The 82,471-nt window shown below is 69.9% G+C and carries 75 protein-coding genes; 40 read left to right on the forward strand and 35 right to left on the reverse strand.

From position 1 onward, the window contains the following. The first annotated feature begins 245 nt into the window (after positions 1–245). The 3 genes from ABT352_RS09835 (at position 246) to ABT352_RS09845 (ending at position 2,549) form a co-directional block, all read left to right on the forward strand. Positions 246–1,262 carry a DUF6461 domain-containing protein gene (locus tag ABT352_RS09835; protein WP_350943975.1) on the forward strand — a complete coding sequence of 339 codons (1,017 nt, stop codon included), beginning with the start codon at positions 246–248 and terminating at the stop codon, positions 1,260–1,262. Between the two features lie 125 nt (positions 1,263–1,387). Then, a complete protein-coding gene (locus tag ABT352_RS09840; RefSeq protein WP_350943977.1) occupies positions 1,388–1,948 on the forward strand; it encodes a hypothetical protein in 561 nt (186 codons plus the stop codon). After that, a complete protein-coding gene (locus tag ABT352_RS09845; RefSeq protein WP_350943979.1) occupies positions 1,941–2,549 on the forward strand; it encodes a hypothetical protein in 609 nt (202 codons plus the stop codon). Before ABT352_RS09840 ends, ABT352_RS09845 begins: the two co-directional genes overlap by 8 nt. A gap of 77 nt (positions 2,550–2,626) precedes the next feature. Here ABT352_RS09845 and ABT352_RS09850 read toward each other — a convergent pair whose 3' ends face one another. Then, on the reverse strand, positions 2,627–3,328 hold the full coding sequence (locus ABT352_RS09850; protein ID WP_350943980.1) for a hypothetical protein: 702 nt from the start codon (positions 3,326–3,328) through the stop codon (positions 2,627–2,629). Here ABT352_RS09850 and ABT352_RS09855 point away from each other — a divergent pair. The 4 genes from ABT352_RS09855 to ABT352_RS09870 all read left to right on the forward strand — a co-directional run bounded on the left by ABT352_RS09855 (position 3,318) and on the right by ABT352_RS09870 (position 5,168). After that, the gene (locus ABT352_RS09855) at positions 3,318–3,518 is read left to right on the forward strand and encodes a hypothetical protein (protein ID WP_350943981.1); all 201 of its coding nucleotides are present in this window, start codon (positions 3,318–3,320) and stop codon (positions 3,516–3,518) included. The genes ABT352_RS09850 and ABT352_RS09855 overlap by 11 nt on opposite strands. 11 nt (positions 3,519–3,529) lie before the next feature. Next, positions 3,530–4,147 carry a hypothetical protein gene (locus tag ABT352_RS09860; RefSeq protein WP_350943983.1) on the forward strand — a complete coding sequence of 206 codons (618 nt, stop codon included), beginning with the start codon at positions 3,530–3,532 and terminating at the stop codon, positions 4,145–4,147. A gap of 211 nt (positions 4,148–4,358) precedes the next feature. Continuing rightward, complete coding sequence (locus tag ABT352_RS09865; RefSeq protein ID WP_350943985.1) at positions 4,359–4,670, forward strand: type II toxin-antitoxin system TacA family antitoxin; 312 nt, start codon at positions 4,359–4,361, stop codon at positions 4,668–4,670. Between the two features lie 3 nt (positions 4,671–4,673). Further along, positions 4,674–5,168 carry a GNAT family N-acetyltransferase gene (locus tag ABT352_RS09870; protein ID WP_350943986.1) on the forward strand — a complete coding sequence of 165 codons (495 nt, stop codon included), beginning with the start codon at positions 4,674–4,676 and terminating at the stop codon, positions 5,166–5,168. 87 nt (positions 5,169–5,255) lie between these two features. Here the strand turns inward: ABT352_RS09870 and ABT352_RS09875 are convergent, their stop codons facing one another. From ABT352_RS09875 to ABT352_RS09885, 3 genes are all read right to left on the reverse strand, one after another. Beyond that, positions 5,256–5,492: a hypothetical protein gene (locus ABT352_RS09875; protein WP_350943987.1), complete on the reverse strand. Its 237-nt coding sequence runs from the start codon at positions 5,490–5,492 to the stop codon at positions 5,256–5,258. Then, positions 5,489–5,902 (reverse strand): ATP-binding protein, encoded by a 414-nt coding sequence (locus ABT352_RS09880; protein WP_350943988.1) that lies wholly within the window; start codon positions 5,900–5,902, stop codon positions 5,489–5,491. Before ABT352_RS09880 ends, ABT352_RS09875 begins: the two co-directional genes overlap by 4 nt. A gap of 400 nt (positions 5,903–6,302) precedes the next feature. Continuing rightward, a complete protein-coding gene (locus ABT352_RS09885; RefSeq protein WP_350943989.1) occupies positions 6,303–7,553 on the reverse strand; it encodes a helix-turn-helix domain-containing protein in 1,251 nt (416 codons plus the stop codon). A gap of 112 nt (positions 7,554–7,665) precedes the next feature. On the opposite strand from ABT352_RS09885, the gene ABT352_RS09890 reads away from it, so the two are divergent. Next, entirely contained in the window at positions 7,666–8,217 is a 552-nt protein-coding gene (locus ABT352_RS09890; protein WP_350943991.1) for a flavoprotein, read from the forward strand. 140 nt (positions 8,218–8,357) lie between these two features. On the opposite strand, the gene ABT352_RS09895 is transcribed toward ABT352_RS09890, so the two are convergent. The 4 genes from ABT352_RS09895 to sigJ form a co-directional block, all read right to left on the reverse strand. Further along, positions 8,358–8,552 carry a glycine zipper domain-containing protein gene (locus tag ABT352_RS09895; protein ID WP_350943992.1) on the reverse strand — a complete coding sequence of 65 codons (195 nt, stop codon included), beginning with the start codon at positions 8,550–8,552 and terminating at the stop codon, positions 8,358–8,360. Between the two features lie 154 nt (positions 8,553–8,706). Continuing rightward, on the reverse strand, positions 8,707–11,466 hold the full coding sequence (locus ABT352_RS09900; RefSeq protein ID WP_350943993.1) for a M14 family zinc carboxypeptidase: 2,760 nt from the start codon (positions 11,464–11,466) through the stop codon (positions 8,707–8,709). Between the two features lie 231 nt (positions 11,467–11,697). Next, entirely contained in the window at positions 11,698–12,051 is a 354-nt protein-coding gene (locus ABT352_RS09905; protein ID WP_350943994.1) for a hypothetical protein, read from the reverse strand. A 54-nt stretch (positions 12,052–12,105) separates the two neighbouring features. Beyond that, on the reverse strand, positions 12,106–13,143 hold the full coding sequence (sigJ, locus tag ABT352_RS09910; protein ID WP_350943995.1) for an RNA polymerase sigma factor SigJ: 1,038 nt from the start codon (positions 13,141–13,143) through the stop codon (positions 12,106–12,108). Between the two features lie 198 nt (positions 13,144–13,341). On the opposite strand from sigJ, the gene ABT352_RS09915 reads away from it, so the two are divergent. From ABT352_RS09915 to ABT352_RS09955, 9 genes are all read left to right on the forward strand, one after another. Beyond that, positions 13,342–13,851: a carboxymuconolactone decarboxylase family protein gene (locus ABT352_RS09915; protein WP_350943996.1), complete on the forward strand. Its 510-nt coding sequence runs from the start codon at positions 13,342–13,344 to the stop codon at positions 13,849–13,851. A gap of 112 nt (positions 13,852–13,963) precedes the next feature. Beyond that, positions 13,964–15,601 (forward strand): acyl-CoA carboxylase subunit beta, encoded by a 1,638-nt coding sequence (locus ABT352_RS09920; RefSeq protein ID WP_350943998.1) that lies wholly within the window; start codon positions 13,964–13,966, stop codon positions 15,599–15,601. Between the two features lie 61 nt (positions 15,602–15,662). Next, positions 15,663–17,672: an acetyl/propionyl/methylcrotonyl-CoA carboxylase subunit alpha gene (locus tag ABT352_RS09925; protein WP_350944247.1), complete on the forward strand. Its 2,010-nt coding sequence runs from the start codon at positions 15,663–15,665 to the stop codon at positions 17,670–17,672. Positions 17,673–17,742: 70 nt separating this feature from the next. Further along, positions 17,743–18,555 carry an enoyl-CoA hydratase-related protein gene (locus ABT352_RS09930; RefSeq protein WP_350944000.1) on the forward strand — a complete coding sequence of 271 codons (813 nt, stop codon included), beginning with the start codon at positions 17,743–17,745 and terminating at the stop codon, positions 18,553–18,555. Further along, positions 18,555–20,354 carry an acyclic terpene utilization AtuA family protein gene (locus tag ABT352_RS09935; protein ID WP_350944249.1) on the forward strand — a complete coding sequence of 600 codons (1,800 nt, stop codon included), beginning with the start codon at positions 18,555–18,557 and terminating at the stop codon, positions 20,352–20,354. Before ABT352_RS09930 ends, ABT352_RS09935 begins: the two co-directional genes overlap by 1 nt. 318 nt (positions 20,355–20,672) lie before the next feature. Beyond that, positions 20,673–20,897 carry a hypothetical protein gene (locus tag ABT352_RS09940; protein WP_350944002.1) on the forward strand — a complete coding sequence of 75 codons (225 nt, stop codon included), beginning with the start codon at positions 20,673–20,675 and terminating at the stop codon, positions 20,895–20,897. A gap of 135 nt (positions 20,898–21,032) precedes the next feature. Then, positions 21,033–21,884, forward strand: a complete 852-nt coding sequence (locus tag ABT352_RS09945) for a helix-turn-helix domain-containing protein (RefSeq protein ID WP_350944003.1) — start codon at positions 21,033–21,035, stop codon at positions 21,882–21,884. Positions 21,885–21,951: 67 nt separating this feature from the next. Further along, positions 21,952–22,221, forward strand: a complete 270-nt coding sequence (locus tag ABT352_RS09950; RefSeq protein ID WP_350944005.1) for a hypothetical protein — start codon at positions 21,952–21,954, stop codon at positions 22,219–22,221. Between the two features lie 282 nt (positions 22,222–22,503). Further along, on the forward strand, positions 22,504–23,250 hold the full coding sequence (locus tag ABT352_RS09955) for a hypothetical protein (protein ID WP_350944006.1): 747 nt from the start codon (positions 22,504–22,506) through the stop codon (positions 23,248–23,250). Between the two features lie 162 nt (positions 23,251–23,412). On the opposite strand, the gene ABT352_RS09960 is transcribed toward ABT352_RS09955, so the two are convergent. The 6 genes from ABT352_RS09960 to ABT352_RS09985 all read right to left on the reverse strand — a co-directional run bounded on the left by ABT352_RS09960 (position 23,413) and on the right by ABT352_RS09985 (position 30,059). Next, positions 23,413–24,063 carry a TetR/AcrR family transcriptional regulator gene (locus ABT352_RS09960; RefSeq protein ID WP_350944007.1) on the reverse strand — a complete coding sequence of 217 codons (651 nt, stop codon included), beginning with the start codon at positions 24,061–24,063 and terminating at the stop codon, positions 23,413–23,415. 346 nt (positions 24,064–24,409) lie between these two features. Continuing rightward, the gene (locus tag ABT352_RS09965; RefSeq protein WP_350944009.1) at positions 24,410–25,273 is read right to left on the reverse strand and encodes an intradiol ring-cleavage dioxygenase; all 864 of its coding nucleotides are present in this window, start codon (positions 25,271–25,273) and stop codon (positions 24,410–24,412) included. Positions 25,274–25,372: 99 nt separating this feature from the next. Then, entirely contained in the window at positions 25,373–26,821 is a 1,449-nt protein-coding gene (locus tag ABT352_RS09970) for a sensor histidine kinase (protein WP_350944010.1), read from the reverse strand. Continuing rightward, positions 26,818–27,525: a response regulator transcription factor gene (locus tag ABT352_RS09975; RefSeq protein ID WP_350944012.1), complete on the reverse strand. Its 708-nt coding sequence runs from the start codon at positions 27,523–27,525 to the stop codon at positions 26,818–26,820. Before ABT352_RS09975 ends, ABT352_RS09970 begins: the two co-directional genes overlap by 4 nt. Positions 27,526–27,568: 43 nt before the next feature. After that, positions 27,569–29,095, reverse strand: coding sequence for a phytoene desaturase family protein (locus ABT352_RS09980; protein ID WP_350944014.1), 1,527 nt, complete (start codon positions 29,093–29,095; stop codon positions 27,569–27,571). Between the two features lie 61 nt (positions 29,096–29,156). After that, positions 29,157–30,059, reverse strand: coding sequence for a LysR family transcriptional regulator (locus ABT352_RS09985; protein WP_350944016.1), 903 nt, complete (start codon positions 30,057–30,059; stop codon positions 29,157–29,159). A gap of 70 nt (positions 30,060–30,129) precedes the next feature. Here ABT352_RS09985 and ABT352_RS09990 point away from each other — a divergent pair, with 70 nt between their 5' ends. The 5 genes from ABT352_RS09990 (at position 30,130) to ABT352_RS10010 (ending at position 36,621) form a co-directional block, all read left to right on the forward strand. Further along, on the forward strand, positions 30,130–31,326 hold the full coding sequence (locus ABT352_RS09990; protein ID WP_350944017.1) for a YeiH family protein: 1,197 nt from the start codon (positions 30,130–30,132) through the stop codon (positions 31,324–31,326). A 123-nt stretch (positions 31,327–31,449) separates the two neighbouring features. After that, positions 31,450–32,388 carry a pseudouridine-5'-phosphate glycosidase gene (locus ABT352_RS09995; protein WP_350944019.1) on the forward strand — a complete coding sequence of 313 codons (939 nt, stop codon included), beginning with the start codon at positions 31,450–31,452 and terminating at the stop codon, positions 32,386–32,388. 7 nt (positions 32,389–32,395) lie between these two features. Beyond that, positions 32,396–33,346 (forward strand): carbohydrate kinase family protein, encoded by a 951-nt coding sequence (locus ABT352_RS10000; RefSeq protein WP_350944021.1) that lies wholly within the window; start codon positions 32,396–32,398, stop codon positions 33,344–33,346. 64 nt (positions 33,347–33,410) lie between these two features. Continuing rightward, positions 33,411–35,102 carry a hypothetical protein gene (locus tag ABT352_RS10005; RefSeq protein WP_350944023.1) on the forward strand — a complete coding sequence of 564 codons (1,692 nt, stop codon included), beginning with the start codon at positions 33,411–33,413 and terminating at the stop codon, positions 35,100–35,102. 166 nt (positions 35,103–35,268) lie between these two features. Next, entirely contained in the window at positions 35,269–36,621 is a 1,353-nt protein-coding gene (locus ABT352_RS10010; protein WP_350944025.1) for an MFS transporter, read from the forward strand. Positions 36,622–36,630: 9 nt separating this feature from the next. Here the strand turns inward: ABT352_RS10010 and ABT352_RS10015 are convergent, their stop codons facing one another. From ABT352_RS10015 to ABT352_RS10025, 3 genes are all read right to left on the reverse strand, one after another. Then, entirely contained in the window at positions 36,631–38,652 is a 2,022-nt protein-coding gene (locus tag ABT352_RS10015) for a tetratricopeptide repeat protein (protein WP_350944027.1), read from the reverse strand. After that, complete coding sequence (locus ABT352_RS10020) at positions 38,649–39,539, reverse strand: SIR2 family NAD-dependent protein deacylase (RefSeq protein ID WP_350944250.1); 891 nt, start codon at positions 39,537–39,539, stop codon at positions 38,649–38,651. The genes ABT352_RS10015 and ABT352_RS10020 overlap by 4 nt, the downstream gene beginning before the upstream one ends. Positions 39,540–39,734: 195 nt before the next feature. Next, complete coding sequence (locus ABT352_RS10025) at positions 39,735–39,899, reverse strand: FxSxx-COOH-like cyclophane-containing RiPP peptide (RefSeq protein ID WP_350944028.1); 165 nt, start codon at positions 39,897–39,899, stop codon at positions 39,735–39,737. 192 nt (positions 39,900–40,091) lie between these two features. On the opposite strand from ABT352_RS10025, the gene fxsT (ABT352_RS10030) reads away from it, so the two are divergent. Beyond that, the gene (gene fxsT / locus ABT352_RS10030) at positions 40,092–42,623 is read left to right on the forward strand and encodes an FxSxx-COOH system tetratricopeptide repeat protein (protein ID WP_350944030.1); all 2,532 of its coding nucleotides are present in this window, start codon (positions 40,092–40,094) and stop codon (positions 42,621–42,623) included. Positions 42,624–42,634: 11 nt separating this feature from the next. Here fxsT (ABT352_RS10030) and ABT352_RS10035 read toward each other — a convergent pair whose 3' ends face one another. Both ABT352_RS10035 and ABT352_RS10040 read right to left on the reverse strand, forming a co-directional pair. Next, complete coding sequence (locus ABT352_RS10035) at positions 42,635–43,939, reverse strand: HEXXH motif domain-containing protein (RefSeq protein WP_350944031.1); 1,305 nt, start codon at positions 43,937–43,939, stop codon at positions 42,635–42,637. Beyond that, the gene (locus ABT352_RS10040) at positions 43,936–45,183 is read right to left on the reverse strand and encodes an FxsB family cyclophane-forming radical SAM/SPASM peptide maturase (protein WP_350944032.1); all 1,248 of its coding nucleotides are present in this window, start codon (positions 45,181–45,183) and stop codon (positions 43,936–43,938) included. The genes ABT352_RS10035 and ABT352_RS10040 overlap by 4 nt, the downstream gene beginning before the upstream one ends. A 712-nt stretch (positions 45,184–45,895) precedes the next feature. Here ABT352_RS10040 and ABT352_RS10045 point away from each other — a divergent pair. Further along, the gene (locus tag ABT352_RS10045; RefSeq protein WP_350944033.1) at positions 45,896–47,203 is read left to right on the forward strand and encodes an HEXXH motif domain-containing protein; all 1,308 of its coding nucleotides are present in this window, start codon (positions 45,896–45,898) and stop codon (positions 47,201–47,203) included. A 72-nt stretch (positions 47,204–47,275) separates the two neighbouring features. Here the strand turns inward: ABT352_RS10045 and fxsT (ABT352_RS10050) are convergent, their stop codons facing one another. Then, positions 47,276–49,813 (reverse strand): FxSxx-COOH system tetratricopeptide repeat protein, encoded by a 2,538-nt coding sequence (gene fxsT / locus ABT352_RS10050; protein WP_350944034.1) that lies wholly within the window; start codon positions 49,811–49,813, stop codon positions 47,276–47,278. A gap of 255 nt (positions 49,814–50,068) precedes the next feature. On the opposite strand from fxsT (ABT352_RS10050), the gene fxsA reads away from it, so the two are divergent. The 3 genes from fxsA (at position 50,069) to ABT352_RS10065 (ending at position 53,225) form a co-directional block, all read left to right on the forward strand. Beyond that, positions 50,069–50,248: an FxSxx-COOH cyclophane-containing RiPP peptide gene (gene fxsA / locus ABT352_RS10055; RefSeq protein ID WP_350944035.1), complete on the forward strand. Its 180-nt coding sequence runs from the start codon at positions 50,069–50,071 to the stop codon at positions 50,246–50,248. A gap of 77 nt (positions 50,249–50,325) precedes the next feature. Then, positions 50,326–51,231, forward strand: coding sequence for an SIR2 family NAD-dependent protein deacylase (locus ABT352_RS10060; protein ID WP_350944037.1), 906 nt, complete (start codon positions 50,326–50,328; stop codon positions 51,229–51,231). Beyond that, entirely contained in the window at positions 51,228–53,225 is a 1,998-nt protein-coding gene (locus ABT352_RS10065) for an nSTAND1 domain-containing NTPase (protein WP_350944039.1), read from the forward strand. The genes ABT352_RS10060 and ABT352_RS10065 overlap by 4 nt, the downstream gene beginning before the upstream one ends. On the opposite strand, the gene ABT352_RS10070 is transcribed toward ABT352_RS10065, so the two are convergent. Together ABT352_RS10070 and ABT352_RS10075 are read right to left on the reverse strand one after the other, a co-directional pair. Continuing rightward, positions 53,161–53,979: a hypothetical protein gene (locus ABT352_RS10070; protein ID WP_350944041.1), complete on the reverse strand. Its 819-nt coding sequence runs from the start codon at positions 53,977–53,979 to the stop codon at positions 53,161–53,163. The genes ABT352_RS10065 and ABT352_RS10070 overlap by 65 nt on opposite strands. A gap of 267 nt (positions 53,980–54,246) precedes the next feature. Next, positions 54,247–54,669: a DoxX family protein gene (locus ABT352_RS10075; protein WP_350944042.1), complete on the reverse strand. Its 423-nt coding sequence runs from the start codon at positions 54,667–54,669 to the stop codon at positions 54,247–54,249. A gap of 77 nt (positions 54,670–54,746) precedes the next feature. On the opposite strand from ABT352_RS10075, the gene ABT352_RS10080 reads away from it, so the two are divergent. After that, entirely contained in the window at positions 54,747–55,241 is a 495-nt protein-coding gene (locus ABT352_RS10080; RefSeq protein WP_350944044.1) for a MarR family winged helix-turn-helix transcriptional regulator, read from the forward strand. A gap of 131 nt (positions 55,242–55,372) precedes the next feature. On the opposite strand, the gene ABT352_RS10085 is transcribed toward ABT352_RS10080, so the two are convergent. Further along, positions 55,373–56,710 (reverse strand): glycoside hydrolase family 6 protein, encoded by a 1,338-nt coding sequence (locus ABT352_RS10085; protein ID WP_350944046.1) that lies wholly within the window; start codon positions 56,708–56,710, stop codon positions 55,373–55,375. Positions 56,711–57,170: 460 nt separating this feature from the next. On the opposite strand from ABT352_RS10085, the gene ABT352_RS10090 reads away from it, so the two are divergent. The 3 genes from ABT352_RS10090 (at position 57,171) to ABT352_RS10100 (ending at position 61,250) form a co-directional block, all read left to right on the forward strand. Further along, positions 57,171–58,508, forward strand: coding sequence for a sensor histidine kinase (locus tag ABT352_RS10090; RefSeq protein WP_350944048.1), 1,338 nt, complete (start codon positions 57,171–57,173; stop codon positions 58,506–58,508). Beyond that, positions 58,505–59,170, forward strand: a complete 666-nt coding sequence (locus tag ABT352_RS10095) for a response regulator (RefSeq protein WP_350944050.1) — start codon at positions 58,505–58,507, stop codon at positions 59,168–59,170. Before ABT352_RS10090 ends, ABT352_RS10095 begins: the two co-directional genes overlap by 4 nt. Before the next feature lie 130 nt (positions 59,171–59,300). Then, positions 59,301–61,250 carry an alpha/beta fold hydrolase gene (locus tag ABT352_RS10100; protein WP_350944052.1) on the forward strand — a complete coding sequence of 650 codons (1,950 nt, stop codon included), beginning with the start codon at positions 59,301–59,303 and terminating at the stop codon, positions 61,248–61,250. A gap of 199 nt (positions 61,251–61,449) precedes the next feature. On the opposite strand, the gene ABT352_RS10105 is transcribed toward ABT352_RS10100, so the two are convergent. The 8 genes from ABT352_RS10105 to ABT352_RS10140 all read right to left on the reverse strand — a co-directional run bounded on the left by ABT352_RS10105 (position 61,450) and on the right by ABT352_RS10140 (position 69,637). Beyond that, the gene (locus tag ABT352_RS10105; protein ID WP_350944053.1) at positions 61,450–61,587 is read right to left on the reverse strand and encodes a hypothetical protein; all 138 of its coding nucleotides are present in this window, start codon (positions 61,585–61,587) and stop codon (positions 61,450–61,452) included. Between the two features lie 301 nt (positions 61,588–61,888). Beyond that, a complete protein-coding gene (locus ABT352_RS10110) occupies positions 61,889–62,662 on the reverse strand; it encodes a hypothetical protein (protein WP_350944055.1) in 774 nt (257 codons plus the stop codon). Continuing rightward, on the reverse strand, positions 62,662–63,588 hold the full coding sequence (locus ABT352_RS10115) for an MbnB/TglH/ChrH family RiPP precursor modification enzyme (protein ID WP_350944057.1): 927 nt from the start codon (positions 63,586–63,588) through the stop codon (positions 62,662–62,664). Before ABT352_RS10115 ends, ABT352_RS10110 begins: the two co-directional genes overlap by 1 nt. A gap of 143 nt (positions 63,589–63,731) precedes the next feature. Next, positions 63,732–64,889: an acyl-CoA dehydrogenase family protein gene (locus tag ABT352_RS10120; RefSeq protein ID WP_389980538.1), complete on the reverse strand. Its 1,158-nt coding sequence runs from the start codon at positions 64,887–64,889 to the stop codon at positions 63,732–63,734. A 2-nt stretch (positions 64,890–64,891) separates the two neighbouring features. Beyond that, positions 64,892–65,845, reverse strand: coding sequence for a hydroxymethylglutaryl-CoA lyase (locus tag ABT352_RS10125; RefSeq protein WP_350944061.1), 954 nt, complete (start codon positions 65,843–65,845; stop codon positions 64,892–64,894). Then, positions 65,842–66,015 carry a hypothetical protein gene (locus ABT352_RS10130; protein ID WP_350944063.1) on the reverse strand — a complete coding sequence of 58 codons (174 nt, stop codon included), beginning with the start codon at positions 66,013–66,015 and terminating at the stop codon, positions 65,842–65,844. The genes ABT352_RS10125 and ABT352_RS10130 overlap by 4 nt, the downstream gene beginning before the upstream one ends. Further along, entirely contained in the window at positions 66,012–67,982 is a 1,971-nt protein-coding gene (locus tag ABT352_RS10135) for an acetyl/propionyl/methylcrotonyl-CoA carboxylase subunit alpha (protein ID WP_350944065.1), read from the reverse strand. Before ABT352_RS10135 ends, ABT352_RS10130 begins: the two co-directional genes overlap by 4 nt. An 86-nt stretch (positions 67,983–68,068) precedes the next feature. Then, positions 68,069–69,637: a carboxyl transferase domain-containing protein gene (locus tag ABT352_RS10140; protein WP_350944066.1), complete on the reverse strand. Its 1,569-nt coding sequence runs from the start codon at positions 69,635–69,637 to the stop codon at positions 68,069–68,071. A gap of 118 nt (positions 69,638–69,755) precedes the next feature. Between ABT352_RS10140 and ABT352_RS10145 the strand changes: the two genes are divergently transcribed. Then, the gene (locus ABT352_RS10145) at positions 69,756–70,355 is read left to right on the forward strand and encodes an SACE_7040 family transcriptional regulator (RefSeq protein ID WP_350944068.1); all 600 of its coding nucleotides are present in this window, start codon (positions 69,756–69,758) and stop codon (positions 70,353–70,355) included. Positions 70,356–70,361: 6 nt separating this feature from the next. Here the strand turns inward: ABT352_RS10145 and ABT352_RS10150 are convergent, their stop codons facing one another. Continuing rightward, positions 70,362–71,228 (reverse strand): universal stress protein, encoded by an 867-nt coding sequence (locus tag ABT352_RS10150; protein ID WP_350944069.1) that lies wholly within the window; start codon positions 71,226–71,228, stop codon positions 70,362–70,364. Positions 71,229–71,601: 373 nt separating this feature from the next. Then, positions 71,602–72,222: a hypothetical protein gene (locus ABT352_RS10155; protein ID WP_350944071.1), complete on the reverse strand. Its 621-nt coding sequence runs from the start codon at positions 72,220–72,222 to the stop codon at positions 71,602–71,604. A gap of 483 nt (positions 72,223–72,705) precedes the next feature. On the opposite strand from ABT352_RS10155, the gene ABT352_RS10160 reads away from it, so the two are divergent. Continuing rightward, positions 72,706–74,922, forward strand: coding sequence for a thiamine pyrophosphate-dependent enzyme (locus ABT352_RS10160; protein WP_350944073.1), 2,217 nt, complete (start codon positions 72,706–72,708; stop codon positions 74,920–74,922). 136 nt (positions 74,923–75,058) lie between these two features. Beyond that, positions 75,059–75,526: a hypothetical protein gene (locus ABT352_RS10165; protein WP_350944075.1), complete on the forward strand. Its 468-nt coding sequence runs from the start codon at positions 75,059–75,061 to the stop codon at positions 75,524–75,526. 47 nt (positions 75,527–75,573) lie between these two features. Here ABT352_RS10165 and ABT352_RS10170 read toward each other — a convergent pair whose 3' ends face one another. Together ABT352_RS10170 and ABT352_RS10175 are read right to left on the reverse strand one after the other, a co-directional pair. Then, a complete protein-coding gene (locus tag ABT352_RS10170; RefSeq protein ID WP_350944077.1) occupies positions 75,574–76,719 on the reverse strand; it encodes a magnesium and cobalt transport protein CorA in 1,146 nt (381 codons plus the stop codon). Between the two features lie 10 nt (positions 76,720–76,729). Beyond that, positions 76,730–77,206 carry a nuclear transport factor 2 family protein gene (locus ABT352_RS10175; RefSeq protein WP_350944079.1) on the reverse strand — a complete coding sequence of 159 codons (477 nt, stop codon included), beginning with the start codon at positions 77,204–77,206 and terminating at the stop codon, positions 76,730–76,732. A gap of 327 nt (positions 77,207–77,533) precedes the next feature. On the opposite strand from ABT352_RS10175, the gene ABT352_RS10180 reads away from it, so the two are divergent. The 6 genes from ABT352_RS10180 to ABT352_RS10205 all read left to right on the forward strand — a co-directional run. Then, positions 77,534–78,247, forward strand: coding sequence for a M50 family metallopeptidase (locus ABT352_RS10180; protein WP_350944080.1), 714 nt, complete (start codon positions 77,534–77,536; stop codon positions 78,245–78,247). Between the two features lie 222 nt (positions 78,248–78,469). Then, positions 78,470–79,225, forward strand: a complete 756-nt coding sequence (locus ABT352_RS10185) for a sensor histidine kinase (RefSeq protein ID WP_350944082.1) — start codon at positions 78,470–78,472, stop codon at positions 79,223–79,225. 118 nt (positions 79,226–79,343) lie between these two features. Beyond that, complete coding sequence (gene lanKC, locus ABT352_RS10190) at positions 79,344–81,992, forward strand: class III lanthionine synthetase LanKC (protein WP_350944084.1); 2,649 nt, start codon at positions 79,344–79,346, stop codon at positions 81,990–81,992. A gap of 4 nt (positions 81,993–81,996) precedes the next feature. Beyond that, entirely contained in the window at positions 81,997–82,128 is a 132-nt protein-coding gene (locus ABT352_RS10195; RefSeq protein WP_350944086.1) for a SapB/AmfS family lanthipeptide, read from the forward strand. 54 nt (positions 82,129–82,182) lie between these two features. Beyond that, a complete protein-coding gene (locus tag ABT352_RS10200; RefSeq protein ID WP_350944088.1) occupies positions 82,183–82,317 on the forward strand; it encodes a SapB/AmfS family lanthipeptide in 135 nt (44 codons plus the stop codon). Positions 82,318–82,369: 52 nt separating this feature from the next. Beyond that, a partial coding sequence (locus ABT352_RS10205) for a SapB/AmfS family lanthipeptide (RefSeq protein ID WP_350944251.1) occupies positions 82,370–82,471 on the forward strand: 102 nt, incomplete at its 3' end.

Consider the following 82,471-nt stretch of genomic DNA (forward strand, 5'->3'; position numbering starts at 1 on the left):
CCGGCGCCGAGCCGTGGGAGGTGTACGTGGTCAAGGCCGACGCCGACGTCCTGGGCAAGTCCGCGACCGCCGACCAGGACCCCGCGGCCCCGTGCGTCTGCGGCCCGACCGCGGAACAGGCCCCGGGGCAGCCGGTCGGCGCCGCGGCGAGCACCGGCTGCTGCTGAGATGAGGCCGGTCTCCATGTCCGGCCACAATGGAGACCGGCCTCATCTACGGTCAGACGGTCATGAGTGGATTGGCGAATGATCATCGAGGAGATCAAGCACTACCGAGAGCTGCTCGACATCCATTTCGATCTACGCAGCTATACCTGCGTCTCCTGGAGCAGGATTCCGGATGTCGCGAAGGTCGCCTCATGTTTTGGAAATCCAGCGGAGCCGGTGGGTAGGTGGACCCTCTCCGAGGCCTCCGAGTACAAGGATCGGCATGACCCGTCATCCCCCGAGGAACTGGATCCGATCGTTCTCCTTGGCACTCAGCCTGGATGGACGATCGCAGTCGAGCCCAGTGGCCGAGAGGCCACCGCCACGGAGGTCATGCGTCGACTTTCCGCCGGCGGGGAGGCATTCTGTGTCTTCGGGGGCGGCAGTCCTGAGTGGCAATATTCCCGAGACGGCGGCAATCCCCTTCGGGTCAAACACATCAGTGATGATGAGCCAGAAATTCTCACACTGGAAGCTTTGATGGGAGATCTACCGTGCCGGGCGGACTCCGCTGGCGAAAATTGGCTGGAGGCCGCCTACGCACTGGCTGAGCGGGTCACAGGAGTGCGGCTCGGTGATGAGTGGCTCACAGAACCTCATGAGGGCTACATCATCCGGAAGGCTCCTCGTGAAGTATTGCCGAAGAACCTGCGCGATCACCTCGTCGCGATGGATCCGGAAATCGCGGAGATCGTTGCCGATCCGCATGGGCACCGCAGGAAGACCGCGGAGTTGTGTGCGCGGATCGCAGTGGAAATCACAGGTCTCGGAAGCGACGTGATCCACAGCGTGTTGGCGGCGACTTTAGACTCCAGGCTCATTACTGCAGAGTTGAGGATGCAGGTGCAAGAACTCGCCTTCCAGAGTGGGCGGCACGATCTTCCAGGCACACCCTCGGATCAAACCGCAGTATTGCATGCTCTGCTGGGCGCGCTCAACCAGAATGAAAGGCAAGCTGCCGAACTCGCGTCTAACTGGGCCTCGCGAGTCGGAGACGGCAGTCCCGACCAGCGAGCACGCCTGGCGATACTGAAAGCATGCACGGAATATGTATGACCACGAAAGATCGCCAAGATTATAAACCGCATCAAAGTGTGCGGAACCAAGAAATGAACGAATTTTATTCCAGGCGGATAATCAGCAGTACAGCTACAGCTGGTGCAAGTACTAATGGGAGCCTCATGACAAGCCGCGAAAAACTCGACCAGTGGTCGTATTTCGAAGAGCGAGGTCTGGCGGACAGGTTCGAGTGCGCGTGGGTCGAGGCACCCGACTACCGCGCGGCGGTCACCGCGCTGCGAGCGGAGAAGGAGACACTCGCCTGCGACCTGAACCAGGCGCGTCGGTGGTATCTCCCCTACTCGGAAGAGAACGTCGTGTGGGTGTCCGAGCAGAGCCTCAACTGGATCAAGATGTTAACCGTGTCCGGATCACTCCCATGGCGTGCCCTCGAATCACTCCCGCAGCCGAACGGCCGGGCCTACCATCTGACCTACAACGACGGCGAATTCAGCGAGCCGGTCTATGTGAACGGGGGCGAGTGGGAGGACATCCCCGCGGATCAGTGGGACCGCCCTCGGCAGGAGGGAGCAGGTCTCGTCGGTTCCTCCGACATCGCCCAGGAGATGAACTTCTACCTCGCCGCGCTGGCATACACGACCGGCAGGTTCATCGACGACACCTGGTTCACCACACCGGGACTACTCTGCCGCATCCCGGACGGAGCGTGGCCCCGTGAATGACCAATGGGAGCTCCTGCGCGGCGCGGGACTGGCCCGCGGGTTCACCGGCACCTGGATCGAGTCGGGCGACACCGACGCGGTGGCCACCCTGCTCGGCGCGGATCTCACCTCCCGCCAGGACTGCGACCTGGCCACCGCCATGACCTGCTACCGGCCGATGGCCTTCACCGAACGCGCCTGGATCGGCCCCCACGCCGACGGCTGGACCCACGCCCTCACCATCAGCGGCCCACCCCCGGTGACCACCGGCCTGACGGACGCGGGCCTGCGCTTCCTCCAGATCCGCACCATGAACGCCTACGTCTACGACCTCCTCCACGGCGACGGCACCACGACCGACTGGGCGACCCAACGCTGGTACGGAGAGGTCATCACCGAACCCGGCTCCATGGTCGAGCCCTACCTCCGAGAAGTCGGCTGCCCCGAGTCCCCCGAAGTCGTGCGCTCCGGATCCTGGGTCGTCGAACCCGAACACCACGGACGGGTCTGCCTGGAGACCTACCTCTTCCTCACCGGACGCATGAGCGGCCGGTTCATCGACCACCAATGGCTGAGCGAGAAGAGAGCCCTCTACACCATCCCCCTGCCACCGGCGATGTAGCCGAACACGTCGCCCTCGGCGACGACCGCGGCCCGAGGTTTCCCCTGTGGTCCGGACTCCGGCGGTGGGTCATCAGGTCATTCGACGCCCAGCGCCTTCTTCACCCGGAGGGCGACTTCGTCGATGCTCCCCATCGCCTTCCACTCGCCTTTCAGGTCTTCTTGTCCGCCCACAAGCTTCGAGCCGTCGTCGAAGACCATCCCCTGGGCATCCGGGGTTGCCAGAACGGCACCGCTCGGCAGACCGTTCTCGGCCCCTTCGATCCGCAAGGCCGTTCGCCGATCCGAGAAGAGGAAGAGCATCACTCTCACACCGGCGGGTATGGCCTTTCGGAAATCGTCAAGAGACCTGCTGGGCGTTCCATCGTGATACAAGCCCCCCTGGTCCAGGTCGACATAGACGCGACCGCCACTGACAATCCCGTTGTCCTTTACGGTGGAGTCGACGCGAACGTGCATGACCACACGCTTGTCCGGATAGGGGTCACCTTCGATGTCATATATGTCTCGCCCCTGTTCGAACCCCTCGACACTTCCGATGACGATGGCTTCATGATCTCTGGACTTAACCAGCTCCTCGGGTGAACTCTTGTGGTCGTAGTCGACAATCATCGCCCGAAGCACCGATGTGTCTATGCGGTATGTCGTTCCGGTTGTCTGCCCATTTCCCCTAGCCGGAGATTGCCGAGCGCCGCAGCCAGAGGTCATGGAGATGGACAGAGCCAGCACTATCACGAGACGAAAGCTCGTCAAATTCACGTAACACTCCATGAGCATCATCGGTAAACGGTTCGTGGTCACCGACGCGCTCGGGCCGCTGACGGCGGTGACGGTGCGCCCGGCCGAAGTGCGAGATCGCGCCGGGGCCACCCTCACCAGGGGCGAGTTGCAGGAGTCTCCTCCTGTGACCAGCTTGTTACAGGGAGGCGAGGTAACCCGTCGAGAAGATTCCGCGTCTCAACAGTCGTGATCAACCAAGCGATGGCAACAGTACTGGTGATCGGATCGCTGATGGGCGGAACCAGCGCGGCCCACGCGGGCACCACCGAGATCCCCAAAGGCTTCCTGCTGACCGAGCGCGCGGCGGCTGCGGGACCGGTCATCGAAGACGAGGAGTGGTGGGAGATCAGTAACAGCCTGTCCCGGCAGCTCGCGCTCAATCCCTGTCGCACGAAGGGGAAACCCCGTGACGGCCGGGTCGCGATGCGCACCATCACGTACTCCAACAGCGCTCCCTCCGGGAGCGGCGAACAGCTCGTGCTGTACAGGAGCACCAGGTCCGCCCAGGCCGCGTTCCGTAAGCTCCGGGCGGACCTGGCCAGGTGCCCGAGGCGGGCGACGACGAAGAGCGGCAGCGGGTTCGGCTACGTCGGCACGCCATTGCGCGTCGGAGACGAGGCCCTGTCTGTCGCGGGCCACTTCCACAAGCGAGGAAAGCGTGACCGTGAGCCTGCCGAGCTGGGGGTCGTCGCCCGCCGGGGCGCCGCGCTGTTCGTCTACACCGACGTCGGCAACGGCCTGGGAGCGGGCAGGAAAATCGTCAACCAGGCAAAGAAGATGACGAAGAAGGTGTGCGGCCTGCCCAGGGTGTGCGGGTAGATCGCCCGCTTCGGAAAAAGCCCCGCATATCCCCACCGATGGCGGCCGAACCACCGTCGGCGGATTGACATCCAGCCGATTCGTACGGACACTGTCCGTACAGAATCTAAGCGGTGGGGAGTGATCTCCCTACGGTCGAAGAGCGCCGCGTACTGCGGCGCCGACCGGCGTCGGCGCAACGCCGACATCCGCTGTGGAGGAGCCAGCAGCCATGACCCGTCCCGCGCCCGGCAACACCGCCTCCCCCAGGCACGACACCAGAAGCCGACTCGAAGTTCGCATCAGCACGGAAGACAAGAACCTGATCGAACAGGCCGCCCACGCCAGACGGGAGACCGTCACCGGCTTCGTTCTCCACGCCGCCCTCGACGCGGCCGAAGAGGTCATGCGCCATGAACGGATCACCGTCGTGCCTCCCGACTTCTTCGAAGCGATCATCGACTCACTTGACGCCCCCCCGCAACGGAACGAAGCGCTGACCCGTGCCGCCCGGGAGAGCCGAGAGATTCCGAAAAGGAAGTAACGGGTGTACGCCCCTCAGTCGCTCAACCAGCAGCACCGCACGGATTCGTTCGACTGCGGGAAGGAGGCGCTGAACTTCTGGTTGAGCACATCAGCCCTGCAGGCTGAAAAGAACCGCACCGCCCGCACTTTCGTGTGGACCGCAGACGGAGAGCACGACGTCGTCGCCTACTACTCCCTTGCCGGTCATCTGCTGCAGAAAGACGAGATCCCCTCCAAGGCAGGTCGTGGCGGCCCGAACCAGATTCCCGCCGTCATCCTGGCGCGACTGGCACTCCACAAAACATTGCAGGGCGGCGGCCTGGGCAGTCGTCTGCTCGTCCACGCCCTCAGCAGGGCAATGGAGTCATCTCGGAGCGTGGCGGCTCGCCTGGTCGTCGTCGACGCCCTCGACGAGGAGGCGGCGCGCTTCTATGAGAAGTACGGATTCATCCGTGTCCCGGGGAACACGCGACTGGTTCGAAAGATGAGCGACATCGAAGCCGACCTCAGCGGCTGAACATCTGACCCCTTGGTCAGAGACGAGGTGGTGGTGCCCTGCTGCCGGTACCGGACGGGGAGGGCCGCCCGGCGTGGTGGCGTCGAGTCAGCCCGGGTGCCGCTCGCGGTCCCCCGGCGGGCAGGACGGGTTGCACAGGACGTCGACCCAGATGTCGGCGACCGGCGCGGTGATCTGCTCGACGGTCTCGGCCGGGATCACGTCGTCGGTGACGTCAGCCCAGATCAGGCGTACGGCGGCGGCCAGCGTGACGATGTGGGTGCCGCACCCCGCACACAGGCGCACCCCGTCGGACAGGTCCACGATGGGCAGCGGACCGCTCACCGGGACCTCCACTCCGCGCAGACGAACCAGACGGTCTTGCCGTCCGCCGGTCTGCCCTCCGACGCCGGTACGACGCCCCACCGGTCGGCGTAGGCCGTGACGATCGCCAGCCCACGACCGTGCTCCTCCTCCGGACCGGCCGGAACCGGGTTCGGCCACACAGCACTGTGGTCGGTGACCTCCCCACGGACGACCCGCCCGTACCGATACAGGGCGAGGGTGATCGGCGCCTTGCCGTGCAGGATCGCGTTGCTCACCAGCTCGGACACGACCATGGTCACGTTCTCCGCCACGGAGGACATGTCCCAGGCGGCGAGGGCCTCTCGTACGAGGCCGCGCGCCTTACCGACCGCTTCGGGATCGGCGGGCAGATCCCAGCATGCCTCAAGGGCGTTTCGAGGTGTCTTCATAAGTGCTCCAGCGAGGGCGAGGCCGACAGAGGGAGTGCCGCACTTGGCGTGCGCGAGCTCAGGAAAGGACCGGTCTCCGTTACCGGTGAGCCGAATCCTGCTGGGTCATTGCGAGGTAGAGAGGCCGGCGTCCCGGACGAGAGGAAATCAGGCCTGTGGACGCCGGCCTTTGTGCGGTCCACGTCCCGCAAGGGGACTGCGGGCGTGTACCGGCTCCGGGTTCAGCGGATCGGGCGGTGTTCGACGTCGCGGAGCCGTACACGGAGGCGCCGTACTCTCGGCTCTTCAGCCAGTTCCCGCAGTGCCCGTTGAAGGGCTTCCTGGCCGACACGTTCTCGGTTCATGCCGCTGACCGTACGACGGGCCTTGGACGGAGAACCCAACCAGCGGTTGGGGGTCGCTATCCGATGAGGCGGGCTCGGGCGGCGAGGTCGAGGAGGGGGCGTGCGGGGCGGCGTTGTTTCTCGATCATCTGTGTGATGGTCTGCCGGGCGACCGGGCTGAAGACGATCGTTTCCGTGGAGTGCCGTTCCGACATCAGCAGGCACGTCAATGCCTGGTCGGGGTCGCGGCGGTGGAGTTGGCCGCGTGCCAGGTCGATGAGGTGCTGGGCTCGGCGGTTCGACGAGGGGATGGTGGTGATCGAGATCACCTTCGCGCGGTCGACCGCTGCGGCTGAGCAGCCGACCTCCACCTCGATGGCGACGGCGTAGATGGCCACGTTCGTTTCCCCGAACATCGTCAGCGGGTTGTGGTGGGTGGGTCCCAACTTGGTCGCTGCGCGGCGTGCGAGGTCCCAGTGCCGCCAGGCGTTCGCGGTCTGTCGATTTTTCGCGTACGCCATCGCGGTGAACAGCTGAAGAGAGCCCCACGCCGACAGCGCGTTACCTGAGGTGTCAAGAGCGGGCCGCAGATGGTCGGTCGCCGCCGTGGCGATCTCGCATGCCTCGTCGATCTGGTCACGGCCCAGGGCGGCCATGGTCGAGGTCCAGGCCGAGGTCGCGATCAGGACCGGGTCGCCGGTTTCCTCGGCGGCGACCATCGCGCGATCAGCGGCACGGGCCGCGAGTTCGGGCTCACCGACGCAGTAGAGGAACCGCTGGGCCAACTGGAACACCTCGGCCAGGATCGCCCAGGTCTGGGGACGTTCGGATTGCTGCGCCGACCGGTGAAGACCGAGGGTGTCTCGCAGCAGTCCGGGAGCCACGATGCCCAGCGCCGTGTAAGGCCGGGCGGACCGATGCCAAGCCGACCAGGCCATCGCCAGCCGACGCCGTACCCTGCCGATCTCGATCGTGAGGTCACTGACCGGCTGGACGGGAAAGGTCGGAGTGGAAAGCACATTTCGGATGGCGGGCACCGCCTCATGCTGGAGTCTGCCTTCCTCGCTGCGAGTGCAGGTCAGCCCGTCCAGACGGTTCTCCACGATGAGGGCGAGGTCGCGGACTCCGAGCACGTGGGCCAGGCCGACCAGAGTGGAGAGCTTGTCCAGGCGTTGTTCACCGCGTTCGACCTGACGGAGCCATTCTTCGGTGCGTCCGCAGAGTTCCGCGCAGGCCCGCAGGCCGAGCCCTCGGCGTAGCCGGAGCGCGCGGACGCGTTGGCCGATGAGCCGGTCCGCCTCGCCGGGATCTTTGTGTTGCGTCGCCATGGCAGGACCTCGGCCCTCGGACGTAGTGTTCGCCTGGGCTCACAGTAGCCCTGTCGCTACGTCATCGGGTGGCAACGTTAAGTGATTTCTGCAATGAGGAGAGCGGCGGAACATGACGAGCGGCAAGCCGGTTCTGTATGTGATCGCGTGTGGAGGACGACCGGCCGCAGAGCTTCCCCGTCTCGTGAGGCACGTCCAGGCGCAGGACTGGACCGTCTGCGTGGTCACCACACCGTCGGCGACGAAGTTCGTCGACACGACGCGGCTCGCGCAGCTCACCGGATATCCGGTGCGAAGCGACTACAAGCGCCCCGAGGAGCCAGACGTCCTCCCCCCGGCTGACGCGATGGCCGTGGTTCCCGCCACCTTCAACACGATGAACAAATGGGCCCAGGGCATCAGCGACACCCTCGCCCTGGGACTGCTCAACGAGGCGCTCGGGCTTGGACTGCCGCTCGTGGCCGTGCCCTGGCCCAACGTCGCACTCGCCCGTCACCCGGCCTTCGCCAACAGCCTGGCCCTGCTGCGCGAGTGGGGCGTGCGGGTCATCTTCGACGTGGAACGGCTTCCCGCCCCCAACTCGGGCGAGCCAGGAGCAGCCACCTTCCCCTGGGACGAGCTTCGCGAAGAACTTCAGGAAGTACGATCCGCCTGCAAGCCTTGATAGCCGTTGCCCACGAGACCGAGGCGCCGTCTCCCTGCCGGAGCCAGGCCGCCGCGCGGCCTGTCGTCTCACAGGGCGCGAGCGGCGTCACCCGGTCCGAGGGGCCACGGTTTCCCTCACGTGGCGTACGCGCCGGCCGTTCACCCCTTGCCCTCGTTGTTCTTCTTGCCTGTCGTGAAGGCCACCCCCAAACCGGCGCCGACGGCGATACCGATGCCCATGCCCATGGCCAGGTTGCCGAGCGCGACTCCCAGGGCGGCGCCGATGGCGACGCCGACGGCGATGCCCATGGAGAGTCCGGTTGCGGCCTTCGACGCTTCGTCTTTCTCATCCATGCGTCTGCCGCTTCCCCCGCTCCGGCGGAACATGCGCCCCATCGGGCCGACATCTTGGCGCGGCGGCCTTCCTTACTCACACGGACGCACGACGGCGGGCCCGGCCGGACGAATCCGGCCGGGCCCGCCGTGTTCTATGAGACGGATACCGGGATCAGGCGACGACGGAGCGGAGCGGAATGCCCGCGCCGTCCAGATCACGGATCAGGTCGCGGACGTACGGGTGCTCGTCGGCCGTCAGGCCGTCGGGGTTGGGGATCGTGATGTACGTCGAACCGGAGGCGGACGCCGTCTGTGCCGTGTCGGTGTACTTCTCGATGACCGCCTGTGCCCGCGCGAGGTCGGCGTCGGCCACCTCGATGGTGATCGGCCGCCACTCCCCGCCCAGGTTGGGCAGTTCCTCCGCCTGCTCCGCGGCGCTGCGCGAGGGCTCCGCACGCAGGGTCCGCTGCTGGGCGGCGGGCGTTCCCCCCTGGTACAGCAGGGCGTTCGCGACGAGGTGGATACCGTTCTCGTTGTACGCCCTGAACAGCGGGTTGTAGGCGAAGAGGACGGCGCGTCCGGCACCGGTCGGCTCGTCGACGATGGCGGCCGTGCCCTTGAGCGCGTCGGACCCCACCGTGTAGCCGTTGGACCAGAACCTGCCGTCGGACGGGTAGGTGAGGACGTTCCTGCCGGTGGTGCTCGGGTTCAGGATGGGGTCACCGTTGTTGAACTGGAAGTCCTCCAGGGGACGGCCGAGCGCCACCGGGTTGTCGCTCGCCACGTCCACCCGGAAGTGCGATCCGATGACCTGGTAACCGGTCGGCTTGGGCTTCTCGGTCGTGGAGGTCAGCCCTGCGGCACGGGCGACCCGGGTGCCCTCGTTGCGCAGTCCGATGTAGGTGCCGCCCGCGGCCACCCACTGCTTGAGGTTGGCCTGGCCCGTGGCGGTCAGGCCGCCCGTGGAGCTGCTTCCGTCGGGCACGAGCACGACGGTCCGCTCGGTGAAGGCCGGGGTGTTGTCGTTGATGTCGGCCGTGGTCACCGGCTTGAGGTCCAGGCCCCAGCGGTTGCCGAGCACGTAGCGGGCCTCGCCGTACGACCCGGAGGTCGTGCTGATGCCGGTTCCGGCGAACAGGCCGACGTCCGGGGTGCGCAGCGGGCTGCCGGAGGCCGCCGCCGAACCGCCCGTGACGGTGACGCCGAGCGACTTGGCGAGCTTGTCCAGCGTGTTCGGGGTGAGCGCGCCCGCGGGCAGGCTGACCACACCGCTCGTCAGGTCACGCGAGAGCGGCACGCCCGAGGCGAGCAGCTTGAAGGTGAGCTCGGAGGCCGCGGCCGAGTCCAGCGGGTAGGAGTAGGAGCCCTTCGGCGGAGCCGAGGAGGCGATCCCGCCCTCGATGTCCTTGACCAGGTCGACCTTGGGTGACAGCTCGTCCCCGGTGTAGATCGTGTCGACGCCCATCAGCAGCGGGTTGCTCCACGAGGAGACGTCGTAGAAGTACGGGAACGGGGCGTAGGGGTTCTCGCCGATGAGCGCCTGGATCCAGTGCTTCTGCGGCTGGTTCATCGGGATCCAGTAGGCGCCCTTGGGAACCGTGAGGTTGGCGGCGCTCCTGCCGCCGAGAATCTTGGCGCTGGGCACCGTGACGGGGTTCTTCAGCCGGTAGACCTCTACGTCCATGTCGCGCAGCCGCTCGACCAGCCGGCGCACGTCGCCGATCTGCCGGTCGGGCAGCAGGAAGTACGAACGGATCTTGATGTCGGGCACCGGGAACTGGACCGTGTTGGTCGGCTGGACGACCTCGTTCGGCTGAAGGGTGCCGGCCGCCCCTTCCTCGATCGCGGTCCGCCAGATCGAGTAGTAGCCGTTGAGGACCTCATTCTTGTTGTCGGCGGCCCAGCCGGTCGTGGCCCACTGGGTGTTGAACTGCTGCTGCACCCGGTCCTCCACGGCCGAGGCGCTGCCCTTCTCGTACGTCATGCCGGCGGCTCCGAAGCCCGCGGCCGGCACGGTGTCGCCGTAGCCCATGTAGAACAGGTCGTACGTCGAGTAGTTGAAGTAGCACTCGGTGGTGACGCCGGGAGCACAGGCGCCGTTGTAGCCGAAGCCCTCGCCGTTCGCCGCTCCGATACGGTTGATCCAGTTCACCGGCTGGTCGGCGATCTCGTGGTGGATCGGGTCGGCGTTCGGCGGGAAGAAGTACTGCCGGCCGCCCATCTCGTGCGCGTCGACGAAGACCTGCGGCGGGTATTTCCGCAGCATCTCGATCTTGGCGTCGGTCTCCGGCTGGGTGCGGGCGAACCAGTCCCGGTTCAGGTCGAAGCCGTAGTTGTTCTGCCGGCGGTTCGCGTCGCGGCCGTCCGGGTTCTGGGTCGGCACGATGACCGTGACGAGGTTGTCGTTGCGCTTGGCGACGTCGCAGGACAGGCCGCTCGCGAGTTCGTACAGGGTCCTGAGCGCGGCGTCCGCGCCGCTCTTCTCACCGCCGTGCACGTTGCCCGCGATCCAGACGATGGCGGGAGAGTCCTTGGCGATCCGCGCCGCCTTGTCGGCCTTCAGCGAGCGCGGGTCGCGCAGCGAACCGACCTGATCGGCGATCTTCTTCAGCTGGCCGGGAACCATGTGGTGCTGGTCCGACACGATGGCGTAGGGCAGTTCCTGGCCGGAGACGCTGTGCGCCATCGTTCCGGTGACCACGCGCTTCGAGGCGCTTCCCACGGCCTTCAGGTAATTGTTGATCTCTTCCGTCGTGAGGATCCTGGGCTGTCCCTGGCCCAGCGGGAAGCCGAAGAACTGCTCGGGGCTCGGCACGTCGGCCGCGTGGGCGGTGGGGTCGGTGCTGCACTTGTCGCCGACTGGACCGGCTTGCGCCGAGGAGGTCGGTGTCAGGGCGAGCACGGCCGATACGAGGACCGCGACACCTAGCACCTTCCCATAGGGGGATTTTCTGCACGTCGTCGTGCGAAACCGCATTTCAACTCCAGACAGGGGACGGGGGGTGACTCTGGGGAGAGCCCCGGCCAGGAAAGGATGAATTCACGGCGAACAGTATTAGAAAGCAGCAAACCGGACAAGAGGGAAGGAAACTTCACAACACCGTGCCAATTGTCGTGATTTGTCGTTTCTCCAGGTGGGGGCATCGGAGAGTGGCCGAACCAGCTATACCGGAGTGCGTTGGCCGGTCAGGACTCGGCTGAGGTGAAGGACGCTCATCCCGAACAGCAGCACGCCCAGCGGGAGGTGCAGGGTCGTCATCCCCGCGATGCCCAGTGCCACCTGAGCCAGCGTGAGCCCCAGGAACACGGCCGCGTACAGGATGGGCCTGGGTGAGCCGCCGCCCGGACGCCACAACAGGGTCGCGGTGGCCAGGTGCACCACCGCCACGGTGAACACGCTGTACGCCGAAGCGCTGTGCAGCGCCCGTCCGCCGGGCGAGGACAGCAACAGGCCCGCGGTGATCGGCGCGGTGAAGACGACCAGGGTTTGCAGAGCGATCACGACACGCAGGAACACGGATGACTCCTTGACGGCTGCGGGGGGAGGAAGACGGCGACGACGACGTGCCCTCTATGCCGTCGTCCAGGGCCGGAGCTTCTCGGGGTTGCGTACGGCCCAGATCCGGGTGACCCGATCACCCGCGACCTCGAACGCCATCACCGCCTCGGTGACGCCGTCCCGCTGAGCGACCAGACCGGGCTGACCGTTGACCGTTCGCTCCAGGATCGTCATCCCGGGCGCCAGGTCGGCGATCGCCATCGCGTAGCGCGCGATCTGCTCGCCGCCCTCGATCGGGCGGAGCAGGGCGCTGACGACGCCGCCCCCGTCGGAGACCATCGTCACCTTGGGGTCGAGAAGTCCGATGAGAGCGTCGATGTCCTTGGCCTCCCACGCCCGTTTGAAGTCCCTGACGACGTCGGCGCGCCGGGCCGCCGGGGTCGCGGGGACCTGTGCGGCGCGGATGCGGCGGCGGGCCGAGGATGCCAGCTGGCGGCAGGCCGCCGGGGTACGGCCGACGATCTCGGCCACCTCGGCGAAGGAGTAGCGGAAGACGTCGTGCAGGACGAACGCGACGCGCTCGGCCGGGGTCATCGATTCGAGGACGACGAGGAAGGCCATGTTGACCGACTCGTCGAGGGTGACCCGATCGGCGGGGTCGGTCAGGTCGGTCACGGTGCCGCCCGCCCGCCCGCCGAGCAGCTCTGTACGGTCCGGCAGCGGCTCGGGGATCCATTCGCCCACGTAGCGCTCCCGCCGGGCACGTGCCGAGCCGAGCAGGTCGAGGCAGACGCGGCCGGCGACGGTCGTCAGCCAGGCGCCGGGCGACTCGACGGCCTCCCGCTGTCGCCGCGACATGGCGTACCAGCGGGCGTAGGTCTCCTGCACGACGTCCTCGGCGTCGGCCAGGGAGCCGAGGAGCCGGTAGGCGAGATTGATCAGCTGACGCCGCTCGCTCATGACCGCGCTCAGGCTCGGGTCGGTCCGGTCGTCTCCTGGCTCGGGCGGGACGGTCATGGTGGCGTCGGCTCCCTCGGTGTGGTTGCTGGTGTGGCTGCGCTCACCGGATCGACGAGACAGCGCGCCGAACTGTGAGGCCGGTCGCGTCACCTCACATTCTCGGCGGTTGTGTCGTCGGAGTTCCCGGACACCGTCCAGCACGCGGGAGGACTCCGCACCCCGACCCGGGACGCGGGTCACCGTCGGAAGTCTCACCTCGGAAGGCGGGCCGTCCTCCACGGGGTCGAGGACGGCCCGCCGCCGGGGCGTGAGCTTCGGAAACACCGCTGACATCGAGAGGAAGACATCGTGACGTCCACCCCCAGGAATGCCGAGCAGGACGACCTCAGGTCGCGTCTGCCCGATCCCTCCCAGTTCTTTCCCGAGGTGATGTCGATCGCCGGAGCCATGATCAAGGCCGTCCAGAACGGTGCGATTCCGCAGATCACCGTCGGCCTGGTGCAGCTCCGCGCCGGGCAGATCGTCGGCAGCACCTACCACGTGATCCGGCAAACCGACAATCTCCGCAAGGCCGGTGAAACGGAGGAGCGCATCACCGCCGTGGCGTCATGGCGGGACGCCCTCTACTTCACCGACGCCGAACGGGTCGCGCTGGAACTCGTGGAGGCCGTCCTCACCCCGAACCCGTTCGGGGAGCGCGTCCCCGACGAGCTGTACGCCAGAGCGTCGGCCCACTACGACGACAAGGCGCTCTGGACGCTCATCCTCGCGATCGGCCAGATCTGCTTCTTCATCCCCGTCGCCCTCATCGCCAAGCCGATCCCCGGCATGCCCCCGGGCAAGAACTACCGGGCGTAACATCCCTCGGGCGTGAGCACCATCCCTGGCGGGGGCACCGGTTGTGGGCTACCTTGCTTGACGTGATCAGGGGCGCGGGTATGACGTTCGTGTCAAGCGAGGGGGCGGAGTCATGAGCCGCCTGGACACCACGGGTGACGACTACCGGGCGCGGCGCGAGGCGATGCTCGCCAAGCTGGCGGAACTCGACGCCGAGCACGCCAAGGCCGTGGCGGGCGGCGGCGAAAAGTACGTCGACCGGCATCGCGCGCGAGGCAAGCTCCTCGCCAGGGAGCGGATCGAGCTGCTCGTCGACCCCGACTCGGCGTTCCTGGAGCTCTCACCGCTCGCGGCCTGGGGCAGCGACTTCCCGGTGGGGGCGAGTGTGGTCACCGGGATCGGGGTGGTCGAGGGCGTCGAGTGCGTGATCGTCGCCAACGACCCGACCGTGCGGGGCGGCTCGTCCAACCCGTGGACGCTGCGCAAGACGCTCAGGGCGGCCGACATCGCCTTCGAGAACCGGCTGCCGCTGATCAACCTGGTGGAGTCAGGCGGTGCCGACCTGCCGACCCAGAAGGAGATCTTCATCCCCGGCGGCCGGATCTTCCGCGACCTGACCCGCCTGTCGGCGGCCGGGATTCCCACCATCGCCCTGGTCTTCGGCAACTCCACGGCCGGTGGGGCGTACGTGCCGGGGATGAGCGACCACGTGGTCATGGTCAAGGAGGGCGCGAAGGTCTTCCTCGGCGGGCCGCCGCTGGTCAAGATGGCCACCGGGGAGGAGTCCGACGACGAGTCGCTGGGCGGCGCCGAGATGCACGCCCGCGTCAGCGGCCTGGCCGACTACCTCGCCGCCGACGAGCACGACGCGTTGCGGATCGGGCGGCGGATCGTCAAAAGCCTGAACCGGCGCCGCCCCGGCCGGTCCCCCGGCGCCGTGCGTGACCCGCTGTACGACGAGGACGAGCTGCTGGGCATCGTGCCGGAGGATCTGAAGGTCCCGTTCGACCCGCGCGAGGTGATCGCGCGGGTGGTGGACGGCAGCGAGTTCGACGAGTTCAAGCCTCTGTACGGCGGGAGCCTGGTGACCGGGTGGGCCCGCCTGCACGGCCGTCCGATCGGGATCCTGGCCAACGCCCGCGGCGTGCTGTTCAGCGAGGAGGCGCAGAAGGCGGCGCAGTTCATCCAGCTCGCCAACCAGGTCCGCGTCCCGCTGGTCTTCCTGCAGAACACCACCGGATACATGGTCGGCAAGGACTACGAGCAGGGCGGCATCATCAAGCACGGCGCGATGATGATCAACGCGGTGTCCAACTCGTCCGTACCGCACATCACGATCGTGATGGGCGCCTCCTACGGCGCGGGCAACTACGGGATGTGCGGCAGGGCCTACGATCCCCGCTTCCTGTTCGCCTGGCCCAGTGCCAAGTCGGCCGTGATGGGTCCCGCCCAGCTCGCCGGGGTGCTGTCCATCGTCGGCCGGGCCGCCGCGCAGGCGCGCGGGCAGGTCTACGACGAGGAGGGCGACGCGGCGATGCGACAGCTGGTCGAGGCGCAGATCGAGGCCGAGTCACTGCCGTTCTTCCTGTCGGGCCGCCTCTACGACGACGGCGTGATCGACCCCCGCGACACCCGGACGGTCCTCGGCCTGTGCCTGTCCGCCATCGGCAACGCCGCCGTCGGCGACACCGGCGACGCCGCCTTCCACGGCGCGGCGGCCGGCAACACCACCGCCCCGCGGCCCTCGGGCTTCGGCGTCTTCCGGATGTGATCGTGACCACGCCCATGCCCATGACCACGCCCATGTTCCGGATGTGACCGTGACCACGCCCATGACCGGCGCCACGCCGATCCGCCGCCTGCTCGTCGCCAACCGCGGTGAGATCGCCCGCCGCGTCTTCCGTACCTGCCGCGACCTCGGTGTCGAGACCGTCGCGGTCTTCTCCGACGCCGACGCGGACGCGCCGCACGTGGCCGAGGCCGACCATGCCGTACGGCTCGCCGGTGTCAGGCCCGCCGACACCTACCTCGCGGTGGAGAGGGTCGTCGAGGCGGCCCGCCTGGCGGGGGCCGACGCGGTGCACCCCGGCTACGGCTTCCTGTCGGAGAACGCCGCCTTCGCGCGGGCCGTGACCGAGGCCGGGCTGACCTGGGTCGGTCCTCCGGCCGAGGCCGTCGCCGCGATGGGCTCCAAGATCGAGGCCAAGGCGCTGATGGCCCAGGCGGGGGTCCCGGTGCTGCCGGGCTTCGTCGTGGGACCCGGTCACTCCGCGGACGACTTGGAGGCCATGTTCTCCCGGATGGGTGGACCGATCGCCGAAGGGGCCTTTCCCCTGCTGGTGAAGGCGTCGGCCGGTGGCGGCGGGCGCGGGATGCGCGTCGTGCGACGCGCCGAGGACCTGCCGGAGGCGGTCGAGTCGGCGCGCGGGGAGGCCGCGTCGGCGTTCGGGGACGGCACGGTGTTCGTCGAGCCCCTGCTGGAGTGCGCCCGGCACATCGAGGTGCAGATCCTGGCCGACGGGCACGGGACGGTGTGGGCGCTGGGCGAGCGGGAGTGCTCGATCCAGCGGCGGCATCAGAAGGTGGTCGAGGAGACTCCGTCCCCGGCACTCTCCGCCGCGATGCGGGCGCGACTCCTCGACGCGGCGGCCACCGCCGCGCGGGCCATCGGGTACGTCGGCGCCGGGACCGTCGAGTTCCTCGTCAGGGAGGAGACGGTCGCCTTCCTGGAGATGAACACCCGCCTGCAGGTGGAGCACCCGGTGACCGAGTGCGTGTACGGCGTCGACCTCGTCGAGTGGCAGTTGCGGATCGCCGAGGGCGCCCGGCTCCCCGCGTCGCCGCCCGAGCCGTCCGGGCACGCCGTCGAGGTGCGTCTGTACGCCGAGGACCCGGCCCGCGACTGGCTTCCGCAGAGCGGCGTCCTGCACCGCTTCGAGGTCTTCGGGGTGGACTCCCGCTTCGCGTCCCCGCCGGGTGGGCGCCACGGCCTGCGACTGGACTCCGGGGTCGAGGACGGCTCGGAGATCGGCGTCCACTACGACCCGATGCTCGCCAAGGTCGTCTCCTACGGTGCGAGCCGCGCCGACGCGGTGCGCAGGCTCGCCGCCGCGCTGGCGGGTGCGAGGATCCACGGTCCGGTCACCAACCGGGACCTGCTGGTCGAGGTCCTGCGTCATCCGGCCTTTCTCTCCGGAGAGACCCACACCGGATTCCTGGAGGAGCACGGGCTCACCGGGTCCGGCCGAGACGCCCACGGGGTCGTGCGCCTGTCCGCCCTCGCCGCCGCGCTCGCGGGGGCGGCGGCGAACCGGGCGACGGCGACCGTGCAGGCCGGACTGCCGAGCGGGTGGCGCAATGTGGTGTCGCAGCCGCAGCGCACCTCCTTCGCGGAGGCGGAGATCTCCTATCGGATCACCAGGGACGGCCTGCGCGCCGAGAGGTTTCCCGATACGGTCCTGATCGGCGCGACGCCCTCGCTCGTGGTGCTGGAGACCTCGGGCGTGCGGCACCGGTTCGCCGTCGCCCGCTACGACGACGTGACGCACGTGGACTCCCCCCTCGGTTCCGTACGGCTCACCCCGCTGGCCCGCCTGCCGGAACCGGTGGAACACGTGCTGCCCGGCTCCCTGGTGGCGCCCATGCCGGGTACGGTGCTGCGGGTCGACGTCGAGGTCGGCGAGACCGTCGGGGCGGGGCGGGTGGTCGTGGTGCTCGAGGCGATGAAGATGGAGCATCGGATCGCCGCGCCCGCGCCGGGTACGGTGGCGGCGGTGAACGTGGCGCCCGGCCGCCAGGTCGAGGCGGGGGCGGTGCTGGCCGTCATCGAGGAGCGGACGTGACCTTCCGGCTCTCCGGCAGGCTCCGTGGAGTCCCGGGGAACGGGAGAAGGTCTTGGAGGAAAGGACCGAAATGAGGACCGACGGCGGCTGGCCGGTGGAACGCCTGGTGCACAAAGAGGTGTCCGGCGGGGTGGCGACGATCACCCTCGACTCCCCCCGCAACCGCAACGCGTTGTCGGTGCGGCTGCTCGGCGACCTGGAGGACCGGCTCAACTGGGCGCTCGCGGAGGAGAGTGTCCGGGTGATCGTGCTCACCGGGACCGGTCCCGTGTTCTGCGCGGGCGCCGACCTGAAGGAGCAGCGGGTCGCGCCGGGGGACGCGCACGAGGCGCCGGTGACCGCGTCGTTCCCGGAGATCATGAGCCTGATCTGGGAGAGCCCGAAGCCGGTCGTCTGCCGGCTGAACGGTACGGCTCGGGCCGGAGGGCTCGGCCTGGTGGCGGCCTGCGACTTCGCGATCGCCCCCGACTCGGCGTCGTTCGCGTTCAGCGAGGTGCGGCTCGGCGTGGTGCCCGCGATGATCTCGGTGACCGTGCTGCGGCGGCTCGACCCGCGCGCCGCCGCCGAGTACCTGCTCACCGGCGAGACGTTCGACGCCGCCCGCGCCGCGGAGATCGGGCTGCTCACCCGCGCCGTTCCCGGGGAGGAGCTGGACGCGACGGTCGCCCACTACACCGGCATGCTGCTGCGCGGCGGCCCCGAGGCGCTCGCCCTCACCAAGCAGCTGGTGCGGACCGTGCCCGAGCTGAGCGTCGAGGAGGGCATGCGCCAGATGGCCGAGCTGTCCGCGAAGCGTTTCACCTCCGCCGAGGGCCAGGAGGGGATCGCCGCCTTCATGGAGAAGCGGCCCGCGTCGTGGATTCCGGCGCCGGAGTCGAGCTGATGTTGCGCGTCGCCAACTGCTCCGGCTTCTACGGTGACCGGCTTTCCGCCGCCAGGGAGATGGTGGAGGGCGGCCCGATCGACGTGCTCACCGGCGACTGGCTCGCCGAGCTGACCATGCTCATCCTCGCGGGGAACCGGTCGAAGGGCCGTCCCGGCTACGCGCCGACCTTCCTGCGGCAGCTGGAGGAGGTCCTCGGGACGTGTCTGGAGCGGGGCGTCAAAATCGTCTCCAACGCGGGCGGGCTGGATCCGGCCGGGTGCGCCGAGGCCGTGCGCGAGCTGGCCGGACGCCTCGGGCTGCCGGTGCGGGTCGCCCACGTCACCGGTGACGACCTGACCGGCCGTGACCTGGGCGGCGCACCCAACGCCGACACCGGTGAGCCGCTGCCCGCCCCCGCCCTGACCGCCAACGCCTACCTGGGGGGCCGCCCGATCGCCGCCGCCCTGTCGGCCGGGGCGGACGTGGTGGTGACCGGCCGCGTCACGGACGCCGCCCTGGTCACCGGGCCGGGGATCTGGCGGTACGGGTGGGGGCCGGACGACTTCGACGCGCTCGCCGGTTCCGTGGTCGCCGGGCACGTCATCGAGTGCGGCTGCCAGGCGACCGGCGGCAACTACGCGTTCTTCGGCGAGGTGCCCGACCTGGCGCACTGCGGGTTCCCGCTGGTGGAGCTGGAGGCCGACGGCTCCAGCGTGGTCACCAAGCACCCGGGGACCGGCGGGCTGGTCTCGGTGGGCACGGTCACCGCGCAACTGCTGTACGAGATCGCCTCACCCCGCTACCTCGGTCCCGACGTGGTCGCGCGCTTCGACACGATCCGGCTGGAGCAGGAGGGCCCCGACCGGGTCCGCGTCTTCGGGGTGCGCGGCGAGGCGCCTCCCGACTCGCTCAAGGTCGCCGTCAACTACCTGGCGGGCTACCGCAACACCATGACGCTCGTGCTGACCGGCCTGGACATCGAGGCCAAGGCCCGGCTGGCCGAGGAGGCCATCTGGTCGCGGGTGCCGAGGGAGTCGTTCGACCAGGTCCACGTGGAGCTCACCCCGCTCGCCGGGACCGCCCTGCTGCGCGTCACCGTGATGGACGCCGACCGGCGGAAGGCCGGGCGTGCCTTCTCCTCGGCCGTGGTCGAGACCGGCCTGGCGAGCTATCCGGGCTTCTACGGCCTCACCCCTCCCGGTGACGCCTCGCCGTACGGGGTCTACTGGCCCACGCTCGTCCCGGCGGAGACGGTGCGGGCCCGCGTCTGGCTCGACGGCCGCGAGCTTCCGGCCGTGCCCGGTACGGACGACGCGTCAGGCGCGGGCGAGGCGTCCGGCACGGACGTACCCGGCACGGACGAGAAGCCCGCCGGGTCCCCGGAGGTGACGGTCTCGCCGGCCGCGAGCGGCGGTGGAGGTGAGGCGGCGGGCTCGGTGGACGACACCGACCTCGGACGGCACGGCGGCGAGCGCGGCGACGGTGAGACCGCCCGGGTCGCGCTGGGAACGATCGTGGGCGCCCGCTCGGGCGACAAGGGCGGCAACGCCAACCTGGGGGTCTGGGTCGCCACGCCGGAGCGGTTCGAGTGGCTGGAGGCCCACCTCACGGTCGACCGCCTGGCGGAGCTCCTGCCGTTCACCGCCGGCCTGCGGGTCGAGCGCTTCGAGCTGCCCAACCTGCTCGCCCTCAACTTCGTCGTGCACGGCCTGCTCGGCCGGGGTGTGGCCGCGAGTCCTCGTCTCGACGCCCAGGCCAAGGCCCTCGGGGAAGAACTCCGCGCCGGGTTCGCCGACATCCCCCGGCGCCTCCTCTGATCCGCTCACCGCGCCACGGCGACCTTCCATCACGCCGGGCCGGGGAGTACGCGGTGACGGCCTGCCGCAGACTCGGCATCGTCTTGAGGGCGCCCGCGCGGGCAGGGGTCCGGCAGCCGGGGTCGTGCTCCGCGCCACCCCGTTGAGCCGGTTCGCCCTCGTCCGCAGATTCATGTCACATGCGGGGAGATGTTCAGCTGCCGTGCGCCGAAATAGGCGGAATACGCGCCGTCCGGCTTTGAAACCTTCATGCAACCTTCCGAAATCTAGGATTGCACGCAATTGCTCCATGAGTGTGATTCGGGGAAGGACTCAAACATGCGCCTCCGGTTTCTTGGCTCCACCTCTGAGGCGGGGGCCTGTCCCTCCCTCTACGAAACCGATCGCGGGACCATCGTGGTGCAGGGTCTCCGGGTGACCGACGCCGAGGCGATGGCCGACCTGCGCCACGTCCTGGACGGCGAAACCGCCGTCGAGGTACCCCGTGAGCTTCTCGTAGAGATCGCCCGCCGAGTACTTTCTGTAAATATTGGTCACGATTAGGAGTGCTCTATGGTTTGATCCACATGCTCGGGGCTAGCGTCGTTCCGCACCATGGGGAGGCGACGTGAGCACGCGGGAACGACGGGCGGACCACAGCCGCGGCACACGGCCCGCAGGAACGGCCGAGGAGATCGGGTGAGCGGGTTCCAGCAGGCCAGGACCGAGCTCGGCATGCGACTGCGGCACCTGCGAGAGACCGCCCACCTGTCGGGCAAGGACCTGGCCGAGCGGCTGAGGTGGCAGGCGTCCAAGGTCTCCAGGATCGAGAACGCCCGCCAGACCGTCACCGAGGACGACGTCACCCGGTGGGCGCGGGCGGTGGACGCCTCCCCCGAGGTCGTCCAGGCGCTGTTGGAGCAGGCCGCGGGCCTGCTGGACCGTCAGGACTCCTGGCGGCAGCGGCACCGCGGCGCGCTGGTCACGCTCCAGGAGGACATCCGCGACGTGGAGGCGCGGACGACCCTGCTGCGGGCCTTCGAGCCCGGCGTGATCATCGGGCTGCTGCAGACCACCGAGTACGCCCGGAGCATCTTCACGCGGATCAAGCGCCTCTACCGGGAGCCCGAGGAGATCGACGCGGCCATCCGGGTGCGCATGCAGCGCCAGGACGTCCTCTACGACCAGAGCAAACGCTTCAGGTTCGTCATCCCGGAGGCGGCGCTGCGCTACCGGCTGGCCCCGCTGAACGTGATGCGCGGGCAGCTCGACCGATTACTCGCGGTGACCGCGCTGCCGAACGTGGAGTTCGGGGTGATCCCCTTCGAGACGCCCCTGCCCTCGGCGCCGCTCAACGGTTTCTGGGTGTACGACGAGGACCATGTGACGGTGCCGACCAGGACGAGAGACCTGCTTCTGCGCGACCCGGAGGACGTCGCCTTCTACATGCAGGCTTTCGAGGAACTCCGCGAGGTCGCGGCCTTTGGCGAGGGCGCCAGATCGGTGATCGTCCGAGTACTCAGCGATTTATCAGGACAATTAAAGGACTAAACCCTGCAATTGCTTGATTAGCATCCCAAGATCGTGCAATTCTCTGTCCAGACGGAGGTGACTCACGATGCTGGACACGCTGTCTTGTCTTGAGAGATTCATTGCCGCCATACGGCTGCACGGCGACCTTTCCGTGCAGCGGATCTCGTTCGGCGACCCCGCGTACGTCTACGTCCGCAACCGTTTCAGCAACACCCTGGCGGAGACCGTGACCTGCGCCCAGGACGGCGGCTTCATCACCTCGTGGGGATATCGGCTCGGCACCAGCGACGACATCGACGACGCCGCGGCCCGGCTCGCCTTCCTCCTCGCCGCCATGCCCACCCCCCGGATCTGAGCGCCCCGGCACCGGGCCGGTCTCCCGTACGCCGGGTGCCGCGAAACCGCCCTCGCGCGTGGGCGCACGCGGGTCCGCCACTCGGTCCTGTCCATGCCACCTCGACCCGTCCGACCGCGAATCCCGGTGCCGCCAATCGGACGGCAATCGGTCGTTCATCGCCTGCTCGGACACTCGTGGGGAAGCAGGCCGCCGATCCCGGCGGCCTTGCCGGCGCGTGACGCCTGTCGGGGGCGATCGAGGCGGTCCGTCAGTCGGCTCACACCGACGGAGAGGACTCCCATGTCCGAGCAGACGAGCACACCCACCTTCGCCGACCAGGTGCCGGAGACGGACTTCCCGGAGTGGGCCAGTGCCGTTCGAACCGACCTGCAGACCTACATCAAGACCCACGTGCCCGAGTTGGCCAGCAAACGAGACCCTTTCGAGGCCATCGACAAAAAGCTGTCAAGCCTGACGTACGCCATCGCCTACTACGACAAGGCCGAGAGCACGGCTCGCGAGGAGTTCATCGCGTGGCTGGAGGAGAACGACACGGGCGCCTGGGGGACCTTCGTCGCCCATACGACCCGGATGGAGACGCTGAAGGCTCAGGAGAAGGAGAAGAAGGACAAGGACTCGCTCGCCTCCAAAGCGCTGGAAGAGGCGCAGCGCCTGACCAGGAAGTACGGTGCGGGCGCGGGCAGAAAGGCGGGCACGGTGATCGCCGTCGTCAGTCATGCCGGGACGGGCAAGACCTGGTCGGGGACGAGCGGGGAATACTCCCTCTCCACGAAGCATCCGGTCATGGCGAAGGTCCTGACCGGCGTGAGCCAGGTCGAGGATTGGCCGATCACCGCGTGCGGAGAGGTCGCCGCGATGAACGCGTACCTCAACAGCACCGGTATCACCGAGATGGCCAAGATTCCCAAGGACATGCTCTACTTCCACGCCCAGACCTGGAACGCGACCGGCGGGAAGTGGCAGGCTCGCTCCGCGTGCGGGAACTGCGACCAGTGGCTGAAGAAGATCGGCGCCAAACGGATCTGAGACCCGCTCGCACCGGCCGCGCTCCGGCTCACCTTCCCACCCTGATCGAGGGCTGAGGAACAGGCGGTCCGCGCCGTCGCCCGGATGCGTGCCGAAGCCGTGCTCACCAGGACCGGCCGAACCTCCGGGCCGGCCGGCTCACGGAAGGGGCGCCCGCGGCCGTCAGTTCTCGGCAGGCACGTCGGGGAAGTCGGCGAGGTCGCGGCCGACCTCGCGGGCGGCGGCGACCCGGGCGTGGTGCAGCATCCGGCTCCGCGACATGTTGCCGGCGTGCAGGGTGTATCGGACCACGAGGCCGTCGAGCATGCCGTCGATCCGCTCGGCCGAGCCCAGCGGGTCGTCGCAGGTGAACTCGCCCGAGACGACGCCGTCGGAGATCACCTGGCCGAGGATCTCGATCCAGGCGCCCTCAAGCTCCAGCAGGATCGCGCGGACGTGCTCCTCGCGCACCCCGACGGCCCAGGCGTCGACCCAGAGGATCCAGCTCTGGTCGGAACGGGAGGCGGGGATGTAGAAGCACAGGACGCGGTCGAGACGCTGGAGCGCGGTGCCGGGACCGGCGACGATCTCCTTCAGCCGCTGGACCTCGGAGTCGCTGGTGCTGCGGAGCATCTCGGTGATGAGATCGTCCTTGGTGGCGAAGTGGTAGTGGATCAGCCCGCCGCTCACGTTCGTCGCCTTGGCGATGTCGGCGACGCGGGTGCTGGCCAGCCCGCGCTCCAGCACGACTCGCCTGGCGGCTTCAAGGAGCTCCGCTCGACGCTGGTCGGCCTGGTCGGCGCGGCTGCTGCGCGCCCCTCCTCCGCTATGCACGGCGCAAGACTACAGCAGCTCGGACCGCCGCTCACTACTCCTGATCAGCGGATCAGTCAATACCTGCACGCCTGTCTCATCGGCTGTATTCGGTCACCGTACGGGCGAAGAAGACGGTGACCGAATACGGGCGACCGCCGGGGCGTCGCAACGTCACCGCCGGCCTCAGCCGCGGCGGTGGAAGGGCTGGTCGGAGGCACAGGACGAACTCCCTCCTCTGCCCTCGGACGACGTTGAAGCCCGTGGAGAGCCCGCGAAGAGCCCGGCGCGGACGGCCAGGTCGCCGTGGCCGGTACGTCGCGGTGAGAGAGGCCTCGGCCATGGCCGAGGGGCTGTGCTCAGAGGGTCATTTCGCGGCGGGGGCGGAGAACGTCATCACCCCGAGGTGGCCGTCGCCCTCCACGGTCAGCTTCATCAGCAGGCTGTCGTCGTAGATGGAGTCGGATTCGTTCCTCAGACGCTGCCCGGTGTGGTCGGCGTACGGCCGTGCCGCGTAGACCTGGTCGGAGACCGTCTCGTCGCAGAACATCTGGGTGGTCAGCACCCGGGAGTCGCCGATGTGCACCATCGCGTGGATGTGCACGCTACGTCCCTGATACCAGCCCGGGTAGATCGTGACGAACTCCACGATGCCGTCGGTGTTGGTGACCTGGGCGCCGCGCAGGTAGCGCTTCTCGTCGGTGGGCGTGGCGTCGGCCATGCCGTCGTCCGCTCCCGGCCCCTGGACGCCCTCTCCCTGGCCGCCGGGGCCGCCACTCGGCGGCGCGCCGGTCGGGCGCTCTCCCGTGGGGCCACCGCCCGCCGCCTGGGAGGCGCTCTCGAAACCGGAGTAGACGCCTCCCGCGTCGCAGTGCCAGATCTCCACCACCGCGCTGGGAATCGGTTCACAGGTGGCGGCGTCCAGCACCCGGATCGCCACCCGCAGCGTGCTCCCCTGCCTGTCCTCGCGGATGTCGCTGCGGATCTTGCCCGCGTCGAAGTGGTACGGCCCCTGGGTGGTCTCCTCGGTCAAAACGCACGTCGGCGCGTCCTCGAACAGCGCGGCCAGTCCGGTGGAGGAGGCGGTGGTCGGCTGAACGGTCGCGGTGCCTCCCGTCGTCGTCGCCACCTGCGTGGTGGTGCTGTCCGATCCGGCGCAGGCGGCCAGCAGCGTCCCGAGGCCCACGGTGCCGAGCCCTGCCAGAGCCGTTCTCCGGTCGATGTTCTTCATGGCGATGCCTTCCTCGTGTCGGCCCCTCGTGTCGGCCCCCACGCTCACCGCGCCCTCTGGACTCTCGCTGAGCGGGTCCTTAACGCTTGATGAGAAGCCTCACGGCGCCGCGGGAATGTGGGCGCGGGCCGAGGAGCCCGGCAGGCGGACCCGCGCCAGGATGCCGCCGCCCTCGGCGTTCCTCAGCTCCACCTCTCCCCCGGCGTCACGCACCGCCTTGGCGACGATGGCCAGCCCGAGCCCCGAGCCGGGCATGCTGCGGGCCGAGGAGGACCGCCAGAACCGGTCGAACACGTACGGCAGCTCCTCCTCCGGGATGCCGGGGCCGTGATCCCGCACGGTCAGCTCGCCGTCGCCGAGCCGCACCTGCACGGGTTCGGCCCGGTCGGCGGAGAACTTCACCGCGTTGTCCAGCAGGTTCACCACGGCCCGCTCCAGGGCCGCCTGGTCGCCCAGCAGGTACCAGGGGCTCAGCTCCACCTCGATCGAGGTGTCGGGGGCGCGCAGCCGCGCCCTGCGTACGGCCGCCTCGACGGCGTCGTGGAAGGCGACCTCGACGTGCGGTTCGTGCTCGTCCTCCGACCGTGAGAGCTGCAGCAGGTCCCCGACGAGCGTGGACATCTCCTCGAACTGGGCCTTGAGGTTGGTCAGCAGCCTGCGTTTGGGAGCGGCGTCGAGAGGGCGGCCGGCGTTCTCGCTGCGCAGCAGCAGGTCGATGTTGGTGCGCAGGCTGGTGAGCGGGGTGCGCAGCTCGTGGCCCGCGTCGGCGATCAGCCGCCGCTGGCGCTCGCGGGACCCGGCCAGCGCGGTGGTCATCGCGTTGAAGGAGACCCCCAGTCTGGCGATCTCGTCGTTGCCCTCGACCGGGATCCTGGTGTCGAGGTCCTCGGTCCTGGCGACGTACTCGACGGCCTCGGTGAGGCGGCCGACGGGGCGCAGCGCCGTACGGGAGACGAGCAGCCCGGCGGAGGCGGCGCCGAGCACGCCGAGCGCGGTGACTCCCGCGAGGATCCCGGCGAGCGTGGCGAGGGTGGTGCGGACCTCCTCCAGGGATCGGGACTCCATGACCGCGACACCGGGCCGGACGTTCCTCGTCAGCACCCGGACCTCCTCGCCGTCGTCGGTGACGCCGTTCCTGAACACCTGCCGGCCCGGGGGGCCGTGGGTCAGGGCCAGGTCCGCCGGGGTGACCTTGACGGGGGTGGAACCGGCCACGCACCTCTCGCCGTCGGCGTAGAGGAGCTGGATGGGCGCGAGGCGGGGCAGCGGCCTGCGACCGGGGGCCCCTCCGGGGTGATCGGGGCCATCGGGGACCTTTCCGGGATGGTCGGGACCTCCCGGAACCCCCACCCCTCGCGGCCCTTCGTGGCAGTAGGGAGCGATCCACTCGATGCCCTGCGGCCGTCCCTCCAGCGAGCGCTCCACCTGCCGCAGCAGCTCGGCCTTCACCACGAACCAGCACAGCGCCGCGCACACCGCGATCGCGAGCGCCACGGCCGCCGCCACCAGCAGGGTAAGCCGGGAGCGCAGGGAGCGGCGCCCGTTCACGCGGAGGTCCGCAGCACGTATCCGACGCCCCGGACGGTGTGGATCAGCCGGGGGCGCCCGCCGATCTCGGTCTTGCGGCGCAGGTACATGACGTAGACGTCGAGGGAGTTGGAGGACGGTTCGAAGTCGAAGCCCCACACCTCGCCGAGGATCTGCTCGCGGGTGAGCACCTGGCGGGGGTGGATCATGAACAGTTCCAGCAGCAGGTACTCGGTGCGGGTCAGCTCCAGCGGCTCGCCCGCGCGGGTGACCTCGCGCCCCGCGGTGTCCATCCGCAGGTCGCCGAAGATGAGGACCCCGTCGTCCCGGGCCGTGGGGGCGCTCAGGGCGCCGCGCCGCAGCAGCGCCCGGACGCGGGCCAGCAGCTCGTCCAGCTCGAACGGCTTGACCAGGTAGTCGTCGGCCCCCGCGTCCAGGCCGGACACCCGGTCGCCCACGGCGTCGCGGGCGGTGAGCATGAGCACCGGCAGGTGGTTGCCCGCCGCCCTGAGCCTGCGGCAGGCGGTCAGCCCGTCCATCCTGGGCATCATGACGTCGAGCAGGACCAGCTCGTACGGCTCCCGGTCGATCGCCTCCAGCGCCGCCTGGCCGTCCGGGGCGACGCCGACCCGGTAGCCCTCGAACTCCAGGCTGCTCTGCAGCGCCTCCCTGAGCGCGGGCTCGTCGTCCACGACCAGCACCCGCGCCGCCTCACCCTCAGCCATGACCTCCACGGTAGACGCACACCATGAGAGCGGGATGAACGCCTCAGGTGAGCGGCGCCATCGCTGCCATCGCGGCGTTGTGGCCGGGGATGCCGCTGACGCCGCCGCCGCGCCTGGCGCCCGCGCCGCAGAGCAGGACGCGCTCGAAGGCGGTCTCCACGCCCCAGCCCCCCGGCTCCCCGTACGGCCAGGACAGGTCGCGGTGGAAGATGTGACCGCCGGGCAGGCCCGCCTCGTTCTCCAGGTCGACCGGGGTCTTGGCCTCCAGGCAGAAGCTGCCGTCGGGGGCGCGCAGCAGGCAGTCCTCGACGGGTTCGGCGAGCACCTCGTTCATCGAGGCGAGTGTGGCGCGCAGCGCCGCCTCGCGCGCCCCCGCCGGGTCCTCCCGGAACAGCCTGGCCGGCATGTGCAGGCCGAACAGCGTCATCGTGTGGGCTCCGCTCCGGCGCAGCTCCGGGCCGAGGATGGAGGGGTCGGTCAGCGAGTGGCAGTAGACCTCGGCCGGGGGCAGCGAGGGGATCCGTCCCGCCGACGCCTCCCGGTACGCGCGGGCGAGCCGGTCGCGACCCTCGTTGATGTGGAACGTGCCGCTGAACGCGGCCGCGGGGTCCACCCCGGTATCCCTCAGGCGCGGCAGCCGCGAGAGCACCATGTTGACCTTGAGCTGTGCCCCCTCGGGGGTGGCGGGCTCGGCGTCCCCGAGCAGCCGGGCGAGCACGGCGGGCGGCACGTTGGCCAGGATCCGCTCGCCCGTCACCGTGTGCTCCCCGAGGGCGTCGCGGAAGGAGACCTCACCGGAGGGATCGACCGCGAGGACCTCGGCGCCGGTCAGGATCTCCGCCCCCGCGGCGCGGGCGGCGTCGGCGAGCGCGCCGGAGACCGCGCCCATGCCGCCGACCGGGACGTTCCAGTCACCGGTACCGTCGCCGATCACGTGGTAGAGGAGGCAGCGGTTGGCGAGCAGGTCCGGGCCCGCGGGGTCGGCGAAGGTGCCGATGAGGGCGTCGGTGAGGACCACGCCGCGTACGGTGTCGTCGGCGAACCGCTCGTCCACCACCTCGCCGATCGGGCGTTCGAACAGGTCGCGCCAGGCCTCCTCACCGACGAGGTTCCGCGTCGCCGCGCGGTCGGCGAGGGGTTCCAGCAGCGTCGGCGCGATCCGCCGGGCCACCTCGGCGGTCATCCCGTAGAAGCGCCGCCACGCCTCCAGCTCACCGGTGCCTCCGGTGACCCGGGCGAAGGAGGCGGCCGTCCGCGCGGCGTCGCCGTTGTCGACGAGCAGCCCGGTGTCGCCCACCGGCGTGTACGAGGCGTACCTGCGCCGGCGCAACTCGATCTTGAGCCCCAGGTCGGCGACGATCTTCGAGGGCAGCAGGCTGACCAGGTAGGAGTAGCGCGAGAGCCTCGCGTCGACCCCGGGGAACGCCTGCGCCGAGACGGCGAGGCCGCCGACGTGACCGAGGCGTTCCAGGACGAGGACGCGTCGTCCGGCGCGGGCGAGGTAGGTGGCGGCGACCAGGCCGTTGTGGCCGCCTCCGACGATCACGGCTTCGTAGCGAGAGCGGAGCACGAGACCTTCCAATCGGTGATGGGTGAGGTGGATGGGATGAGGTGAGGGAGCCGGTCCGGGGTCATCGCCGCTCGCGGGCGGCGGAGAGGGTGATGTCGAGGAGGGTGGCGGCGGGGCCGGTGAGGACGCGGCCGTGGCGCCACACCGCCCGCAGGCGGCGCGTGAGGTCGATGTCCTTCGTGGGCACCTCGACCAGGCGGCCGGTGGCCAGTTCGGCCTCCACCGCGTAGCCGCTGAGCACGGCCGGGGCGGCGCCCTCACGGGCGGCGCCCTTGACCGCGGTGTTGGAGCCGAGTTCCAGCCTCGGGGGGGCGACCGTGTGGCCGGTGAGCGCGAGGTCCAGCGTCTCGCGGGTGCCCGACCCCCGCTCGCGAACGACGAGCGGGGTGGCGGCCAGCTCGGCGGCGAGCAGCGGGGTGCGACGACGCGCCCACGGATGCCCCGGCGCGACCACCACCACGAGCCTGTCGGTGGCCACCACCCGCGACACCAGCCCTGCCGGGACCGATGGCCCCTCCACGAACCCGAGCTCGATCTCCCCTCCGATCAGCTTCGCCACCTCGGCCGAGTTCTGCACGTCCAGGCCGACCTGGACCTGGGGCTCGCGATCCTGGAGTTCGCCCAGCCAGCGCGGCAGCAGGTATTCGGCCACCGTCATGCTGGCGGCGATGTGCAGGTGCGCGGCCCGGCCGTGCCGTACCGCCTCCGCCCCCCGCATGAGCTCCTCCGCCGCGGCCAGCACCTGCGCGGCCCAGGCCGAGACCATCACGCCCTGCGGGGTGAGGGTGGATCCGCGCGGGGTGCGTTCCAGCAGGGGCAGCCCGAGACGGCGTTCCAGCAGGGAGATGCGCTTGCTCACCGACGGCTGCGCGATGCCCGCGGCCCGGGCGGCCTGGCCGAGACTGCCCAGGCGTTCCACGTCGACGAGCAGGCGCAGGGATTCGAGGTCGGGCAGCTCACTCATAGCGCCAGGCTATGACCTGCCACAGAGGTGACGGCTACCGGCCTCCCGGCGTCACACCGACACTCGGGGCATGCCCGTCTCGCACTCCCCCCGTCCTGTCGGCTCCGCCACGCAGTCCCCGACGACGCCCGTACGCCCTGCACCGGGCTCGGCCGCGGCACCGACATCGGCACCGGGCGCGCGGCCCGGAACCCTCGGGGCGTTCGGGAGGCTCGCGCCGGGGCTCGGGGCCGCGATCGTCGCGGTGGTCCTGGCGACGGCCGCGACCGGGGTCGTTCCGGGGGTGAGCGCCGGCGTGATCGCGGTGTTCCTCGGGGTCGCGCTCACCAACCTCGGCGGCCTGCGCCGGTCGCTCGTCCCCGGGCTCGGGTTCGTCTCCCGCCGGGTGCTCCGCCTGGCGATCGTGCTGCTCGGCCTGCAGATCGCGTTGCCGGAGCTGCTGGCGCTCGGCTGGCGGGCGCTCGCGGTGGTCGCCGCGGCGACGGGCGTCACGTTCGCCGCGACGCGGTGGATCGGCGGCCGCCTCGGGGTGGGGCCGCGCAGGTCCCTGCTGATCGCGACCGGCGTGTCCGTCTGCGGGGCGGCGGCGGTGGCCGCGATGCACGAGGTCGCCGACAGTGACGACGACGACGTGGCGGCCGCGGTCGGCGTGGTCGTCCTGTACGGCAGCGCCTCGATCGTCACGCTGCCCCTGCTCGCGGGGGCGCTGGGACTGACGTCGCGGCAGCTGGGCCTGTGGGCGGGGGCCTCGGTGCACGAGGTCGCGCAGGTGGCGGCCATCGGCGCGGCGGCCGGAGCGGGTGTCCTGGTGAGCGCGGTCGCCGTCAAGCTGGCCCGGGTCGTCCTGCTCGCCCCGATCGTCGGGCTGACCTCCGTCTCCCTGCGCCGTGCCGCGACGGACCGCTCCAAGACCGGGGGCCCTCGGAACGCGGAGAGCGCCGCAGACGACGGGAACTCCAGGAGCACCGGGAGTGCCGGGAGTGCCGGGAGCACCGACGGCACGCTGCGGCGCCCGCCGGTGGTGCCACTGTTCGTCGCCGGGTTCGTCGCGGCCGTGGCGGCGCGGAGCCTGGGCGCGGTGCCGCCCGAGATCATCGAGGTGGTTCCCGGTCTCACGGCGGTGCTGCTCGCCGCCGCGCTCTTCGCCCTGGGTACCGGTGTGGATCTGAGAAAGCTCGCGCGGGGCGGGCGATCGCTGCTCCTGGGCGGGATCGCCACGGCCATCATCGGCGGGATCTCACTGTTCGGGGTGCTGGTCATTGGCTGATCTTTAAGTGGACGTCTCCCCGCAACCGCCGTAACGTGCTCTTTTTGGGGAAGACGGTGTCGTTTACACCGTTCCAAAAGCAAGCAATGATTACGACCTCGGACAAGGAGACAGAACCAGCTCATGCGTACCACCCGACAGTCCCTCTCCGGTGTGCTCCGCCCCTCGGACGAGGTGGCCGAAGCGCTGGAGCGGGGTGCCCCGATCGTGGCACTGGAGTCCACGATCATCTCTCACGGCCTGCCACAGCCCCGCAACCTCGAGGTCGCGGTGGAGCTGGAGCGGATCGTCCGGGAGACCGGGGCGGTGCCCGCGACGATCGCGGTGCTGGACGGCGTGGCGCGCATCGGCCTCGACAAGAGCGAGCTGGAGCGCGTCGCCGGCGAGCCGGGGCTTCGCAAGCTGGGCTTTCGCGACCTGCCCACCGCCGCCGCGCTCGGGGCGAGCGGGGCGACGACGGTCTCCGCCACCTCGTTCCTCGCCGCCAGGGCGGGCATCCGGGTCTTCGCCACCGGCGGCCTCGGCGGCGTGCATCGCGGCTGGACCGAGAGCCAGGACGAGTCGGCCGACCTCGACATGCTGAGCCGGACCCGCATCACCGTGGTCTGCGCGGGGGTGAAGTCGATCCTGGATGTTCCGGCGACCCTGCAGCGGCTGGAGACGCGCGGCGTCACGATCGCGGGGTTCCGCACCGACGAGTTCCCCGGCTTCTACCTGCACTCCTCCGGCGAGCCGATCGACTGGCGCATCGAGACCCCCGACGAGGCGGCGGGCATCATGCGGGCCCAGGACGCGCTCGGCGGCCCGGAGACCGCGCTCATCGTCGCCAACCCGGTGCCGCTGACCGAGCAGCTCGACCCCGAACTGCACGACCGCGTCCTCGCCGGTGCCCTCGCCGAGGCGGAGGAGCGGCGGATCACCGGTCAGGCCATCACCCCGTTCCTCCTGGGCTACCTGGTGCGCGGCACCGACGGCGCCTCGCTGGAGGCGAACCTGGCCGCGGTACGGGGCAACGCGCGTGTCGCCGGGCAGATCGCGGCCTCCTGGAGCCGGGGAGACTGAGGGCACCGTGGCCGGAACGGGTCTGCTGATCATCGGCGACGTGGTGACCGACGTCGTCGCGCTTCACGGCGGGTCCGCCAGGAGCGGTCTGGCCGTCGGGACGGACACCGCCGCCGACATCGTGCTGCGTCCCGGCGGCTCCGGCGCCAACACGGCCTCCTGGGCCGCCTGGCTGGGCGCCGACGCGCGGATCCTGACCCGGGCCGGCTTCGACACCGCCGACTGGCACGCCGCCGAACTGCGGCGGTTCGGGGTGCGGCCGCATCTCCGGGTCGATCCCGACCGGCCCACCGCGGTGGTGATCGCCATGGTGGACGTGACCGGGGAGCGTTCCATGCTCACCAACCGGGGCGCGGGCGGGCACATCGGCACGGGCGACTGGGACGAGACCCTGCTCGACGGTGTGGGTCATCTCCATCTGTCCGGATACACACTGTTCGCCGAGCCTGGGCTCCAACTTTCCCGGCTGGCGATGGCCGAGGCGTCCCTGCGCGGGGTCTCGATCAGCGTGGACCCGGCCTCGACCGGTTTCCTGCGCTCGTTCGGCGTCGAGCGGTTCGTCCGGGAGACCCTCCCCGCCCAGCTGGTCATTCCCAACCTGGACGAGGCGCTGCTGCTCACCGGCGAGACGACCCCCGAGGGGGCGGCCGAGAGTCTGAGCCTGCGCTACGGGGCCGCGGCGGTGAAGCTGGGATCCCGCGGCGCGCTGATGGCCAGGGAAGGAAAGTTGGCCGCCCGGGTTCCCGCGCTCACCACCGAGGTGGTTGACTCCATTGGAGCGGGGGACGCGTTCGCCGCCGGGCTGCTGACGGCCCTGCTGAGCGGGGCCGCCGACGAGGTCGCGCTGGACGCGGGACGCCGTGCCGGGGCGGAGGCCGTGACGGTTCTGGGTGGCCGTCCACGTGTCCTACCGTCTGATTTGGGTACCAGGGAGCTTTACCCTCTTAATGCCAATTGATAGCTTGCGGCGTAAGCTGCACCATTAGCCACACGCGTCACTTTGGGGAGGTTACGGTCCGCCGATGGATGCCGAGTCATCGATCTGCCTGAGTGATCTGGTCCCGGCCCTGCGCTGGAGCCGTCCCCAGCAGGTCGCCGAAGCCCTCGCCGACCCCCGGCTGCCCGCCGGCTGGTGGTCGTCGGTCACCCTGCCAAAGGCCCTCGGCGCCGCGGGGCTCGACTGGGTTTGCGACAGGCTGGCCCGGCTCTCGCTGTCACGCTGGGATCATCTGCCGTTGAGCGACGTGCTGCCCGCGCTGCACGTGCACACGGTCGATCCCACCCTGCCCGACTGGCCGGAGCCCGCGCGCTCGGCCATCGCCGGCCTGGGCGGCTGGAGCCGCCTGCGCCGCCTGACCGCGGGAGACCTGAGCGCGCCCGCGATGCCCTCCCCGGAGATCGTGGTCACCGCCGTCTTCCGCGAGGTGCTCAGCCACGTCCCCGGGCTCGCCGAGCAGACCGCGCCGTCCGCGCCGGCCGCCGTCCACGCCCAGGTCCCGCTCCAGGAGCACGACCAGGACCCGGCGCAGACGCCCGTGCCGCGGATCCCGGCTCAGCCGTCGGCGCCGCCGGCACCCCAGGTGCCGGTCCCCGAGCCCGCGGCCACAGAACCGGCGGTCCCCGAACCGGCCGCCCCCGCGCCCCCGGTCAACCTCAACGACTATCCGCTGGTGCGCCTGGTCGACAACATGTTCCGCGACTGGAGCCCGCTGGAGCGCGCGGTCGCCGTGGAGCGGCTCTTCGCGGTCGAGCCGATCAGCCTGCGCGCGCTCGCGCACAAGCTGAACGCCGACCGTGACGCGCTCTCGGCGGCCCAGCGCGCCGCCGAGGAACGCATCCTGCTCTGGCTGCGCTCCCCGGAGTCCGCCCCGCTCACCGGGCACATGTTCGGGCTGACCGAGTGGCTCGGCGCCGCCGCCACCAAGGACCAGCTCATCGGCGCCGACCCCGCGCACCCGATCGAGGTTCCGACCCTGCGGACCCCGCTGTGGAGGGTGCTCGTCACGCTCATGCCGGACCGGCGGCTCCAGGACGACTGGCTCGTCGTGGGCGATCTGGGCGGCCTGCGCGAGCGGACCCGCCAGCTCCTGTCGAACAAGCCGATCGACAGCGACTCGCTCAGGCTCATGGAGCACCAGCTCGGCATCCGCGCCCACTCGGCCCAGCCCTGGCTGGACGCCCTCGCCGCCGCGAGCACCGCGCAGGAGGCGGCCCTTCAGGAGGGTCCCTCCGAGGAGGTCAGGCAGCTGCCACGCCGCACCCCGGGGGCCAACGGCCACCACCACCGCGGCGGGCAGCCGATCCCGCAGGTGAACGCCGGCGCCATCGACCCCCGCGCGGCCCTGGCCACCCTGTCGGCCCTGGCGAGCGGAAACTCCAGACCGCACCTGATCACCAGCCAGCGGGCCCCGCTGCACTCGCCCGCGAGCCCGTCGTCCGACCCGGGCCGCTGGCAGCGCATCGAGGTGACCAGCGACCACCTGCGGGGCGGCCCGGTGGCCGTGCCCGAGGGGTACGCCACCCGGCTGGGCATGCGTCCCGGCACGCTGCTGTCGGTCACCGGCCCCGGCGACAACGCGGTGGTCCTGGTCTGGCGGGACCACCCCGTCTTCGACTCGCTGCAGCCCGTCCTGATGCGTCTGAACGCCCGTCCCGGCGACCAGGTCTACGTCACCGTCGACGGCTACCGCCTGGACGCCCAGCTGCCCGCCTGATCCCTTCCCTGTGGGGAGACCCACGGGAAAGGACGGCGTGAGGCACGAGAATCCAGCGGGAAGAGCGGGCTTGATTTCGCTTATGTGAATCGGCGCTATGCTTGGGCCTCCCGAGGCTGGAATCAACAATGGGACCCGCATTCCAGGGGTCCCATTGGTCGTTTTCATGTCAACAAAGTCCCATTTCTCCGCTTCTGCTGGCGATTTTGACGGCCCACCTCACAAATCAGTTGTCAGCTGTTGTCCAACGGCTGACAACGAGAACAGGAATACGCAAGCTGTGGGGGACGGACCGGCGAAGGCGCCTCGGATACGCAACGCCAGGAACCTCAGGTTGGCGTGGGCCGGCTCGGCGCTTTCCATGACCGCGTTCCGGACCCTCGGCGTTTCCTATCCGCTCATCGCCCTGGCGCTCACCGGTTCTCCCATGGCCGCCGGATGGGTGGGATTCGCCTCGACCGTTCCCGGCCTGCTGCTGTACATTCCGGCCGGTGCTCTGATCGACCATTTCGACCCGCGCCGGGTCATGCTGTGGACGGAGGCGATCCGAGGGATCGCCGCGGCCAGCGTCTTCCTCGCCCTGCTCTGCGGCTCGGCCTCACTGCCACAGCTGCTGGTGGCCGCCCTCGTCGAGGGAGCCCTGTGGGTCCTGCACTCGCTGGCGGAGAACGCGCTGATCCCGATGCTGGCCGGCCGTGACGGACTTCGCCGCGCGCTCGCGCGAAGCGAGATGAGCTTCCACACCGCCGTCCTGACGGGAAGGCCTCTCGGCGGCTTCCTGCTGGGAGTCGGGCAGGCGATACCGTCCGCCGTCAACACCGTGCTCTTCTTTCTCTCGTTCGGCCTTCTGATGCGAATGGACGCGAAGGGCGTTCGGCGAGACGCGCGTCCGCTGGTCAAAGTCGGCGACGGGCTGCGCGAGGTCGCCCAGCAACCCTTTCTTCGCACCGCGATGGCGCTGACCGCCTTCACGAATCTGATGGTCAACGCGCTCACCATGGTCTTTCTCGCGAGCTCGGCGGAGCTGTCGCCACTGATCGTCGGGGTGGTGCTCGCGGGGGGCGGGCTGGGGGGAGTCCTGGGGTCCCTCGTCGTCCTGCGAGTGACACCGCCGTCCTACATGCTGTTCGCGCAGGTGTGGGTGTGGGCATTGGCGCTGTTCATCGCCGCCTTCGGCGGACACCCCGCCTTCTTCGCCGTGGCGACGCTGGTGACCGGGTGCAGCGGGGCCCTCAGCAACATCAGCATCAGGACCTTCGAGGCTCACGCGTTCGACTCGGACAAGATCGCGAGGGTGGCGAGCGTGTCCCGGCTCACCAGCCGTGTGGCGATCTCGGTGGCGGCGCCGCTCGGCGCCCTTCTCGTCACCTGCTTCGGCGGCGACGGGGCGACCGTGATCCTTTTCGTCACCATGGTCGTGGTCGCGATAATCGTGACGGCCGTTCCCGCTCTACGCGGCAGCCTGATGCCCGGAGGAGAAAGGCTGATGCCCGGAGAGGAAAGCCCCGCCCACTCCTGAATCGCCCGCTCAGGTGAGCCGGACCAGGCGCTCCGCCTCCGCCACCAGGTGGGCCGGGAGCCCGGGCGACCTGGCCGCGCCGGCCCGCCGGGCCAGCGCGGCCGCCTCCGCCGTCTCACCGGCCAGTGCCTTGATGCGGGCGGCGTACAACAGCACCGGGCCGTGATCTCCCGCCTCGGCCCGCACAGCCCCGATCTCCCGTTCCGCCTCGGGAAAACGGCCCAGCGTGGCCAGCGCGAGAGCGTGGGCGGCCCTGGTGGAGGGCCACTGCAGCGGCCGGACCCTGTCGAGGTCGCGTAGCGCGGCCTCGGCCTGGCCGAGGTCGGCGAGGATCTCACCGCGGGCGCGCAACGCCTCGGCGAGGTTCCCCTCCCTGCCCAGCACGTCGTTGAGGACGTCGCGCGCCGCGTCGGGATGGCCGTCGTACCAGAGCGCCCAGGCGAGCTCGGTCTGGATGTTCATGTCATCGGGCAGGCGGCGTATCGCCGAGTACAGCTCCCGCACCGCGGCCGAAGGGCGTCCCTGGGCCAGTCGCAGCCTGCCGATCCCGGCGAGAAGGCCGCCGACCGCCGAGGTCGCCCCCAGCGACTCGAAGAGGACCGCGGCGGTGCGGTAGTGGGAGACGGCCTTCTCGAAGTCCTCGCGCCGGTGCGCGACGTTACCGAGGAAGGACTCGATCTCCGCCCGCGACCTGGTGTTGTCACCGCAGCGCTCCAGGGCCTCCTCCGCCTGCTTCGCGGCCAGCGCGAACTCCCCGTCGCGGAACGAGAGTTCGGCGGCGCGCAGGTAGTCGTCGGGGAACGACCCGCTCTCGGCCCGCACGACGAGATGGTCGTTCTGGAGGATGGGCTGGATGAGACGCTCGTGCGAGAGCTCACACCACCGAGTTCCGGCCTTGATGTCCTCACGCAGGATGTGGCGGTCGACCAGCGCCCTGACCAGCGCGTTCGGCATGCCGGCGGTGACGGTCTCCCCCTGGTAGACGACCTCGCGGGTGCCGAGCTCGGTGATGAAACAGCGGCGCAGCCAGCTCCTGAGTTCGGCGACGTCGCCCCCGAAGTGGTCACGGGCCACCTCGGAGATCATCCGCTCGGAGAAGTCGGTGAGCGAGCGGTCGGCGTTGGCGAACCTGCGGACGTGGTCGGAGGAGATGACCCGCACCTCCTCGGGCAGGGAGCGCCACATGGCCGAGCACACGACCTGCAGCTGGACGGGCTCGACCACCTTGGCGTCGGCGACGACCTCCTCGCCGAGCGCCCTGCCGACCCTGATCATGCGCAGGTCGTCCACCAGCCCCCGCGCCGCGCCGGGGGCGAACGAGCGGCCCGTCCCCTCGAGCGGCCCCTCGGTCGCCCGGACCGCGGCGGCCGTGTCGAGGGCGGTCAGCGAGAAGCGGCTTCTGGCCATGCCCGCCAGTTTCGGCTCGTGGGGCAGGATCGCGGCGAGGTGGTCCTCCCGGATCGAGACGAGCAGGCGCAGGTTCGGGTCGTCGTCCAGCGCCTCGACGAGCTGGCCGATGAACCACTCCCGGTACGGCTGGCGGTGGGCGAAGCCGCCGAAGAGCTCCTCTGCCTGGTCGATCGCGGCCAGGGTGAGCACCGGATCGCCGTACGGATCCTGGCGGGGCGGGCGCCGGCCCAGGAACTCGCGGATCGTCAGCCCCGCCAGCCGGGTGGGCGTCTCCAACGGGGACCACGACGACAGCAGCGCGAACACGTGCGGGTTGTGCCGTGAGAGCGCGGCGGAGGGGAAGGGCGAGCCGTGCGAGACCCGTCCTATCGGCAGGACGTCGGTCCTGCCCGCGTCCAGCAGCGGGAGCACCCCGGCCTGGATCAGCGAGGTCTTGCCCACGCCGGACGGTCCGTACAGCACGGTCAGGCGCCCGGCCTGCCACAGGTCGGAGACCTCGCGAGCCTCCCTGTCGCGGCCGAAGAACTTGGCGCGGTCCTCGCGGCGGAAGGCCCGCAGGCCGACGTACGGCTGGCCGGTCGCGTCGGGCCGGTCGCGATCGGGGGTCACCTCGGAGGTCACGGCACCGGTCCCATCCGCCGGCGCAGCTCACGGCAGAACTCCTCCGCCGTCCCCCAGAAGATGGAGATCCGCCAGTCTTCGTAGTATCTGGCCAGCTGGCGCTGGACCTCCAGCACGTCCGCCTTCGTGCTGGCGAGCGAGGGGGCGAGCTGGACGCTCACGTGCCTGCGGCGGTTGATGCCGGGAACGGCTTTCAACAGCCCGTGGAAAAGCACGCGAAACGTCCAGTCCTGCAGGCTGTAGCCGATGAACAGCAGAGGTCTCCTGGTCAGCGCCGCGAGAATGGAGGTGGGCAGCATGCGCTGCCCACCCGCGACGCCGTCCACCGCGAGGTTGGTGAGAAACTCCAGATAGTCGTCCTCGGCCAGCACGATCGACGCCGGATCCTGCAGGTTGCCGTGCAGATGATAGATGAGCGGAGCCTCAGGCCTGGGGTTCCAGCCTGCCTCGCTGCTGAACAGATCTTCCGCGTAGGCAAGCCCTTTGTTCCATGGGCAAATTGCCACATTCGGCCTTTTTCCCACTGCTTCGAGCGAGCGCAGGATGAAGTCGTCGTAGTTCGTCGTCAGGTATACCGGAAGAGGGAAACTCGCCAGCAGGGCGTGCGGCTCAAGCGGGTCGAGGAAGTCGGGAGCTCCCCCGGCATCGAGTTCGTCGCAGATCCGCCTCTTCACATATACCGAATCCCCATATCTCATCACCGCGAACTGCGTCACCCTGGGGAGATCGTGGTCGTCGGCGAAGGGATAGTCCCATCGGCGCGCCATGTCGCGGCTCAGCGCCGTCCCCGTCGGCAGGGTGCCCACGCACGCCCCCGACCCCAGGAAGGGCGTGCAGTCTCCGCTGTTCAGCTGGTCGAGCAGGCGCTCCCACTCGGCCTCCCCCATGTCGTGCACGCAGGGCACCACCTCACGGACGGCAGGTCCAATCAGGTCATGGACTCGATGCCGTACGACTCTATTGTCGCGGTCAACCCCCAGCGAGCACGACCTTGACGCCCGGCTCACCGACCGGCAGGAAACGGGCGGATGCTTCACGCTTATCTTTCTGTCGCACTCTGCCCGGAATCGCAAGGCGATCGCTCATATCGAGCTGTCGAAACCCGCGCTCGGCTCCAGATCCGCACCGTGCTCGAAAAACTCCTCCAGCACTCTCCTGAGGGAGGCGCTCCCGACCTTCTCAAGATCCCTGAACGACAGATCGGTGATGTCGATGGAGACCGTCGACGCCGCACCGTCATAATGCATTTGCGCTCCCTACTAAACGACCTTGCCGACGACCTGTTTTCGGCCACCCCAAACAGGCGTGGCACCCCTCCGCCGTGCCCGCGAAATTCAAGATGCGCCGTTCATTTATTTGATTCTGTTCTGCCCGGCTTCTCGAATCAAGCTCTAAGATGGCGACAGAATCCTTCGGATCGAACAGGGCGGAGGCCAGAGGTGGTGGAGCTTTCACACGCCGCGAACACGGTGCCGGAGCGTCAGCCCGAGATCTGGGAGAAAGTGCCGCCCCGCAACAGAAACTTCACGGGACGGGACGACCTGCTTCTCAAGCTCCGCCAGGGCATCAGCACCGTCACCGCCGTGGTCCCCCAGCCCCAGGCCCTTCAGGGATGGGGCGGCGTCGGCAAGACCCACCTGGCCATCGAGTACGCCCACCGCTATCGCTCGCACTACGACCTCGTCTGGTGGATCCCCGCCGACCAACGCGTGCTGGTGCCGTCCGCCCTCGCCGCGATGGCCCCGCACCTGGGCCTGCCCGCGGTCTCGGCCACCGGCGTCGAGGAGGCCGCGGAGGCCGTGCGCAGGACACTGCAGAGCGGTGACCCCTACCGCCGCTGGCTGCTGATCTTCGACAACGCCGAGGAGCCGGGGCAGGTCGCGGAGTTCATCCCGCGCGGGCCGGGCCATGTCCTGATCACCTCCCGCAACCCCAAGTGGGAGGACCACTTCGAGACCCTCCAGGTCGACGTCTTCACCCGCGAGGAGAGCGTGGCGTTCCTGAAGAAGCGCCTGCGCAGAGAGGTTCCCGACGACGACGCCTCGCGGCTGGCCGAACAGCTCGGTGACCTTCCCCTCGCCCTGGAGCAGGCCGGAGCGCTGCAGTACGAGACCGGCATGTCGGTCGACGAATACCTGGAGCAGCTCGAAGAGCAGGCGAGCCGCCTGCTGGGCGCGAACCGGGCACCGGGATACCCGCTGTCGATGACCGCGGCCTGGAAGGTGTCGGTGTCGCTCCTGCAGGACCGCCTCCCCGAGGCGATCACGGTCCTGCGCTGCTGTGCCTTCTTCGGGCCCGAGCCCATCCCGCGCGACGTGTTCCGCAGGAGCAACAAGGCCGTCGTCCCCCGCCTGAGCGCGATCCTGTCCGACCCCATCCTGCTCGCCACGGCGCTGAGCGAGCTCAGACGCTTCGCCCTTGCCAGGATCGAGCCCGCGACGCGCACCATCCAGGTCCATCGTCTGGTCCAGGCGCTCCTGCGCGACGACCTGCCGGAGAAGGACCAGCAGGAGGTCAGGCACGAGGTCCATGTGCTGCTCGCCGGCAGCGCCCCGAACGATCCCGACGACACCGACAAGTGGCGCGGTTTCGAGGAGCTGGTCGCCCACGTCGCTCCCTCGGGCCTGGAGGAGTGCACGGATCCGCGGGCCAGGTCGTTCGCCCTGTCCATGGCCCGTTACCTGTACCGGTCGGGCAACTACCAGTCGGCCCATTCGTTCATCACGAGCTTCATCGAGAGATGGAGCCAGGTCAGCGGGCCGGACCACCTGGACGTGCTCGTCGCGTACAGACACCTCGGCAACATCCTGCGAGGTCTCGGGCAGTACGCCAGGGCGTACGACATCGACCACGCGACCCTCGACAAGATGACCGAGATCCTCGGTCCCGAGCATCCGGAGACCCTCGCGACGGTCAACGGCTACGCGGCCTCGCTGCGTGCCCGCGGCGACTTCCTCGCCGCCCGCACGCTGGACCAGGAGTCACGGGTCACCCATATGAACGGCCTGGGCCCCTCCGACCCCTCCACCCTGCGCGTGGTGTACAACCTGGCCCTCGACTACGCGCTGACCAGTGACTACGCGGAGGCGCGCAGGCTGCACCAGGAGACCTACCTGGAGCAGAGCTACATGGCGGAGGGGATCAGCAAAGGCACCCTGCTGCTGTCGTGGAACAGCCTGGCCAGGACCGTGCGACTCTGCGGCGACTACACGGAGGCCTGTGACCTGGGCGAGGAGGCCTACGCCTACGGTGTCCAGGAGCTGACCCTCGATCACCACTACACCCTGCTGGCCGCCAAGGACCTCTCCATCGCGAAACGGCGGGCGGGAGAGATCACCGAGGCCCTGGAGCTCGCGCACGACACGCACACCCGCTTCCAGCGGCTGTTCGGAGACGCTCACCCCGACACCATGGCGGCCGCGATCAACCTCTCCAACGCCCTGCGGGCAGCCGGGAACATCGACGAGGCGTACGCGATCGCGGAGAAGGCGGTCACCCGTTATCCGAAGGTGTACGGGGCCGACCACCCCTACACCAACGCCTGCGAAGGCAACCTGGCGATCCTTCATCGCCTGCGCGGGGACCTCGCGAAGGCCCGCGCCCTGAACGAGAAGGCCAGGGATGCCCTGATCACGAAGGTCGGCCGCAACCACCACTACCCGCTGAGCTGCGCCATCAGCCTCCAGAGCGACCTGGCGGCGATGGGAGAGCGCGACGGTGCCCGCGAGCTCGGCGAGGACACCCTCGGCAGGCTGCGCAAGCTCCTCGGCGAGAACCACTTCCTGAGCCTGGCCTGCGCCGCCAACCTCGTCCTTGACCTGCGGGCGACTGGCGCCGGGAAGGAGGCCGATCTCCTGTACGCCGACACGATGCGGCGATACGAACGCCCCCTGGAGGTAGGTCACCCGGACGCCCTGCTCGCGAGCGAGGGCCGTCGCATCGAGTGTGACTTCGACCCCCCGCCGATCTGACCACTCCCGGCTCAGGAGTTGCGGCGCCTCCAGCTCTCCAGGTGCTGGTCGGCCTCGCGACGGGCCTGCGCCACCGCCGCGAGATCCACCGGCTCGTCCAGCCAGGCTTCCAGTGTGCCCCTCATCGCCTTCACGAATTCCGCCCCGCGCTCGTTCAGGCCCCCGCTCGCCATGAGCGTGCCGGTGACGCCGTACGCCGCCTGTCTCCAGCGTGCGAACTCGACCTGTCCGCGGAAGGCGCGGGCTCCCTGCTCCGAGGCGTGCTGGCGCCTCCAGAATCCCGCCACCCCGAGGTAGGCATACGCTCCCTGCAACAACCCGTTGACGGGGCGGGGGTCGTTCCGCCACGGCGCGTAGTGCCTCCGCCCGTTCTCGGGCAGGGTCAGCTCGACCGTGTCGGTCAGCGCCGTCAGCTTCGCGTGCTGGATCTCGTGGGCGAACGTCGCGGCCATTCCCAGCCCGTGCTGCGGCTCCGACAGGGCGACGGTCCCGAACGTCTCGCGCGAGGTGGCGCTGTTCTGGCCGAAGGCCGGTGCGTGGATGGGGGTGAGCACCGAGATGCCCGAGGTCAACTCCGCGGCGACGGTCCAGTGGCGGGCGGTCAGCACGCGCCACGCGTCGCGCAGGCACGACGCCCAGTGCTCCAGCCGCGATTCACTCAGCCGCGACTCGGTGACATGTCCTGCGGGCCACCGGTAGGGGTCCGCGTCGTCGACGACGAGGCTGAGCCCGGAATCCGCCGGTAACCTGCGCAGAACCTGCCAGCCGGCCCCGTCGCGAAGGGGGTCGGCGCGGACCGTCGAGCGGCCGATGTCGAGCTCGGCCCCGTCCGCGTCCGGCCGCACGGTGACGTCGAGCACTCCCCGCGCACCCGCCGGAACGGTGAGGCGGCCCAGCCCCGGCAGGACGACGGCGTCCTCCTCGACGGCGAGGCGGACCTCGCAGGCGATCCGCACTCTGACCGCGATCGCGACGACCAGGGCGGCCAGCCGGCCGGGATCGTCCTTCGCCCCCGTACCGGCCCTGAGCGAACGGTACGTCCGCAGCGCCCACGCGCCCACGGCCGGGTGGCACAGCTCCGGTTCGACCTGTTCTCTCCCCTGGCTCTCCATCTCGGCCAGGAGATCGTAGGCGCGAGCCGCGAGATCGGCGTGCGGATGGCCCGCCGCCTTCGCCTCCAGGACGAGCGCGCGGATGAGGAGCCTGGTCTTGAGGCACTGCCACACGCGCAGCTCGGCCATGGCCTCGGCCCCGCCCCCGCCCTTCGCGAGCCTGGAGAACGTCTCGTCGGACACCGGAGGCGAGGTGAACCTCATGCGTTTCCCTTCAGCCGGGCGACGTCGCGTACGAGCCGCGCGCGAATGTGATCTATGAGCCGGTAGAGATCGGGACAGTAGACCGAGGGGCCGAGGAATCCGTGGGTCTCGCTGTAGCGGTGCGGGTAGAGTCCGCCGCCGCAGACGGAACGAAGGTCGCAGGCCCGGCACACGGGTGCCAGCGCGAGCTCGCCGATCTGACGGGCCGCTATGGACGGGTGCCCCAGCACCGTGTCGAAGGAGTCGCGAAGGACGTGCAGCAGGGTGGCGGGAGCGCCGTGATAGCTGGACTTGAGGATGTCCGACTGCTCGATGCTGCCGTCCGTCTCGATGACGACCATCCGCGCCGGGGAGAGGCCGATGGCCTCGGTACGGGACGCACGCCCGGTGAGCAGGCGGACGATCTCGTTGAAGAACCGGATCTCGGTCTCCTCCACCGCCGCCCCGTACCAGCGGTCGAAGATCGGCAGCAGCCAGTCGGCGTAGGGGGTGGCGGCCGAGCCGGGGTCGCGAAAGGGCGGAGGTGTGAGCCAGTTCCCGTGCGGCAGGAGAAAGTCGACCGCCGGCGGGTCGAACTCCAGGAGCGCGTCGTAGGTGGCCAGCGGATCGTTGCGGACGTCGATCGTGCACAGAAGACCGCTGAAGAGATGATGGAAGGGACCGGCCGTCAGTCTCCGCAGCGAGGCGGCGACCATGGCGTGGCTGCCCTTTCCGCTCGTGAAGAGCCTGTGCCGGTCGTGGGCCGCCTCGTAGCCGTCCAGGCTCACCCCTACCCGGATCTCCAGGTCGCCGAAGAGCCGCAGGTAGGTCTCGTCCAGGCGCAGCCCGTTGGTCTGCACGCCGACGTGGACGCGAGTTCCGACGTCGGCGGCCGCTCCCCTGATGGTGCGCACGGCGTGGGAGATGAGTTCCGGGCCGGCCAGAAGCGGCTCTCCCCCGTGGAGGATGACCTCCACCTCCGCCAGCTCGTGGGCGAGGGCGTGCTCCGCGATGCGCTGTGCCGTCCGCTGGACGATCGCCTCGGACATGCGCCGCGGCTGGGCCTTCCACGACTGGTCCGCCATCTCGTAGATGTAACAGTGACGGCAGGCGAGGTCACATCTGCTGTGGATCTTCAGAATGAACTGTCGGAAGGCGAAGGGCCTCCATCCGGAAGCCAGTAGTTCGGCCACATCAAGCGTGGCCGGAAACACGTTTTCGGCCGACAGGATTTTCGGTTCCGGCTTCTCTGACAAATGCGGCACGCCTCTCTTGCGCCATTCCCATCTCGCACCACTTTGTGCCGTTAGTCAAGATTAAAGCCAGTAAAGCTTTCTTCAGTAGCGCCTCACAGTCGTACAGCGAGACGACTTCTTCGACCGCGACGCCCCTCATCCTCCATCTACCCTGTAGCCGACTTTCGGTACCCCGCATAACACCACGCCGAGGTGGAGGCCGATCAACCGTGCGCGATTGGCCCTCGGACCTGGACGTCGGCGAGCTTGCCGCCACCGCCTGGAGAGCCATCCCTTTTCGGCAGTTCATTTTGAAGATCCACAGCAGGTGCGATCTCGCATGCGGATATTGTTATATGTACGAAATGGCGGACTCCAGCTGGCGCAGCTGTCCGAGACGCATGTCGCGCGAGACCTTCGCCGCCACGGCCGCGAGAATCGCCGAACACGTTCACACGCACGACCTCGGCAACGTCGAGATCGTGCCGCATGGCGGCGAGCCGATCCGCGAGATCGTCGCGCGGATCCGGTCGTCGAGCCGGCCCTGTCGGAGAAATGCCGGGCATGCCCGATGGGCAAGGTGTGCGGAGGCGGTCCCTACGCCCATCGCTGTCGGGCAGGCCACGGTTTCGCCAATCCATCGGTCTACTGCGTCGACCTGTTCCGTCTAATCGGGCATATCAAGAACAGGGTCGGAGCCGATCCGGCCTTCCGAACGAAGCGCGAAGATTGAAGGGGCGCGATGAATCTACCCGAGCACCGGATTCCGGCGAAGGTGTTCTCCGACTTGGCCCACGGCGGTGGTGGCGCCCCCGCGGTCAGCCGCCTCTCCGCCGCCCAGTACAGCAAGCACGCGCTTCTCGTACGAGCGGTGGTGGAGACGGCTCGCACGACCGGCCACGCGGAGGCGCCGGCCACCCGCCGCGCCTACGATCTGCTCGCCACCGTCCAGCGCCGTCACCCCGGCGCCGTCGACGCCGTGCTACGGCATTCTTCGGTGGGCGCCTGGGCGCGCCGGACGATCAGAATGCTCCGTGCGGGCGACACCCGCGCGACACCGGGACAGCTCTCGGCGCTGGCCGCCGCCGCGGCGATCCGCTCCCGTACGGCCTGCGACATCGACGTGCCCGCGGCGGACGGGGTGGTCACGCTGCCGTCACTGGGGCAGGCGATCCTGTCACCGACCGTCTCCTGGGCCACGGTCGAGTGCGCCGCCGAAGGCGCGGAGGTCACCGCGGACCGGATGGTCGTCCGGATCCCCGACGACCCCCGCCGGGACGCGTCGGGGTGGCGGGGCCTGCGCACGCTGTCCGCCGAGGCGGACGGCGTACCGCTGCGCCTGGTCATCGATGACCTCGACCCCTACAGGATGCCGGAGACGGCCAACATCGGCGAGCGGCTCAGCGAGGCCGAGACCGAACGATGGCAGTCGACGCTGCACACCGCCTGGGATCTGCTGGTACGGCACCACCGGACCGTGGCGGAGGAGGTGTCCACCGCGATCACGGTCCTCACACCCCTGGTCGCGCCCGCCGGGGGCCAGTCGAGCTCGACCTCCAGGGAGACCTTCGGTTGCGTGGCCCTGTCGACACCGCCGGACGCGCTCTCTCTCGCGGTCACGTTGACGCACGAGACACAGCACGCGAAGCTCTCGGCCCTGCTCGACCTCGTGCCTCTCACCCTCCCCGACGACGGCTCCCGCCACTACGCCCCCTGGCGTGAGGACCCCCGCCCCGTGCCGGGACTCCTTCAGGGGGCGTACGCCTTCCTGGGCGTGGCGGGCTACTGGATGCGCCAGCGCACCCTGGAGTCGGGGGAGGCGGCCCTGCGCGCGCACGCGGAGTTCTTCCAGTGGCGCGAGGCCGCGCGCCTTGTCACCGGCACCCTGCTCACCGGTGGGCGGCTTACCCCCACCGGTGAGAGTTTCGCGGCCGGGATGGCGCGGCGCCTCGACGACTGGTCGCGGGAGAGCGTGCCCGCCCGCGCTCGGGCCATGGGCCTGCGGCGCGCGGACGAGCACCGCGCGCGCTGGCTCGAACGCAACGGCTAGCCCTCGGAGCGGGCCGGTCACGATGTGACGTCCGGCGCGAGAGGCCACGGCGCGTCCGCCGGAACGCGGCGGTCACAGCACGGGCGGGTCGAAGTCGAAGTCGAGCCGCTCGCTCCTCAGGGCCACCTTCGTGTCGGGATGGTCGTTGCCGAGCACCCGCTCGTAGCGCTCGTGGGTGTCGGCTTCAAGCTCTGCGGCCTCCTCCACGGCACCCTCCGCTCGCAGGTCTATGACCAGGTTGTTCGCGCAGGCCAGGGTGAGGGGGTGGTCTGCGCCGAGAAGCTCCCGCAGCTGAACGAGGGTCTCCTGGCCCAGCTCCCTGGCCGCAGGGACATCCCCCCTCGCGGCGAAGTCGCTGGCGAGGTTGATCGCGCAGGTGAGCGAGTAGTGGTGTTCGCGACCGAGCGTACGATCGAAACCGTCCAGGGACCTGCGGTCGAACCGGCTCGCGTCCTCGATCTCCCCGTTGACCCGCAGGAGCAACGCCAGGTTCATGTCGCAGCCGAACGTGAAGGGGTGCTCGTCGCCGTATCTCCTGGGGTAGCGAGCCGCGGTGTCGCGCAGCAACTCCAGCGCCTCGGTGATCTCCCCTCTGGTGCGCTGGGCGTTGGCCAGGCACAGGGCCGCGGCGAGCGTGTCGTGGTGGTCACGGCCGAAGATGCGCTCCTGCCGCTCGTACGTCCGCTGCGCGATCTCGAACGCCTCGTCGACGAGTCCCGCCCTGCGCTTGGCGATGGACAGGTCCTTGGCCACCCGCAGGGTCCACGGATGGTCGGGCCCCAGCTCCTGCATCCCCAGCTCGTAGGCGTCCTCACCGAGGTCACATGCCTCCGAGTAGTCGCCCCTGAGCCTGACGATACGGGCCAGGCCGTTCCGTGACGCCAGCACGAACAGCGAACTCGACTTCGAGGCCGAGGAGGGCTGCTTGGTGTAGAGCACCTTCTGCAGCTCGAACGCCTGCCGGTAGTCGCCGAGCAACATGTAGTCGACGGAGAGGTTGTTCATCGCGCGCAGCGTCCGGCGATGGTCGGGGCCGAACACCTCCTGGTGCCGGCGCAACGAGTCCCTGTCGTGCTCCAGCGCGGCCGCGAAGTCGCCCAGCATTCTCATGTCGGCGCCGTGGCTGTTGACGAGCAGGAGGGTCTCCTCGTGGTCGGGCCCGAGGGTCGTCCGCATGCGTGCCAGGGTGTCGCGATTGAGCTCGAAGGAGGCCCGGTAGTCGCCGAACTCCCGCAGGACGATGCCGAGATGCCGCTGCGCGGAGAGCACGGCCTGATCATCGCTGCCGCTGTCGGCCCGCCACGTCCGGATGAGGCTTCCCACGAGATCGACCGCCGACTGGTAACCGCCCGACGAGTAGAGGTAGCGAACGATGTCGAGGGCGAACCCGCGGATGCGGGGATCGCGGCTCTCCTCCACCAGGGAGGGCCTCACGTGACTGAGCAACTCCCCATAGCGCGGCCAGGAGGCGTTGTCGTCGGGCAGGCCCGGTGTCGCCGCCGCCAGCAGGAGGTGGACCTCCCGGCGGAAGGACAGGTGCTCCTCCTCGCTCAGCTCGTCACGGAGGAGCGCCTGGACCAGCCGGTGCACCTGGATCGTCCGGTTCTCCGAGTCGATCCGCACGAGGGCGTAGCGGCCCAGCTCCCTGATGACCTTGCTCAACAGGATCGGGTCGGCGAGGAGCGAGCCAAGACGCGACTCCGACGCGAAATCCTCGGGAAGTACTCCGAAGACGTCGCGGGGAATCGGATCCGGGCCGAAGAAGGCACAGCAGCGCAGGAGCTCCACGGCCTCGGGCAGCTTCCCCTTGAGCTGGGACACCGACAGTGACCACGCCGCGGTCATGGACAGCGGGTAGTCGGCCGCCTTGTTGGCATCCAGCAGCTGGACGGTCTGCTCTTCGAGCAGGCGGAGATACTGCTCGACGGACATCCCCGTCTCCGTCTGCAGGGCCCCCGCCTGCTCCAGTGCGAGCGGGAGGTCACCGAGTTGTTCGGCCAGCCGGTTTCTGTCGTCGAGGCTGGTCGACCTCGGAACCCGCTTGCTGAGGAATTCGATGCTCTCCGCCCGGGTGAAGACGTCGACGGGCAGGGTGTCGACCACCCCCTGCCAGGCGTGGTTGCGCGAGGTGATCAGGACGTGTCCCGGACCCCGCGGGATGATCTCGTTGATGTCCTCGGGCTGTTCTGCGTTGTCGAAGACGAGCAGCCACCGGGAGTACGGTTCGCCGAGGCGCAGGGCGTCCAGCACGGCCCTGGACGCCTCCTCCACCCCCATCGTGGCGGATGACGATATGCCCAGATGCGGGGCGAGCGCGGCCAGCGACGAGCGCACCAGGATCGGCTGATCGGCGGGGATCCACCACACCAGGTCGTACTCGTGCCGGAAGCGATAGGCGTATTCGATCGCGACATGGGTCTTGCCGACCCCCCCGAAACCGTGGAGAGCGTGCGGCACCACCGCGGTGACCTCGGAGGTGACCCCGGTGTGCAGCTTTTCGAGGAGATCTTCACGACCGGTGAAATTCCTGTTCTGCTGCGGGATCTTGCCCCAGATTCGGGGCTGACGTCCCGGCACCCCGGAAATTCCCGAGGACTCTGAAATGGACACCCGACCGCCTCCGCTCGCCCGATTCTCGTTCAGCCTAGACTCCCGGCCAGGCCGGGTGCATGGACAGAGAAGTCAGACTCTCATGGCGGCATACCGAACGAAGGATAAGACGTGAATATCTTTCTATCCTTGTGATGCCAAGATAACCGTCTACCCTGGGTTAGAAGTGCTCGGCGAACGTGGAAAGATGACGGTGTAAGTGATGCGCGCGCTGCGAGTGGCTCGCGTGAACAGGCCACGGACAGGGGAGTCCGCATGGGCGAGGAAGTCGTCGCAGGCGAGATCGATTACATCAAGAGCAATCTCATCGACGTCACCGGGCTGAGTTTGACCGACCTTGATCATATAGATAATCCCAACCTTAAGCGCGCATTAAGGCGGATACTTGAGGACGACAGCGCGGGGCCGGCGGCCGGATTCACATCATCCATATGAAAGATCTTGACTTTCGCGCAGGCATGACGGGAAATAGAGTCCTATAAGGGACCGTTTCCCAATGATCAGGGTGGCCCATGGACGATGTCGACTGGGAACGTTTGATCGACCAGCTCGGCAGGGGTGACTGCGCCCCTTTTCTCGGAGCGGGGGCCTGTGCCGGCACCCTGCCCACCGGCGCCGCTCTCAGCAACCAGTACGCCCTCCGCTACGGCTATCCGTTCTCCGACGCGGGCGACCTGGCCCGTGTGATGCAGTACGGCGAGGCCGTGGTGCGCGATCCGGTCGACCTCAAGGAGACGGTCTGCGGCCACCTGCGCTCGCACGGCCGGCCTCCGGTGACCGATCCCGGCGAGCCTCACCGGCTGCTCGCCGGTTTCCCGCTCACGACGTTCCTCACGACGAACTACGACGACTTCCTGGCCGAGGCGTTGCGGGCGGAGGGCAAGGATCCCCACGTCGCCGTCTCCCCCTGGTGGGACACCGACCCCGGCGCGGCCCCTCTCCTGCCGGAGCCGACGGTGGAGCGGCCCATCGTCTACCACCTCCACGGGAGCTGGGCGGAGCCCGCGTCGCTGGTGCTGACCGAGGCCGACTACCTGACGTACCTCGTCAACATGGTGGACGCCGTCGCGACCGACGGGCGGCATCCGCTGCCGATCCCGATCCTGCGGGCGATGACCACCCGGCCGCTGCTCTTCGTGGGCTACAGCCTGCAGGACTGGACGTTTCGGGTGCTGTTCCACGGCCTGGTGCGCAACACACCTCGCAGCAACAAGCGGCGGCACGTGAGCGTGCAGCTCATGCCCGAGGTGAGCCGCCCCACGGGCGGCACCGGGAGCGCGAAGAGCACCGAGAGCGCGGAAAGCAAGGCCAGGCGCTACATCACCCACTATCTCGACCGCTGGAACATCTCGATCTTCCTGGGGACCGCCTCGGAGTTCTGCGCGGAGCTCCGGCGGAGAATGGGACGGACATCATGACGACCGCGACACGCGCCGGCGACGGAACCGTCCGGCCCTACGTGGGGCTGCGTCCCTACGACCGGAGCGAGCACGCCCTGTTCTTCGGACGGGAACGCGAGGCCCGCGACATCGCCACCATCTGGCAGGCCACCGGCCTCACCGTGCTGTTCGGGGCCTCCGGGGTCGGCAAGACGTCCCTTCTGCAGGCGGGTGTCCTGCCCCGCGTGGAGCCCGAGCGCGCCGACGTGCTGCCCATCGCCCGCGTGTCACCCCACGGCATCGCCTCGCTGCGTCCGAAGATGCCCGGCAACCCCTATGTGCTGGCGCTTCTGTCGGCCTGGGCCCCCGACCGGCCACTGCCCGCGCTGGCGGGGCTCACGATCTCGGACTTCCTGGCCGAACGCCCGGAACGCACCGACAGATACGGCGACCCGGTGCCCGTCCTGGTCGCCCTCGACCAGGCCGAGGAGCTGTTCGGCGGCCCGCTCGACCGCGAGGAGGACCGCAACGAGCTCCTGCGCCAGCTGGCGCGGGCGGTGGAGGATCACGACGGCCTCCACCTGCTGCTTTCCCTGCGCGAGGAGTATCTGGCCTCCGTCCTGCCGCACGAGCGCCCGCTGGGCCGAGGTTCGCGGGCGCGGTTCCAGCTGCCGCCGCTCACGCGCGCCGCGGCGCTCGACGCCACCGTGAGGCCGGTTGAGCGCACCGGCAGGTTCTTCGCCCCCGGGGCCGCGGAACGGCTCGTCGACGACCTGCGCACCGTCCCGATCTCCAACGACGAGGGGCAGACGACCACGCTGACGCTGAACACGATCGAACCGGTCCAGTTGCAGGTCGTCTGTTCCGCGCTGTGGGAGTCGCTGCCCTCCGGGCTCAGGGAGATCAGCGTGGACCACGTGAACCTGCACGTGAACGTCGACCGGTTCCTCACCGGATTCTGCGATCGGATGCTCGCGCGCGTCTCGGCCGGATCCGGTGTCACGTCGAGCGAGATCCGCTCCTGGCTGCGCAGGACCTTCGTCACCGAGCACGGGACGCGCAACACCGTCTACGAAGGACTCCACGAGACGGCCGGCATGCCGAACGCCGTCGCCAAGGCCCTGGAGGACTCCCACATCCTGCGCGGCGAGCACCGGCTGGGGATCCGCTGGTACGAGCTGCAGCACGACCGTCTGATCGGGTCGGTGCGCCAGTCGCGGCCCCCGGCGTCCTATCTCGGCGACGCGCGGCTCGCACTGGCCAGAGAGAGCTGGGAGACGGCCCGCGGGCTCGCGGAGGAGGCGGTCCGCGCCTCGGGGAGCGGCGAGACGTGGGTGCGTGCCGAGGCCCTGCTGATCCTGGGAGAGGTGGCGTCGGCGGAAGGTGAGACGGAGAGCGCACGCAGCCGGTTCGAGGAGGCGGCCGACCTGTTCGCGACGCTGCAGCGATTCAACGGCGTGGCCTCCGCGCTGACCGGGGAAGGGCGGCTCTGGCTGGCGCTGGGACACTACGACAGCGCCGTCGAGCGGCTGCGCGCCGCCCTCTCCTGGGTTCCCAACGACCTGCCGGCGCATCTGGCGCTCGGGCAGGCCCTGTGGCGTCTGGGACAGCCGCGCGCCGCCCTCGCCCTGCTCAACGGGGCCGTGGCGCTCGCGGACGAGCCCCCCGCCGAGGCACTCGCGCTGCGCGGTGAGATCCTGGCCGACCTCGGAAAGCCGGTGGAGGCCCTGCGCGACCTGGATCGGGTACGCAGGCACCAGCGGCCCGGCACGATCGCCGCCAGGGCGCTCGCCCTCGCCCTGGAGCAGCGGTTCGACGCCGCCCAGCAGGAGATCCTCGACGCCCTCGCCGACGGCTCCGACGGCGACTCCGACAGTGGCCCCCTGCTGGTGCGGGCCGCACGTGTCCACGCCCTGCTGGGGCGGCCCACCCTGTCGGAGGAGTTCGCCTCGCGGGCGCTCGGCGCGGTCACTCCCGGGCTTCCCGGGCATCTGCGGGCGCAGGCCGAGGAGCTTCTGCGGAGGACGGCGTGACGTCGTCCGCTCTCGCCGCCTCCCACATGTGGTCGAACTGGCTCACCCAGTAGGTGTACCAGCGTTCGTCGCGGCCACGGGCCAGCTCGAGGTGCATGCGCGAGGAGATGGACGTGTTGTGGAAACCGTGAATCTCCACGATGACACGGCCCCCGGGGGTTTCCGGGTCGACAAGGACGAGGCTGAATCCCGGGTTGTAGGAAAGAAGGCGGTATTCGAACCGGCCCGCCGTTTTCCAGCCGCTCATCAACCGTAGGCGTTCCATCGTGCTCTCCAGCGCGGCGGGAAGCCGCTGGACGGGAAACTCGACCGAATCGTCCAGCTGTTTCGCGGCCTGCCGGACCGCCGTCTTCTCCGTGGGGTCGAGAATGACGATCCTGGCGCTTCCCCGCTCCCTGGCGAGGACCGTGTTGCGTATCAGCTCGCAGGTCTGCGCCGACAGCAGGTTGACCGCGGAGGGCGCGAACACGCGCACGTCACGGGCCTGGGCGAGCAGCGAGGAGAGCGGCACCCTGTCGTACACGGAACGGTCGTGCAGAAGGTCGGTGCGCGATTCCGCGGGCTCGTCGGTGAGGGTGAGCCGGTAGAGGAGCAGCCCGACCCCGGAGAACAGGGCCGCCCATCTGAGGTCGTCTTCCAGCTTGTCGGCGAATATCGAGAGAAAGGCGAAACCGAAGAGGACGACGGTGAGAGCGTACGCGTCGATATGCTGCCGGGCCTTGAAATCCCTGCCGATTCTCTGGATCAGACGCACACCGACCCCCAACTCTTGAGCGCTGTCGAGAACAGCTATGCCCATTGTCCGGGATCGGGACCTCGTAATGTTCGATGTCGTTGGTTCCGGTCGGCCGGGCCCTCCCGCTTGGGAAAGACCCGGCATCCGTAATTCCGGCGACCGGCCGAACCACCCGGGGCGGTGACCGCTCCAGGAGCCGGCTCCGTACGACGGCCGGTCGGATGTGACGGCGGTGTCGGACAGGGTCCGACGGTGTCCTACAGGGTCCTACAGGTTCTTACAGGGTCAGACGGTGGCCGGCTGGCGGCGGCGCTGCCAGAGGGCGTCGACGGCGAGGGCTCCGCCGCCGCTGAGGGCGATGACCATGGTGCCCGCGGCGAGGGCCAGCACGTACTCGTAGCCGCCCTCGCTCACCGAGAAGCCGTTGGAGAGGTGAACGAAGACGAGGGCACCGAGCATGACGAGCGTGAGCAGGAAGCCGAACACGGGCAGGGCCGCGCCCAGGATGAGCGCGATACCTCCCACGACCTCGATGATGGCGACCGCCGGTGCGGAGACGACCGCGAGGGGGATCCCCATGGCGTCGAAGGCCGCGGTGGTCTGGGCCAGCCCCGAGCTCAGGAACTTCTGTGAGCCGTGGAATACGAAGATTACGCCGAGAGCGATCCTCGCCAGCAACAGGACATACGGTCTTAGCTGGTCAAGCATTCTGACTCCTCCTGTCATTCGAATTTGTACAAACCATAGCGGTTAGTTCAAATTTGAACAAGCAGTAGAATGTTCCGGTGAGCGACGTGAAATGGCTCAATGAGAGCGAGATGGCCGCATGGATGGCTTATGTGGCCGCGACACACCTCCTGGAGCGACGCGTCGAGGATCAGTTGAAAGTCGATGCCGATCTGACCCACGCCCAGTACGAGATCCTGGCGAAACTCTCCCAGGACCCCGGCGGGCGGATGCGGATGACCGAGCTGGCCAACCGGTTGATCGTTTCGAAGAGCGGCCTCACCTATCAGATCGGCCAGCTGGAGCGGAGAGGGCTCGTCACCAGGGAGGCCTGCCCCTCCGACGAGCGGGGCGTGCTCGCCGTGCTCACCGAAGAGGGCAAGCGTTGCCTCGAGCGGACCGCGCCGGGGCACGTGGCCGTGGTGCGCGCCTTCCTGATCGACCAGCTCACTCCCGAGGAGGTCGAGAGCATGCGACAGATCATGACGAAGGCCGCCGCGGCCATGCGGGCGGCCCCTGCGGGCCCGCTCCGGCCGGGCAAAATCCCAGGGTAAGGCGCGGAACGGACCCATGAGACCGGTTCTCCCTTTCGGCTACGCGGTCGGAGGGAAGGCGGAAGAATCCGGTACGGCTCGCGCGGGGGGCATACCGCGCGAGCCGTCCGGATCAGAGCCGCACCACCGGGTCAGGCGGCGGTGCAGCTGACCGAGGAGGGCGCGCCGTTACTTCCTGACCAGTTGCCGGTGAACCCGAAGTTCGCCGTGGCACCCGCGGAGAGGTTGCCGTTGTGGGACACGTTCCGCACCGAGACGCTCGCGCCGCTCTGGGTGTGCTGTCCGTTCCAGAGCTGGGTGATGCTCTGGTTGTTGGGGAAGGACCAGTTCACCGTCCAGCCCGTGAGGGCCGCGCCGCCCGAGTTCCGCACGGTCACCTCGGCCTGGAACCCGCCCGGCCAGGAACCGATCAGCTGGTAGCTGGCCGTGCAGGCCTTGCCGCCCCCCGGAGTGGGAGTCGGCGTGGGCGTCGGCGTCACCGTCGGGGTCGGGGTCGGGGTGGGATCCGGGCCGGGTCCAGCGGCCATGGCCAGGTCGTAGGCACGCTGCGGGACGAACTGCCCGGCCGCGGCGATGCAGCCGTCGGCCTCGCCCGGCAGCTTGATCCACAGGAAGGCGTCGATCATCGAGTCGCCGGTGGCGTTGGTGCTCGGCGTGCCGATCGCCCGTCCCGGCGGGTCACACCACTCGCTGCCCTGCGGGCCGTTGCCGTTGCGGCTGGTGTCGATCACCGCGCGGAGCCTGGAGATCCCGGTGGCGGAGATGATGTTCTTGGCGTAGGGGACCTCGGTGGAGGTCCACCGGTAGTTGGAGACGTTCAGGGAGATGCCGTCCGCGCTGTTCGCCACGTCCGCGGCCCTCAGACGGTTGGCGGCCTCCGACGCTGACAGCCACCCCGAGTGCCCGATGTCGAAGTAGACCTTCGCCGAGGACGAGCCCGCCTTCAGCTTCTTGCCCGCGTACGCCATGGAGGCGTTCGTCTCCTGCTGCTGGGAGGAGTTCATGCAGCTGGTCATGATCGGGAGCACGTCCGGCTCCAGGATGATCGTCGCCGGGCGTCCCTGCAGACCCGCGGCCACCTCGTCGACCCACTGACGGTAGGCCGTGTGGTTGGGCGCGCCACCCGTGCTGGCGCCGCTGCAGTCCCGGTTGGGGATGTTGTAGACGACGAGGATGGGGATCTTGCCCGCCGACGCCGCCGCTCCGACGAACGACGACACCTGGCCGCGCACGGTGGAGGTGTTGGTGGTGGTGAACCACCGGGCCTGCGGCACGGAGGCGATCCGGGTCCGGATCACCTGCGCCTTGGAGTCGCCGGGATTGGCCGCGACCCACTTGGCGGCACCGGTGTCCGGGTCGACGTAGAACGGGGAATCGGCGGCGGACGCGCCGGAGGCGCCGGCGAGCGCCGCACCTGACGCGATCACCAAGGCCGCGCAGAGCGTGGCCAGGATTGATCTTCTTGGCATGGATCGGCTCCTTCGAAGGAGGCATGGGAGCGCTCCCACCATAGGTGGCACGCCTCTTCCGCTGTAGTCCCCGCCGTCGGCGCCTCACTTCCTCGCGCGCTGACCTGTGCGAACACTCCCGACATCCGTTGAAAGTTTCACCACCCGGCACCGCCCGGCTGATCGGCGAGACAGCGACGATCGACAGCGCCGCAGGCGCCGAGTGCGCGTTCCGCCGCCGCACGATCTTCACGGAATCCTTCGAAACGGATGAGCCACACCAAATGACGTGGTCTGCAGGCCTGTGTTCTGGAAGCCTGGTCTCCTATGGCCCGAGCATCCGAGACCCTCCCTCGCGACGCCTCCGATCGGTCGCGCACCGGATTCGCCCCTCCCCCGCAGGCCCCCCGGTGAGCCTCACCGGCCGGATGAGCCCCGCGGGCGGGATTTACGCCCGACGGTGCCGCGAACGACCGCGACGATGAAGGTTTCCTCTGGAGTGCGGGCCACCCTCGACAACGCGCGAGGCACTCTCACGGGGGCGCGCACGAAGGCGGGGGCGTGGTTCGTGCGCGGGCTTTCCCGGCTCCGAACACGATGGCCGGGAACGAGCCGTTCGCGGGTCGCCGACGTGCTCCTCGCGCTGGGCGCGTGGGCGGTGTACGTCACCCTCGCCGTTCTGCAGGACAGGTTCACCACGCGGGAGTTCTCCGTCCTGGCGTTCGCGTTCTTCACGGTCTCGTCGGCGGCGCTGCTGTGGCGGCGCAGCAGGCCGGTCGTCGCCGTCGCCGTCGCCGTGGCCTGTGACTGCGTGATCGTCGTGTCGACGGGCTGGAAGGGGTACGGCCTGCAGGCGATGCTGGCCCTGTACGCGGCGGGCAGGTACGGTGAGGCCCGGCGTGCCTGGGTCGCGGCCGTCGCGGTGGGGCTGTTCTACCCGTCGGTGTCGACGGCCGTCCAGCTCGCCACCGGAGCCGAACGTCAGGACTCCGGCTCCATAGGGATCTTCGTCCCGCTGCTGCTCGTCGGGCTGGGCAGGCTGGCGCGGCTGCGCGCGGAGGCCATCCGCAGGAGGCAGGCCGAACTCGCCGAGGAGATCGTGCGGGCGGAGCGCCGTCACATCTCCCGCGAGCTGCACGACGTGGTCGCCCACAACATCAGCACGATGCAGGTCCTCATGGGGGCGGCGCGCACGACCATGGCCCGCGATCCCGCCGGGGCCGAGGCCGCCCTGCTCAGCGCCGAGCGCGCCGGGCGGGAGGCGATGGCGGAGATGCGGCAGTTGCTGCACGTGCTGCGCGCCGACCGGGCGGACGACCCGGCCCCCGTCGAGAGCCCGTCCTTCACCGGCGAGGAAACCGGCCTCTCGGGGAGGGTTTCCTCGCTGGTCGGCCGGGCCCGCGAGGCGGATCAGCCCGCCTTTCTGGAGGTGACCGGCACCCCAGGGCGGCTGCCCGCGGCGGTCGACCACGCCGTCTACCGAATCGTCCAGGAGTCCCTGACCAACGCGCGCAAGCACGCGGGAAACGCCCCGGTGAGGGTGAGGGTCGAGTACGGGCCCACCGCGGTCGAGGTGGAGGTCGTCGACGACGGGCCCGGGGTGACCCCTGCCGGAAAGAGGCACGAAAACCACTCCGGCGAGGGTTTCGGGTTGGGTGGCATGGCCGAGCGTGTGGCACTCTGCGGTGGGCGGCTGGAGACGGGCCCCCTGCCGAGCGGGGGCTTTCGGGTCCACGCCCGGCTGCCCCTCCCGGTTCTGGGAACCACCGGACGACCGGAGCCGGGCCACGAACCGGCCGCTCGGGAGGAAGGGACATGATCAGAGTGCTGGTCGTCGACGACCACGCGCTGGTGCGCTCCGGCTTTCAGATGATCCTGGACGCCCAGGACGACCTCTCCGTGGTGGGTGAGGCCGGCGACGGCGAGGAGGCGCTCGCCCTCGCCCGCGACCTGCTCCCCGACGTGGTGCTGATGGACCTGCACATGCCGGAGGCCGACGGCGTCACCGCCACCGGACGGATCACCGCCGAGCTGCCCGGCGTGCGCGTGCTCGCGCTGAGCACCTTCGACCTGGACGAGTACGTCGTCGAGGCTCTGCGTGCCGGAGCCTCGGGCTTCCTGCCCAAGGACATCTCCCCCGAGGAGCTCCTGGAGGGCGTGCGGGTGGTGCACCGCGGCGACTCGGTCGTCGCGCCACGGCTGCTGACCCGGCTGATCGGCACCTTCGTCAGGGCCGTGCGGCCCCGGCCCGCGACGATGCCGCCCGAGCTCGCCGGGCTGACCGACCGCGAGCGGGAGGTGCTCGTCCTCATCGCGCGCGGGCGATCGAACCTGGAGATCGCCGAAACCCTCGACGTCGCGACCTCCACCGTGAAGAACCATGTGACCAGCCTGTTCGCCAAACTCGGCGTCCGCGACCGCGCCCAGGCCGTGGTCGTCGCCTACGAGGCGGGGTTCGTCACCCCGGGCACCACCGGCTGAGCCCTTCCGGCCGTTCTCCCTTCTGGGACCGTACTCCCAAAAGAGGAGAGCGGCCGGTGCCCGGCTCCCAGGCGGGAAACCGTTCCCCGTGCCGAGGAAAGGGGGCCGATCACGGACGAGCCTGGAAAGCATGAACGCGGACCAACGATCCATCACACGCCGGGTCGCGGCGGCGCTCGTCGGCGCGGCAACCTGCGGGGCGCTTCTCGTCTCGCCGCTCACCACCCGGAGCGCCGCCGCCCACGACCACGACACATCCCAGACGATCACGCGGACCGGGACCGCGGAGGCGGCAGGAGAGACGAAGGACGCGGGCGGGTTCCGACATCCGTGTGCCGCCGCGAAGACCCGCTGCGACGGAGAGATGACGGTGCCCCTCGACTGGAACGATCCCGCGTCGGAGCGGATCACGGTGGCGTTCGCCTGGCTGCCCAGGAAGAACGCCGGCCGTCCCTCGGCCGGGACCATACTGGCCAATCCGGGCGGGCCGTCGCCGGCGCTCCCCGCGGTGCCGTCCCTGACCGAGGCGCTGGGACCGGTGCTCGACCGGCACGACCTCCTGGTGGTGGAGCCGCGTGGGCTGGGGAAGTCCAGCCCGCTGCTCTGCCCGGGGCTGGACCTGGAGCGCCGGGAGACCGTGAGCGCCTGCGTCGCGCACCTGGGTCCTCGCGCCCGGTTCTTCACCGCCGACCAGGCCGTCACCGACATGAACGCCGTCCGCGAAGCCCTGGGGGTGCCGAAGGTGACGTTCTACGGCATCTCGTACGGCACCGTGTTCGCCCAGGCCTACGCCACCCGCCACCCGGACCGCCTCTCCGGGGTGCTGCTCGACAGCATCGTGCTCACGGGCGAGGACGGTTACGTGACCACGCCGATCCGCTCCCGCGCCGACCTGCTCGACGTGGCCTGTGACCCCTCACGCGCCTGCCGCCGCCTGCCGGGTGATCCCTCCGGCCTCCTCTCCAGGCTGGTACGGCACCTGCGCGCCCACCCCGATCCGCAGCTGCGGCTCTCGTCCCTCATGAACCTGACGCACAGTCTCTACCTGCCGATGGTCGGCCGCGAGGCGAGCGCGGCCGTCGCCGCCTACCTGAACGGCGACCGGCTCCCGCTGCGCCGCCTCACACGAATGATCGACGAGGCACCGCGCCAGCCGCTGCGCGCGCCGGAACTGGCGGGCCTGCTCTCCTACGTGTGCGCCGACACCGCCTTCCCGTTCGAGCGCACCGCCCCGGCCGACGAGCGGCGACGCCGGCTGAACCGCTACTACGACCGAGAGCGCCCGTTCCGGCCGTTCGCCGTCACCGACCTGGCCGCACCGCCTCCGGCGAGTTCGATCCTCGGCATGCAGGACGTCTGCGCCGACTGGCCGGCCCCTCGCGTCAGCCCGCCCGTGCCGCCGGGCGCGAAACACCCTCGGGTACCGACCCTCGCCCTGGGAGGTGACTTCGACTCCACCACCCCGGCGGAGGCCGCCGCGGTGACCCGGCGCTTCCCCGACTCCACCTTCTCCCGGGTACGCTTCGCCGGCCACAACCTCACCACCGGCGCCCTGGTGAACGAGTGCGTCCGCGACGCGACGCGCGCCTTCCTCACCGATCCGGACGCCTTCGACGACAAACCCCGCTGTGACGACGCGAACTACCGCGCCGTCGGCTCCTTCCCCGAGACCGTGGCGCGGGTGCCCCAGGCACGCGGCACCGACCTGCCCGCGCGGGACCGCCGGGTCCTCGCCGCCGCCTTCGCCACCGTCGCCGACGCCACCGCCAGGCGCAACCCGCTCAGGACCCCGCCCTGGGCGCCGGCCACACAGGCGGGCCTGCGCGGCGGCGCGCTGACGTTCGACGACAAGGCCGCCACCGTCGATCTGCGAGACGTCCGCTTCGTCGGCGACCTCACCGTGAACGGCGAGGTCCGCCTGAGCGGCGGCGACGCCACGGCCCGGCTCACCGTCACCGGTGGCGGCGGCGGATCCCGCGCGCTGGAACTGTCGTGGAAGCCCTTCCGCGCCGAGGACGACACCGCCGTCTCCGGCACCTTCGCGGGGCACGGCTTCACCGCGACGATCCCCTCGCACTGACCTCCTTTTCCGGCCCAGGACCCTCATGAGACCGGGACGTCTTTCCTCGGAATCGCCGTAGCCGGTGCTCGCGCGGCCGGGACACCCGTCGGCGAGACCTCCGTAACCGGTAACCATGCGACGGGAGGCAAGGGAGAAAAGGCCACGAGAGGCCCATACCCACCCCTTGCCTCCCGTCCGGCCGTCTCAGACGGCCGGCTCACACATCGGGGTCGTCGTGGCCGCAGCGACCACCGCCGCAACACGAGCGGCCCGTGGTCTCCCGGCCGTCGGGACCGGTGACGGCCTCGAACACGAACTCGGGTCCCCTGTTCTCGCGAGTGGTGTCATCGTTCACGATGTTCCTCCGTTCGCCGACGCCTGCCGGGGCAGGGCGGGATGACGGCCCGATGCCGGGCCGGCTTCTCCGCGATCCGGCACACCGGGTGGCCGGACGCGGAGGATCGATGGCGACCGCCCGCAGGAGGTCGCGCCCCGGATGCCGGGGCGGGGGCCGGTATCGGCGGAACGGGGTCCGCACGCGCGTCTCGTCCAGCCCTGCCGGTCACGACCGGCACCGCCTTCCACCTCGCGGTGACGCCCCGTCGGGATCTCGCGAGAGTCGACAAGGATCCTCCCGCCGGGCGACGCGTGCGGAGTCAGGGTCGCGGCCACACCAGACCGGCCACTACCAGCTGGGTGAGCGTTTCCGCGGCTTGGGCGCGGTCGCCGCCCACCGCGGCGATCACCTGGACGGCGTCGCGGGTGCCGTCGCAGCGGGCCAGCAGCGTGGCGGTGCCGTCTCCGATCCGGTAGGCCCGCAGAAGGGGCGCCCGCCATCGGCGCTGCAACAGCACCCGCGTCGTCGCGGCGGGCAGCTCACCGATCGGCGGCCCGGCGGTGACGTCATGGGTGTACGTCCCGATCCGGACGGCGGCCGACAGCCGCAGCGCCCCGGTCACGGTCCGGCCGCCGGGTTCCGCCATGGTGGCGGCCTCGCGGGCGGCCAGCGCCGCGTCGCGGTCGTGGACCAGCGTGGCGCGCGCCAGCTCGTAACGGGCGTAGGCGGCCAGCCGCGGTGTCGCGTGGACCGCGAGCCAGGCCGTGAGCCGTTCGGACTCCCAGATACCGAACGGCCGCTCCGCCGGCTGCGGGCGGCGTACGACACCTCGGGCGAACTCCTCCCACAGGGCGCGGTGACCGCCGGTGAGCTCGGCGACCGTCTCGGGCAGGCAGGTGGCGATCGCCGACCGCAGCTTGCCCAGCACGCCGGCGCGCGTCACCCGGTAACCGCCGACCGCGGCACCGGCCAGCATGGCCAGCTCGGCCTCGCTCAGCCCGTACCGGAGCCGCAGCCTCTCGGGGTCCTCGCGCAGCAGCGCGGACTCACCCTCGCGGGTCAGCATCGCCGCGAGCGCGTCCTGCACGCCCATCAGGTGCCTCCCGCCGGTTGTGCCGCCCCGCCGACGGGTCGTCGGCCGGACGGTTCGTCGGCGGGGCGGGAGCGCAGGACGGTTCGCGCGCGGTCGATCTCGGCGAGCAGGTCACCGAAGTCGTCGGGGAAGTTCTGGTCGCGTTCGACCAGGGTGGCGTTGAGGTGCGTACGGGACACCAGCTCCGCCAGCAGCCCCCACACCCGGGCCGGGATCGCGGCACCGTGGCTGTCGAGGGACAGCCGCTCCCCCTCCTCGTCGACGCCCCCGTCGACGTCCCCGTCTACGTCCCCGTCGACGCCTCCGGCCAGATGCACCTGGACGACCCGTTCGACCGGGATGGTGTCGAGGAACTCCAGCGGGTCGAAGCCGTGGTTGCGCGCGTTGATGTCGAGGTTGGCCAGATCCAGCAGCAGGCCGCACTCGCAGTGCTCCATCACCTCGGTGATGAACTGCGCCTCGGTCAGCGGGGTCGCCATGTCCACGTAGTAGGTGATGTTCTCCAGCAGGAACGGCCGGCCCACCGCCTCCTGCACCCGCCCCGCCCTGCGTCCCAGCCGCCGGGCGACCTCCCTCGTCCTCGGCAGCGGCACCAGCAGCCCCACGTCGACGCTGCCGGTGCGGGTGAAGGACAGGTGGTCGCTGAACCACGGCGCGTCGACGTCGGCCACCAGTGCGGCCAGCGCCTCCACGTACGCCGCGTCCGGCTCCCGCTCCGAGCCGATGGACAGCTCCAGCCCGTGCGGCACGACCGGGAACCGGCCGGTCAGCCCTCTCAGCCGCTCACGCTCGTCGGCCGGGGCGAACAGAAAGCGCTCGGTGATCACTTCCAGCCAGTCGATCCGATCGGCGTGCGCCTCGATCTCCTCGGCCAGCTCCACGCGATGTCCCAGCCCTGATCCCAGTGCGGGCAACCCTGTCAGCATGTGGTTCTCCCATCACTTCGCAGTGATGTTCACCGGCACTTCGCAACCGCTGTACCCGCAGCGTGCCCGACGGGGTCCCGAGCCACGCCGGGCCGCCTCGTCAAACTTCCGCAAAGCGCGCCGGCCGGTCCCCCGCAACGGGGTCAGAGGCCGGAGAGCCCCATCTCCCGCGCGATCAGCATCCGCTGGACCTCGCTGGTGCCCTCGCCGATCTCCAGGATCTTGGCGTCGCGGTAGAAACGACCGACCGGGTACTCGTTCATGAACCCGTAGCCGCCGAAGATCTGGGTGGCGTCGCGGGCGTTGTCCATGGCGGCGTCGCCGGCGACGAGCTTGGCGATCGCGGCCTCCTTCTTGAACGGCTCGCCCGCGAGCATCTTCTCGGCCGCGTGGTGGTAGGCGAGGCGGGCGGTGTGGGTGCGGACCTCCATGTCGGCGATCTTGAACTGGATCGCCTGGTAGTGGCCGATGGGGTGACCGAACGCCTCGCGCTCGCGGACATAGCGCAGCGACTCGTCCACGCAGCCCTGGGCCAGGCCGGTGGACAGGGCGGCGATCGCGACGCGGCCCTCGTCGAGCGTCTGCAGGAACTGCGCGTAGCCGCGTCCGCGCTCGCCGAGCAGGTTGCCCGCGGGGACCCGGCAGTTTTCGAAGGAGAGCTCACGGGTGTCGGAGCAGTTCCAGCCCACCTTGGAGTACTTCTTCGAGACGGTGAGGCCCGGTGTGCCGGACGGCACCAGGATCGTGGAGATCTCCTTCTTCCCTCCGGCCCGCTCGCCGGTGATCGCGGCCACGCCGATCACGCCGGTGATGTCGGTGCCGGAGTTGGTGATGAACGCCTTCGTACCGTTGATCACCCACTCGTCGCCGTCGAGCACCGCGGTGGTCCGCATGCCGCCGGGCACGTCGGAGCCGCCGCCGGGCTCGGTGAGGCCGAAGGCGCCGAGCATCTCGCCCGAGGCCAGCCGGGGCAGCCACCGGGCGCGCTGCTCGGGCGTGCCGAACCGGTAGATCGGCATCGCGCCCAGCGACACCGCGGCCTCGACGGTGATCGACACGCTGGAGTCCACCCTGGCCAGCTCCTCCAGGGCCAGGCAGAGCGCGAAGTAGTCGCCGCCCATGCCGCCGTGCTCCTCGGGGATCGGCAGCCCGAACAGGCCCATCGCGCCCATCTGCCGCACGATGTCGTAGGGGAACTGCTCACGCTCGTAGAGGTCCCCGATCACCGGGGCCACCACGTCGCGGGCGAACGCCTCGACGGTCTTGCGAAGCTCCTCGTACTCCTCGGTCAGCTTGGGCATGATCACTCCTCGGCGTTCTCTGCGGTGGTGCGGGACGGGTGCTCGCCCAGGGCCTGGACGACCCGCGACGGGCTGGGGCGGCCGAGCCTCGCGGCGAGCCAGGTGCTGGTCTCCACCAGCGCGGCGAGGTCAAGCCCGGTCTCGACGCCGAGGCCGTGCAGCATCCAGACCAGGTCCTCGGTGGCGAGGTTGCCGGTGGCGCTCTCGGCGTACGGGCAGCCGCCGATGCCTCCGGTGGAGGCGTCGACGACGGTCACGCCCTCGCGCAGGGCGGTGAGGGTGTTGGCGAGGGCCTGGCCGTAGGTGTCGTGGAAGTGCACCGCGAGCCGGTCCGGGCCGCCGAACGCCTCGATCAGCGCGGCGACGTGGCCGGGGGTGCCGACACCGATGGTGTCGCCGAGCGACAGCTCGAAGCAGCCCAGGTCCAGAAGCCTGCGCCCGACGGAGACGACCTGTGCGACGGGCGTCGGCCCCTCCCACGGGTCGCCGAAGCACATCGAGACGTACGCCCTCACCTTCAGGCCGTGCTCCAGCGCCCGCGCGACGACCGGCTCGAACATCGCGAACTGCGACTCCAGCGTCCGGTTGAGGTTCCTGCCCGCGAACGTCTCGGTGGCGCTGGCGAAGATCGCGATCTCCTCGACGCCGTGTTCGAGCGCGCGGTCGAGGCCGCGCTCGTTGGGGACGAGCACCGGGTAGCGCACGCCGGGAACCCGTTTCATGCCCGCCAGCAGCTCCGAGGCGTCGGCGAGCTGGGGCACCCACTTGGGATGGACGAAGCTGGTGGCCTCGATCACGCGGTGCCCGGCGGCGGCGAGCCGGGCGACGAACTCGGCCTTGACCTCGACGGGAATCACCGCGGCCTCGTTCTGCAGCCCGTCGCGCGGCCCGACCTCGTAGATCGTGACCCGTTCCGGCAGCCCCGCGGCCTCGACCCTCTGTGGCCGGCGCATCATTCCCCCCTCACCGGTTCGTGCCTCGCGGTCCCCGTGGCCGGAATCCCGACCTCGGCGACCCGTCCGGCCGTGACTCCGCCGTCGTCGTGGGTCACGGCCCATCCGGTCGTCCGCGTCGCGACCTTCCCGCGTTCCCGTACGGCCTCCGCGACCTGAGCGGAGACCGTCACGACTCCTCCTCGCGGACCACGGCGAGCACGGCGTCCATCGCGACCGCCTGGCCCGCGCGGACCCGCAGCTCGGCGACGACCCCGCCGATCGGCGCGGTCACGGTGTGCTCCATCTTCATCGCCTCCACGATGAGCAGCGGCTGCCCCTCGGCGACCCGCTCCCCCTCGCCCGCCTTCACCACCAGGACGGTGCCCGGCATCGGGCTGCGGACCAGCCCGTCACCCGCGCCTCCCGCGCCGGCCCGGTCGCCGGGGTCTCCCAGGTGGTGGCGGGTGAGCGCCCAGGCGTCGCCGTCGCGGCCGAGCCAGACGACGTCGCCGTCCCTGGCGACGGCGTAGCGTCTCGCGGTCTCGCCGAGAGTGACGAGCAGGTCGCCGTCCTCGCCGCCGCTCTCCTCGGTGAGCCGTGCCCGCACGGCCTCCGCGCCGGGCAGGCGGACCTCGGCCCCCGAGGCGGGCAGGCCGCGGACCCTGATCTCGCAGACCCCGTCGCGGCTCTCCAGCCGGTGGACGGTCCAGGCCGCCTCGCCCAGCCGCCAGCCGTCGGGGACGTCCCACGGGTCGGCGGGCGTGCCCGCGGGCGCGTGCTCGCGGTGCAGCACCAGGGCGGCGGCGGCGAGGACGTCGGCGGGGACGTCCTCGCGGGAGACGAGCTCGTCGAGGTGGCGCTCCACCAGACCGGTGTCGAGGTCTCCGGCGAGGACGGCGGGGTGACCGACCAGGGCCCTCAGGAAGGCGATGTTGGTGGGCACCCCGAGCACGGCCGTCGCCGCGAGCGCGCCGTCGAGCCGCCGCAGGGCGGCCGTCCTGTCCTTGCCCCAGGCGATGACCTTCGACAGCATCGGGTCGTAGTCGCTGCCGACCAGGCCCCCGGCCATCAGTCCCGAGTCGACCCGCACCCCCGGTGGCTCGCGCAGCGCGAGGACCCGGCCGCCGGTCGGCAGGAAGCCCCGGGAGGGGTCCTCGGCGTAGACGCGGGCCTCGACGGCGTGGCCGACGAGGCGTACCTCGTCCTGGGTGAGCGGGAGGGGCTCACCGGCGGCGACCCTGAGCTGGAGCTCGACGAGGTCCAGGCCGGTGACCAGCTCGGTGACGGGGTGCTCGACCTGCAGGCGGGTGTTCATCTCCATGAAGTAGTAGTCGCCGGTGGCGCCCTGGACGATGAACTCGACCGTCCCCGCGCCGGTGTAGCCGACGGACCTGGCGGCCTCGACCGCCGCCGCGCCCATCGCGGCCCTGGTCTCGGCGTCGAGGAGCGGCGACGGCGCCTCCTCGACGATCTTCTGGTGGCGGCGCTGAAGACTGCACTCGCGTTCGCCCAGGTGGATGACGCCGCCGTAGGCGTCGGCCATCACCTGGATCTCGATGTGCCGGGGGTTCTCCACGAACCGCTCGATCAGCAGGGTCGCGTCGCCGAACGCGGCGGCGGCCGTGCGGCGGGCGGACGCCAGCGCCTCCGGCAGCTCCGCCGCGGAGCGCACGAGCACCATGCCCTTGCCTCCGCCGCCCGCCGACGGCTTGATCAGCGCGGGGAAGCCGACCCGCCCGGCCGCCTCGGCCAGGTCGTCGCCGGGCTCGGCGCCGCCGGGCACGACCGGCACCCCGGCCGCCGAGACGGTGGCCTTGGCGCGGATCTTGTCGCCCATCGCCTCCACGGCCTCCGGCGGCGGGCCGACGAAGACGAGCCCGGCCTCCGCGCAGCGCCGGGCGAAGTCCGCGTTCTCGGCGAGGAAGCCGTATCCGGGATGCACCGCCTGGGCGCCGGTCGCGGCGGCGGCGGCGAGGATGCCGTCGGCGTCGAGGTAACCGCCGGCGAGCCGCACCGCGACGTCGGCCTCGCGGACGTGCCGCGCCCCGGTGTCGGCGTCGCTGTGGACGGCGACCGAGCGGATGCCCAGCCTCCGGAGAGTGCGGGTGATCCGCAGAGCGATCTCGCCGCGGTTGGCGACGAGGACGGTGTCGAACATCCGGCCCCCGCGCGGCGGCGACGCGTGTGCCGAGGAGGTCTGGTGGCCCGGGTGAGTCGAGTGGGCTGAGTGGGTCATGGGTGCGGTCACATCCGGAAGACGCCGTAGCCGACGGGTTCGAGGGGGGCGTTGGCCGAGGCCGACAGGGCCAGGCCCAGGACGGTACGGGTGTCGAGGGGATCGATGACCCCGTCGTCCCAGAGGCGGGCGGTGGAGTAGTAGGGGTTGCCCTGCTCCTCGTACTGCGCGCGGATGGCGTCGGGGTCGGCGTCGCCCACGGTGGACAGGACGTTGGCGGCCTGCTCGCCGCCCATCACCGAGATGCGCGCTCCCGGCCACATCCACAGGAACCGGGGCGAGTAGGCGCGCCCGGCCATCGCGTAGTTGCCGGCCCCGAACGAGCCGCCGACGACCACGGTGAACTTGGGCACCCGGGCGCAGGCGACGGCGGTGACCATCTTCGCGCCGTGCTTGGCGATGCCCCCCGCCTCGTACGCCCTGCCGACCATGAAGCCGCTGATGTTCTGCAGGAACACCAGCGGGGTGTTGCGCCGGTCGCACAGCTCGATGAAGTGGGCGCCCTTGAGCGCCGACTCGCCGAACAGGATGCCGTTGTTGGCGACGATCCCGACGGGGTGGCCGTGGATGCGGGCGAACCCGGTGACGAGCGTGGCGCCGTACTCGGCCTTGAACTCGCCGAACCTGCTGCCGTCCACGATCCTGGCGATGATCTCGCGGACGTCGTACGGGGTGCGGGTGTCGGCGGGGACGATGCCGTACAGGTCGCGGGGGTCGTGCGCGGGCTCCTCGGAGGGCACGCGCTCCCAGGGGGAGGGCGTGCGCGGCGCGAGGGTGGAGACGATGTCGCGGACGATCCGCAGCGCGTGGCGGTCGTCGTCGGCGAGGTGGTCGGTGACGCCGCTGACGCGGGCGTGCAGGTCGCCGCCGCCCAGCTCCTCCGCGGTGACCTCCTCGCCGGTGGCGGCCTTCACCAGCGGCGGGCCGCCGAGGAAGATCGTGCCCTGGTTGCGGACGATCACCGCCTCGTCGCTCATCGCCGGGACGTACGCGCCGCCCGCGGTGCAGGAGCCGAGGACCGCGGCGATCTGCGGGATGCCGCGCGCGGACATGGTCGCCTGGTTGTAGAAGATCCGGCCGAAGTGCTCGCGGTCGGGGAAGACCTCGTCCTGTTCGGGGAGGAACGCGCCTCCCGAGTCGACGAGATAGACGCACGGCAGGTTGTTGTGGAGGGCGACCTCCTGGGCCCGCAGATGCTTCTTGACGGTGATCGGATAGTAGGTGCCGCCCTTGACGGTGGCGTCGTTGGCGACGACCACGCACTCGCGCCCCGAGACACGGCCCACCCCGGTGATGATCCCGGCGGCGGGGGCCACGTCGTCGTACATCCCTCCCGCGGCCAGCTGGGAGAGCTCCAGGAAGCGTGAACCGGGGTCGAGCAGCGAGTCGACGCGGTCGCGGGGCAGCAGCTTGCCCCGGGAGACGTGCCGGGCACGCGACTTCTCGGGGCCGCCCAGCCCCGCCACGGCGAGGCGCTCCCTGAGGTCGGCGACCAGACGCTCGTTCACCTCGGCGTTGCGTTTGAAGCCCTCACCACCCGGATCACAGGCGCTCCGCAGCACCGGCCAGCCACTCATACGAGCCTCCCCGTCCGCTCCGCCCGGATCATCCGATCCGCCCCGGCGCTGCCGTCGCCGGGGCACCGATGCCCGACTTCACCGCAGATGTTAGTCATTATTAACGTTACCGTCTACCATGCGAGAGGTGACGACCGCTCAGTCCCCTGCACGCACCCGTGGCTCCCGGCGCGCGGAGATCCTGGACGCCGCCGCGGAGCTGTTCGCCGCCCGCGGCTTCCACGGCGTCTCGATCGAGGAGATCGGCGGCGCGGTCGGCACCTCGGGCCCGGCCCTGTACCGCCACTTCAGCGGCAAGGACGCCCTGCTCGCGGAGATGCTGCTGGATGTCAGCGAGCGCCTGCACACCTCGGGCGCGCGCCGCGTGACCGAGGCCGCAGATGCAGAGCAGGCACTGGACGCCCTGCTCAGCTGCCAGATCGAGTTCGCACTCGGCCACCCCGCACTGATCACCGTGCACGACAGGGAGCTCGGCAACGTGCCCGAGCCCGCGCGCCGCCGGATCCGTCGGCTGCAGCGGCTGTACGTCGAGGAGTGGGTCACCGTGCTGAGCGAGCTCTACCCCGCGCGTTCCCAGGCCGGGCTGCGCGCCGCGACCCACGCCGTCTTCGGACTGCTCAACTCCACCCCGCACAGCGCGGGCGAGCTGCCGCCCGCGGCGATGGCGGAGCTGCTGCGCGGTATGGCACGTGCGGCGCTGGCCGCCTCCCAAGGTTAAGGGTCGCTAACCTCTGGCGGACAGCTCCGCCCAGCTGGACGGACTCCACGCCTGCGAGGGGGTCACCACGACCGTGCACGGCGCCTCGCTCAGCATCACCCGGCAGACCGGGCCGATGGCGGGATCCAGCGGATCGTGGTGCTCCCGGTCGGGGACGACCAGCAGGTCAGAACGGTCGGCCGCGTGACGGAGCGCCTCGACGTGAGGGCGTGTCTCGATCATCGTCTCCACCACGACCGTGGGATACCTCTCCTCCCACACCGAGACGCTGGTGTTGAAGTGGACGGCCGCCGACCTGAGATCGCCGGTGTCCTCGGAGCAGAGGCAGATGATGAGCAGCGTCGCCCTGCGCAGCCTCGCCTCCTCGAAGGCGATGGCCAGCTCCTGCGAGTCGACGGCCGCGTCCTCCACCGCGATCGCCACGCGGCCGACGCGCCGGTGGCCCGGCCTCCTGACGACGGCCACCGGGCAGCGGGCGTGCGCGGCGACCTCGACGGTCGAGCCGATCCGCAGTTCCTCGGGGTCGCCCGCGCCACGCGGGCCGATCGCGATCAGCTCCGCGTCGTTCGACAGGCCCACCAGGGCGGCGGCCGGGGTCCCCTCCACCAGTCGCCCGTGTATGGACGCCCTGGGTGCCATCTCACGCGCGGTCATCAGCCCGTTCTCCAGGACGCGCCCGCCCATCCGCCGTACGACCTCGGTGGTCTCGGGGGCGAGGGAGAGCCTGGGGTAGGGCCACTGCCAGGCGTGGCAGACGAGCAGCGGGAGAAATCTCAGGCGGGCGTCCTCGACGGCCCATCGCAGGGCCAGGCGGCTCTCCGCCGAACCGTCGTATCCGACGACCACCGGTCGCCCTTCGTCCCGTACCGGCATGGCGGCTCCTCTCCCGCGTCACTCCTTTCCATCCTTCTCCGAGTCCGCCCGCCGAGAAGGGCACCCTTCCACAAGACTCTTCCTGTTTTGCGGCGCGCATCGGCAAAGACGCCTTCTCCCGCCCGGGGGCGGGAGGGCGATTGAAGACCGGCCGGGGCCGGGAGGGGTTTCGCGCGGGCCGCACGGCCGCGCGAATCTGCCGGAGTGGCACGGCGGCCGGTCACCGGCACGGTCATCCGTAACGTCGCCGTGTCTTGTCCGCGTCTCACCCGCGTCTCCCTCGCGCGGGACGGTCACGGGCATGGGACCGTCACCGGCGCGAGCCGATCACAGGTGCGGGCACGGGACGGTCACGAGCACCGGCGTGAGCCGGTTACAGACACGAGCCGGTCACGGCCACGACGCCGGTCGGCGCACAGAACGTTCCCGCCCATGCGGCGACGGCCGACGTGACCGCGAGCGGCGTGCCCGGCGCGGCGAAGATCACCGGCGTCGATACGACCTGGACCGGCGGGACGGTCACGGGCGGCGCGACGCCGACCGGCGGGGTGGTGTCGACCGGCGGAGTCGTGCCAGGCGGAGTGGAACCGGGCGGGGTCGTGTCGGGCGGGGTCGTGTCGACCGGTGGAGTCGTGCCAGGCGGAGTGGAACCGGGCGGGACGACGCCGGGCGGGGTCGTGCCGGGCGTGAGCGACGCGTCGGGCGGCGGCGGAGTCCCGGGCACCGCGGCCGCGGGCACCGGAGCGGTTCCCGGTACGGGCGGAGGCGGCGTCGCGACCGAGGGCGCCGACGCGGACACCGGTGCGGACAGCGGCGCCGACGCGTTTCCGTACGCCGGTGCGCTCCCAACGGCCGGCATCCCGGAAACCGGCGTGTCACCGGAAAGCGCCGTGACGGACCTCGCCGTATCCGGAGACGGTTCGGCGGCGTGGGCGGCGGCCGGCAGCATGACGACCGCCCCCACCGCCCCGGTGAGAATCAATTTTCCAAGCATGCGCGTCTCCACTCATGTGACTGATGCGATGGACGTGAACTCCGAAGATGCTGGCAGCCGCAGTATCCGCCGATGGCAAAGAGACCCTCCGCGAGAAGTCCGCAGGAGGAACGGCTTGTGGCAACAGGGGCGCGAGATACCCATGGATCGGAACACAAGGCCGGAAACGAATGCGCTCACCCTGTTCGGGGCTTCCGCCCTTCTGACCCGACTCATCCTGCCCGGCAGGCCCGGTGTCGGATTCCCGTGTCAGAGCCCTGCGCCGGCAGTGTCGCGCCGGGGTTCCGGCGTCAAGGCCTCACCCTGGGGACCGGCGTGAAGTATCCGGCTCCGACGTTCCCGTTCATTCGTCGAACGGGCTGTAAAATCACGTCTGACAAGGTGTCATGAATGCTGGTTAAATGTGATCGGTCCGCCATCTCGTCGCCATCAAAGATGTCAAGGTTGGGGACGGCGTCCGTCGATGGGGGACATAATCGGGCTGTGGCGCGCGACTCTGTTGAGACCCATTTCACCGACGCCGTGAGTGCCCTTTCCCCCGGCACACCGCGCGACCCCGGCCTGCCCGTGCGGGAGGACACCACCCTGACCGGGGCCAGGTGCCGCGAGCTGTTTCAGTTCCAGCTCGGCAGCAGGCTGCTGGACGTCACCGCCCGCTGGCTGCGCGAGCAGGGCGAGGGGTTCTACACGATCGGCTCGGCCGGGCACGAGGGCAACGCCGCGGTCGCCGCCGCGTCGCGCGTCACCGATCCGGCCCTCCTGCACTACCGGTCGGGCGCCTTCTACCTGACCAGGTCGGCGATGGCGGGACGACTGCCCGAGGAAGGGCTGCGCGACGTGCTGCTCGGCCTGACCGCCTCGGTCGAGGAGCCGATCGCGGGCGGGCGGCACAAGGTCTTCGGCCACCCGGACCTCGCGGTGATCCCCCAGACCTCCACGATCGCCAGCCACCTGCCCCGCGCGGTGGGCGTGGCCTTCGCCATCGAGCGCGCCCGCCAGCTCGGCGTACCGGGGCCGTGGCCGAGCGACGCGATCGTGATCTGCAGTTTCGGCGACGCCTCGACGAACCACGCCAGCGCCCTGTCGGGCCTCAACACGGCCGCCTATGGCTCATACCAGAAGCTGCCGCTGCCGATCCTCTTCGTCTGCGAGGACAACGGCCTGGGCATCAGCGTGCGCACCCCCGACGGCTGGGTCAAGGCCGCCCGCCACCCGTTGATGAGGTATTTCGAGGCCGACGGCTGTGACCTGGCCGACGTCCACGACATGGCGCTCGCCGCCACCGACCACGTCCGCACGCACCGCGCGCCCGCCCTGCTGCGCGTGAGCACCGTCCGGCTGATGGGCCACGCGGGCTCGGACGTGGAGCTGTCGTATCGGACCAAGCGGGAGATCGACGCCGACCTGGCGCGCGACCCGCTGGTGGCGACCGCCATGCTGCTCGTCGAGGCCGGCCTGACCACTCCCGACGAGCTGCTGCTCCGGTACGAGACGACGCGCGAGCACCTGTTCAAGATGGCGATGGAGAGCTCTCGGCGCCCTCGGCTGATCTCCGCCTTCGACATCGTGGAGCCGCTCGCCCCGCGCACCCCCGCGGCCGTCGCCGCGGCCTGCACCGAAGTGGCGGCCACCGACGTCAGGTCGAGGGCCTTCGCCGGCAGGCTCCCCGAGCGGGAGGGCCCGCTGACCTTCTCCCAGGCCGTCAACCGCACCCTCGCCGACTCCCTGGCCGCCCACCCCGACGTGCTCGTCTTCGGCGAGGACGTGGCACGCAAGGGCGGCGTCTACGGCGTCACGCGCGGCCTGCAGAAACGCTTCGGCGCCGGCCGGGTGTTCGACACCCTCCTCGACGAGCAGTCCGTGCTCGGCCTCGCGCTCGGCTCGGGGGTCTCCGGCCTGCTGCCGGTGCCCGAGATCCAGTATCTGGCCTACCTGCACAACGCCCTGGACCAGATCCGGGGCGAGGCGGCGACGCTCCAGTTCTTCTCCCAGGGAGCCTTTCGCAACCCGATGGTGGTGCGCGTCGCCTCCTACGCCTACCAGAAGGGCTTCGGCGGCCACTTCCACAACGACAACTCCATCGCCGCCCTGCGCGACATACCCGGCCTGGTCGTGGCCTCCCCCGCCCGGCCCGACGACGCCGCCTCGATGCTGCGCACCTGCCTCGCCGCCGCCCGCGTCGACGGCAGCGTCTGCGTCTTCCTTGAGCCCATCGCCCTGTACAACACCCGCGACATGTTCGAGGAGGGTGACAACGGCTGGCTCGCCCCGTACGCCCCCCCGGCGCGATGGGCGGAGACGCACATCCCGATCGGGCGCGCCCGCGGCTACGGCGACGGCCGCGACCTGACCATCGTGACCTTCGGCAACGGGCTGCGGATGAGCCTGCGCGCCGCGGTGAGGCTCACCGCGGAGGGGCACAGCTGCCGGGTCCTGGACCTGCGCTGGCTCTCCCCCCTCCCGGTCGAGGACCTGATGCGAGCCGCGGAGCTGACCGGCCGGGTGCTGATCGCCGACGAGACCCGCCGCACCGGGGGCGTCTCGGAGAGCATCGTCGCCGAGCTGCTCGACGCGGGTTTCACCGGCAGGATCGCCCGGGTGACCTCCTCGGACAGCTTCATCCCCCTGGGCGAGGCGGCGAGGCACGTGCTGCTGTCGGAGGCCGAGATCGAGGCGGCCGCCCGCAAGCTGCTCGGCTGACCGCCCTCGCTTTTCGAAATCCCGGAATCGACCTCACCGCATCAGCGGAGCGTGTTCAATTGGTAGCACGCCATCACAGATCGCGCCTCTGGTTCGTCGGCAGGTCAGCCCCTCATTCCCCCGACCAGGAGATAGCATGCCCGACGTGGCGACGAAGAGCACCGGTCAGCGCGTGGTGCACCTGGAGGCCTGGGCCTTCAGGACGGACACGGACCTGGCGGATATCAAGGAGACCCTGCACGATCTCCCCAAGATCATCCGCGAGGAGGTCATGACCTACGCCGCGCCGATGTTCGAAGAGGTCATGAACCGGATGGCCACCAAGGAGGATCTGTCCGCTCTCGCCGTCAAGGTCGACACCTTGGAAACCAAGGTCGACAACCTCGACGTCAGAGTCCGCGACCTCGACATCAAGGTCGACAACCTCGACGCCAAGGTCGACAACCTTGAGGTGAAGATGGACGCCCGGATGGAGTCCTTCGAAAGCCGGATGAAGTCCATGGAAGGCCGGATGGACGCCTTCGAAGGTCGGATGGACGCCTTCGAGGTCCGAATGGACTCCATGGACGGCAAGCTGGACCTGATTCTGACCAAGCTCGGCTGAGCCTCGCCGATGGGCCTCGGGCCGGTGGCCCGGGGCTCACGACGGGTTCACAGCCAGTCTCGGCGTTTGAACACCAGATAGAGGGTGAGGCAGACGCCCGCCATGAGCATGACCGCGAAGGGATAGCCCCACGCCCAGTGGATCTCGGGCATCACGTCGAAGTTCATGCCGTAGATGGTGCCGACGAGGGTGGGGGCGAACAGGATCGCGGCCCACGCGGAGATCCGCTTGACCTCCTCGTTCTGGGCGTTGCTCGCCTCGGTGAGGTTGGTCATGTGCTCGTTCTGGGCCTGGGCCACCATGGTCGAGTTGACCACGAGGATGTCGTGGAGCATCTGGCGGAAGCCGCTCACCCGCTCGGCGACGGTGATCGCGTGGTCGGCCACGTCCCGCAAGTATCTCTGCAGTTCCTGGTCCACCCCGTACTTGTCCGCGCCCGCGATGAAACCCTCGATCATGCCCAGGAGCGGCTGGGTGGCCCGCTGGAACTCGATCACCTCGCGCGACAGCTCGTAGATGCGGCGGGAGACCCCGGGTTCGTTGCCGAAGACCTGGACCTCGATCTCGTCGATGTCGTTCTGCAGGCCGGCGACCACGGGGGCGTAGCCGTCCACGACCGCGTCGAGGATGGCGTAGAGCACCGCCTGCGGTCCCTGGCCGAGCAGTTCGGGGTCGTGCTGCATACGGCGGCGGACCTGGGACAGGTCGGGAGCCTCACTGTGCCGTACGGTGATCACGAAGTTCTTGCCGACGAAGACGTGCAGCTCGCCGAAGTCGACCTCCTCGGCCTCGTCGAGGTAGCGGGCCGGGCGCAGCACCACGAACAGGGTGTCGCCGTAGCGGTCGGCCTTGGGGCGTTGGTGGGCGACGATGGCGTCCTCGACCGCCAGCTCGTGCAGGTCGAACTCCTCGGCGACGTTGAGGATGACGCCGTCCTCCGGCCGGTAGAAGCCGATCCAGGCCATGCTGTCCGGGGTGTTCTTCAGGCGGTCGAACGCCTCGGGCAGCGACTCGGGGGTCGCCGCCCGATGACCGTTGACGTAGATCGCGTTGTCGATGACGCGCGAACGGGGCGGGGGCGGCCGCTCCTCGCCGGCGGACCTGGGGTCCATCGATCGCTCGGGAGACTCCCGACCGGTGCCGGAACGCCCGCGCATCAGGCTCCGCAGGCCTCGCACTCGCCGGTCGGTCACACGTCTCTCCTCATCGGGCGCTCATGAACTCCTGCAGCGACCGCATCGCGGTGGCACGGATCTTCGCCCTCAGCATCGGGGTCCAGCCGAGGACGATTCCGACCGGCCGGCCCATCGCCATCTTGGACCAGCGCCTGAGGTCGAAGTCGTCGTGGTGGCGGACGATCAGTCCGTCCTCGAAGCGGAAGAGGGCGTCGACCTCGTTGACGACCCTCCTGCCCCTCTCGCCGAAGGTGTAACGACCGGTCCAGTGCGCCGTGCCCTCGTACGGGCGCACGGTGATGTCGCGTACGGTCACGGCGAGGTCGGGGCTGCGGCTCAGCAGCATCCGCCACATGCCCATGACCTTGTCGCGTCCTTCGAGGTCCTGGAAGACGGGATCACCGAAGGTGACGTCAGGGTGGTAGCAGAGCTCCATCGCGTCGGCGTCGCGGCGCGCGAATGCCTCGTAGAACGTCTTGATGAGCTCGGCGTTCCGATCGTTCACGAGTTTCTCCCGACCATCAATGTCCTGCCGACCGAGTGTAGTGCGCGGAGGAGCCAAGGAGATTGTCCGCGTTTTGCCAGTACAGCGCATGGATCCGGTCGTCGCCAGGCCTGCCGGGCGCGTGGGGCCGAGGGGCGTACGGATGGGGGACGTTCGAGAGGTCTCCGCCGAGCGGGATCCCTCCGGTCCGGCCCGGTCCTCGCCGGCGGGCGGACCCGCCCGCGGCCGCGAATTCCGGCATCATATTCGGCACGGTTCCGACTTTATCCCCAGCACACCGGCACTCGTGGGACGCTTTACTCTCACGCCGCGAAGGAGAAACGAGCGTTGTCCGACCTCTGGGTGACCCTGACCACGTCCCGTTCCGGGCCACCCCTGTGGGTTGTGCTGCTGTCCGCTCTGGCCGCGCTGGGCGTGGTGTCGTGGTCCACCTCGTGGCAGCTGTCGCGAGGGCTGATCACCATCGCCCACGAGGGCGGGCACGCGCTGGTGGCGCTGCTCACCCGGCGCAAACTGGAGGGCATCCGGCTGCACTCCGACACTTCGGGTGTCACCCTGACCAGGGGAAAGCCCCGAGGGTTCGGCATGATCCTGACCGCCGCCGCCGGATACGTCACCCCGTCCCTGCTGGGACTGGGCGGGGCGTGGCTCACCTCCTCCGGCTATGTGGCGGTGCTGATCACGATAGTGATCGGGTTGCTGTTCTGCATGCTGCTGCTGATCCGCAACCTGTTCGGTGTGGTGAGCCTGCTCGCCACCGGAGGCGCGATCTTCGCCTTCACCTGGTACGCGGCGCCCGACATGGACGCGGTCCTGGCCTATCTGGCCGTGTGGTTCCTGCTGCTGGGCGGCATCCGGCCGATCGTGGAGCTCCAGCGCAAGCGGCGTCGCCACCAGGCGCCCGATTCCGACGCCGACCAGCTCGCCAGGCTCACCTTCCTGCCCGGCGGATTCTGGGTCTTTCTGTTCCTCGTGGTGGCGGGCGCGTGCCTGGTGGCCGGAGCGTACCTGCTGCTGCCCTCGGCGCTCGGGCTCATCTGAGAGATCCCGCTCGATACTCCCGCCCGCGTCCCCACGCGGGAAGCATGGCGATCACGATTCGCCGACGAAGCATTAGATGGGCTATATCACCGCATTTCATGCTGATTTCCTGGCGGTCCTCGCCTGCCGCCTCATGTCGCGGAACCACGCCTCTTGATTGACATTTAACGACTTTTTTGAGTTTATTAGCGGGAATATCATTTCTCCTGCGAGAGGCGTTCCATGCCCCACCCCGCTTACCTCGTCGGAGCGGTCGGAACGGGCATCCTGCTGGTCTCACTGGGCGCGACACTCGTTCTCGCCCTGCGGATCAGACGGCTCCACGCCGAGCGGGAGCGGGCACTCAGCAGAGCGTACGAGAGATTCGCCCGCGACATGCACGACATCGTGGGGCACTGGCTCTGGCTGGCGTCCATCAAGGGAGAGCTGGCCCACAGGAAGGCGAACGGCGACGCGCGCCTGCGCGAGGAGCTGGAAGAGGTGTTGCAGGCGGTGCGGCAGGCCGCGCACGCCGTACGGAACGTGTCGGAGGCCGCCCGCCGGCTGTCGTTCTCCGGCGAGGTCACGCGGGCCAGGACCCTGATGGAGGGCTTCGGGGCCTACTGCTCGGTCCGGGTCGACGTGGACGAGCTTCCCGAGCTGGTGAGCACCGCGCTGGGCGCGGTGGTCCGCGAGGGTGTGACGAACATGCTGCGGCACAGCCGGGTGAAGCGGTGCGCGATCGAGCTGGTCGAGTACGACGGCCGGCTGCGCCTCACCGTCGTCAACGACGGGGCTCCCCGGCAGGAGACCCCCTCCACAGGCGCCTTCGGGACCGCCTCCACCGGCAACGGCGTGGACAACCTGGGTCACCGCGTGGGCGAGCTGGGCGGCACGGTTCGGGCGGTCGGCGGCACGGACGGGTGGTTCACGCTGATGGCCGAGATTCCCACTAATTTTCCCGAATCATATTCACGTTTGCCACAAAAGCGCAGGTAGCGCACATCGTCATGGTTGACACTGTGAGTTTCGCATATACGACTGGTTTAGTTTGTAACTAGTGGTTTCTCGGGTTATCCGTAATTCTCTCTTCTGGAAGACAGCAGGGGAGAATGTGGTGGATGACCAGTATGAGCTTTATTGCCTGGCCGACCCGCTTTTTTATGACACGCTTGACGGCCGCCGGGGTGATCACCCCGATTTCGCGCTCGCTACCCGAGATGTCCCGGACGGCTGGCAGCACCAGGCGACCGACACCTGGATGCACTACGCGCCGCTCGACGGTCGCACACCCGCCCAGGGCTGGAAGATCCACGTCTCCGCTCGCGCCGAGGACGCCGACCGCGCCATAGAGGCGGTCTGGGACTACTGCGTCCCCCGCGGCATCGCGTTCAAGTTCCTGCGCAGCCTGCCGGTCATGACCATGTTGAACTCCAAGGCCGCCCCCCGTGGCTCCAGCGGGAAGCTCGTGACGATCTACCCGGTGGACGAGGCGCAGCTGGAGCTCACCCTCAAGGAGCTCGACGAGCTGCTCACGGGCGTCGAGGGGCCCTACATCCTCAGCGACCTCCGCTACGGCCAGGGCCCGCTCTTCGTACGGTACGGCGGCTTCGCCGGACGGCGCTGCCTGGCCGACAGCGGCGAGCTGGTGCTGGCCATCGAGGACGGCGAGGGCCGGCTCGTCCCCGACGTGCGGGAGCCCTCCTTCGGCGTGCCGTCCTGGGTGACGCTGCCCGCCTTCCTCGAACCCCACCTGGCGGCCCGCAACGCGGTCACCACCGAAGGGCTGCCGTACCGGGTCGAGAGCGTGATGCAGTTCTCCAACGGTGGCGGCGTCTACCTGGGAGAGGACCTGCGCACCGGGGAGCGGGTCGTACTGAAGGAGGCCCGCCCGCACGCCGGCCTGGACGCCGCCGGCCGGGACGCGGTGGCGCGGCTGGCGCACGAGCGCGACATGCTGGAACGCCTGTCCGGACTGGACGCGGTGCCCACACTGGTCGACTACTTCACCCTGGGCGGGCACCACTTCCTGGTCGAGGAGTTCGTCGACGGCAACCCGCTCCAGCGCCAACTCGTGCACAAATACCCGCTCACCAGGGCGACCTGCGACGAGGCGGCCATCGCCGAGTACACCGCCTGGGTGCTCGACATACTTCCCAAGGTGCGCCGGGCGGTCGAGTCCCTGCACGAGCGCGGGGTGGTCTTCGGCGACCTGCACCCGAACAACATCCTCGTGACCGAGGACGGCCGCCTGACCCTGATCGACTACGAGGTGGCGACCCTCACCGAGGACCGCGGCCGCGCGGCGCTCGCCCACCCCGCGTTCGGCGCCCCGGCCGACCGGCAGGGCGTCGACGTCGACCTGTACGCCCTCTCCTGCCTCTGCCTCGGGCTCTTCGCCCCCCAGCTCACGATCATGCTGCCGCTCGACCGCGCCAAGGTGACCGAGCTGGCCAGGCTCATCGGCGAGACCTTCCCCGTGCCGCGCGAGATGCTCGACGAGGCGGTCCTCACCGTCGCGGGCCCCGAACCCGCTGCGGCCACGCCCTACCCGAAACCGGGACGCGACAGCTGGCCCCGGCTCAAGGAGGCGATGACCCGGGCCATCCTGGCGAGCGCCACCCCCGAGCGCGAGGACCGGCTCTTCCCCGGCGACGTCGCCCAGTTCCAGCCCGGCGGCGGCGTCAACCTCGCGTACGGCGCGGCCGGCGTGCTCTACGCGCTGGCGAGCACCGGAGCCGAGCGCCGTCCCGAGCACGAGGACTGGCTGCGCGCGAAGGCGCTCGCCCCCGCCCCGGGGACGGGGATCGGGTTCTACGACGGCCTGCACGGTGTGGCCTACGTCCTCGACCTGCTCGGGCACCGCCAGGACGCGATCGACACCGCCGACCTGTGCCTGCGCCAGAAATGGGAGGCGCTGGAGCTCGGGCTGTTCAGCGGCCTGGCCGGCATGGGCCTGAACCTGCTCCACCTGGGCCGGACCACCGGCGAGCGGACCTTCACCGAGGTGGCCCTGCAGATCACCGGCATCTGCTCCGACAGGCTGGGCGGGCCCGAGGACGTACCCCAGGTCAGCGGCGGCGTCCACCCCCGGGCCGGGCTGATGTACGGCTCCTCCGGGCCCGCTCTTCTCTTCATGCACGCCTACGAGCACACCGGCGACGCGTCGCTGCTCGACAGGGCCGCCGTGGCGCTCCGGCAGGACCTGCGGCGCTGCGTCACCGGTGAGGACGGAACCCTCCAGGTCGACCAGGGCTGGCGTACGCTGCCCTACCTGGACGAGGGGTCGGTGGGCATCGGCATCGTCCTCGCCCGTTACCTCGCCCACCGGGAGGACGAGGACCTGCGCGCCGCGCTCGACGGCTGCCGGCGTGTCACCCGGGGACGCTACTTCGTGCAGTCCGGCCTGTTCACCGGCCGGAGCGGCATGCTCGGCGCCCTCGGCTGGGGTCTGGGCCCCGGGCCGGACGCCTCCCTCACCGACCACACCGATGTGGCCGAGCAGCTCCGCGGGCTGGCCTGGCACGCGCTGCCCCACGGCGGCGGGCTCGCCTTCCCCGGTAACCAACTGCTCAGGCTCTCCATGGACTTCGCGACCGGCACGGCCGGAGTCCTGTTCGCGATGAGCGCCGTGCTGCACGACCGGCCGGTGTTCCTCCCCTTCATCGAGCCGCCCGGCGACACGAGCACCCCGTCAGGGGTGTCCGCGCACGAACCCGCCGGGCGGTTTGGCCCCCACGACACATCGACATCGAAGGAGGTGTAACGACATGGTCCTTCTCGACCTGCAGTCCCTGGAGGCCCCCACCGGCGGTGGTGGCGGTGGCGGCGGCAGCACCCTCACGGTCCTGGGCTGCCAGTCCGGCAAGCCCAGCAACCTGAGCGTCGCCCTCTGCCACTAGGCATCCCGGTTTTCCCGATATCGGTTCGGTTCCCACCAGAAGTGAGGCAATCCCATGGTCCTTCTCGACCTGCAGTCCCTGGAGACCCCCGGCGGCGGCCACGGCGGCGGCGGTGGCGGCAGCACCCTCACGGTCCTGGGCTGCGAGTCCGGCAAGCCCAGCAACCTGAGCCTCCTGCTCTGCCACTAGTCCTTCCCCGTTCCACACAACCCGTAGAACCCGTAGAAACGGAGCAACTTCGATGGTTCTTCTCGACCTGCAGTCCCTGGAGACCCCCGGCGGCGGCCACGGCGGCGGCGGTGGCGGCAGCACCCTCACGGTCCTGGGCTGCGAGTCCGGCAAG

The sequence above is a fragment of the Streptosporangium sp. NPDC000563 genome, assembly GCF_040299985.1.
GTDB lineage: Bacteria > Actinomycetota > Actinomycetes > Streptosporangiales > Streptosporangiaceae > Streptosporangium.

Excerpts from the sequence above, each read along its gene's own strand:
- ABT352_RS09835 (WP_350943975.1), top strand. The coding sequence starts at position 246 with ATGATCATCGAGGAGATCAAGCACTACCGAGAGCTGCTCGACATCCAT.
- ABT352_RS09840 (WP_350943977.1), top strand. The coding sequence starts at position 1,388 with ATGACAAGCCGCGAAAAACTCGACCAGTGGTCGTATTTCGAAGAGCGA.
- ABT352_RS09855 (WP_350943981.1), top strand. The coding sequence starts at position 3,318 with ATGAGCATCATCGGTAAACGGTTCGTGGTCACCGACGCGCTCGGGCCG.
- ABT352_RS09850 (WP_350943980.1), bottom strand. The coding sequence starts at position 3,328 with ATGATGCTCATGGAGTGTTACGTGAATTTGACGAGCTTTCGTCTCGTG.
- ABT352_RS09860 (WP_350943983.1), top strand. The coding sequence starts at position 3,530 with ATGGCAACAGTACTGGTGATCGGATCGCTGATGGGCGGAACCAGCGCG.
- ABT352_RS09865 (WP_350943985.1), top strand. The coding sequence starts at position 4,359 with ATGACCCGTCCCGCGCCCGGCAACACCGCCTCCCCCAGGCACGACACC.
- ABT352_RS09880 (WP_350943988.1), bottom strand. The coding sequence starts at position 5,902 with ATGAAGACACCTCGAAACGCCCTTGAGGCATGCTGGGATCTGCCCGCC.
- ABT352_RS09885 (WP_350943989.1), bottom strand. The coding sequence starts at position 7,553 with ATGGCGACGCAACACAAAGATCCCGGCGAGGCGGACCGGCTCATCGGC.
- ABT352_RS09890 (WP_350943991.1), top strand. The coding sequence starts at position 7,666 with ATGACGAGCGGCAAGCCGGTTCTGTATGTGATCGCGTGTGGAGGACGA.
- ABT352_RS09895 (WP_350943992.1), bottom strand. The coding sequence starts at position 8,552 with ATGGATGAGAAAGACGAAGCGTCGAAGGCCGCAACCGGACTCTCCATG.
- ABT352_RS09920 (WP_350943998.1), top strand. The coding sequence starts at position 13,964 with ATGAGCCGCCTGGACACCACGGGTGACGACTACCGGGCGCGGCGCGAG.
- ABT352_RS09925 (WP_350944247.1), top strand. The coding sequence starts at position 15,663 with ATGACCGGCGCCACGCCGATCCGCCGCCTGCTCGTCGCCAACCGCGGT.
- ABT352_RS09930 (WP_350944000.1), top strand. The coding sequence starts at position 17,743 with ATGAGGACCGACGGCGGCTGGCCGGTGGAACGCCTGGTGCACAAAGAG.
- ABT352_RS09935 (WP_350944249.1), top strand. The coding sequence starts at position 18,555 with ATGTTGCGCGTCGCCAACTGCTCCGGCTTCTACGGTGACCGGCTTTCC.
- ABT352_RS09940 (WP_350944002.1), top strand. The coding sequence starts at position 20,673 with ATGCGCCTCCGGTTTCTTGGCTCCACCTCTGAGGCGGGGGCCTGTCCC.
- ABT352_RS09950 (WP_350944005.1), top strand. The coding sequence starts at position 21,952 with ATGCTGGACACGCTGTCTTGTCTTGAGAGATTCATTGCCGCCATACGG.
- ABT352_RS09955 (WP_350944006.1), top strand. The coding sequence starts at position 22,504 with ATGTCCGAGCAGACGAGCACACCCACCTTCGCCGACCAGGTGCCGGAG.
- ABT352_RS09965 (WP_350944009.1), bottom strand. The coding sequence starts at position 25,273 with ATGAAGAACATCGACCGGAGAACGGCTCTGGCAGGGCTCGGCACCGTG.
- ABT352_RS09975 (WP_350944012.1), bottom strand. The coding sequence starts at position 27,525 with ATGGCTGAGGGTGAGGCGGCGCGGGTGCTGGTCGTGGACGACGAGCCC.
- ABT352_RS09985 (WP_350944016.1), bottom strand. The coding sequence starts at position 30,059 with ATGAGTGAGCTGCCCGACCTCGAATCCCTGCGCCTGCTCGTCGACGTG.
- ABT352_RS09990 (WP_350944017.1), top strand. The coding sequence starts at position 30,130 with ATGCCCGTCTCGCACTCCCCCCGTCCTGTCGGCTCCGCCACGCAGTCC.
- ABT352_RS09995 (WP_350944019.1), top strand. The coding sequence starts at position 31,450 with ATGCGTACCACCCGACAGTCCCTCTCCGGTGTGCTCCGCCCCTCGGAC.
- ABT352_RS10005 (WP_350944023.1), top strand. The coding sequence starts at position 33,411 with ATGGATGCCGAGTCATCGATCTGCCTGAGTGATCTGGTCCCGGCCCTG.
- ABT352_RS10010 (WP_350944025.1), top strand. The coding sequence starts at position 35,269 with ATGTCAACAAAGTCCCATTTCTCCGCTTCTGCTGGCGATTTTGACGGC.
- ABT352_RS10020 (WP_350944250.1), bottom strand. The coding sequence starts at position 39,539 with ATGGGGGAGGCCGAGTGGGAGCGCCTGCTCGACCAGCTGAACAGCGGA.
- ABT352_RS10025 (WP_350944028.1), bottom strand. The coding sequence starts at position 39,899 with ATGCATTATGACGGTGCGGCGTCGACGGTCTCCATCGACATCACCGAT.
- ABT352_RS10035 (WP_350944031.1), bottom strand. The coding sequence starts at position 43,939 with ATGAGGTTCACCTCGCCTCCGGTGTCCGACGAGACGTTCTCCAGGCTC.
- ABT352_RS10045 (WP_350944033.1), top strand. The coding sequence starts at position 45,896 with ATGAATCTACCCGAGCACCGGATTCCGGCGAAGGTGTTCTCCGACTTG.
- fxsA (WP_350944035.1), top strand. The coding sequence starts at position 50,069 with ATGGGCGAGGAAGTCGTCGCAGGCGAGATCGATTACATCAAGAGCAAT.
- ABT352_RS10060 (WP_350944037.1), top strand. The coding sequence starts at position 50,326 with ATGGACGATGTCGACTGGGAACGTTTGATCGACCAGCTCGGCAGGGGT.
- ABT352_RS10065 (WP_350944039.1), top strand. The coding sequence starts at position 51,228 with ATGACGACCGCGACACGCGCCGGCGACGGAACCGTCCGGCCCTACGTG.
- ABT352_RS10075 (WP_350944042.1), bottom strand. The coding sequence starts at position 54,669 with ATGCTTGACCAGCTAAGACCGTATGTCCTGTTGCTGGCGAGGATCGCT.
- ABT352_RS10085 (WP_350944046.1), bottom strand. The coding sequence starts at position 56,710 with ATGCCAAGAAGATCAATCCTGGCCACGCTCTGCGCGGCCTTGGTGATC.
- ABT352_RS10090 (WP_350944048.1), top strand. The coding sequence starts at position 57,171 with ATGAAGGTTTCCTCTGGAGTGCGGGCCACCCTCGACAACGCGCGAGGC.
- ABT352_RS10095 (WP_350944050.1), top strand. The coding sequence starts at position 58,505 with ATGATCAGAGTGCTGGTCGTCGACGACCACGCGCTGGTGCGCTCCGGC.
- ABT352_RS10100 (WP_350944052.1), top strand. The coding sequence starts at position 59,301 with ATGAACGCGGACCAACGATCCATCACACGCCGGGTCGCGGCGGCGCTC.
- ABT352_RS10110 (WP_350944055.1), bottom strand. The coding sequence starts at position 62,662 with ATGGGCGTGCAGGACGCGCTCGCGGCGATGCTGACCCGCGAGGGTGAG.
- ABT352_RS10115 (WP_350944057.1), bottom strand. The coding sequence starts at position 63,588 with ATGCTGACAGGGTTGCCCGCACTGGGATCAGGGCTGGGACATCGCGTG.
- ABT352_RS10120 (WP_389980538.1), bottom strand. The coding sequence starts at position 64,889 with ATGCCCAAGCTGACCGAGGAGTACGAGGAGCTTCGCAAGACCGTCGAG.
- ABT352_RS10125 (WP_350944061.1), bottom strand. The coding sequence starts at position 65,845 with ATGATGCGCCGGCCACAGAGGGTCGAGGCCGCGGGGCTGCCGGAACGG.
- ABT352_RS10135 (WP_350944065.1), bottom strand. The coding sequence starts at position 67,982 with ATGTTCGACACCGTCCTCGTCGCCAACCGCGGCGAGATCGCTCTGCGG.
- ABT352_RS10140 (WP_350944066.1), bottom strand. The coding sequence starts at position 69,637 with ATGAGTGGCTGGCCGGTGCTGCGGAGCGCCTGTGATCCGGGTGGTGAG.
- ABT352_RS10145 (WP_350944068.1), top strand. The coding sequence starts at position 69,756 with ATGCGAGAGGTGACGACCGCTCAGTCCCCTGCACGCACCCGTGGCTCC.
- ABT352_RS10150 (WP_350944069.1), bottom strand. The coding sequence starts at position 71,228 with ATGCCGGTACGGGACGAAGGGCGACCGGTGGTCGTCGGATACGACGGT.
- ABT352_RS10155 (WP_350944071.1), bottom strand. The coding sequence starts at position 72,222 with ATGCTTGGAAAATTGATTCTCACCGGGGCGGTGGGGGCGGTCGTCATG.
- ABT352_RS10165 (WP_350944075.1), top strand. The coding sequence starts at position 75,059 with ATGCCCGACGTGGCGACGAAGAGCACCGGTCAGCGCGTGGTGCACCTG.
- ABT352_RS10185 (WP_350944082.1), top strand. The coding sequence starts at position 78,470 with ATGCCCCACCCCGCTTACCTCGTCGGAGCGGTCGGAACGGGCATCCTG.
- ABT352_RS10195 (WP_350944086.1), top strand. The coding sequence starts at position 81,997 with ATGGTCCTTCTCGACCTGCAGTCCCTGGAGGCCCCCACCGGCGGTGGT.
- ABT352_RS10200 (WP_350944088.1), top strand. The coding sequence starts at position 82,183 with ATGGTCCTTCTCGACCTGCAGTCCCTGGAGACCCCCGGCGGCGGCCAC.